We start from the raw sequence: 115,343 nt of genomic DNA on the forward strand, positions 1-115,343 counted from the left end.
GGTACGCTCTGAGGTATTTCAGAAAAATACAGCAAGTATGGTGGAGCTAAGCGGGATCGAACCGCTGACCTCCTGCGTGCAAGGCAGGCGCTCTCCCAGCTGAGCTATAGCCCCATACAGTTACTGCAGAGACCACTACTACCACTCAACCGAGTTACATTCTTCATGAGAAGGATGCAATTTCTTTTCAGGCAAGGCATGCGGAAGGGACGTTTACTCAGGTAAACGACCGCGCGCATAACGCAGCATGAGAAGAAATTTGGTAGGCCTGAGTGGACTTGAACCACCGACCTCACCCTTATCAGGGGTGCGCTCTAACCACCTGAGCTACAAGCCTGTAGAGGTTTTTTCTGCTCGTGACTTTTTATCAGACAATCTGTGTGAGCACTGCGCGGGAAGGTATCTTCAGGTAAGGAGGTGATCCAACCGCAGGTTCCCCTACGGTTACCTTGTTACGACTTCACCCCAGTCATGAATCACAAAGTGGTAAGCGCCCTCCCGAAGGTTAAGCTACCTACTTCTTTTGCAACCCACTCCCATGGTGTGACGGGCGGTGTGTACAAGGCCCGGGAACGTATTCACCGTGGCATTCTGATCCACGATTACTAGCGATTCCGACTTCACGGAGTCGAGTTGCAGACTCCGATCCGGACTACGACGCACTTTGTGAGGTCCGCTTGCTCTCGCGAGGTCGCTTCTCTTTGTATGCGCCATTGTAGCACGTGTGTAGCCCTACTCGTAAGGGCCATGATGACTTGACGTCATCCCCACCTTCCTCCGGTTTATCACCGGCAGTCTCCTTTGAGTTCCCGACCGAATCGCTGGCAACAAAGGATAAGGGTTGCGCTCGTTGCGGGACTTAACCCAACATTTCACAACACGAGCTGACGACAGCCATGCAGCACCTGTCTCAGAGTTCCCGAAGGCACCAAAGCATCTCTGCTAAGTTCTCTGGATGTCAAGAGTAGGTAAGGTTCTTCGCGTTGCATCGAATTAAACCACATGCTCCACCGCTTGTGCGGGCCCCCGTCAATTCATTTGAGTTTTAACCTTGCGGCCGTACTCCCCAGGCGGTCGACTTAACGCGTTAGCTCCGGAAGCCACTCCTCAAGGGAACAACCTCCAAGTCGACATCGTTTACGGCGTGGACTACCAGGGTATCTAATCCTGTTTGCTCCCCACGCTTTCGCACCTGAGCGTCAGTCTTCGTCCAGGGGGCCGCCTTCGCCACCGGTATTCCTCCAGATCTCTACGCATTTCACCGCTACACGGAATTCTACCCCCTCTACGAGACTCAAGCCTGCCAGTTTCAAATGCAGTTCCCAGGTTAAGCCCGGGGATTTCACATCTGACTTAACAGACCGCCTGCGTGCGCTTTACGCCCAGTAATTCCGATTAACGCTTGCACCCTCCGTATTACCGCGGCTGCTGGCACGGAGTTAGCCGGTGCTTCTTCTGCGGGTAACGTCAATCGGCGAGGTTATTAACCTCACCGCCTTCCTCCCCGCTGAAAGTACTTTACAACCCGAAGGCCTTCTTCATACACGCGGCATGGCTGCATCAGGCTTGCGCCCATTGTGCAATATTCCCCACTGCTGCCTCCCGTAGGAGTCTGGACCGTGTCTCAGTTCCAGTGTGGCTGGTCATCCTCTCAGACCAGCTAGGGATCGTCGCCTAGGTGGGCCATTACCCCGCCTACTAGCTAATCCCATCTGGGTTCATCCGATAGTGAGAGGCCCGAAGGTCCCCCTCTTTGGTCTTGCGACGTTATGCGGTATTAGCCACCGTTTCCAGTGGTTATCCCCCTCTATCGGGCAGATCCCCAGACATTACTCACCCGTCCGCCACTCGTCACCCGAGGAGCAAGCTCCTCTGTGCTACCGTCCGACTTGCATGTGTTAGGCCTGCCGCCAGCGTTCAATCTGAGCCATGATCAAACTCTTCAATTTAAAGTTTGATTTGCTGAAACGAGTTCAGCGGTGCTCATCTGTAAAACGTCATAATGAATTTCATTATGTGTTCACTCGTGAGGCTTTGATATTTTTGTGCGTCCAAAGACGCTGATATCAATCCTGCGAGTGCCCACACAGATTGTCTGATAAATTGTTAAAGAGCAGTGCGAACAGTGCGTTAGCGTCCTGTCGCGAGGTGGCGTATATTACGCTTTCCTCCTTCAGAGTCAACCTCTTTTTTCAGAAGTTTTTCTCCGGCGGCTCAGTCTCCTGAACCTTCAACCCGTTTCCCGTTGCCGGTGTGCCGTGTCGATGGAGGCGCATTATAGGGAGTTCGCGCGGGCTGACAAGCGTTTATTGCGAAAAGATTACTGTTCGAAGTAATTTTCACCAAATCGCGCTATTTCGCTACGATTTGCCTGGTAACTGTGCAAATTCATGGGCAAAACGGCTCACCTGTTGCCAGTCCGTGTATTCCACTTCTTTCGTTGCATCGGTTTCACCGCCGGTCATACGCATAATCAGCTGAATCATCACACGGTCAAACCAGCGATAGCGGGGATAATAGAGCGCCCCTGCGAATACGGCACAGCAGTCAGGCTGCCATGGAGACTGCAATAAGAACTTCCGGGTATAGGCATTCGTTTCAGGAGAACGCTTTTCAGGTTTGCGTGCCGTGAGGTTTACCGAAAAGAAACCGCTGGTACGCTGCTGCAGCGCAGGGAGATGTTGCTTAACGAAGGTCTCGACGACCGGCTGAAAATGGCCATAGCGGATCGAGGCGCCAATCAGTACGCGATCATACTGTGTCCAGTCAGGCACAGCGGCATCCTGGATGTTCAGCACATCACACGGCTGCTGCTGCCGGATGGTCTCTGCAAGAGCGGAAGCAATCTTCTGCGTTTGCCCGTCGCGGGTGGAATAGAGAATCAGCGCTTTCATGTCAGCATCCTTATTAATTATTCACGCCAGAAAGTAGGCGTAAACAGCACCAGCAAGGTGAAAACCTCGAGACGCCCGAACAACATGGTAGAGATAAGTATCCATTTCGCCACATCATTCATCGACGTGAAGTTGTCTGCCACGACGCCTAAGCCCGGCCCGAGGTTATTCAGCGTGGCGGCAACGGCAGCAAAAGCGGAGAAGTCATCGACGCCCGTGGCGATGATCGCCAGCATGCTCACCAGGAACACCAGCGCATAGGCCGAGAAGAATCCCCAGACGGCTTCCAGGATACGCTCCGGCAGCGCACGATTGCCCAGCTTAATGGTGTACACCGCATTCGGGTGAACCAGACGCTTAAGTTCGCGGTTACCCTGTTTGCACAACAGCAGAATGCGGATCACCTTCAGGCCACCCCCGGTCGAACCGGCACAGCCACCAATGAAAGCTGAGCACAACAGCAGAACCGGCAGGAACAGCGGCCAGCGAGCGATACTGTCGGTCGTGAAACCCGCCGTCGTCGCCATGGACACCACCTGGAAAAAGGCCTGGTTCAGGGTCTGCCAGCCGCTGGCATAGACATTGTGGAACCAGAGCACCACCGTACAGATCAGAACCAGCGTCAGCTGAACGCCGATAAACATGCGGAACTCCGGGTCCCGCCAGTACACGCGCAGGTTACGTCCGCTTAGCATGGAAAAGTGCAGGCCGTAGTTACAGCCGGAGATCAGCAGGAACACCGCCACGATAGTATTGATGGTGCTGCTGTTAAAGTAGCCGATGCTGGCATCATGAGTTGAGAAGCCGCCAATGGCGATGGTCGAAAAGCTGTGGCCGATAGCATCGAACGCCGGCATGCCCGCCAGCCAGAGTGCCAGCGCGCAGGCTACGGTCAGCAGAACATAGATCAGCCAGAGTGTCTTGGCCGTCTCGGCGATGCGCGGGCGCATTTTATTGTCTTTCAGGGGTCCCGGCATTTCAGCGCGATAAAGCTGCATGCCCCCGACGCCCAGAATCGGCAGGATGGCTACCGCTAACACGATGATCCCCATCCCGCCCAGCCACTGCAGCATCTGCCGGTAGAAGAGGATGGCCTTAGGCAGCGAGTCCAGCCCCACCAGCGTGGTGGCTCCGGTGGTTGTCAGGCCCGAGAAAGATTCAAAGAACGCATCCGTGACGGAAAGATGCGGCTGCTCCGCAAAGATAAAGGGCATGGCCCCTACGCTGCCCAGCACCGTCCAGAACAGGACGACGATCAGGAACCCTTCGCGGGGTTTGAGTTCGGTTTTCTTTTTACGGTTCGGCCACCACAGCAGCGAGCCGATCACCAGCGCCATCATAAATGTCTGGCTGAACGCCCGTCCCGCGCCATCGCGATAGATTAATGCGACGAGGCCGGGCAGAATCATTGTCACTGAAAAAAGAATTACCAGCAGACCGACGATGCGGGTAATGGCGCGAAAGTGCATTCAGCCGTTCCTTTAAATAAGAGAGATGAACATCATGGTGTGAGCGGGATCAGCGACAACGCGCCCCGGCTAAAGTCTGACAGATTTTTTTTGAACCCCTCGATCTGTCCGTAAGGCAATGCCAGCGTCAGCGCAATACGATCCTGATAGTGGCTGTCGGTCACCTTACCTTCAAAACGCTGCACCAGCCGTTCGATATCGCTGTGCTGTGCATAGTCGCATTGCAGCGTGAAAACCATCATCGGCACTTTGCGCTGTCGCGGTAACTGCTTCAGTCCCTGCTGGACGCCACCGCCATACGCCTTCACCAGGCCACCGGTGCCCAGCATGATGCCGCCGTAATAACGCACTACCACAGCGGTCACCTCGCCAATACCGGCACCCATCAGCTGCGCCAGCATCGGTTTCCCGGCGGTGCCCGACGGCTCACCATCATCCGAAAAACCGAGCTGCTGAGAGTCATCCGGCGCGCCCGCCACCCAGGCCCAGCAGTGATGCCGGGCAGCAGGATGCTCGCTTTTCACCTGCTGGACAAAGGCGCGCGCGGCCTCTGTCCCCTCGGTGTGCGCCAGCAGCGTAATAAAGCGACTCTTTTTGATGGTTTCCTCACTGATGCTCACGGCCAGCGCGGGAATATCAAAAGCGTCCATCAGGCCAGATGCAGATCGCGGGTCATGTTTTCAACGCGGTTTGGATGGATCACCACGTTATCTTCGATGCGAATGCCGCCATAAGGCCGAAGCGCATCAATCGCCTGCCAGTTAAAGTGCTGACTGAAACGGCCCTGACGCAGCGGCGCCAGTAACGAGTCGATAATATAGAAGCCCGGCTCGATGGTTAAGACCATGCCGGGTTGCAGCACGCGGGTGCAGCGAAGGTAAGGATACTGCGCAGGCGCGGCGAGATGGGTGCCCTGCTCATCCTGCATAAACCCGGCAACGTCATGCACCTGCAAGCCCAGCGGATGCCCCAGACCGTGTGGCATAAATGGCCCGGTCAGATCTTCAGCCACCAGCGCCTCTTCGCTGATTCCCTGCACCAGCTCAAACTTCAGCAACATCTTCGCAATACGCTGGTGCATCTGAAGATGATAATCGGTGTAGCGCACACCCGGTTTCAGCGTGGCGATTAACGCCAGCTCCTCGGCGTTCATCGCCTCCACCATTCTGGCATAGAGCGAGCTGCTCTGCGCCGCATAGCTGCGGGTCAGATCGGCGGCATAGCCCAGATATTCGGCCCCCGCATCAATCAGGAAGCTGTGACGTTTCGCCGGTGGCTGATGATCCAGGTGGGTGTAGTGCAGCACCGCCGCGTGTTCATTCAGCGCAATGATATTGCCGTACGGCACATCGGTATCACGATGGCCGGTCGCGGTCAGGTAAGCCTGATTGATGTCAAATTCGCTCAGGCCCGCAGAGAACGCCTCTTTGGCCGCGCGATGACCCGCAACCGCCAGCTTCTGCGCCTGGCGCAGACAGGCCAGTTCATAGTCGGTTTTGATGCTGCGATGGTAGTGCAGGAAGTCGATGACCGCTTTAGGGTTGATGTTGTCTGAGGAGATTCCGAGCTGCGCCGCGCGTGCATTAACCGGCCCGATATAGGCGACATTATCACGCTGTGCAGGCAGCAGGTGCGCAATCTCATCTGCGTTTTTCAGGCCGATAACCTCGACATCTCCGGTCCAGAAACTGTCCGGCAGCGGTTCAACGTTATGCCAGTAATCCACCGGAGAGTAGAACCACAGTTTCAGTTTGTTCACGCCATCGATCCAGAGCCAGCAGTTAGGCACCTGCGTGACCGGCACCCAAGCTTTGAACTGCGGATTCACCTTAAACGGATAGGTGTGGTCATCCAGAAACACCGTCAGCAACTCACCGGAATGGATCAGCATCGCATCCAGTTTATTGCGTGCCAGCACCTGCTGCGCCCGTTGCTGCAACGTGGCGATGTGCGCGTGATACAAGGTCTTCAGTGAATCCATAGCCGTCTCTCCCGTGTCGCGAAATGGCCGCAGTTTAGCATACCCCTTGCTCAGATGCCGAAGCCGGCGTGGCTGTGATCTTGTTAGCAAATAAGCAAAGAGCGGTTTGCAAAAAATTAACATCAATCCCACACTCACGATCATCTGGTATGACCAGATCACCTTTCGCGGTTTCAGGAGACGCACATGCTCTACCAAGGCGCTAACCTTACCCTTCACTGGCTGGACGATGGCATCGCCGAGCTGGTTTTTGATGCCACAGGCTCAGTCAACAAGCTGGATACGCAAACGGTCGCCAGTCTGGGCGAGGCCATTGCGGTCCTGGAACAGCAGCCAGCACTGCGCGGCCTGCTGCTGAGCTCCGCTAAACCCGCCTTTATCGTGGGTGCGGACATTACCGAGTTCCTTTCCCTGTTTGATGCTCCCACCGAAAAGCTGAGCCAGTGGCTGAGTTACGCCAACAGCATCTTCAACCGTCTGGAAGATTTGCCCGTGCCCACCCTGGCAGCCATTGATGGTTATGCGCTGGGTGGCGGATGTGAGTGCGTCCTGGCGACCGACATGCGCATCGCCACTGCGGATGCCCGCATCGGCCTGCCGGAAACCAGACTCGGCATCATGCCAGGCTTTGGCGGCAGCGTAAGGTTGCCCCGCCTGCTGGGAGCCGACAGCGCGCTGGAAATTATTGCCGCCGGTAAAGATGTGGATGGCAATGCCGCGCTGAAACTGGGCCTGGTCGATGCGGTGGTTGCCCGTGACAAACTGCGCGAAGCGGGCATCACCATGCTCAGAGCGGCCGCCGAAGAGGGCAGCTGGCAGGCGCGCCGTGCGCCTAAACTGGCCCCGCTGAAGCTCAGTCCGATCGAGGCGGCGATGAGTTTTACCATTGCGAAGGGCATGGTGATTCAGACCGCAGGAAAGCATTACCCCGCTCCGCTGATGGCGGTAAAAACCATTGAGGCCGCGGCCAGTCTCGGTCGTGATGATGCGCTGAAGCTTGAAACGGCTGCATTTGTGCCGCTGGCGCAGTCTGACGAAGCGCGCGCACTGGTCGGCATCTTCCTCAACGATCAGTACGTTAAAGGGCTGGCAAAAAAACGCGCCAGCGAAAGCGGCGCACCTGCTCAGGCGGCCGTGCTGGGCGCAGGCATCATGGGCGGTGGCATCAGCTACCAGTCTGCCTGGAAAGGCGTGCCGGTCAGAATGAAAGATATCAATCCACAGGCGCTGACGCTGGGGATGAATGAAGCCAGCAAGCTGCTCAACACCCAGCTGGCGCGCGGAAAAATTGACGGCAACAGACTGGCCAGCGTCATCGCCACCATCCAGCCCACGCTGGATTACGCCGGTTTTGAACAGGCCGACGTGGTGGTGGAAGCGGTGGTCGAGAATCCGCAGATCAAGGCTAAAGTGCTGGCTGAAACAGAGCGGCACCTGCGTGACGATGCCGTTCTGGCCTCGAATACTTCGACCATTCCTATCAGCCAGCTGGCGCAGGCGTTACAGCGCCCGGAAAACTTCTGTGGCATGCACTTCTTTAACCCGGTGCCGCGTATGCCGCTGGTCGAAGTGATCCGGGGCGAGAAAACCAGTGAAGCGACCCTCGGCAAAGTGGTGGCCTGGGCCAGCAAAATGGGCAAAACCCCTATCGTGGTCAACGACTGCCCCGGCTTCTTTGTTAACCGGGTGCTGTTCCCCTACTTCGCCGCTTTCAGCCTGCTCCTGCGCGATGGCGCAGATTTCCGCCAGATAGATAAGGTCATGGAAAAACAGTTTGGCTGGCCGATGGGGCCGTCATGGCTGCTGGATGTCGTGGGCATCGATACGGCGCACCACGCGCAAAGCGTGATGGCTGACGGGTTCCCGGACCGCATGAAGCATGACTATCGCGACGCGATCGATCTGCTGTTTGAGGCTGGTCGCTTTGGCCAGAAAAATGGCAAAGGCTTCTGGCGCTGGGAAGAAGATAAAAAGGGCAAGCCAAAAAAAGTGGCCGATGCCGATGTCGATACGCTGCTGCAGCAGGCCTGTCAGCCCGCGCGAATCTTCAGCGATGAAGAGATTCTGAACCGCATGATGCTGCCGATGCTGAACGAAGTGGTGCGCTGCCTGGAAGAGAAGATTATCGCCTCACCGGCGGAAGCCGATATGGCGCTGGTGTATGGCCTCGGCTTCCCGCCTTTCCGTGGCGGGGCTTTCCGCTATCTCGATACTCTGGGTAACAGCAACGTGGTGGATCAGGCCCGGCGTTATAGCGGCCTCGGTGGCCTGTATGCCCTGCCTGCCCTGCTGCTGCAGAAAGCCCATCAGCATGAAAGCTGGTATCTCGCCGCCAAACCGATTGATGAAGCCGCGCTGAAAAGCGCCTGAGGGCAAGAAGATGGAAAATGTGGTGATTATTGATGCCGTGCGCACGCCAATGGGCCGGTCAAAAGGCGGCGCCTTCCGTCATGTGCGCGCCGAAGATCTCTCTGCGCATCTGATGCGTGAACTGCTGAGCCGTAACCCGACGGTGAACCCGGCAGAGCTGGATGACATTCTCTGGGGCTGCGTGCAGCAGACGCTTGAGCAGGGATTTAATATCGCACGTAACGCTGCCCTGCTGGCCGAAATTCCCCATACGGTGCCAGCCAGCACCGTCAACCGGCTGTGCGGCTCTTCCATGCAGGCGCTGCACGATGCCGCCCGCGCCATTATGGTCGGTGATGCCCGGAGCTGTCTGATCGGCGGCGTGGAGCATATGGGGCATGTGCCGATGAACCATGGCGTCGACTTTCATCCCGGGCTTAGCCGGACGGTTGCCAAAGCCGCAGGGATGATGGGCCTGACGGCAGAAATGCTGGCGCGGATGCATCATATCAGCCGTGAGCAGCAGGATGCGTTTGCCCTGCGTTCGCACCAGCGGGCCTGGCAGGCCACCCGGCGCGGTGATTTTGCGACAGAGATTGTCGCCACCTATGGTCATGACAGCGACGGCATCCTCAAACGTTATGATTTTGATGAAGTGATCCGTGAAGAGACCAGCGCCGAAGGCCTGGCGGCGCTGAAACCGGCTTTCGATCCGGTGAATGGCACCGTGACGGCGGGCTCCTCGTCAGCGTTGTCAGATGGCGCAGCCGCTATGCTGGTGATGAGCGAATCACGCGCCCGCGAGCTGGGGCTGACGCCGCGCGCCCGCATCCGCAGCATGGCCGTGGTGGGCTGCGATCCTTCAATCATGGGCTATGGGCCGGTTCCGGCCAGTAAGCTGGCGTTAAAACGGGCGGGACTGAGCGTCAGCGATATCGACGTCTTTGAGCTGAACGAAGCCTTTGCTGCGCAGACACTGCCGTGCATCAAAGATTTAGGCTTGCTGGAGCAGATGGATGAAAAGGTCAATCTGAATGGCGGCGCGATTGCGTTAGGCCATCCGCTGGGCTGTTCCGGCGCGCGCATCAGTACCACGCTGCTGAACATTATGGAACGACGCGATGCCAGCCTGGGTCTTGCCACCATGTGTATCGGGCTGGGCCAGGGGATCGCAACCGTATTCGAGCGTCTGTAATACGTTGCGTTTATTTTGTCAGATTTACCCGCCGTTACCGGCGGGTTTTTTCTGTCTGCTGCCGGCGATCAGATAAAGGCAAACGCATCGCCATACATCTGTGACTCGACTGCGCCACGCTCGGCACAGAAACGGTCGCGGGCAATCTTCGCCATCTCAAAGCGTCCGGCGATGTAGATCTCATGTTCGCTCAGCGTGCTGAAATCCTGCATCACCGCGGTCAGTACCGTACCGGAACGTCCCTGCCAGCCCGCTTCAGGCTGTTCAACAACCGGGATCACTTTCAGGTTCGGGTGCTTCACCGCCAGCGCATTCAGCTCGTCCAGATCGTACAGATGCTTAAGCTCACGTCCGCCCCAGTAAATGGCGATATCGCGCTCCGGCTGTTCCGCCAGCGCGGTGAGCAGAATTGAACGGGCGTAGGAGAAGCCGGTGCCACCTGCAATCAGGATCAGCGGCTTACTGCTCTCTTCGCGCAGCCAGGCGTCACCGTGCGGCATATCGACGGTGATCTGACGATCGTTGCGGATCCGATCCATCACCGCCATCGCATAGAGGTTGAGATCGGACGCGCCGATATGCAGCTCAATAATATCTTTTTCCATCGGCGTTGAGGCCAGTGAGAACGGACGCTTATCACGCTCATCCATCACGACCATCAGATACTGCCCCGCGCGAAAACTGAATTCCGCTTCAGGGATCAGGCGAACGCGATAGACCGTGTCGGTAATCGCCTCAACCGAAGTTACTTTACAGCTTAACGTTGTCATGCGTTCCCTCTGTCGGGTCGTCTTTATGGTTGTGCTCGCCATCAACGCTGTGGCGGCTGATCAAGAATACCTAGCTCATCCCAGATAGCATCAATGCGCGCCGTGACCGCAGGATCTTTAACAATGGGCGTACCCCATTCACGCTGCGTTTCACCCGGCCACTTATTGGTTGCATCAAGCCCCATCTTCGACCCCAGTCCGGAAACCGGCGAGGCGAAATCGAGATAGTCGATAGGGGTATTTTCGACTAATACCGTATCACGGGCCGGATCCATTCGCGTGGTGATCGCCCAGATCACATCATTCCAGTCGCGCGCATTAACATCATCGTCACACACAATAACAAATTTGGTGTACATGAACTGCCGCAAAAATGACCAGACGCCAAACATGACACGTTTGGCATGCCCTGCGTACTGCTTTTTAATCGTCACAACCGCCAGCCGGTAGGAGCAACCTTCAGGCGGCAGGTAGAAGTCCACGATCTCCGGGAACTGCTTAATCAGAATCGGTACCAGAACTTCATTCAGCGCCACGCCCAGTACGGCGGGTTCATCCGGCGGACGCCCGGTATAGGTGGAGTGATAGATCGGCTGTCGACGCTGCGTGATATGCGTCACGGTAAATACCGGGAAGCTATCCACTTCATTGTAGTAGCCGGTGTGGTCGCCGTAGGGGCCTTCTGGCGCCATATCGCCCGCTTCGATATACCCTTCCAGCACGATTTCCGCACTGGCCGGCACTTCGAGATCGTTCGACAGGCACTTCACCACTTCCGTTTTGTTGCCGCGCAGCAGACCGGCAAACGCATATTCTGACAGCGTGTCAGGCACCGGCGTCACCGCGCCGAGGATGGTGGCAGGATCGGCGCCCAGCGCGACCGAAACCGGAAAACGTTCACCCGGATGCGCTTTCGTCCACTCCTGAAAATCAAGCGCGCCGCCACGGTGCGACAGCCAGCGCATGATCAGACGATTTTTACCGATCACCTGCTGACGGTAAATACCGAGATTCTGACGCTCTTTGTGGGGGCCACGCGTGACGGTCAGTCCCCAGGTAATCAGCGGTGCGGCATCGCCTGGCCAGCACTTCATGACCGGAATACGCGTCAGATCGACCTCATCACCGCTGAACACCTCTTCCTGACAGGGCGCATTACGCAGCCGTTTGGTCGGCATGTTCAGCACCTGCTTAAACTGCGGCATTTTATCGAACAGGTCGCGGAAGCCTTTTGGCGGCTCAGGCTCTTTCAGGAAGGCCAGCAGCTTACCCACTTCACGCAGGGCGCTCACCTCCTCCTGCCCCATGCCCATAGCCACGCGCTTAGGCGTGCCGAACAGGTTGCACAGCACCGGCATATCGTACCCTTTCGGGTTTTCAAACAGCAGGGCGGGGCCACCGGCACGCAGCGTGCGATCGGCAATCTCCGTCATTTCCAGTTCGGGATCGATGGACTGGGTAATGCGCTTTAGCTCACCACGCTGTTCAAGCAGCGCGAGGAAGTCTCTCAAATCGTGGTATTTCATGCGGCTTTAACATTCCGGCCAGAGTGAATCGGCCATTATAGGTCTGATTACGCGGAGTTGCTGAGGTTTATACCGCAGCCTCATACGCACTGAAAGGGAACCAGCGGTTGCAGTGCGCGGGTATCGTGCATTCCCTGAATCGGGTCACCGTGGCGAAACAGCTTAAAGTCCTCGTTTCGCACGCTGTAATAGCGCAGCTGGTTGTCATGCAGGTGCAGAAAACTGCCTTCACGCAGGGCAATCACCGACTCCGTCGGATTGACCGCGCAGAACTCCGCCAGACGCTCATCGCGGGTTTCGCCCATATGGCCGCTGACGCTGGCATCAAGATAGTGGGGATTGATCTGCACCGGAAAGAGTCCCAGCGCGGGCAGCACCACACTGCTGCGCACCGGCATATCGTTGGTGGTGCGGATGGAGGGCGTCGCCACATTGCAGCCCGCGCTCCAGCCGAGATAAGGCACCTGTCGCTCACGTACCGCACGCTGGATCGGGACGATGAGATCCTGCTCATGCAGCATCTGGTTCAGAAACCAGGTGTTGCCGCCGCTGACCAGAATCAGTTCTGCCTGTGCAATCGCCTCAGCCGGTGAGGCAAAGGATTGAACCAGCCTGACCGGGATGCCCAGAGACGCCGTGAGTTCGGCGGCGCGCTGCTGCTGATCGCCCCGGATTATCGCGTAGGGGATCAGGATCGCCGAGCGGATAGCGCGTCGGGCGATCATCGCGTGCAGCTGCGGCTGCGCATAACCCAGCAGCGGCGCATCGTCCGCCAGCCTGCCATTGCTCAACAGAAAGAGTTCCATCAGACGTTCCTTTTGCAGAGGTGAAGGTTATCGAGTCTGATACAGAGCCCTGGTGCACGTCAATTTCCCGTTACCGTTTCTGCCCGCCTCCGGCCTGCTAAGAAAAGTCTCAATTTATTTTCTCTGCGGGCCGCTTTACTCTGCCCCTGCGCTATAACTCTGGCAACAGGTTTGCTATTCTTAGCGTCCATTCAATGGGAGCCGTTATGGAAGCCTGGTACTTACTCTATTGCAAACGTGGACAGCTATTGCGCGCGAAGGAGCATCTCGAGCGGCAGGAGGTGCATTGCCTCAGCCCGATGATCGCTCTGGAAAAGATCGTGCGCGGTAAACGCACCACGGTGAGTGAGCCGCTGTTCCCTAACTACCTGTTTATCGAATTCGATCCTGAAGAGATTCACACCACCACCATCAGCAGCACCCGCGGTGTCAGTCACTTTGTCCGCTTCGGCTCCACCCCGGCAACCGTGCCGTCGGCGGTCATCGAAGCGCTGGAAACCGACGTCCCGCAAATCCTGCTCGATCCTGAAACGCCACAGAGCGGCGATGAGGTTGTCATCACCGAAGGAACGTTTGAAGGGCTGCGCGCCATTTTTGCCGAGCCGGATGGTGAAACACGCTCGATCCTGTTGCTGAATCTCCTCAACAAGCAGGTGATGCGCAGCGTCGACAACAAGCAGTTCCGCAAGCTTTAAGCCAGTCTGAACAGCGTCCGCGCGTTATGATCGATGCGGGCCGCCAGTGCCTCCGCACTCTCACCTCGCCATGTCGCCACCTGACTGACAATATGCGGTAAAAAGCAGGGTTCGTTGCGGCGCGAAGGCGGACGCGGACGCATGTCGCGCGGCAACAGGTAGGGCGCATCCGTTTCCAGCAGCAGGCGTTCGGCCGGGATCAGCGGCAGCAGCTCACGCAGTTCCAGACCCCGACGCTCATCGCAGACCCAGCCCGTAATGCCCACAGATAACCCCATTTCCAGACAGGCTTCCAGTTCGTCGCGCGTGCCGGTAAAGCAGTGGATCACCGCACCCGGCAGTTTTGGCAGCCAGGGAGCAAGCACCGCAGCGAAACGCGCATGGGCTTCACGGCAGTGCAGGAACACCGGCATATTCAGTTCTGCGGCCAGCGCCAGCTGTGCGTCAAATGCATACTCCTGCTGCTCATGAGCCGAGAGGTTGCGATTAAAATCGAGTCCGCACTCACCAATGGCGACCACTTCCGGTTTTTCCGCCAGCCGGCGCAGGGTGCTGGCGATCTCCAGCGACCATTCGCTGGCATGATGAGGGTGAACGCCCGCGGTAGACCAGCAAAAGCCGGGCTGGCCTTCAGCCAGTCGCTGAGCCTGCTGGCTCTCCAGCGCGTTGGTGCCGGTAATAAGCATGCCGGTGACGCCCGCATCACGCGCGCGTTTAACCACCTTTTGCCGGTCGGAGGCGAATTGCGTGCTGGTCAGGTTTACACCGATATCAAACATAATTTTTCCCACAGTTTGTAAAAAAAAACCGCCCGGAGGGGCGGTCTGGATGGCTCGCTTCCCGCCTGTGCGGGTCATACGGTCAGCGTCAGGCGTCGGTATGTTTATCCTCATCCTGTGACCAGCGGCCTTTACCCACATAGTAACGGGAAAAGAATACGCCGACTTCAAACAGGCAGTACATCGGAATAGCGAGCAAAGTTTGGGAAAAAACGTCCGGAGGTGTGAGCAGCATCCCGACTACGAAAGCGCCCACCAGAATATAGGGACGTTTCTTTTTCAGATCTTCCGGGCTGGTGATACCGGTCCAGCAGAGCAACACGATCGCCACCGGCACCTCAAACGCCACCCCAAAGGCCATGAAGAGAGTCATGACGAAATCGAGGTATTTGGCGATATCCGTTGCGACCGTCACGCCGATGGGCGCGGTCTTGGTGAAAAAGCCAAATGCCAGCGGGAAAACGACGAAATAAGCGAAGGCCACACCGAAGTAGAACAGGAAGGTGCTGGAAAAGAGCAGCGGCATCACCAGCCTGCGCTCATGCCGGTAGAGCGCCGGGGCGACAAATGCCCAGACCTGATAGAGGATCACCGGCACCGCGAGAAACACTGACACGATGATGGTCAGCTTTATCGGGGTAAAGAACGGCGAGGCGACATCGGTTGCAATCATGCTGGAGCCCACCGGCATCTGACTGATCAGCGGTGATGCGACCAGCTGGTAGATGTCGTTGGCGAAATAGACCAGTACCAGGAAAATGACCAGTACGGCGATGATGCAGTTCAGTAATCGCTTACGCAGCTCAATCAGATGGCTGATGAGCGGTTGGGTATCTTCAACGGCCATTATCGTTCATCACCTGCAGAAGAGGAGGTCGCGGAAGGACGCGCAGACCCTGATGACCTGGCGGCGTCGCCAGCGGGTGCCTGTGCCGGTGCGCTGGCCACAGCAGCAGGCGCAGCAGAGGATGGCGCAGCCGGAGCGGATGGCGCAGCAGAGGGTCGCTGTGCGGCCGCGGCCGGTGCGGGTTGCACCGCGGCATCGGCACCCGCTACCGCAGACGGTGCCTGTGCCGGTGCGCTGGCCTGATGCTCTGCTGAGGCTGGCGTCGCGGCGGTTTCCGTCGCAGCAGGCTCAGGGGCATACCGGTGCTGTGCTGAGTGGATGGTGTTCGCTTCGTCTTCCTCTTTTTCAATGTCGATGCTCTGACTGACCGAGCGCTTCATTGAATCTGCCGTTTTACGCAGCTCTTCCATCGACTCCTTCAGCTCAGGGGAGAGCGTGCCACGGCCCGCCTCTTCCACCTTTTTCAGGCTCTCCTGCAACTCCTGCAGTTTGAGTTCCTGCGCCAGTTCATGTTGTACATTGGCTGCCAGCGAACGAATCGCCCTGATCCAGCCGACCACGGTTTTCACCGCAACCGGTAATCGTTGCGGGCCGAGTACAATCAGCCCGATCACGAACACCAATACCAGTTCACTAAAACCAATATCGAACACGGTTTACACCTGCTTGTCGTTCTTGGCTTCTTCTTTGTTAGCCGAAGTTTGCTGTTTGTCCGCCAGCGTTTTGGCAGCGAAGTCAGCGTCCTGCTCTTTCGGTTGATCCTTTTTGTCGTCCTCATCACTCATGGCCTTTTTGAAGCCACGAATCGAAGAACCTAAATCCGAACCCAGATTACGTAATTTATTGGTACCGAACAGAAGTACAACAATCACGGCAATGATTAACAGTTGCCAGATACTGATACCGCCCATGAGATAGCCTCTAATATTCTGTGAAAACGATAAGGTAATGCAGGACAGAGTGCCCTTTTTAGCCGGGCTTTAGCCAGCGACATTACCTTTTTTTAAACAGACGTGACAATCAGTTTGTCTTACGCCAGCCGATTAGCCACGAAACGATTCCTGCCGCCATCAGAACCGCCGGAAAGAGATCCCAGTCCGGTCGGGTGAGCAGAACTGCCGTTCCGCTTAGCAGCAGTGTGGCACCGACGCCAAACAGATAACGCGCCTGATGATGACGGACGCGCTGCGCATTGAGATCGCCCACTAATTTATCGACGCTGTGCCGTAAAAGCTTGTGCTGGCGCATGCTGTCGTAAAAGAGTTCTGGCAGCTCCGGGAGCTTTTCAGCCCAGAACGGCGCTTTCTCTTTGACCGCACGGATAATGGCGGGGATACCCACCTGATCCTTGATCCACTCTTCCAGGAAGGGTTTGGCCGTTTTCCACAGGTCGAGCTGTGGGTAGAGCTGACGGCCAATGCCTTCCACATAAAGCAGCGTTTTTTGCAGCAGCACCAGCTGCGGCTGCACTTCCATATTAAAGCGACGCGCGGTGTTGAACAGGTTCAGCAGCACATGCCCGAACGAGATCTCAGCCAGCGGCTTTTCAAAAATCGGCTCACACACCGTGCGAATCGCAAACTCGAAATCTTCGACGTTGGTATCGGGCGGTACCCAGCCGGAATCAACGTGCAGCTCGGCAACCTTGCGATAGTCACGGTTGAAGAACGCGATAAAGTTTTCTGCCAGATAACGCTTATCTTCTTTGTTCAGCGACCCCACGATGCCGCAGTCGATACCGATATATTGCGGATCTTCCGGGTGTTCATAGCTGACAAAAATATTGCCCGGATGCATATCTGCGTGGAAGAAGCTGTCGCGGAAGACCTGGGTAAAGAAGACCTGGACACCCCGTTCGGCCAGCAGCTTCATGTTCACGCCATGGCGCTCCAGCGTCGCAACGTCGGAAATCGGGATACCGTAAATGCGCTCCATCACCATCATGGTTTCGCTGCAATAGTCGGAATAGACTTCCGGCACATAGAGCATACGGCTCTCTTCAAAATTGCGGCGTAACTGAATGGCGTTAGCGGCTTCGCGTAACAGGTTCAGCTCATCAAGCAGGGTTTTCTCATAATCGCGCACCACTTCGACCGGACGCAGACGACGGCCATCCGGCAGCAGACGCGGAACCCAGCGCGCCAGGCGATAGATCAGCTTCATATCCGCTTTGATCACCGGCAAAATGTCGGGGCGGATCACTTTGATCACCACTTTTTTGCCGTTAGATTTCAGCGTGGCGGTGTGAACCTGCGCAATCGACGCAGACGCCAGCGGCTTAATGTCAAAATCATCAAACCAGGTCTCAATGGGTGCGCCCATTGAGGCTTCAATCTGTGCTTTCGCTTTGACGCCATCGAAGGGCGCCACACGGTCCTGCAGGATCGCCAGCTGATCGGCGATCAGCGGCGGGAAGAGATCCCGGCGCGTTGACAGCATCTGACCAAACTTGATCCAGACCGGCCCCAGTTGCTCCATCGCCATACGCATACGCGCACCGGTCGGTTCATGCTGGTGCAGATTGGGGATCCAGAAAATTGAGCGACGCCACAGGCGGAACAGGAAAGTGAGACGTGTCTGCGGGATCAGTTCATCAAGGCCATAGGTCAGAAACACCTTCATGATCAGATATAAGCGGCGGATCTCTCCTAAACTCATTTTGCCTCCAGCTGCGCCAGACGCGCATCAAGCGCCTCAAGCGCACGTTCCATCGCGTCGACCTCCTCAGAAAACCAGGCCAGTTCCAGTGAGCCAGGCGCAACACGCCACTCTTCGGTCATGGCCTGTCCGAGATATCCCTGACGACGCGCTGCTTCACCTTTGAAAAAGCGGAAAGCCTGCTGTGCCCGCTGACTGATGCCCTGCGCGGCGATGTCGCCCACCCAGGGAGCCAGATATTCCGCCGGATCCAGCTCAGCCAGATCCATCAGCGCCGAGAACTGCTGCACCACCTGCAGATCGCCCTCTACCTGCAGTTCACCGCTGCGAATCAGCGGCGTCAGCTGCTGGCGATCGCGCAGCTTTGGCAGACTTTTCAGCGAGGTGATCACCGTGCAGTCGCTGCGGTCCTGCCAGTCAGCTAACACATCCAGCTGCTGTTCACTGAACACCAGCACCAGGGGAGACGAGAACTCATTCAGGCGCAGTGTCAGGACTTTGCCATTCAGACGTTGCCGCGCCGGCTTAAGGCCGCGATCGCGGTACAGAATACGGTTCAGCGCCGTCTCCATGCCCGCCGTAATCAAAGGAGTCAGGTTCATCACCATCTCACTCAGAACTTAAATCCACGATGCAGCGCCACGATGCCGCCAGTCATGTTGGAGTAAGTGGTATTTTCAAAGCCGACATCGTTCATCATCGCCTTTAGGGTCTCCTGATCGGGATGCATACGGATCGATTCGGCCAGATAGCGGTAGCTCTCAGCATCCTGCGCCACCAGCTGGCCGATACGCGGCAGAATGTGGAACGAGTAAGCGTCATACGCTTTGCTCAGCGGGTCCAGCACTGGCTTAGAGAACTCCAGCACCAGCAGGCGTCCGCCCGGCTTAAGCACCCGGAACATGGAGGCCAGCGCCTTCTCTTTTTCCGTGACGTTGCGCAGACCAAAGGAGATGGTGATGCAGTCGAAGTAGTTATCAGGGAAAGGCAGAGCTTCTGCGTTGGCCTGCACGTAACTGACGTTGCCCACCACACCCTGATTGCGCAGCTTTTCGCGGCCCATCTTCAGCATGGAACTGTTGATATCCGCCAGTACCACCTGACCGGTGTCACCCACCAGACGAGAGAATTTTGCCGTCAGATCGCCGGTGCCTCCCGCCAGATCCAACACACGCTGACCGCGGCGAACACCGCTGCTGTCGATGGTAAAGCGCTTCCAGATACGATGGACGCCAAAGGACATCAAATCGTTCATCAGGTCATATTTTGCCGCTACGGAGTGAAACACATCCGCGACTTTGTCAGCTTTTTCGCTTTTGGCGACCGTCTGAAAGCCAAAATGGGTGGTTTCCTGCTGTGATTCATCTGCCATCGGTTTTACCTGCTCCACAAACAATACTTTCCGAAGTGTATCAGAGTCACGGAAGTCAGGCACGCTGCGCCCATACTATTCGTGGAGGCGTCTCACACGCCTGTCACTGTCATCCGCATCCTCATCATCCCTGTCGTCATCTGCCATCCGCTTTTCCGGCATGGCCCGTTCGGCCAGCTGAGGATTGATCGGCCGTTTGATTTCAACGCCCAGCGCACGGAAGCCTTCCGTCTGCGCAATCAGGTTACCGCGCCCCTCTGCCAGCTTTTTCATCGCCTCGCGATAGCTGTTCTGCGCTTTGTCCAGACTGTGACCAATACCGCTCATGTCATCCACAAACAGCCGCATCTTGTCATAGAGGCGTGCGGCCCGATCGGCAATACGCTGTGCATTGCGGCTCTGGTGCTCATAGCGCCACAGATTATTGATGGTCCGTAACGCCACCAGCAGCGTGGTGGGGCTGACCAGCATGATATTCTGCTGCAGCGCCTCGCTAATCAGCTCAGGCTGGCGGTCGATCGCCAGTAAAAAGGCCGGTTCAACCGGAATGAACATCAACACATAATCCAGCGAGCGTAAACCGGGCAATTGTTGATAATCTTTTCGCCCCAGCAGGCGGATATGGGCCCGCATGGCGCTGACATGCTCCTGAATCGCCTGTTCACGTTCGATCTCATCATCCGCATTGAAGTAGCGCTCATAGGCCACCAGCGTCATCTTGGCGTCCACCACCACATCTTTGCCCTGTGGCAGCCGCACAATCACATCCGGCTGCATCCTGCCCTGCTGTTCAGACTGAATGCTGACCTGCGTTTCATATTCATAGCCTTCACGCAGCCCGGAGGCTTCCAGCACCCGGCTCAGGACCACTTCCCCCCAGTTACCCTGGATTTTATTGTCGCCCTTCAGGGCTTTGGTCAGGTTGAGCGCCTCCTGCGCCATCTGCGCATTCAGCTGCTGAAGCTGACGGATTTCGTGGGTCAGGGTGTGACGTTCACGCGCCTCTGCGCCAAAGCTTTCATGCACCTGACGACGAAAGCCATCCAGCTGTTCACGTAACGGGCCAATCAGGCTATCCAGGCTTTGACGGTTCTGCTCATCGACGCGACGGCCGCTGTTTTCGAAAATGCGGTTGGCGAGGTTTTCAAACTGGGCGCTGAGACGCTGCTCGCTGTTGGTCAGCAGGCGCTGCTTCTCCTCGGCGGCAAAACGGGTCTCTTCCAGACGGATGGTCACCTCACGCAGCTCCGCTTCCTGCGCGCTGTTGACCTCCAGCTGATTGCGCAGCTCGCGATTGAGCTGCTCGCTTTCATTGCGCCAGTAGTCGAGCTGCTGCAGCCGCTCCGTGGCTCCGCTCAGGGCACCGTGCAGCTGACGCAGCTCCTGTTCCCGCTCCCGGATCTGCTGCTGAAGCTGTTCAGTCTGCTGCTGCTGACGCTGCTGCGCCTCCTGCTGCAGACGGCGCTCAGTCTGGAAACTGGCGGCCTGATGCCCGGCACGAAGCTGTGCCAGCATCCAGCCGATCCCGACCCCGGCAAGCGCCAGACAGATGCTGATGATGATGTGCTGATCCATGATTTCCCCGCGACTTACGCTGCTGAGGAAAAAGGTAGAGTCGCACTGTATGAATGTCCAGATAAATTTATTCGCGCTCAGCAACTTAGAGCGCGGTCACCGTCACCCTTCCCGCCTGCCACTCCTCAATCAGAAAAAAGGGCATCGGCAACAGCCACTCACCCTGCTTAACCTGCGCCAGATAGTGCCAGGTGGTTTCGCCCGCGGTGATCGCCACGCGCTGTCTGCTGCCGTCGGCCGCACTGGCTTTCCCGGTCATACTGGCAAAGCCGGCATTGCTGCCCACGTGGAACTGCGGCGTCTGCCAGCGCACCGGCGCATGGGCAGGCCACGGCCGGGCCTGATGAAAGTGAAACAGTTCATCGTGATTCAGCACGCTTTCACGTACTGTCGGCCACAACGCCACTTTGAGGAAATATTGATCGGTGAAGCGTTCGCTCCCCCGGTAGTGCGCAATAAAATCACGCATCGCCTGCTCCACGTTGTGAAAGACGCCATGACAGCCGCCCCACATCCCCGCCAGCAGCAGTTCGGTGTGGGAAAAGTAGTCACGCATATGGTGGAACCAGTAAGGTGAAGCCAGCCAGGCGCTGACCGCCGCCGCTTCGCGCTCTGAGAGCAGCGAGTCGGCATCGCGGACGATAAAGCGCTTCACGCCAGGATCGTCCATCACCAGAAAACGCCACAGGGTGGGAAACAGGGTTTTCTCATGCGACATATCGACCCGTTGCACATGCGGCTGGTCCAGTCGCTGCCAGACATGCTGCGGCACGCTGTCGTCAAGGTAGATGCGGCAGACCCAGCCGGGATAGAGTTCAGGTACGACTTCGACGTTTTTAATCAGGGTTTCGCAGTAGCGCGGCTGGTCACCAAACAGGCTGAAGGCAATGACATTCTGGTGCGGCTGTGTGAGATCGGCAGGCTCGGGCTGGGGAGCGGGAAACGCCACACGCTGCCCCTGACTGAAACGCGCATCGGACTGCATCAGCGACGCCAGACCATAGCGCGCCACCTCATCCGGCTTATTCAGCCAGCCACAGACTTCGGTCAGGCCATCCAGCCAGGTTTCAGAGGCGGTGCTGCGCACCGCGGGCGGGGAGTGCGCAATCTTCTGATAGATTTTATAGGACTTCTGGTACTGACCCAGACGCAGCAGACAGAGTGCATAGTCGCTCAGCACCTGCATCTGCTGAGGCAGATAGCGCAGTGCCTCTTCGCAGCACTGGGCGGCCTGTGCATAGTCACCCTGCTGCATGGCGGCACGGAAGCGTTCGGCACCGCGTTCCAGCCGGGCATTAAGGGCGGCGGGATCGGCTTTGAATGCCGGTCGTCGGACAGGAAGTGTATTGCGCATAAGCCTTCTCAGGTTTCACTGAAATGACGCGCCCTATACAGCAGCAGGCCCGATAGGGGCCCGCGGCCTGACGCGGCCTACAGCAAGCGACGCGCCGCTTCGACCACAATCTTCACTGCGTCGCTTTCTGTCTGTTTCATGGTGACCGCATCAGGGATCTCTTTCTGCGTACGGTTCACAATGACGCCTGCCACCATACCGGCGCGGAGGCCCTGGCTGGCGCACATGGTTAACAGTGTAGCGGATTCCATCTCATAGTTGAGGACACCCATCTCCTGCCACTCTTTCATCGAACCCTTGAAACGGCCGACGACGCGGCCTGAGACGGTGTCGTAGCGCTCCTGGCCCGGATAGAAGGTGTCAGAGGAGGCGGTAATGCCGATATGGGTTGTGGCGCCACAGGCTTCTGCAGCCGCCACCAGCGCAGTGGTACAGCCGAAGTCAGCCACCGCCGGGAACTCCATCGGCGCGAAATGCAGGCTGGCGCCATCCAGGCGCACGGAGGCGGTCGTGACCAGCACATCGCCGACGTTGATATGTGGCTGAATGGCACCCGTGGTGCCGACGCGCAGGAAGGTGCGCACGCCAAGCTGAGCCAGCTCTTCTACCGCAATCGAGGTCGAAGGACCGCCGATGCCGGTTGAGCAGACAACCACCGGCTTGCCATCCAGCTTTGCCAGCCAGGAGGTAAATTCACGGTGTGAGGCGAGATGCGTGGCATCCTCCATCAGTCCGGCAATTTTCTTCACGCGCTCCGGGTCGCCCGGCACAATCGCCAGGGTGGCGCCCTGCAGATCGGCTTTCGTCAGGCCAAGATGGAAAACGTCAGACTGTGTCATTTGCAGACTCCTGTTAAGGGATGATAGCGCGCCACTCTACGCCAGCACGCCCGATAAATATGTGACATCATTCACTTAAGAAAATGAAAGTTACATTTACCGGAAGAAAAAATGCGACATTAATCACACATTAACATCTTCTTCGCCCGGATAACGCCCGGTGGGGCTGTGTCGGGGTCAGGGCAATGTTAAAGAGGTGGATGCGTTTGTTCGCTGCTGATTCTGTTACCCGACACCTGGCACGCACGCTTTCGGGCCAGGCTATAGTTACGTGATTGCGCCAATGCTTGCACGGAGAGAATAATGAAACCCAGTGATACTTTGCCACAAAAACCGGCGACGGGCGGCTTTGCCCCAGCCGTGCAGCCCACCGCCGACACCACCATTATTACCGATAGTCCGGCCATTCACGCAGGTGAGACTTCCGTGCCCAGTCAGGGCGAAAACATGCCGGCCTATTTTGCAAAACCGCAGTCAGCGGAAGGTCCTTTACCCGTCGTGCTGGTGGTGCAGGAGATCTTTGGTGTGCACGAACACATCCGGGATATCTGCCGCCGTCTGGCGCTGGAAGGCTATCTGGCGATTGCACCGGAGCTCTATTTCCGTGAGGGCGATCCCTCTGAGTATCACGATATCCCGACGCTGTTCAGCGAGCTGGTCAGTAAAGTGCCGGATACTCAGGTGCTGGCTGACCTGGACCATGCCGCCAACTGGGCCGCACGCAACGGCGGCGATATCCGCCGCATGGGCATTACCGGTTTCTGCTGGGGTGGCCGCATCAGCTGGCTCTACGCCGCGCACAATCCGCAGCTGCGCGCCGCCGTGGCCTGGTATGGACGGCTGACCGGCGACCGCACTCTGAAGCAGCAGAAGCACCCGATTGATATTGCCGTCGCGCTCAACGCGCCGGTTTTAGGACTCTATGGCGGACAGGACGAGAGCATCCCGCTGGAGAGCGTCGAGCAGATGCGACAGGCGCTGCATGCCGCCAATGCCACCGCCGAGATCATCGTCTATCCCGAAGCGGGTCATGCGTTTAATGCAGACTACCGCCCGAGCTACCATGCGGAATCGGCTCAGGATGGCTGGCAGCGGATGCTGACCTGGTTCAGGCAATATGGTGTGACCTCGCAGTAACTGAAAAAGGGGCGCGTCTGCGCCCCTTTTTTTTGCCACCCGGACCCGCTCCCCTACGCCGTCTCACCACGCAGTTTCTTCGCCGCCGTTACCATATTGGCCAGCGCCTGCCGTGTTTCCGTCCAGCCGCGCGTTTTCAGGCCGCAGTCCGGGTTTACCCACAGACGCGCTGCCGGAATCCGTTGTGCGGCCTTCTGCAGCAGGGCCTCTATCCACTCAACGCTGGGAACGTTAGGCGAGTGAATGTCATAGACGCCGGGGCCGATTTCATTCGGATAGTCGAAATGCTCAAACGATTCCAGCAGCTCCATATCGGAGCGCGAGGTTTCAATGGTGATGACATCCGCATCCAGCGCCGCAATGGCATCCATGATGTCGTTGAACTCGCAGTAACACATATGGGTGTGAATCTGGGTGTCATCCTGCGCCACGGCCGCGGTAAGCCGGAACGCCTCTACCGCCCAGGTCAGGTAGGCGGCCCACTCCGACTGATGCAAAGGCAGGCCCTCACGCAGAGCCGGTTCATCTATCTGAATAATCCCGATTCCCGCCTTCTCCAGATCTTTCACTTCATCACGCAGCGCCAGCGCGATCTGCTTTGCGAGGGTTTCCCGTGACACATCTTCACGCGGGAAAGACCAGCAGAGGATGGTAACCGGGCCAGTCAGCATCCCTTTTACCGGCTTGTCGGTCAGCGACTGCGCATAGCTGGCCCACTCCACGGTGATCGCCGCCGGCCGGCTGATATCCCCGATGATCACCGGCGGTTTCACACAGCGGGAACCGTAGCTCTGCACCCAGCCGTTCTGGGTGAAGACAAATCCCTCCAGATGCTCGCCAAAATACTCCACCATGTCGTTGCGTTCCGCTTCACCGTGAACCAGCACATCCAGCCCCAGCCGCTCCTGTTCGGTAATGGCCTGCCTGATATGTGCCGCGATGCCGGTGCGGTAGTGGCTGCTGTCGAGACGGCCCTGCTTAAAGTCGAGGCGCAGGCCACGGATCTCAGTGGTCTGTGGAAAAGAGCCGATGGTGGTGGTGGGCCAGGCCGGCAGTCTGAAACGCTGACGCTGCAGGGCAGCCCGCTCAGAATAGGCGCGCTGGCGCTGACTGAGCTGTGGCGTGATGGCCTGCAGACGCTGGCCCACTGCGGCATTGTGCACGCGGCGCGAGTGCGCACGGGCGCGCACCGGGGCACTCCAGGCCTCCAGCGACGCCGCATCGTTCTGGTTCAGTGCGTGAGTAAGCAGCGAAAGTTCAGCACACTTCTGCAGGGCGAAAGCGAACCAGCTTTTGACCTCATCATCCAGACGGGTTTCCACGCTGAGATCGATCGGGCTGTGCAGCAGCGAGCAGGAGGAGCCGATCCAGACCTGTTCCCGCTGTGCAATCACCGGTTGCAGACGGCTGAACCAGCGGCTGAGATCGGCGCGCCAGACGTTACGCCCGTTGATCACCCCGAGTGACAGCAGCCAGCTGGCGGGCAGTTGCTGATTCAGCTGCTGGAGGTCATCGTGGCCATGAACCAGATCGACATGCAGGCCCTGCACCGGCAGTGCGCGAATCACCTCAATGTTCTGTCCGATGCTGTCAAAGTAGGTGGTCAGCAGCAGTCTGCTGTGACCCTGCAGCGCGTCATACGCCGGTTTAAAGGCGTCGCGCCACGCCTGCGGCAGTTCCAGGGCCAGGGCCGGTTCATCAATCTGCACCCATTCGATGCCCCGTCTGGCCAGTTCTGCCAGCACCTGCTGGTAGACGGGCAGAATCGCCTCCAGCAGCGACAGGCGCTCGAACGGCTCACCTTTCACTTTCCCCAGCCACAGATAGGTTACCGGCCCCAGCAGCACCGGCTTGATGTTGTGACCCAGCGCCAGCGCCTCATCGACCTCGTCCAGCAGCTGCGTCCAGGTCAGTTTAAACCGCTGTCCCCGGGTAAATTCCGGCACCATGTAGTGATAGTTGGTGTTAAACCATTTAGTCATCTCTGCCGCGGCGGCGGGTTCCCCGCTGGGGGCTCGACCACGGCCCAGGCGGAACAGGGTGTCCAGGTCAACGCTGCCCTCCGGGTTCTGATGGCGTGCGGGCACGTTGCCCAGCATCAGGCTGGTGGTCAGCACATGATCGTACCAGGCGAAATCGCCGACCGGCAGCAGATCGACACCCGCCGCTTTCTGCTGTTGCCAGTGGCGGGCGCGCAGTTCACGGCCTACCGCCAGTAAGTCCTGCTGCGAAATATCATCCGCCCAGTACTGCTCCAGTGCTTTTTTCAGTTCCCGGCGCAGGCCAATACGGGGAAAGCCGAGGGTGTGGTTCAGGATAGTCATGTGCTGTTCTCCAGATAATCTTTCACGCTGGCTTTTACAGGCAGCCAGAGAGGTTTAGCCGTCCAGATGTTTACACTGCTATAATCTGCGGGTACTGTATGTGGCTCAAGCGCAATATGTTCATTTTCGATGTGAAGGACCCTCATGATCGAACTCAAGCACCTGCGGACGCTTCAGGCTCTGCGCAACACGGGATCGCTGGCGGCGGCGGCGGCCCAGCTTCACCAGACGCAATCGGCGCTCTCTCATCAGTTCAGCGACCTGGAGCAGCGGCTGGGATTCCGCCTGTTCGTGCGTAAAAGTCAGCCGCTGCGGTTTACGCCGCAGGGCGATATTCTGCTGCAGCTGGCAGAGCAGGTGTTGCCGCAGATCCAGCACGCCCTGCAGGCGTGCCATGAGCCGCATCAGACCACGCTGCGGGTGGCGATCGAGTGTCATAGCTGTATTCAGTGGCTGACCCCCGCGCTGGATAAATTCCGTCAGAGCTGGCCGCAGGTGGTGATGGATTTCAAATCGGGCGTGACCTTTGATCCTCAGCCCGCTCTGCAGCAGGGTGAGCTGGATGTGGTGCTGACCTCCGATATTCTGGCGCGCTCCGGCCTGTTCTACTCCCCGATGTTCGATTATGAAGTGCGGCTGGTGCTGGCAACGGATCATCCGCTGGCGCAGGTGGAGCAGATTGCCCCGGAAGATCTGGCTGATGAGGTATTGATGATCTATCCGGTGCAGCGTCAGCGTCTGGATATCTGGCGTCACTTCCTGCAGCCTGCTGGCGTCAGCCCGGCGCTGAAAAGCGTCGATAACACCCTGCTGATGATTCAGATGGTTTCCGCGCGCATGGGTATCGCGGCGCTGCCGCACTGGGTGGTGGAGAGTTTTGAGAAGCAGGGTCTGGTCGTGACCCGCACGCTGGGTGAGGGGCTCTGGAGTCGTCTTTACGCCGCCGTGCGCGAAGGTGAACAGCGGCAGCCGGTGCTGGAAGCCTTTATCCGTTTCGCCCGTCAGCACGCCTGTGAGCATCTGCCGTTTGTGCGCGATGCTGCGCTGCCCGGTGCGGTGTTGCAGCGGTAAATGGTCGGGCACAAACCTGCGCGAACGCTGGTAAAATCCCCTATAATGCGCAGCCTGTCGACTGACCATGAGAAGATCTCACCATGACTAATAACGATATTCTGCGCAGCGTGCGCTACATGCTTAATCTGAGCGATGCCGGAATGGTGAAGATTTTTGCGCTGGCGGAATGTGAGGTACCCGAGACGGATGTTCAGGCGTGGCTGAAAAAAGATGACGACGCCGCGTTCCGTCCCTGCCCTGATGTGCTGATGGGGTATTTTCTGAATGGCCTGATTTTTTACCGTCGTGGTAAAAGCGAAGAGGCGCCTGCCCCATCGATCGAGCGCAAAATGAATAACAATATCTTCATGAAGAAACTGCGTATCGCGTTCGATCTGAAAACGACCGACATTCCTGACGTGCTGAAGCGCGCAAACTTTACCGTGTCGCAGGCGGAAGTAGGGGCGATTTTCCGCAAGCCCGACCATAAAAACTACCGCGAGTGTGGCGATCAGATTCTGCGTAACTTCCTGAAAGGACTGGCGATGATCCAGCGTCCGAAGAGTGATAAGCCAGCTTAATTTCTGATCGCTTCTGACCTCTGCGTGGTCAGAGGTGGCGCATCTGATCGCAAAGAAAGCCTGCATCCATGCAGCACGGCCTCGCCATCCCTGGCTCGGACGCTTTGCTCCCCCAGCTGCGCCACCCCTTACCTCCCGCTTCATCAGGGCTTTGACAAGAACAGCACCGGGCCTGCCATTCCCTCCTTCATGCTCGCACTGAGCCACGCATTTAACAGCGATGAGGCTGTCGCGCCTCATGGGCTGGCGCGTCAGAAGAGCGAAGCGTCCGGGCCAGGGATGGCCCGGCCGATCCACAAGGAGGTGAGATTCCTTCGCGATCGGACGCGCCAGCCCGGGAGGCCTCACCTGACCCACAGCCACTGATTAGGTGCGATTCTCCTTTAAGATCGGCTACTACGCCCCACCACCCAGCGCTTATGCACCCACAGCGAGGCGAGGATCACCAGCGCACCCGCAATAAAGCTCGGCCAGTGCGGTTTCTCCTGCCAGATTGCCAGATTCACCAGCAGCCCGGCGGGAACGTGCATGTTATTCATAATGCCCAGCGTGCCGGCATCGACCTGCGTTGCACCGTAGTTCCACATAAAATAGCCCAGACCGGAAGCCGCAACGCCCAGCCAGACCAGAATGCCCCACTGCAGTGAGGTGGTCGGCAACTTCTGCGGATTACCCCAGGCGCACCACGCGATCACGGCAATCACGACCGCACCCAGATAGAACCAGGAGAAGGCGGTGTGCTGCGGCATCGGACGGGTCTCCTGCAGACGCTTATACCCAACCATTCCCGCCGCAAAACAGATGTTTGCCAGCTGCACTAACAGCAGCCCGAACCAGAAATGATCGCTGACTTTGTCATAACGGATAATCGCCGCACCGGCCACCGCCAGCAGCGCACTGAACACATAACCGATGCGCAGCGGACGACGGCTGATCAGATCGTAAATCAGCGTCACATACAGCGGCGTCATCACCGTAAACAGCAAAAATTCTGAAACGCTCAGATAGAGATAGGCTTCAAAACTCAGCAGATACATCACCCCGAGCTGCAGCATCCCTACCAGCATATAAAGCAGCAGCGTTGAAGGGCGGTAGCCGCGCCAGCGCAGGAAAGGCAGGAAGACCAGCGCAGCCAGCGCCAGACGCATCAGAACGGAAAACCAGCTGTCCACCTGCCCGGCAAGGTATTCGCCAATCAGACTGAACGAAAAGGCCCACAGAATAGTGGTAATAATTAATAAGAACACGGTCATGACCCTGAAATTAACAGGCCGCCAGTGTAAACAATGTGCTGCCATCAGGCTGTGAAATCTGGTTGACATCTGACTATAAAAGATTCGATCAGAATCTTTAAGCAGCAGACCGTTTACACAGACTGACATAACTGTCGACATAACCGCTTTTCCGCCAGACAAAATGCGCGAAATGATCCATCAGGTGAACACTTTCGCTCTCAACTGTAATAAAACTGTAACAAATGTGTCATTCATCACAGTAACGCTGCGCAACTAACACTATTCTTTGCGCGAAATGGAACATCGGATGGCCATTTTCTCCTCTTTTCCTGCTTCAACCTGCCGGGAATTCAAAAACCATAATGTGCCCTGGAGGGCCTCACTGATGCTGAGCATTTTTAAACCTGCGCCACGCCAGCCACAGGTGGCAGAGGATCGTGTCGATCCCCTCTACCGTCGTCTGCGCTGGCAAATTTTCATCGGGATCTTCTTCGGTTATGCCGCCTACTATCTGGTCAGAAAAAACTTTGCGCTCGCGATGCCCTATCTGGTCGAGCAGGGTTTTTCGCGGGGCGATTTAGGGTTTGCCCTGTCGGGCATCTCCATCGCCTACGGCTTTTCAAAATTCATCATGGGATCGGTGTCGGACCGCTCAAACCCGCGCGTCTTCCTGCCGGCTGGCCTGATTCTGGCCGCGGCGGTGATGCTGATCATGGGATTTGTGCCCTGGGCGACCTCCAGCATCATGGTGATGTTTGTACTGCTGTTTATCTGCGGCTGGTTTCAGGGGATGGGCTGGCCGCCGTGCGGACGCACCATGGTTCACTGGTGGTCACAGAAGGAGCGCGGCCGGATCGTCTCGGTCTGGAACTGCGCCCATAATGTGGGCGGCGGTATCCCCCCGCTGCTGTTTCTGCTGGGCATGGCGTGGTTTAACGACTGGAAAGCGGCGCTCTACATGCCCGCTTTTGGCGCGATTGCCATTGCGATTCTGGCCTTTGCGCTGATGCGCGATACCCCGCAATCCTGTGGCCTGCCGCCGATTGAAGCGTATAAAAACGACTATCCGCCCGATTACGATGCCAGCCATGAAGAGGAGCTGACGGCAAAGCAGATCTTCATGAAGTATGTGCTGCCGAACAAGCTGCTGTGGTACATCGCGCTGGCCAACGTGTTTGTCTATCTGCTGCGCTACGGCATCCTCGACTGGTCTCCGACCTATCTCAAAGAGGTGAAACACTTCACGCTGGATAAGTCCTCCTGGGCCTACTTCCTGTATGAATATGCGGGGATACCGGGGACGCTGCTCTGCGGCTGGATGTCGGATAAGGTGTTCCGCGGCAATCGGGGGGCGACCGGGGTGTTCTTTATGACGCTGGTCACCGTCGCGACCGTCATCTACTGGCTCAATCCGGCGGGTAACCCCGGCGTCGATATGGCCTGTATGATCGTGATTGGTTTCCTGATCTACGGCCCGGTGATGCTGATTGGTCTGCACGCGCTGGAGCTGGCCCCGAAAAAAGCGGCAGGAACGGCAGCGGGCTTTACCGGCCTGTTCGGCTACCTGGGAGGCTCGGTGGCCGCCAGCGCCATTGTCGGTTACACCGTCGACTACTTCGGCTGGGATGGCGGCTTCCTGGTGATGATCGCAGGCTGCGTGCTCGCCGTTATTCTGCTGCTCCTGACCATGGTCAGCGAACACAGACACAAACAGAAAATCGCCTGACGGCATAAAAAAAGGGCCGGATAACCGGCCCTTTTCATTCATCTGCTTATGCGAGGTAGAGTGCGCGCAGCGTCTGCGGCACCGCATCATCCGCATTTGATCCAATCACTTCCAGCGCCGGCAGCGTATCTTTCAGCCGCTGATGAGCGTTCTGCATGATACAGCCCTTACCCGCCATGCTCAGCATCTCCACATCGTTCATGCCGTCGCCAAAGGCGATACAGCTTTGCAGCGAATGACCCAGCTGCTTCGCCACGGCTTCCAGCGCATGCCCCTTCGACACGCCGCCCGCCATGACCTCCAGACAGGTGGGTAATGAGAAGCTGACGTTAACCCGGTCACCCCAGCGCGCTTCAATGGCCTGCTCCATCGGGATCAGATGTTCAGGGTTTTCGCAGGTGAAGAAGACTTTGCTGATGTTATCGGTTGGCAGCAGACCTGGCTCATAGACCTGATAATTGAACACCGACTCGCGGAAGTAATCCTGTTCCGCCGGACTTGAGCGGCTGACAAACCACTCATCATCCCGGTAGACGTGAGTCAGGATTTCGTTGTGATGATATTGCAGGCCAAACAGATCGCTGGCAATGTCGTCATCCAGATTGTGACTGAAGACCAGTTCGCCCGCCGCGTTGTGAACGCGCGCGCCGTTTGAAGTGATCATATAAGCCGGAATCGCCAGGCTGTCGCGCATCTGTCCGACATCGATATGATGACGGCCGGTCGCGAAAACGAAGTGGATATCTCTGGCGACCAGCTGCTGCAGCGTTTCGCGTGCAAACGGGGTCAGGCGATGTTCGGGAGAAAGCAGCGTGCCATCCAGGTCGGATGCAACGATGTGGTACATGAAAACCTCGGGTATCGGAGTCTGCCGGCTTTCGCCGGTCGGATAAATAACGTTAGTGATGCGCTGAAAAGAAGTCGACCACTGCATTGAGCGCTTCGGCACGCATCGCGTCTTTTTCAAACAGGATCTCATGACGCGCGCCGTTGATCACCCGCGGCGTGTTGCCCTCACACGGATGACCCGCCGCAGCCATCGCGGCACAAAACAGGTCCTGCGAACGGTTATCGACCACCCGATCCTCGCTGGCCTGTAACAGCAGCAGCGGCGTGGTGATCTTATCCACCTGGCTGATGATGTTGCGACCGGCATGGATGCCTTCGCGCACCCAGTGATAGGTCGGCCCGCCAACGCGAATCGCCGGATCATCAGCATAAAAGCGCAGGTTACGCCGGTAACGCTCAGCACTGTGCGTCAGCCGGTTGATGCCAAACGGATGCGCGCGCCAGCGTCCGGTGCCGAGCGCATAACCATCGCGCACCGCCGGTCGTTTCTCCGCCCAGTCGAGTATCCGGTGGGTCAGGAAGGCGGGCAACGGCAGCGCAATACCAAACATCGGGGCCACCAGGGCAACCGCATGAAAAGCCTGCGGCTGCCGCGCCAGAAACAGCGTTAATATTGCGCCCCCCATCGAGTGAGCCAGCGCATAACGCTGCTGATAGTGACCGCTGACGATCTCTTTCAGATAGAGGGTTTCGAGATCGTCGACATAGTGGGTAAATTCCACCACGTGGCCGCGGTGTGAGTCCTCCAGCAGACGATCGGAGCGCCCCTGGCCGCGATGATCGAGGATCACCACATCGAAGCCACAGTGAAACAGATCGTAGGCCAGCTCGGGGTATTTGATGTAACTCTCGATGCGGCCGGGCACAATCAGGATGACACGCGTATGTTTCGGTGACGTGAACCGGACGTAACGCAATGTCAGATTACCGACGCCGGTAAACTCACGCTCTTCACGGCTGTGCCAGAAGTCGAGCAGCGGACCGGTTGCAAAGGCAGCAAAGGCTTTTTCGCGTCGCAGCCAGCTGGCTTTGTGTGGATTCATTCGCCCTCCTGATGACCGGATAAAGAGTCCCTGTTGCCGTACGCAGGCCGTAGCGCCGCGCTTATTTCTGGCGTATTGTGTCACACTTCCGCCCCTAAAGAGAGCGCAACCCATGACCATCGAATGGTGGCTGACCTATCTGCTCACCACCACAATTCTCAGCCTGTCGCCCGGCTCCGGCGCGATTAACACCATGAGTACCGGCATCAGCCACGGCTATCGCGGCACGGTGGCCTCCATCTCCGGCCTGCAGGTCGGGCTGGCGCTGCATATCGTGCTGGTAGGCATCGGGCTGGGGGCGCTGTTTTCCCAGTCGCTGCTCGCCTTTGAGATTCTGAAATGGGCCGGTGCGGCCTATCTGGTCTGGCTGGGTATTCAGCAGTGGCGCTCAGCGGGCGGTATCGACCTGGACGCGGTCGCTAAAGCGATGCCGCGCCGTCGCCTGTTCAAACGTGCCGTGCTGGTGAACCTGACCAACCCCAAAAGCATCGTCTTTCTGGCGGCGCTCTTCCCGCAATTTATTCAGCCGCATCAGCCGCTCTTTATGCAGTATCTGGTGCTGGGCGTGACGACCGTAGTGGTCGATATCATCGTGATGATTGGCTACGCCACGCTGGCGACCCGCATTGCGGGCTGGATTAAAGGGCCAAAACAGATGAAGCTCATGAACCGTATTTTCGGCGGACTGTTTATGGCGGTCGGCGCCCTGCTGGCCAGCGCCAGGAAGATCGCCTGATCCTGACGCGCCGGCCCGCCAGGGCCGGCGCGATCGCTTCTCTCTCATCACACCGCCGGCACGGCACGCAGCACGATGATGCCCGGCACTGACCGCATATATTCCCTGAACGGCGCATCGACAACCCGGCGGTTTTCAGCCCGCGAGGAGGCGTTCCTGAACCACAACCGGCCATCGTGCCGGACGGCAATCCCCACATGTGAGACATCCAGCCCCGCCGCGGGCGTGTAAACCCCGACATAATCGCCATTCTGAATCTGGTCAAGCAGCCGGGGCGTAAGGGCGCGGGCCGGAATGTAAGTGATCGGACGCGGCATCACGCCCAGACCCGGCACTTTTTCTGTTCCGCTGGCCTGACGATTGAGTGGCTTCATCACCGTCACCGCCGCCGGGCTCAGTGTGCGGGTGACGTCATCGGCAATCGGCGGGCTGTCAGCAGCCCAGTCAGAAAAAAAGTGGCGCCGTTTCAGGTAGCTGACCTCGCCATCCCGATAACGGGTGCGGATAAGGCTGGCTTCAAAGCTGGGGCGATCGTGGCTTTGGCTCAGCGCCTGCACATAATCCAGCAGCGTAAAGCAGTCTACCCCATAGAGGTTGATCACCAGCGCTTCGGGCGTCGCAGGCGAGCCGATCAGCGTATGGGCCTGATAAGGTGTCCCGAGAAAAGCCGCAGAGATCCGGCTAATCCTGTCACCCTGCGGCAGACCGGGCGCAGGAAGCTGCGCCAGCATCGACGTCACCTTATCCGTCCGGATCGGCTGCGATGCCGGATAACGGGTCGCCGCCGGTGACGCGCAGGCGCTGATGCCCGCACTCATTAACAGCAGCAGCAGCGCTTTCATTCTCATCATCCTGTTCCTGCAAAAATATGCCCGGTTACCGACCTTACCAGAGGTGATGCCTCGGTGGATTAACACCGGGTGACGATTGAGTGACGGTTAAGGTAACGGGATAAACGGTGGAGCAGAGTTTGATCGCTGTCACATGAGGGAGAGACGACGGGAGGTGAGAGCCCTGCCGGACGCGCCTCGTGCACGCCGGCATCCGCGATGCTTAGCGGGAGATAATCAGATGGATGCCGAAACCGGCAAAGAGCACCCCTGCCATACCATCCACCCATTTTGCCAGGCGCTGATATTTTGCTCGCATCCACGGCAGGGCAAAGATTGCCGCCACCAGCGCAAACCAGGCAAAAGTTTCTGCGATGATCAGCAGGAACAGCCCCCAGCGCTCCGTCGCGCCGACATCATCCCCGACAAACAGCGAGAAGACGCTGCCGAAGTAGATAATCGCTTTAGGATTTGAGAGATTCGTCAGCAGCCCTTTGAGGAAGCTCATGCCGCGTTTTGGCAGCTCCACCACCGGTTCATCCTGCTGCGGCTGTTTGTGGCGCTGACGTGCCGAGCCCATCAGCTGCCAGCCCATCCACAGCAGATAGAGTCCGCCACCGACCATGATGATCTGGTGCAGCCAGGCCATTTTCTCCAGAATCAGATGCAGCCCCATCAGCGCCACCCCTGCCCAGACAACGATACCGAGCGTAATGCCCAGCACGCCCATCATCGCCTCTTTGCGTGAGCGGCTGGCAGCCGTCTGTGAGACGAAAAAGAAATCCGGGCCGGGGCTCATCAGCGCCACCAGGTGTACCAGCGCCACAGTGGCAAATAACATCAGCATAATCAGTGTCCTTTACTCTTCATCGAGATGCTCTTTGATCATCACCAGGAAAGGTTTGCCAAAGCGCTCCAGTTTGCGGTGACCCACGCCATTGACGCTGAGCATCTCTGACGCGCTGACCGGCATCTGTTCTGCCATTTCAATCAGTGTGGCGTCATTGAACACCACGTAAGGCGGAATATTCTCTTCATCGGCAATCGCTTTTCGCAGCTTACGCAGCTTGGCAAAGAGCTTGCGATCGTAGTTGCCACCGTGAAACTTCGCCGGACTGCTGCTCTTCGTCTTCGCGGTAATCAGGCGCGGCACCGCCAGCATCAGGGGGACTTCACCGCGCAGCACCGGGCGGGCGGCTTCGGTCAGCTGCAGCGCCGAATGCATGGCAATGTTCTGTGTGACCAGCCCCAGATGAATCAACTGACGTAACACGCTGACCCAGTGCTCGTGGCTCTGATCTTTGCCGAGTCCATAGACCGGCAGTTTGTCATGGCCCTGTTCCCGGATACGCTGATTGTTGGAGCCGCGCAGCACCTCCACAATATAGCCCATGCCGAAACGCTGCCCCACGCGGTAGATGCCGGAGAGCGCCTTCTGCGCCTCGACCAGACCATCATACCGTTTAGGCGGATCGAGACAGATATCGCAGTTATCGCACGGCTGCTGGCGCCCCTCACCAAAGTAGTTGAGCAGCACGAGGCGGCGGCAGGTCTGCGCTTCTGCAAACGCGCCCATGGCGTTGAGCTTATGGCGTTCAATATCCTGCAGCGGCCCCGGCACTTTCTCTTCCAGACACTTACGCAGCCAGGCCATATCTGCCGGGTCGTAAAGCATCATCGCCTCGGCGGGCAGACCATCACGGCCGGCACGGCCGGTTTCCTGGTAATAGGATTCGATATTGCGCGGGATATCAAAGTGAACCACAAACCGGACGTTGGGCTTGTTGATGCCCATCCCAAAGGCCACCGTCGCCACCACGATTTGCAGATCGTCACGCTGAAACGCTTCCTGCACTCTGGCGCGCTGTTCGCTGTCGATACCGGCATGATAGGCCCCGACGCTCAGCCCCCGGCTCTGCAGGCGCGCGGCGGTGTCTTCCACCTTCGCCCGGCTGTTGCAGTAGATAATGCCGCACTTGCCGCGCTGATCCTGCACGTAGCGCAGCAGCTGATCGGTGGGCTTAAATTTTTCCACCAGGGTGTAGCGGATATTGGGACGGTCGAAGCTGCTGATCTGGATCAGCGGGTCCTGCATGTGCAGCAGGTTAACGATGTCGTTACGGGTGGTTTCATCGGCGGTCGCGGTCAGCGCCATCACCGGCACCTCCGGGAAGCGTTCACGCAACCGGCCCAGCGCGCCATATTCCGGACGGAAATCGTGCCCCCACTGCGAGATACAGTGCGCCTCATCCACCGCCAGCATCACAGGCTGCCAGTGTGCCAGATTGTCCAGGAAGTTATCCATCATCAGGCGTTCAGGGGCGATATAGAGAAGCTTCACCCGACCGGTGCGGCAGTCAGCCATCACCGTCTGCTGCTGTTCGCGCGTCATGGTGGAGTTGAGACACGCCGCGGCCACGCCGTTTGCCAGCAGCTGATCGACCTGATCTTTCATCAGTGAGATCAGCGGCGAGACCACCAGCGTCAGGCCTTCGCGCACCAGCGCCGGGATCTGATAGCAGAGCGATTTACCGCCGCCGGTGGGCATGACCACCAGACAATCGCGCCCGCTCAGCGCCTGATTGATGATCGTCTGCTGACCGGGACGAAACTGCTGGTAGCCGAAGGTATCCTGCAATACCTGCTGCGCCAGCGCTTCCTGATTGAGAACTGCCGAGGTTGCCACGCGATTCCTGTCGTACGTTAGGGATTAGAACAAGTCGTTGAGCGTTACACCCACACCCAGACGCGTCTGGCGATGGTTGTAATCGATCAGTGATTCACCGTAGCCGCTGAACACCTGCGTATAGAAGCGGACATGCTCACTGATTGGGTAGCTCCAGGCCATCGTCGCACCGCCATAACCGCTGTTCCAGTTATAGTTGCCTTCAACGCTGAAGATACTGTCGCCCAGCTTATAGCCCAGCCGGGTGCGGTAATAACCCATATATTTGGTGATATCGGGGTTGTCGTCATTATTTGCCCCGTCCGGGATGCGATACCAGGGTTTAATCTCCGCCAGGAAGTTCCCGTTCTCCGCCATCAGCCGCGCATAAACGCGGTTCCAGCTGCGCGAAGTGGGATCGCTGCGTCCGTTAGACTCATGATTCAGACCCAGTTCGACATCCCGCAGTGTCCAGCCACCCAGCGAATAATCCGTGGCCCAGCCAAGGAAAATCTGCGGCTCATAATTGGTCTCACGGAAGGGCGAGGATTCACCGCGATTCGACAGCTGCCACCAGGAGCGCTGGGTGTAAGAGGCGGCCAGCACCGAGTTATCACCCAGAATACCGCGCCACAGCGGAAACGCCAGGCTGAGCTGGAATTTCACTTCATCTTTGCGGGCATTTTCTCCCCAGTTATAGGAGGAGATCGCCTCTTTATTCAGGTCGCTGGTGTAGGTGTAGAGCAGATAGTTGTTCTCGTAAGGATAGAGAACAAACGGATTATCATGCTTCTCCAGCAGGTTAGCAATGATGCTGCCCTGAACCTGTGGCGCGTCATGAACCTCTTTGATCTGAGCTTCATCTGCCTGCGCCAGCGCAGGAATTATCAACATTGCCGCCAGCAAGGCGCGATGCTTACGCATAAAATTCTCCGGTGAGCGCTGCGTATCAAAACAACTGAAAGGGTGTCGTAAAAAGCAGGCCATTCTACACGCAAATGGCAGTGAGCAAGAGTGCTGATTTCTTAAACTGGAAACCCCCTCGCAGGCGGCATAGAATACACAACTCATTCAGATTGCGCGCCCCTCTGGCCCGATTTTTTCAGGACACATCATCATGTCATCACCCGTGCTGACACCGCAGGACGCTCGCCAGCTGGTCGGCGAAATTTTCGTTTATCACATGCCCTTCAATCAGGCGCTGGGTCTGGAACTGATGCGCCTGGAGGCGGACTACGCCGAAATCAGCTTTGCCAACAAAACCATGCTGGTGGGCAACCAGGCACAACAGATCCTGCATGGCGGGGTGATCGCGTCGGTTCTGGATGTGGCGGCTGGCATGGTCTGCGTCAGTAACGCGCTGACCCGTCAGGAGAGCATCAGCGAAGCCGAGCTTCGCCAGCGTCTCTCCCGCATGGGCACCATCGATATGCGCGTTGACTATCTGCGTCCCGGACGCGGCGAGCGCTTTACCGCCACCAGCAGCCTGCTGCGTGCCGGTAACAAAGTCGCCGTGGCGCGCGTCGAGCTGCACAACCAACAGGGCGACTATATCGCCACGGCAACCGCCACCTATCTTATCGGCTAAGCACGCCATCTGGATCTCATATGGATACGCAACAAACCCGCCAGGGCGTGGGTTTCGCCCTGGGGGCTTACTTTATCTGGGGCATCGCGCCGGCTTATTTCAAACTGGTGAAGCAGGTTCCGGCCACGGAAATCATGACGCACCGGGTTATCTGGTCTGCGCTGTTTATGCTGCTGCTGATTACGCTGAGCCGCAGCTGGCCCGTCGTACGCAGCGTGTTGTCTCAGCCAGCAAAAGTGCTGATGCTGGCGCTGACCGCGCTGACCATTGGCGGCAACTGGCTGCTGTTTATCTGGGCGGTCAATAATCAGCATATGCTGGAAGCCAGTCTGGGTTACTTTATTAATCCGCTGATTAATGTGGTATTCGGCATGCTGTTTCTGCGCGAGCGTTTCCGTCGTCTCCAGTGGCTGGCGGTGCTGCTGGCCACCCTCGGCGTGCTGGTGCAGCTGTGGCAGTTCGGTTCGCTGCCGGTGATTGCGCTGGGGCTGGCGCTGAGCTTCGCCCTGTATGGTCTGGTGCGTAAAAAGATTCAGGTCGATGCTCAGAGCGGCATGCTGATTGAGACCCTGTGGCTGTTCCCCCTGGCGGCCATCTATCTGTTCGTCTTTGCCGACAGCCCCACCAGCCATCTCTCCGCTAACCCGCTGAGTCTCAACCTCAGGCTGGTCGCGGCAGGGATTATTACCACCATTCCGCTGATGCTGTTTGCGGCGGCCTGCAGCCGGCTGCGTCTCTCCACGGTTGGCTTCTTTCAGTATCTCGGCCCGACCCTGATGTTTATCCTGGCGGTCGTTTTCTACGGGGAAACCATCACGCCAGACAAGATGGTCACCTTTGGCTTCATCTGGCTGGCGCTGCTGGTGTTTGTCTGCGATGCGGTGGCGTTTTCATTCCGCACCCGTGCGCGCGTAGCGTGAAATAAAGCGCGCCATCGCCGGACCGGTCAGCAGGATGGTGAACAGACGCAGCGTCTGTAACGCCATCACAAAAGCCATGTTGACCTGGGTGCCCGCGGCAATAATCGCCACCGTGTCCAGCCCGCCCGGACTGGTGGCGAGATAGGCGGTCATCAGATCGATATCCAGCATCTGCGTCAGCATCCACGCCAGCCCGCCACACAACAGCATCAGCCCGAAGATGGAGGCGAGCATCTGCGGCAGCGTGCGCAGCGCCAGCAGGAAAATCGGACGGGTGAACCGGAGCCCGACACTCCAGCCGATCAACGCGTAGGCCAGAGCCAGCAGCCACTCCGGCACCTGGAGTACCGCAACACCGCTGCCGTTCAGTGCCGCCCCCGCCAGCGCGGGCAGCAACAGCGCCCCCGACGGGATGCGCAGCCGGGTGCCCAGCCACGCGCCCGCCAGCATCACCGCCAGCGTGATGACAAAGCCGCGATTCAGGGCGGGAAACCAGAGCAGCGAGACGCTGTGTGCCTCATCCCCCAGACCGATACGTGCCACCAGCGCCGCCGCCGAGGCGACAAACAGCACCCGCAGATACTGCATGAACGCCACCAGCCGCACGTCGGCCCCAAAGTCGCCCGCCATCGCCACCATGGCGGATGCGCCACCCGGTGACGATCCCCAGGCACCGGTCGGGCCAGGCAGCTGACTGAAGCGCACCAGCAGAAAGCCCGATACGCCGCTGGCCGCCAGGGTCAGCAGCAGCACCCCCAGCACCACCGGCCACTCCTGAATCAGCGGCGTCAGAATCGACAGCGACAGGCTCTGTGCAATCATGCAGCCCAGTACCGCCTGCGCCAGCAGGAACAACCGCCTGTCGATGCGCAGCGTTGCGCCTGATAACCCCATCACCACGCCGACCACCATCGGGCCCAGCAGCAGCGCCGCGGGCACCTGAAAGTGGTGCAGCAGCGTCCCCAGCAGGACCGACACCAGCAGCAGCAGCGCCCACTGCGCGCGTAAGGATAAAGCGTCCATAAAAGTTAATTATTTGTAAAAACAAGGGGGACAGAGTACGCAGAAATGGCGACAGGAGCCAGCAGAACGGGCCATCGATGATGGCCCGGAACGTTTTACAGCCAGTTTTTACGTTTGAAGTAGAGATAGGGTGCCAGACCCGCCAGGATCATCAGGCCAATCGCCGCCGGATAGCCAAAGCTCCACTTCAGTTCCGGCATAAACTCGAAGTTCATCCCGTAGCTGGAGGCCACCAGCGTCGGCGGCAGGAAGACGACGGAGACCACCGAGAAGATCTTGATGATGCGGTTCTGCTCGATGTTGATAAAGCCCATCGCGGCCTGCATCAGGAAGTTGACCTTCTGGAACAGCGATTCGTTGTGCGGCAGCAGCGACTCGATATCGCGCAGGATTTCACGCGCCTGCTCCAGCTGGTTGCCCGGCAGACGCGCTTTGCGCACCAGGAAGTTCAGGGCGCGCTGGGTATCCATCAGGCAGAGACGCACTTTCCAGCCGATATCTTCCAGCTCTGCCAGGCGTGACAGCGCCTGATCGTACTCTTCGCCCTGCTGACCTTCCATAATCACCCGGCTGAGTTTCTCCAGCGCGCTGTAGATGTTTTCGATCTCATCCGCCAGCTGTTCGATTTTGGTTTCGAACAGGTCGAGCAGCAGCTCAAACGCGTTGCCGTCGATCAGGGTCTGGTTTCGGGCGCGCATGCGGTAGAGACGGAAAGCGGGCAGTTCGCGTTCGCGCAGGGTATAGAGGCGGCCTTCACGGATGGTGAACGCCACGGTGGAGTTACCGGCGTGATCGTCCGCATCTTCATAAAAGAAGAAGGAGTGGATGTGCAGACCATCTTCATCTTCAAAGAAGCGCGCCGACGCCTCGATATCTTCCAGCTCAGGTCGGGTTGCCAGGCTCTGGCCCAGCTCACACTGCACCCGGTCACGCTCGCCCTCTTCCGGCTCGATCAGATCGACCCAGACGGAGGTGGTCAGTTTGTCGTTTTCGTCTTCCAGCTCCAGTCGCGTCAGGCGGCTGTGGTCCAGTTTAAATGCGCTCAGCATAGCAATACTCCCCATTGCAGACTAAATGGGACAAGGCAATCCGCCGTTCTTCAACACAGAACGGGCGGCCTGAACACGGAAACAGAGTTTCAAAGGTAAATCAGTGCTGACTCGTGCGACGGGATCAAAAAGGGAGGTCGCTGATAACCGCTAAGGCTACCCGCGTAAAGAGGTAGCCTTAGATGTTATGCCTGGTATCCAGGTCATTGAGCCAGCATCGACTGGGCGTGTCCAAGGCGTTGTCCTCTCATGATAATAGTGGGCGCATGTTACGCTGAGACGAAAAAGCCGTCAACCGCACGCTAAAGCGTTTCCAGCTTCGCGTAAGCCGCCACCAGCCACTTGATTCCCTGCCCCTGAAACGCCACCTGCAGGCGGCTGTGCTCGCCGCTGCCTTCCAGGTTAATGATGGTGCCTTCACCAAATTTGGCGTGATGAACACGCTGGCCCAGCGAGAATCCGCTGTCATTTTTGGTCACCGGTGCCCCCATCCGCTGATGGCTGACCGGACGACTGACACTGGCGCGCAGCCGCACTTCTTCAATGCACGTTTCGGGCAGCTCACCGATAAAACGGGAAGGGCGGTGATACACTTCCTTACCATAGAGTCGGCGGGTTTCAGCGTAGGTCAGCGTCAGCTTGAGCATCGCTCGGGTGACGCCGACATAAGCGAGACGACGCTCCTCTTCCAGCCGGCCCCCCTCATCAAGCGACATCTGGCTCGGGAACATCCCCTCTTCCATGCCGACGATGAAGACCTGGCTGAACTCCAGCCCTTTTGCCGAGTGCAGCGTCATCAGCTGAACCGCATCCTGCCATTTGTCCGCCTGACCTTCGCCCGCTTCCAGCGCCGCATGAGATAAAAACGCCTGCAGCGGCATCAGATCTTCATCTTCGTCCTGATAGCTGAACTGGCGGGTTGCCGTCACCAGCTCCTCAAGGTTTTCGATTCGCGCCTGACCCTTTTCGCCTTTCTCCTGCTCATACATCAGCCACAGACCGGAGTCTTTGATCACCCGATCGGTCTGAACATGAAGCGGTAATTCGGCGGTTTCGGTTGCCAGGGAATCGACCAGCTCACAGAAGCGTTGCAGCGCCGAGGCGGCCCGGCCAGCCAGCGCACGGGTTTGCAGCAGTTCGCGCGTCGCCTGCCACAGTGTCATCTGACGTTCGCGGGCGGTCTGACGCACCACGTCGAGCGTCCGATCGCCCACGCCGCGCGTCGGGGTATTGACCACACGCTCAAACGCCGCGTCGTCATTGCGGTTCGCGATCAGACGCAGATAGGAGAGCGCATCTTTGATCTCCTGACGTTCAAAGAAGCGCATGCCGCCATAAATCCGGTAGGGCATGCTGCTCTGCAGCAGCGCCTCTTCCAGCACGCGCGACTGGGCGTTACTGCGGTAGAGAATGGCGCAGTCATTGAGCGCCCCGCCGTTCTCCATCCAGACCTTGATGCGGTTAACCACGAAGCGCGCTTCATCCAGCTCATTGAAGGCGCAGTAGATAGAGATCGGTTCCCCATCACTGCCGTCGGTCCAGAGCTCTTTACCCAGCCGGCCATTGTTATTGGCGATCAGGGCGTTGGCGGCTTTCAGGATGTTATTGGTGGAGCGATAGTTCTGCTCCAGACGGATGGTTTCCGCGCCGGGAAAATCCTGCAGGAAGCGCTGAATATTTTCGACCTGCGCGCCACGCCAGCCGTAGATCGACTGGTCATCGTCACCCACGATGATTACCCGGCCGCTGTCACCCGCCAGCATCCGAATCCAGGCATACTGAATGTTGTTGGTATCCTGGAACTCATCCACCAGCACGTTGGTGAAGCGTTCGCGGTAGTGATTCAGAATGTGCGGCTTGTTGAGCCATAACTCATGCGCGCGCAGCAGCAGCTCGGCAAAGTCAACCAGACCGGCGCGGTCGCACGCTTCCTGATAGGCCTGATAGATGCGCAGCCAGGTCTGCTCGATCGGATTGCCGTAGCTTTCGATATGCTTTGGCCGCAGGCCTTCATCTTTTTTGCCGTTGATGTACCACATGCCCTGACGTGCAGGCCACTGCTTCTCATCCAGGTTCATCGATTTAATCAGGCGCTTAAGCAGGCGCAGCTGATCTTCGCTGTCGAGGATCTGAAAGTCCTGTGGCAGACCGGCGTCAAGGTGATGAGCACGCAGCAGGCGATGCGCCAGACCGTGGAAGGTGCCGATCCACATCCCGCCCTGGCTGGTGCCAATCAGCTGCTCAATACGGTGACGCATCTCCGCCGCCGCTTTGTTGGTAAAGGTCACCGCCATAATGGAATAGGGTGAACAGTTCTCTACCGACATCAGCCAGGCGATGCGATGCACCAGCACCCGCGTTTTGCCACTGCCCGCGCCTGCCAGCACCAGCAGGTTACTGCGCGGGGCCGCTACGGCCTCACGCTGATTGTCATTTAACCCATCGAGCAGTTCAGAAACGTCCATAAGCACCGGTTACCAAAGAGAAAACGCCGTCATCGCGCGCGGTATTGCGCCTGCCACAGGCAAGGCGGGCGGCAAAGCTGAAAGCGGCAACGACTGGATAAATTTACAGCCATTATAGCAGTGAGGTGAGTGATGCCAACCGCGAAATTTCGACATGCGGCAACAGGCGCGCGTCCGGGATATGCATCAGGTTGCCCTGCCGCAGGTTAATCCAGCACGCCTGCAGCCCGCCGCGCAGCGAACCCGCCACGTCAGTGGTGAGATCGTCGCCCACATGCAGGATATGGTGGGGGGCGATAGCAAGACGCTGCGCCGCCAGCTGATACATATCCTGCCACGGCTTGGCGCGCCCGTCGGGCCCGGCGCGCAGAGTGAACTGAAAATAGCCGGCAATACCCATTTTTTCCGGGCTGGCGTTGCCGTTGGTGATCGCCACCAGCGGCACCTTCTCCGCCAGCGCTTTCAGCGTCTGATGGGTTTCCTCCGGCATCACAACCTGACTCCGCCACTGGTGGAAGACCGCCATCACCTCTGCGGCGCCCGCCGTGGCTTCCGCCGCAGAGAGGCCGATATTCAGCATCGCCAGCTCAACCGAACGGCGGCGCCACTCCGAAACGTCGTGAAAGATGTCGGGCTCTCGCTGCAACAGCTCATCACGCAGTTGCTGATAATCCTGCGGCGTAAAGTCGCGCAGCGCCGGATGAAAAGCCTGTAACGCGGCATGAGACTCCAGCGTGGTGCGGCGGATCACCGGGTAGTTATCGTAAAGCGTGTCATCAAGGTCGAAAGTCATGGCTTTGATGGCCGACAGCGGACGATAAAACTTCATTCGTTCTTTCCTCGTTTGGCGCGGGGATGCGCGGCGTCATACACCGAAGCCAGATGCTGGAAGTCGAGATGGGTATAGATCTGGGTCGTCGACAGGTTCGCATGCCCCAGCAGCTCCTGCACGGCGCGCAGATCGCCGCTGGATTCCAGCAGATGCGTTGCAAAGGAGTGACGCAGCTTATGCGGATGGATATGACTGGCGACGCCCTGACGAATGCCCCATTCGGCGAAGCGCTTCTGCACGCTGCGCGGTGAGATGCGGTTGCCGCGCGTTGAAAGAAACAGCGCATCATCCTGACAGCCGAAGGTCTCACGCAGCGGCAGCCACTGTTCGATCCAGGTCACCGCCGTGCGGCCAATCGGCACCCGGCGCTCTTTACTGCCCTTACCCACCACCCACACCTCACCGGAATCGAGGTCAACGTGGCGGCAATCCATATTGACCAGTTCAGAGAGACGCAACCCGCCGCCATACATCACCTCCAGCATCGCCCGGTCGCGAACGGCCAGCGGATCGCTGAGATCGATCTCCAGCAGCTGATTCACTTCGTCAACGTCGATATTCTTCGGCAGATGGCGCGCTTTACGCGGCGTCATCACCCCTTTGGCGGGGTTAGCGGCGAGCATACCCTGACTGACCTGCCAGTCCAGGAAACTGCGCAGGGCGGAGAGACGCAGCGCAAGGCTGCTGGCCGAGAGTCCGGCGCGGCGGCTGCGCGCCGCCATACTGCGCACCTGGGCCGGCTCCAGCGCGGCCCAGCTGCTGAGCTTCATCTCATCCGCAATCGCGACCAGCGCAGCGAGCTGGCGCGCATAGCTGCTCTGGGTCAGCGGACTTAACTGGCGTTCCACTTTCAGGAAGCGCAGAAATCCGTCAACGGCCTCCTGCAGCGCGCTGCTCATGCGCGTTCAACCCAGCGCGACAGCAGACCTGGCATCATCTGTGACAGGTGCTGCAACAGCAGCGTTCCCATGCCTGACTGATAGTGCTGGCTGTCGCGGCTGCTGAAAATCAGCACGCCGAGGTCGCCCGCTTCGCCCATCAGCGACATCGCCACCGAGCCGATCGCTTTAGCCTGCGGCAGCAGCAGCAGCAGTTCCGGGCCGTTGATGTTGCCGAGATAGTGATGCTGATGACCGAAACGCTGAATACGCAGCGGTTCGAAGGCCTGACGCGACAGGCTCAGCTGGAAGAAATCGGAGGGGGCGCCCAGCAGCCATTTATCGCTGAACAGCCGCACGTTGGCACCCGCCAGCCCCAGCTCTCGCGCCCAGCGATGCAGCCGGTTGAGCATATCCTGCAGCGAGTCAGCCGCGGCCAGATGGCTCTCCAGCGACAGCAGACGATCAAACAGCTCATGGTTGGCGCTGGCCTGCTCCATCAGCAGCGTGATCTCCTCTTCCAGCCGCTGGATGTGGTTGCGCTGACGCGCCATATGCCACTCCACCAGCGAGACGCTGCCGCGAACCGGATGCGGCACGGCCATCTGTTCCACTTCGCGGGCGTTACGGATAAAGAAATCGGGATTCTGCCGCAGATAATCACTGACGGCCTGATCGTCCAGCAGAACCGAACTGTCAGCCTGCTCTTCGATATTTTTCATAGATGAATAAACCCATCGTAGACGTGTGTCGCAGGACCGGTCATGTAGAGCGGCTGTCCGGCCCCTTTCCAGGTGATATGCAGGGTTCCGCCGGGCAGATCGACACGCACTTTGGGTGCCAGAATGCCCTGCTGGATGCCACATGCCACGGCAGCACAGGCGCCGCTGCCGCACGCCTGCGTTTCTCCCGCGCCGCGTTCGTAGACGCGCAGGCGGATGTGTTCGGGATTGACGATCTCCATGAAGCCCACATTGACCCGCTCCGGGAAGCGCTCATGGCTTTCCAGAATCGGACCCAGCAGTTCAACCTGTGCGGTTTTCACACTTTCAACCTGAATCACGCAGTGCGGATTGCCCATCGACACCGCGCCCAGCATCACCGTCTGTTCGGCCACGCGCAGCAGATAGAGGTTTTCCGCTTTATTGGCACGGAACGGCACCTGCTGCGGCTCAAAGTTCGGTTCGCCCATGTTTACGCGCACCTGATCGTCCGGCGTCACGGTTAACACCATGCGGCCATTCTGGGTACTGACCCGGATATCGCTTTTGTTGGTCAGCCCTTTCAGCTGCACAAAGCGGGCAAAGCAGCGTGCGCCGTTACCGCACTGAGCCACTTCGCTGCCGTCGGCGTTGAAAATGCGGTAGTGGAAATCGAGATCGGGATCGTAGGGCGGTTCAACAATCAGCAGCTGATCGAAGCCGATCCCCAGATGACGATCGGCCAGCCGGCGGATCAATTCCGGCGAAAAGAAGACGTTTTGCGTCACCGCATCCACAACCATAAAATCGTTGCCGAGACCGTGCATTTTGGAGAACTGCATTTTTTGCTCCGCCGGGTAAGCCATCAGATTAGTTCGCTTTTACGCCTGAATTGCCGGTTACCAGCCCGCCCACATCGGCTTTAGAGGCGTCCGCTTTCTGGCGTTCGGTCGGCGCTTGTTGTTTCTTCGGCTGATCCTTCGGCGGGAAGTAAAGCGGCCCTTTCAGACCACAACCTGCAAGGCTGATTACTGCCAGTGTCATGGCAAACAGGCTTATCACTTTCTTCATTCTTTATGCTCTTTATGTCCTTTACCTGGATGCTTATCATCGCAGTTGAAGGTGGAAAAGCAACAGGAAATCCCCGCAAATAGCGTGAACCTGATAAGCGGTCAGGAAGCGCGCGGCCACCTGCTGAGCGCAGGCAGCCGGTCGGCATCAGTGCACCTGATAGCGAGGCTGATAGTCGCTGTTGTCGTTGTCAGGCTGGCTGGTGCAGAGCTGGGTCAGCGTCTGACTGCGGAACGGTATCACCTGAAAACGCTCGCCGGTGTTCACTATCTGGTAGAACTGCGGCAGGTTAAAGTTGATGAAGCTCGACCCGTAGGTAAAGCGATCGTGCGAGGAGGAGTAGAACCGGCTGACGTCGCGCACCAGCTCCTCTTTGCTGCCTTCGCAGTGATGGTAAACCTCAACCCGGTTGGACTCATCCAGGATATAGATGTTGAAGCCCTGGTCGTCCGTCGTGTTCTCGAAAAAGAACTGAATAATGCCTTCGCTGGCATAGCCGTTGACCACCGGCGGCAGCGGCGTCTGGTTGGTTTCGACTTTGATCGACAGCCCGTGCAGCTTGTTATTGGAGATCGCGCCATAAAACTCCACCGCGTTTTCCAGCTTCTGCACGGAGACGCTCATGCGTTCAAAGAAGAGTCCCCAGGTCTGGCCAGCCATACGCAGCGCCTTGAAGCGGCCAGGCTCCTGACGCGTGCTGGAGAGGCGCAGCTCAATGCACTCGGACACCAGTTGCTGAACGCGCGTGCGAATCAGACCGCGCAGATGCTGGCTGTAGCAGAAGACTTCTACCGTGTCTGGCGGTGCGGCATCCTGGTGCATCTTGCCCAGAATGGTTTTCAGTCCCTCGATCATCGCCTGTTCACCGCTGAAGTGCAGGGTTCGCACCTCATTCCATGAGTTACGGTAGAGCAGGTCAATGCTGCCAATCAGACACTGCTGCTGCTGACCGAAGCTGAAGACATCGAGTTTGCGGAAGTCAAAATGCACCACCTGATTGCGGAAGGCCGCCGTCGGATCGTGCTCAAGGTTCACGATAATCGCCAGGTGCCGAATTTCGCACGGGCTGTAGAGCGCTTTGGGCGTCGGCGCAGGCAGGCGCAGCGGGAAGTGGCTCGACACGTCGTTAACCAGCTCCTGCAGGCGCGCCAGATCGCAGGTGTCATTGCCTTTGATATGCAGCCGTGTTTTACGGGTCAGCAGGCCATTGAACCACGCCCACGCCACCAGCTTGTTCAGATAGCGGTTATATTCCAGCGGCTGATGGCTGATGATCGAATCCATATCCGGCGCCTGATTATAGAGATACCAGCCGGAGCGGTTGGCACGGCCAGGCGGCACATGAATAAAGGTCAGGTTCGGCTCAGAGAGATCGGGTGAAATCTGCGGGTTCACCAGCGTCACTTTGCCCGGCAGCGCCTCAAAGGCGGCATACAATTTACGGGTCAGCACGCCGATATCCTGCGGGCTGGCGCTCACGCTTAAATTGTTACGGCGGGCAAAGCGGATCAGGTTGCGATAGCTCTGCATCATCGCATCCAGCAGTTCATTGTGGGCTTCACGCACGCGCTCGATTTTCCACCCGGCGCGGTTATCCAGGATAGCGAGCTTCTCGTCGTTCCAGCCCCACTCTTTCACCAGCTGCGACAAAATTTCGCGACGCCAGCCGCTGCGCTGCGGATGGTCGTCCGTGCTGAGCTTTTCGCACACTTTGAGATAGAAACAGCGCCGCACCAGGTCGAGACGCGGCTGATCGTCGATGCTGGTCAGATAGTGCGTCACGCGCTCCAGCATCATGCAGTAAGGGTCCAGCCCGAAGCAGATGATTTCGCCATCGTGCAGACGCTGTTTAATGTCCATCGCCAGCAGCTGGGTGTTCGGGTATTCCCAGCTGTAGGCTTCCAGCAGCAGGGTCTTCAGCACCGCTTTATAGGGCGAATCGATGCTCTTATAGAGCTGCCACAGGCTGGCACCGAAATACTCTTCCGCCGACAGGGTGCCAAGGCCGCCCAGATCGAGCCACTCGTTGGGCGTCAGCACCCCTTTGGCGTAGAGCGACATCACGTAATCGTCGTAGTGATGCTCCTCTTCGCCCGGCACCATATTCCACAGGAGGCGTTTACCCGCCATACGCACCGCGGTGCGGTAAAACTCATCCAGCAGGAGAATATGTTGCGTTGAGCCGCAATCTTCACCGCCCAGACTGCCGCTTTCGTTGTGACGGAAGCGGTTCTCGTCGATCAGGAAGAAGCTCACTTCCACGCCCATCGAGACGCACCACTTCTGCAGCAGCGTGCATTTGCGCTGCAGATTCAGGCGCTCTTCATTATCCAGCCAGGATTGATGGCAGACCCAGATATCGAGATCTGAGACGCTGTTCTGCCCGACAGAGGAGGTGCTGCCCATGGAGTAGATCGCCGTGATCGGCATTTCGCCTTTCGGCGCATCGGCATGGCGCAGGTCGCTGTCACCGGTGAGATCGGCCAGCAGCTGACGCTGGTTTTCATCAGGCGTGAAAAAGCTGATGCCATGTGGAACGTTACCTTCAAGGTAACCCGGCATCTGCGGATGTTGATAATGTAATAAGGTTGGCAGCAGACTGTAGACGCGCTGAAAAGCGGGTCCCATGGCAGCCAGCGCACGATCAACGCGCAGCTGGTTGATTGCATCCAGTCTCTGTTTCAGTGTCTCAATGTAGAGGTACAAGACGTTTCGCCTGATTGTCCCAGTGTTTAAGCACCCTGTTTCCCCGCTCTGCCGCTTATAAAAGTAAAAAAGTGGGCAGATAATTGCTGGAAACGTGATCAATCTAACACCCGGCAGATTGACCGTAAAGAAAGTTGCGCTACTTAACAGTTTAGCACGTTCTTACCAGCTTCCCGCCTTTTCAGCACTGGTTCCCACGTGATGGCTTGATAAACCGGGCCTGAAACCGCTCACAGGCCGTTTTCAATCCGTTGAAACTGACAGTATTCACCCAGAGATGATAGGATATTCAGTGAACGATAAAAATGGTTAACAGCATGTTAGACAAAATTTTCAGAATTGCTACAAGACAAAGCCCGCTCGCATTATGGCAGGCACATTATGTACAGCAACGCCTGATGAGCGCCCATCCGGGACTGCGCGTTGAACTGGTGCCAATGGTCACCAAGGGTGACATTATTCTTGATACGCCGCTGGCGAAAGTCGGCGGTAAAGGGCTGTTTGTCAAAGAGCTGGAACTGGCGATGCTGGATGGCCGGGCCGATATGGCGGTGCACTCAATGAAAGATGTGCCGGTCGATTTCCCTGAAGGTCTGGGCCTCGTAACCATCTGCGAGCGCGACGATCCGCGCGATGCGTTCGTTTCTCATCATTATGACAGCCTGGACGCGCTGCCTCAGGGTGCTATTGTCGGCACCTCCAGCCTGCGTCGTCAGTGCCAGATTAGCGCTCGCCGCCCGGATCTGGTGATCCGCTCGCTGCGGGGCAATGTGGGCACCCGTCTGAGCAAACTGGATGCCGGTGAATATGACGCGATTATTCTCGCCGTTGCCGGGCTGAAACGTCTGGGGCTGGAAGATCGTATTCGTCAGGCCCTGCCTGCTGAAGTCTCCTTACCCGCCGTGGGCCAGGGCGCAGTCGGTATTGAATGCCGTCTGAATGACACCACCCTGATCGGCCTGCTGCAGGCGCTGAATCACGACGACACGGAAGTCTGTGTCAGAGCGGAACGCGCCATGAATACCCGTCTCGAAGGGGGTTGTCAGGTGCCTATCGGCAGTTTCGCCGTGCTGGAAGGCGATGAACTCTGGCTGCGCGGCATGGTCGGTGCACCGGATGGTCATGTAATGGTCAGCGGCGAGCGTCGTGGTCCGCGGGATCAGGCCCGCGAGATGGGCATTTCCCTGGCCGACGAGCTGCTGGACGGTGGCGCCCGTGAGATTCTGCAGGACGTTTACCAGGGGCAGCCACCGGCATGACCATTCTGGTGACGCGCCCGGAACCCGCCGCGGCAGAGCTGGTGTCACGCCTGCATGCCCTTGGCAGGCAGGCGTGGAGCCTGCCGCTAATCGAGTTCGCACCGGGCGCGGACCTCCCCTTTCTGCCTCAGAAGCTCGCCGCCCTCCGCCCGGGGGACATGGTTTTCATTCTTTCTCAGCAGGTTATTCACTACGCGCAGCACGCGATCAAAGCATGGCCCGGCGAGCTGGACTATTATGCAATTGGTCGCAGCACTGCGCTGGCGTTTCACACCGCCAGCGGCCGGCAGGTAACATGGCCCCATGCTCATGAAACCAGTGAAGAACTGATTCAGCTGAATACGCTGCAGCAGATTACCGGTAAACGTGCGCTAATCCTGCGCGGCGACCCCGGACGCGAATTGCTGGCAGAGACATTAACCCGGCGTGGTGCTGAGGTGACGTTTGCTGCCTGTTATCAGCGCTGTCAGAAGCATTACGACGGACCGGTCGAAGGCCGCCGCTGGCGCGATCGCGGCGTCTCGGTACTGGTGGTCACCAGCGGTGAAATGTTACAACAGCTCTTTTCGCTGTTCCCCGCAGTCGATCGCGAGGAATGGCTGCTCAACTGCCGACTGATTGTCGTCAGTGAACGTTTGGCTACCCTGGCCGCAGGATTGGGTTGGCAGGATATTCAGGTAGCCGATGGTGCCGATAACGATGCGCTGCTGCGCGCGTTACGATGAACTTAACAATGGGATGTGCCACATATGACGGAACAAAAAGACTCCTCCGCCATGGTTGAAGAAACCACCCCAGCGGTCGACCGCTCTCTCTCCAGCAACGACACGCCTCCGCGCAATGCGAATAAAGGTGGCATGGCGCTGGGGGCAGTGGCGATCGTCATTGCGCTGGCGATGGGTGCAGGTTTATACCTTTACGGGAAACATCAGGCTGATTTACAGGCACAGACCAATCAGAAGCTGAGTGACCAGCTGAGTGCGCTGCAGCAGCAGGCCAGCAGCGACAAACAGCAGCTGACTCAGCAGCTGAGCGGCGCTGAAACCGCACTGCAGACGGCACAGGCTCAGCAGAACGCGTCAGCCAAAGAGCTGGAAACCCTGCGTGAAAAAATGGCCGTGATTTCCGGCAATGACGTGCGCAGCTGGTTGCTGGCCCAGGCCGATTATCTGGTGAAGCTGGCTGGCCGCAAGCTCTGGAGCGATCAGGATGTCACGACCGCCGCTGCGCTGCTGAAAAGCGCCGATGCCAGCCTGGCCGACATGAACGATCCCAGCGTAATGAACGTGCGTCGCGCCCTGACCCAGGATATCAGCAATCTCTCCTCCGTGACGCAGGTCGATTATGACGGCGTGATCCTCAAGCTGAATCAGCTGTCGAACAACGTCGATAATCTGCGTCTGGCAGACAACGACAGTGATGATGCGCCGATGGACAGCGATGGCGGCGAACTGTCGGGTTCCGTGCGCGAATGGCGTCAGAACCTGGTGAAGAGCTGGCACAACTTTATGGATGACTTTATTACCATCCGCCGCCGCGATAACACCGCTCAGCCGCTGCTGGCCCCGAATCAGGATGTCTATCTGCGGGAGAATATCCGCTCGCGTCTGCTGATCGCAGCGCAGGCTGTGCCGCGTCATCAGGATGAGATTTACAAACAATCTATCGATACCGTCTCCGCCTGGGTTCGTGCCTGGTATGACACTAACGATGCGGCAACGAAAGCCTTCCTTGCCCAGCTGGATGAGCTGAGCCAGCAGAACATCAATATGGATCTGCCTGACACGCTGGAAAGCCAGCCGTTGCTGGAACAGCTGATGCAGACCCGTGTGCGGAACCTGTTAGCACAGCCCTCTGCCGCTGCCACTCAGCAGGGAGGCTAAGCATGCTTAAGGTATTTATCCTCTTTATCCTGCTGATTGCGGGCGTGGTACTGGGACCGATGATTGCCGGTCATCAGGGCTATGTGCTGATTCAGACTGATAACTGGAATATCGAAACCAGCGTCACCGGGCTGGTGATTATCCTTATTCTCAGCCTGCTGGTGATTCTGGCCGTGGAGTGGCTGCTGCGTCGCGTGCTGCGAACCGGCGCACGCACCCGGGGCTGGTTTACCGGACGTAAACGCCGCCGCGCCCAGCGTCATACGCAGACTGCGCTGATGAAGCTGGCGGAAGGTGACCACCGTCAGGCGGAAAAACTGCTCTCTAAAGATGCCGATCACGCGGATGTGCCGGTAGCAAACTACCTGCTGGCTGCGGAAGCCGCGCAGCAGCGCGGTGATGAAGTGCGTGCCAATCAGCATCTTGAACGCGCGGCAGAGCTGTCCGAAAACAATACTATTCCGGTAGAAATTGCCCGCGCACGTATTCAGCTGGCGCGCAATGAAGATCACGCTGCACGTCACAGCATCGATCGTTTGCTGGAAGTGGCACCGCGTCATCCTGAAGTGCTGCGTCTGGCTGAACAGGCCTATGTCCGTACCGGCGCCTGGAGTGCGCTGCTGGATATTCTGCCTGCGATGCAGAAAGCGCAGGTCGGCGACGACCTCCATCGCGACGCGTTGCAGCAGCAGGCCTGGCTGGGCCTGATGAATCAGGCGATGGCCGATCAGGGCAGTGACGGTCTGAAACGCTGGTGGAATACGCTGAGCCGTAAGACCCGTCAGGATACCACGCTGCAGGTCGCCATGGCGGATCACCTGATTGAGTGCAACGATCATGACACCGCGCAGTCGATCGTGCTGGAAGGCCTCAAGCGTCATTATGACGATCGTCTGGTGCTGCTGATGCCCCGCATTAAAAGCGGCAATCCGGAAGCACTTGAGAAGGCCTTACGTCAGCAGATCAAACAGCATGGCGCAACGCCGCTGCTGCACAGCACGCTGGGGCAGTTGCTGATGCGTCATGGAGAGTGGCAGCAGGCAGCGGATGCTCTGCAGCAGGCGCTGGCACAGCGTCCTGACGCATTCGATTATGCGTGGCTGGCGGATGTGTATGATCGTCTGCATCGTCCGGAAGAGGCCGCGAAGATGCGCCGTGAAGGCTTACTGCTGACGCTGAAAAATAATCCTGGCGCCTGACAGGCGCAAAGCTAACTAAGCCGGGCTCGCCCGGCTTTTTTGTGCCCGCAATCTGCCGCTCCTTCTCCTCAGGAAAAAAAACACCTGCCAGTGGCAGGTGTAAGATCAGGTCGGTAAGACAACCGGGAGGTACCCGACTCAACGTGGTGTCTGGTAATCCTGTAAGGCTTACGCGATGCAGGCAGGCAGACAACAGGTACCTAAAATTGGCTCTGCATCATTCCCAGGTTTATGCAGCATCAGCAGACATAAGAGGTGGAATGAGCATCTACAGCAGGAGTATTGCACAAGCCGTGCCAGTTTGAAGGTTATTTTAAAAAATATTTTAAATCATTATGTTATCGAAGAGGCTGAGTGCTTCAGCGGAGCAAATGCCGGATAAGTGTCGGTATCCGGCGACAGCTGACCTTTTCTCTGTCTCAGAATGGAGACAACAAGGTCAATCTCTCTGTTAACGTAACAATAACAATGATTTATTTGTCTGCGATTCCCGACGCTGCTCAGACTGTTGGCCATATAAAAGCAGAGTAGCTTTGGTTGCCACCGCACCGCCCGCTCTCACCACAGTGCGGGCTTCAGGGAGTATACGCCTTTCGCAAAGACGCAAAAGACGCCATCCATGGCAGGCTCAGCGCGGGCCATCCCTGGCCCGCTATGCTTTGCTACAGGCGTATGCTCCCTTCGCTTTAAGTCTGGCAGATGCATTAAGTACTGACATAAGCTTCAGAGGGTTTACAGCAATGAAGAAGCTCAACGTACAGGTAACACGGGCAGAGGAGGAAAGCGTCCCACGCAGGGACAAAAACGCCGGGAGCGTTTTTGAACAACGCAACGCGTTGGCCCGGCAACGGGCGCACCTCATGGATGAGGTGCATAATCGCGTGGGCCGAGCGGCCATGGATGGCTTAAGCGACTTTCCGATCTGACCGTGTTCCCTTCGCAGGCTCAGATTTACAGCAAACTTATCTCGCCGTACCTGCCTGAACCTTCTGCAAAGGTCCTCACCCACTTTTCTACAGACGAAAAAAAACCTGTCTTTTCAGACAGGTTTCTAAAAATGGTCGGCGAGAGAGGATTACACTGCTCTGCGAGCAGCGCCCTCCGGGCCGTTGCTGAAGCAACGTTGTCTCGCTACGCTCGGCTCAAACCTCCTTCGGAGGTTCTCATCCTCTTTTTTTCAGACGAAAAAAAACCTGTCTTTTCAGACAGGTTTCTAAAAATGGTCGGCGAGAGAGGATTCGAACCTCCGACCCACTGGTCCCAAACCAGTTGCGCTACCAAGCTGCGCTACTCGCCGATTTTTTTAACTGTTTTGCCTGGTGCGAAGAGAGGGACTTGAACCCTCACGTCCGTTAAGACACTAACACCTGAAGCTAGCGCGTCTACCAATTCCGCCACCTTCGCGTATCCCAGCAAAATCTGGGGTGGCTAATGGGACTCGAACCCACGACAACTGGAATCACAATCCAGGGCTCTACCAACTGAGCTATAGCCACCACTGTACTTAATGTTACAAGTCAAAGACCTGCAGCATGTAAATCTTTACTGCCAACCGCGGTAAATCAACCACCGAAGCTCATGCGCACAAACGATATGGCGCGCCCGACAGGATTCGAACCTGAGACCTCTGCCTCCGGAGGGCAGCGCTCTATCCAGCTGAGCTACGGGCGCGTAGCGCCGTTGCGGATGTGCATACTAGAGATAAGCGCCCATCGTGTCTAGTGCTTTTTAAATAAAAAGGCGCGTTTGATTACGCTTTGTGCATTTCGTCGACAAATAGTACATTTCCGCGCTCGCCGTGCGTAAAAATGCGGCATTTATCAGCGATATCAGAGATCGCCGCGCCAGTGATAGCGCAAATATTTAAGCAGTTTTAACTGCCTGCGCAGGCGGCTCGGCTGCCGAATCAGACGGTAGAGCCACTCCAGCCCCAGCCGCTGCCAGATTCTGGGCGCGCGCTTCACATGGCCGGTGAAGACGTCGTAGGTTCCCCCTACCCCCATATAAAGCGCATCCGGCCAGTGTGCGCGGCACGCCAGCATCAGCAGTTCCTGGCGCGGCGACCCCAGCGCCACGGTCACCAGCTTTGCGCCGCTGGCGGCAATCCGGGCAAACAGGGCATCCTGGTCCGCTGGCGCAAAATAGCCATCCTGCGCCCCGACAATATTCACATTCCACTGACGACGCAGCTTCGCGCAGGTCTCATCCAGCACCTGCTGGCGACCACCCACCAAAAACACCGGCGTCCCTTCCCGCCCGGCGCGTTCCATCAGCGCCTCCCATAAATCCGCGCCGGCAATACGCTGCACTGACGCCTGCGGATACTTTTTACGGATCGAGCGCACAATGCTGATGCCATCGGCATAGGCATACTCCGCCTGCGCCAGCAGCGTGCGTAATCCCTCATCCCGCTCGGCGGTCAGGATCTTCTCCGCATTGATCGCCACCAGAATGCCGCTGCGTACGCTCTGCGGCGGCATCAGAAAGCTCACCGCCGACGACATATTTTCGAAGCCATACAGGTCAACGCCGCGGATCCGGTACTGCGGCGTATCCGTTAACTGTGTCATATCTTCCGTTAATCCCAGAGGTTAATCAGAGCGGGCTGTGTAGCACCCGTCCACTGCGGTCGCGAATTAAACCTGCGCGATCCAGTAACCAGAAAAGTAATTTAGCCAGGCCCAGACAGGCAGCAAAAATGATGCAGAAAAACACCACGCGTGAACCGAAGGCATCCAGCCCTTCGCGTGCCAGCACGATCATGTTAAAGACCGCACCAAAACAGAAGCTTTGCAGGATAGCACCGCTGTAGCGGTTGGCCTCACGGCAGCCACGCTGGTAGATCGCATCAAAGGCTTTAATAATCATCCCCACCGCCACGGCACCGATCGGAATCGCCCAGACGCCGCCCATGACCACCAGCGAGCCGATCAGCGTCGGGGAAATGGCCAGGCCCGAATGGTTATCCAGCACTTCCCAGGTGAAGTAGTTCGCGCTGTTCAGCACGGTCAGCGGCCGATCCGGCCACAGCCAGGTGGGAATAAACACGTAGAAATCGCGCCACAGCGGTGCCAGCCCCTGAAACTCTATCCTGGCGTAGTTATCCAGCAGCAGGGCCAGATTCTCCCACGGTGAGAACGTATCCCGCGTCAGATAAAGGAAGGTGTAAAACGCTTCATCGCCCATAACGTCCAGGTTATAGCGGCGCAGCGCCAGCCAGAACATTCCCGCGATAGCCATCACCCCCGCCGTTGCCAGCATCCACAGGGTGATCCAGCCGCGCGTGATACCGATAAACAGGAACAGCGCAAACGCAATGATGATATTGGCGCGAGTCCCGCCCACCAGCGCGTAGGTCAGCAGGCCAAAGGCCACCGTCACCACCAGAAACAGCAGCCAGTTGCGACGCGTAGGACGCAGAAAATAGGGGATCAGCATCGCCGGAATAAAAAAATAGAAGAAGCGCTTCAGCGCCACGCCCGACACTTCGCTGGAGAAGATCTGGTTATAGGCCGTCAGGCGGAACAGCAGAAAACCGTTGTGAATAAAGAACACCGTAACGGTGCCCAGCGCCACCAGCGCCAGAATCACACAGGTCAGGTGGGTTTCGACCCGGTTCATCTGCAGCCAGGGTTTTGCAGGCGGTGCATTGGCCCGCTTCAGCCGCACCTTATAACTGACGTAATAGATGGCATAAAACGCCGTGGCCGAGAGCAGCGCCTCCAGCAGGTTTTCGACCGGCACCACCTCAACATGAAACCGGAACACCAGCAGGGAGGTCAGCGGAAAGCCGAAGTAGAAGGTCAGTAAAAACAGCAGCGTGAAAAAGAGGTGGAAGTTAAAACGGACACGCTTAAACTCCCGCCAGGTCAGGGTCAGAATGAAACCCAGCGACAGCAGATAGACCATCAGCAGGCCGCCAAACTGCATAAGACTCATGACTTTTCCCCTTCGCTGAGCTGTAACGCTGCCCGCCAGCCTGCCAGATAACCGGGAGTGAAAAAGGCGATCGCCGCTTTATCACAGGTCATAAGCTGGCGACGCGCCTCGGCGATAACAGCAGGCGACAGCGTATCTTCGCTGAACAGGACCGGCAACTGCTGCTCTGCCACATCGCGCCAGAATGGATTTTTGCGGGTCAGCACAAACGGCACGTTCGCCTGGATCAGCAGGCAGAGTGTGCCTACCCCCTGCTGACGTTCAAACATAAAATAGCCGACGTGGCAGCGCGCCAGCAGCGCCAGATAGGCTTCAAACGCCATATTTTCACGTATCAGGTTCACCTGCCCCTGCGGGAACAGCGTATCCGCTGCGGCCTGAATCTGGCTGATATAAGCCTCATTGCCCGGCGGATAACCCAGCGGCACCTCAATACGCACCTGCTCACCAAACTGCGCGTGAATCGCTTTTAAGCCTTCAATATGGCGGTTACTCGGATCGCCCGAGTTGCCCAGCAGCAGCGTGAACGGTTCCGTCGGATCAGCCTTCACGGCGGCGGCAGGCATTCGGGTCGGAAAATAGAGCAGTGAACCCGGCACCCGGGGATGCCGCTGCTGAAAGTGGTACAGGTCTCCACGGGTGGCAAAAACCTGTGCCACCCGCCCCTGAGCTAACCGGCGAATGTGATAGAACAGGCGGAACTTCAGGCTGCGTGAGTCTTCATAAAGATCGGCTCCCCAGACATGCCAGAACAGCTGTGAGCGGCGCAGCTTACCGCTAAGCAGTGCCAGCCAGATCCACGGGTTAAACTGGCCGTGACAGAAGAAACGCTGCTGACGATTTTTTGCCCGCTGCACTACCGCCTGCGCCAGCGCTTTCTTACTGGCAAAACAGTCGATCCGCAATGCTGTGAAGGGGGCCAGACTCTCGGGCTGCCCGGTCACCACCATAAAATGGCGTGGCGAAGCCGCAGGCTGCTCGACGCTGAGAACGTCGTTAAAAAAGCGCAGCACCGTGAGGTTGTGATGGGGAATATCCGATCCCAGAACGTGAATTAAACTCATTTTTTCCGACAGTAAACAATAAAAGCGCCACAACACAGGGCAAAGTAAGCCATGTAGGTCAGCATATAGGCCTGTGCGGCCCCCGTTGCGCCATGTAACGGGATCAGCCAGCGTGAGAACAGGGTCAGTAACAGAAACTGGCTGATCTCAGTCAGAACATAAAAGCGCAGCGAGGCTTTGGCGATAACCAGATATCCGAAAACATAGGCGCCAACTTTAAAAACATCGCCGCACAGTTGCCAGACAAAGAGATCGCGCATCCCGCGAAAGGCTTCGGAGAAAAGCAGGCTGATGGCGAAATCGCGCAGCATCCAGACAGCCAGGCTGGCGACGGCCACGGCAGGCAGCACAAAGCGCAGTGCCCGGCCAATTTCCCGCGCGATGTCGCGCTTGTTATCGAGCCGTGCCAGGGTCGGCAGCAGCCAGACGCTGAAGGTGGCGGTAATAAACTGCAGATAGGCATCGGAAATGCTGGTCACGCCCTGCCACAGGCCGACCTGCGCCCAGCCCTGCTGCTCTGCCAGCAGGTTACGCATCAGCACCCAGGCCACCGGCAGGGTTACCGCCGTGATCAGCGCCATCAGGGTATATTTCGCCAGATTGCGCGCCAGCTCAGGATGCCATTGCGGACGCAGCCAGCTCAGCGGCAGCGGCGCGCGGCGTTTCAGCATCACCAGTGCCGGCAGCAGCAGCAGGGCCGGCACCAGCGCCAGACCGGTCAGTGCGCCCTGATAGCCACCCAGCCACCAGCAGACCAGATAGCCCATGACCCCAATCAGGCTGCCAGCGATCAGCGCCAGCGCATTGCCGCGCGCGTCGCGATACCCCTTCAGCAGCGCCAGCGTAAAGTTGGCCCAGGCGATGCCGAGCTGAAGGAAAGCGACCACGCGGATAACGCCCTGATAGCGGTCATGACCAAACAGCGCCGTGCTGATCGGGGCCGCCGCCAGCAAAAACAGCAGCGCCAGCGCGCCGGAAAAGCCCAGCACCATGGCTGATGCCGTGCCCACCAGCGCCCGTAGCTGGCCGGGCTGCTGCTGATACTGCGCCACATACGTGGTGACACCGTTGAAGATGCCCGCCCCGGCCAGTACACCCAGCACGGTAATCAGCTGACGAAAGTTCCCCGCCTGCCCCACACCTTCAGGACCGAAGCTGACCGCCAGCAGTTTTACCACCAGCAGACCAGACACAATTTTTACCAGCGTGGACGACGCGGTCCACACTGAGGCTCTGGCTAATGACATCAGGAAAAGAAGCTCAGCAGTGAGCTGATAACCGTGCTCTGATTATTATCTGACAGGTTATAAAACAGCGGCAGGCGCAGCAGGCGTTCGCTTTCCGCTGTGGTAAAGCGATCCTCCCCGACAAACTGCGAGAAGCGCTCACCGGCGGGCGAACTGTGCAGCGGAATATAGTGGAAGACCGTCAGTATCTCGGCTTCCTTCATCCAGTTAATCAACGCCTGACGATCATCCTGATCGCGCAGCTTGATGTAAAACATATGGGCATTATGTTCGCAGCTGGCAGGGATCACGGGCAGGTCAATGCGTCCCTGTGCCGCCAGTGGCTGAAGCGCCTCATAATAACGCTGCCAGATACGTAAACGCTGCTGGTTAATGCGTTCAGCCGCTTCCAGCTGTGCCCAGAGGTAGGCCGCCTGCAGATCGGCCATCAGGAAGCTCGACCCCATATCGCGCCAGGTGTATTTATCGACCTGACCGCGGAAGAACTGGCTGCGGTTCGTGCCCTTTTCCCGCACGATTTCGGCGCGCTCGACCAGACTGGCGTCGTTAATCAGGGTTGCCCCTCCTTCGCCACCCGCCGTGTAGTTCTTGGTTTCATGAAAGCTGAAGCAGCCGATATGGCCGATGGTACCCAGCGCACGGCCTTTGTAGCGTGACATCACACCCTGCGCCGCATCTTCGATGACAAACAGCTTATGTTTTGCCGCCAGCGCCATGATGGTGTCCATTTCACAGGCGACGCCTGCGTAGTGCACCGGGACAATGGCACGGGTTTTTTCTGTGATGGCCGCTTCAATCAGGGTCTCATCAATATTCATGGTGTCCGGGCGGACATCGACAAAGACGATACGCGCGCCGCGCAGCACAAAGGCATTGGCGGTAGAGACAAAGGTGTAGCTCGGCATGATCACTTCATCGCCAGGCTGCAGATCGATAAGCAGCGCCGCCATCTCCAGCGAAGCGGTACAGGAGGGGGTCAGCAGCACTTTTTTACTGCCGAAACGCTGCTCCATCCACTGCTGGCAGCGGCGGGTAAAGCCGCCGTCGCCGCACAGCTTGCCGCTGCTCATCGCCGACTGCATATACTCAATTTCTGTGCCCACCACGGGCGGCGCATTAAATGGAATCATGACCTTTCCTGTAAAACCAGTAGGCGGTGCTGTCGAGCCGGGCACCGCTGCGTAAATAGAGGCGCATCGCCGTAAGATTGCTGAGCTGAGTCGCTACCCGAAGCTGCGCGAGCTGCCTGACCCGCGCCCAGTCCGCCGCCGCCAGCATCAGTCGCTGACCCAGTCCCTGTCCCTGTGCGTCGGGCAGGACGCCGAGCAGGCCGATGCGGGCATCGCCCTCCACCGCACGCAGCGAAACAAAGCCCTGCACTCCACCCGCGGCATCGCAGGCGACCAGGCACTGATCGTCAAACGCCCCGCGCACCGCATTTTCAATCCACTGCGCATAAAAGCGACCGCTGGCGTCCGGCGCATACCAGGGCGCACGAAAGCGGCTCTGACTGAAGAGCTGCGACGCGGCGTCACGCAGAGAGGGGATCTGTGCCTCACGCGCAATGCGAATACCCGCCTGCCGCTCCGTCTGGTCAATCGCCAGCGTCAGATCGGCCTCGCCCTCCACCAGCTGGAACTGATGCTGCTGCAGCGTATCGATCAGCGCCGTTTCACCCGCAGCGACTTTCATCTGCATCAGTGCACAGGGATGGCGCAGCGCCTGTTTCAGTGGGGTGTCGCCTTGCAGCTCCAGCCGCACCGTCTCAACACCGAAGAATGCGCTCTCCCAGCTGAGGGGATTAATATTGACGTGGACGGGCATGTAATAAATCCAGCAGGTATTGGCCGTAGCCGGTTTTCGTCAACGCGTCACCCGCGGCGCGCAGCTGCTCGTCACTCAGCCAGCCGTTACGCCAGGCGATCTCCTCCAGACAGGCAATTTTAAAGCCCTGCCGTTTCTCCACGGTCTGCACAAACATGCTGGCTTCTACCAGACTGTCATGGGTGCCGGTGTCCAGCCAGGCAAAGCCGCGTCCCAGCAGTTCGACTGTCAGCTCCCCCCGATCCAGGTACATCTGGTTAATCGCGGTGATTTCCAGCTCGCCCCGCGCTGAAGGCCTGACCTGTTTCGCAAACTCAATCACCTGATTGTCGTAAAAATAGAGTCCGGTTACCGCCCAGCGCGACTTCGGCTTTTCTGGCTTCTCTTCAATCGAGATCGCCTTGAAGTTGTCGTCAAACTCCACCACACCGAAACGCTCCGGGTCCATGACCTGATACCCGAACACCGTTGCGCCCTGATTCTGTTCCACGACTTTCCGTAGCTTAGGACTGAAACCCTGGCCAAAATAGAGGTTATCACCCAGAACCAGACAGCAACTGTCATCACCGATAAAGGATTCGCCGATAATAAATGCCTGCGCCAGCCCGTCAGGACTGGGCTGCACCGCATAGCTGAGGCGTATCCCGAATTCGCTGCCATCGCCCAGCAGACGTTCAAACTGCATCCGATCGTCCGGTGTCGTAATGAGCAGGATGTCGCGAATCCCCGCCAGCATCAGCACAGAGAGCGGGTAATAGATCATCGGTTTGTCGTAAACCGGCAGAAGTTGCTTCGAGACTGCACGCGTTATCGGGTGCAACCGCGTACCCGACCCGCCCGCTAAAATGATGCCTTTCATCGCTGCTCCTTACGCGGATTTATTGCGATAAGCCGAGACGTTCACCCTGATAACGGCCATCGAGAATAGCCTGCCACCAGCTGGAATTGGCCAGATACCACGCCACGGTCTTACGCATACCGCTTTCAAAGGTCTCCTGCGGCTTCCAGCCAAGTTCATGCGCAATTTTACTGGCATCAATGGCGTAGCGCAGATCGTGGCCCGGACGGTCAGTGACATAGGTAATCAGATCGCGGAAATGCGCCAGCCCTGCAGGTTTTCGTTCTGCTGCCAGCTCTTCAAGCAGACTGCAAATCGTCTCAACGACCTCAATATTACGACGCTCGTTATGGCCGCCAATATTGTAGGTTTCGCCAGGTTTGCCCTGACTCACCACCTGATAGAGTGCGCGGGCGTGATCTTCGACGTAGAGCCAGTCACGAATCTGCTGTCCGTTGCCGTAAACCGGCAATGGTTTTCCGGCCAGTGCATTGATGATGGTCAGCGGAATCAGTTTTTCCGGGAAATGGCAGGGACCGTAATTATTTGAACAGTTCGTGACCAGCGCAGGTAACCCGTAGGTTCGCAGCCAGGCCCGCACTAAATGGTCGCTGCTGGCTTTACTGGCGGCGTAAGGACTGCTGGGAGCATAAGGCGTGATTTCGGTGAAGTAAGCCTGGCTGTCATGCAGGTCGCCAAAGACTTCATCGGTCGAGATATGGTGGAACAGAAAGGCGTTTTTGCGCGCATCATCCAGCTTCTGCCAGTAGAAACGTGCCGCTTCCAGCAACTGATAGGTCCCGACAATATTGGTTTCGATAAAGGCCACCGGGCCATCTATTGAACGATCAACGTGGCTCTCAGCCGCAAGATGCATCACGCAGTCTGGCTGATAACGGGCAAAAACCTGATCGAGCGCCGGACGATCGCAGATATCCACCTGCTCAAAATGAAAGCGCGGCGAGTCGGCAACACTGGCGAGTGAGGCCAGATTTCCGGCGTAACTGAGTTTATCAACCACCACTACCTGATGATCGGTTTCTGCGATCAGAAAGCGCACCAGTGCCGAACCGATAAACCCGGCACCACCGGTGATCAGAAAACGCCTCATCGCCACACACCTTTGGTGTCGACAATCCATTGCTGCTGTACCTGAGCGGCATCGATGGCGCGGAAGGCGCGATGATCCACCAGCATCACCAGAATATCGGCCTGGGCCAGCGCCTGCTCGCCCGGGACCAGCTCAGCTTTGCCTGCCAGCGCGTCAGCGATCTGCGCAATGTGAGGCTCAACCACCCAGGTTGTGCCGCGGTGCCACTCCGCAATCTTCTGCGCCACGCCCACCGCCGGGCTTTCGCGCAGATCGTCAATATTGGGTTTAAAAGCCAGTCCGAAGCAGGCGATGGTGATATCGCTGGCGCGCTTGCCGGTCTGGGTCAGGCACTCCGCCAGCGCGGTTTTTACCTGGTCCAGCACCCACTGCGGCTTGGCATCATTGACCTCGCGCGCGGTGCGGATCAGACGGGCTAGTTCGGGATTCTGCGCCACGATGAACCAGGGATCGACGGCGATACAGTGTCCCCCGACGCCCGGCCCTGGCTGCAGAATGTTGACGCGCGGATGGCGATTCGCCAGCGCAATCAGCTCCCAGACGTTGATCCCCTGATCGGCGCAAATCAGCGACAGCTCATTGGCAAAGGCGATGTTCACATCGCGGAAGCTGTTCTCAGTCAGCTTGCACATCTCGGCGGTGCGGGCGTTGGTTTCCACACACTCGCCTTTCAGGAAAATGCGATACAGCTCGCTGGCGCGGGCGGAACAGGCGGGTGTCATGCCGCCGATGACCCTGTCATTATTGATCAGTTCGACCATCACCTGACCCGGCAGTACGCGCTCCGGGCAGTAGGCGACGAAGACATCGGGCGTCTCACCGTGCTGCGGAAAACGCAGATCGGGACGCGCCGCCGCCAGCCAGTCGGCCATCTGTTCCGTGCTGCCAACCGGCGACGTCGACTCCAGAATCACCAGATCGCCCTTCTTCAGCACGGAGGCTATCGACTCTGCGGCGGCTTTCACAAAGCGCAGGTCGGGCTGATGGTCATCTTTGAACGGGGTCGGCACGGCAATAAGAAAGGCGTCCGCAGGCTCAGGCTGGGTGGTGGCACGCAGGTCGCCACGCGTGACGGCAGCATGTACCACCTGATCTAAATCGGGCTCCACGATGTGAATCGCGCCACGGTTGATGGTTTCCACGGCGCGCGCGTTGATATCCACGCCCACCACTTTTTTTCCCTTTGAGGCAAAAACGGCTGCCGTCGGCAGCCCAATGTATCCCAGTCCAATCACGGAGATGGTTTCAAAACTCATAATTCGGCTCGGTTATCTTTTAAGGCTTGTAAAATACGACCGCAGGCTTTGCCATCGCCATAAGGATTATGGGCATGGCTCATCGCCTGCCAGGCCTCATCGTCGCTCAGCAGTTCGCTCACGCTGGCCACGATAGTGGCGACATCAGTTCCTACCAGTTTCACGGTGCCGGCATCGACCGCTTCCGGCCGCTCGGTGGTGTCGCGCATCACCAGCACCGGTTTACCCAGCGACGGCGCCTCTTCCTGGATACCGCCGGAGTCGGTGAGGATTAACCAGGCGCGGTTCATCAGCCAGACAAAAGGCAGATACTCCTGCGGTTCGATCAGAATGATATTTTCAATGCCGCTGAGTATCCGGTTAACCGGTTCGCTGACATTGGGATTGAGGTGCACCGGATAGACAATCTGCGCTTCCGGATGCTGGCGGGCAATCTGCGCCAGCGCGCTGCAGATCCGTTCAAATCCGCCGCCAAAGCTTTCACGACGATGACCGGTGACCAGTACCAGTTTCTTCTCCGGATCGAGAAACGGATAGCGCGCGGCCAGCTGCGCATTCAGATTGGTGTCATCCAGCACCCGATCACGTACCCACAGCAGCGCGTCAATAACCGTATTGCCGGTCACGATAATGCGTGAGTCGGCGAGATTTTCCTGCAGCAGATTCTGTCGCGAGCGCGAGGTCGGGGTGAAATGCAGGCGGGCGAGATGGCCGGTCAGCTTACGGTTGCCCTCTTCCGGCCACGGCGATGCGAGATCGCCGGTGCGCAGCCCGGCTTCCACATGGCCAACCGGAATCTGATGATAAAAGGCGGCCAGACTCGCCGCCAGCGTGGTGGTCGTGTCGCCGTGCACCAGCACGATGTCGGGCCGGAAGTCGAGCAGAACGGTTTTCATGCCCTCTAAGATGCGACAGGTGATCTCCGTCAGCCCCTGCTCAGGCCGCATGATGTTGAGATCGTAGTCCGGCTGCAGTCTGAACAGACGCAGCACCTGATCGAGCATTTCGCGATGCTGGGCGGTGACGCACAGCCGTGATTCAAACGCGGGATCCTGCGCCAGCGCCTGAACCAGCGGGGCCATTTTTATCGCTTCGGGGCGAGTACCAAATACGGTCAGAACTTTCACACTATTTCTCTCAATCATGCGTGTCTGACATCAGACGCGGACGACGTGCCAGCGCCACGCCCGCGCCGGTTAATGCCCCAACGGCACCCCACATAATCATCATGAACAGACGTCGCGGGCTGTCACGTGATACCGGCTCTTCCGGCGTACGCAGATAACGGTAAGTCTGGAACTGGCTGTTCAGTCTGGGTCCGGTCTGCAGCGTGGCCAGCATAGCTCTGTTTTGATCATAGCTGATATCGAAGCTGGGACCGGTGGCACGCAGGGTTTCAAGCTGTCCCTGCAGCACGGGCTGGCCCAGCAGGAAGAGATCGCTGTCCGCCAGATTTTCACCCGCTTCGCGCGTCTGTTTCTCATTGATACCCTGCTGACTGGCGATCTTCAGCGCCTGCTCCAGACGGTGCTGCTGGCGCTGGAATACGGCGTTCGCCACATCTTCCTGACGTTTTACCTGCGCCTGCAACTGATCGGTGCGCGCCTGCCAGGCCCCTTTTAACTCATCATTCAGATGACGTGCGGCACGCTCGCTGGCGTAGGCAATATACTGACGCAGCAGGTTGTTGGCGTCGCCTGCGGTTTCCGCTTTGAGTCTGACATTGTCCGGCAGGTTATGTGCCGCGTCCGCCGGGGTGAAGAGAATGTTGCCGATCATGTCGTCAAGCAGCGCGGCATCGTTGTGTGCGTTGCCGGTTTTACGACTCTTGTAGTAGTCGGTTTGCTGCCAGAACTCGCGACGCGTATCCCACGAGGCGAGCTGCATGATGAACTCCTGATAGACCTCATCCATCACCGTTGGCGAGGGTGCCGCCAGGGTTAACGCGTTGTTGCGCACATCCAGGTTGGTCAGAAACTGCTGCTGTGCATAGTAGGAGCCCAGCATATTTACCGTCGGACGATCGGTGATCGCCGTGGTGCTCCAGACCTGTTTCAGCAGCAGCGTCGCCAGCCAGGCGACCAGGGCAAACAGCAGGGCCAGCCCCACAATCCAGCGCTTGCCACGCCATAACCGGCAGCCTAAGCCGCGAAGATCCAGTTCGTTGTCCACAACGTCAGAAGGCATGGCAGAGATATCCTTTAATCAGCATCGGGTTCATTTATTTTTTGCTTCGCGATGATGGCTCAGACGGCGCTTGATGCGACGGATACGCCGCGCCACGCGCCATGCATGTTTCAGGCAGTAGCCATAAACCATGAACGCGCCCAGGAAAAGCAGCAGCATCACCCACTCAGGGATAAACGCCAGATACTCACCCAGCACCCCGATACCGGCGAGAATCGCGGCCGCCACGGTAATCAGCACAAAGGCCTGACGCGAGCTGAAGCCGGCGCGCATAATCAGATGGTGGATGTGCTGACGGTCAGCCGAGAACGGGCTCATGCCTTTGCGCAGACGGCGATACATGATCGCCACCATATCCATCAGGGGAATGGCGATGAGCCAGAGGGCGGTCACCGGCGTGATGGGGTGACTCAGACCCTGGGTGGTTTCCAGCAGAATCCAGATGATGGTGAAGCCGATCATGGTGCTGCCGGCGTCACCCATAAAGACTTTAAAGCGGCGGCCAAGAAAGCCCAGGTTGAGCAGAATATAGGGCAGCGTGGCGGCGATCATCGCAAAGCACCACATCGCCAGGCTGGTCTGTCCGTCGAAGTAGAGGATAATGCCCATAGCGGCAAAGGTCACTGAGGAGAGGCCGCCCAGCAGACCGTCGATGCCATCCACCATATTAAAGGCGTTAATCGCGGCCCAGACGGCGAACAGCGTCAGCACATAGCCAAAGGGTCCCACGATCAGCTCGAACGGACCGACGATAAAGCCCAGACTCAGCAGATAGAGTTTTGCCCCCACCATCATGACGACAGCGACCAGCGCCTGCACCACGGCGCGGATTTTAACGCTGATATCAAAGCGATCGTCGAGCGCCCCGACCAGCACCAGCACACCAGCACAGCCCAGATAGAGCAGCGCGTGTGGCAGATAGTAGTTGGTAATCGCGAACGTGAAGCAGATCCCTGCGAACACGGAAATGCCGCCCACCAACGGAATCGCGCCATGATGGCGTTTACGTGAGTTAGGCTTATCAACTAAACCAATTTTTTTAGCTGCTTTTCGAGCAAAAAAGAGGAAAGCCAGTGAAAAGAGAAAAATTAAACCAAGCTCAGTACTCATAGTGAGTAAATTCACGTTAAACGCTCTCAGCTAACATCCCGCACAACAATACGCGAAAAAGCGCGTTTATCGCTGTGTCGGATTCCGAATTCTGCATCAAGAGACAGACGAACGGTCAAAAATTCGCCATCACTACCACAGTCATTATAAATGCTCCTGCCAGTGTTCAATCCTATAGCTCACAAATGAAAAACGCCACGTCGGGACGTGGCGTAAGGGCGATTTTCTGCAAATCTGGATTAAAAAAGCCGAATCAGTGGTCCGGCCTGGCCGTATCAGATTATGAACGCTTCATCATGTCGAAGAATTCATCGTTGGTTTTCGTCATCGCCAGTTTGTTGATGAGGAACTCCATGGCGTCGATTTCGCCCATCGGGTGAATGATCTTACGCAGGATCCACATCTTCTGCAGCTCTTCCTGAGAGGTAAGCAGCTCTTCTTTACGTGTACCGGAGCGGTTGTAGTCGATCGCCGGGAAGACACGTTTTTCAGCGATTTTACGGGCGAGATGCAGTTCCATGTTACCGGTACCCTTGAACTCTTCGTAAATCACTTCGTCCATCTTCGAACCGGTATCAACCAGCGCGGTAGCGATGATGGTCAGGCTGCCGCCCTCTTCCACGTTACGTGCAGCACCAAAGAAACGCTTTGGACGATGCAGGGCGTTGGCATCCACACCACCGGTCAGGACTTTACCTGACGCCGGCACTACGGTGTTATAAGCACGCGCCAGACGGGTGATGGAGTCGAGCAGGATGATGACATCTTTCTTATGCTCAACCAGGCGCTTAGCTTTCTCGATGACCATTTCCGCAACCTGAACGTGGCGTGACGCCGGCTCATCGAAGGTTGAGGCAATGACTTCACCTTTGACCAGACGCTGCATCTCGGTCACTTCTTCCGGACGCTCATCGATCAGCAGGACCATCAGCACGCAGTCCGGGTAGTTGTACGCCAGGCTCTGCGCGATGTTCTGCAGCAGCATGGTTTTACCGGCTTTCGGCGGTGCAACGATCAGACCACGCTGACCACGACCGATCGGTGACGCCAGATCCAGAACGCGGGCCGTTAAATCTTCCGTTGAACCATTACCCCGTTCCATACGCAGACGCTTGTTGGCGTGCAGCGGCGTGAGGTTTTCGAACAGAATCTTATTACGCGCGTTTTCCGGCTTGTCGTAGTTAACTTCGTTAACTTTCAGCAGCGCAAAATAGCGTTCACCTTCTTTCGGTGGACGGATTTTGCCAGAGATGGTGTCACCAGTGCGGAGGTTGAAGCGGCGGATTTGGCTGGGGGAAACGTAGATATCATCAGGGCCGGCGAGGTAGGAGCTGTCTCCGGAACGGAGGAATCCAAATCCATCCTGAAGAATCTCCAGCACGCCATCACCGAAGATGTCTTCGCCGCTCTTCGCGTGCTGCTTCAGGATTGAAAAGATAATGTCCTGCTTGCGCATGCGAGCCTGATTTTCCAGCCCCATATTTTCGCCGAGAGTAATCAGCTCAGCAACCGGCGTATTCTTTAATTCGGTAAGATTCATAGTGATGGGTTCTTAAACTCGGGGTAATACTCGGAATGTTTGTCGTGAATGGTATGGCAACTAATCCATGCCGTTAATGGCTCTTTTCGGCTCTTCCCGACGATCATCGAATGGAATGGCGATCGGTATGCAGGGAGATGTCCGAATGTAATGCCAGAGTTGGAGCTAACCGTAAGATTGCTGAACCGTTCTATCTTTATAAGGTACAGGGCGAATGGGTTCAACAAGGGAAAACTTTAGATGCTAACTACAAGGTAAGTTCGTAATGCAGTGTGAGTAAATTAGCACGCCTGAAAGCGAACGTCCAGCAGCAGGAGATAAATTCACCACTGCCAGACATTCAGTCCTGCATTACGCCAGGTTGGCGTTCAGGAACTCTTTCAGCTGGCCTTTAGACAGCGCGCCCACTTTGGTCGCGGCGACTTCGCCATTTTTGAACAGCAGCAGCGTCGGGATACCACGAATGCCATACTTCGGTGCCGTGCCTGGGTTATCGTCAATATTCAGCTTAGCGATGGTCAGCTTGCCATCATACTCTTCTGCAACTTCATCAAGGATTGGCGCGATCATTTTGCAAGGACCACACCATTCAGCCCAGAAATCTACCAGTGTAACGCCGTCGGCTTTCAGCACGTCGGTGTCGAAACTGTCATCAGTCAGATGAACGATTTTATCGCTGCTCATGTTTTACTCCACAAGATTATGCCTGGCGAATTGGCGTAATATATACCAATGTTGGTTGACTTTATTTCATCGGATACGCTTTCGTAAAGCGATAGTAAGCTGATATTCTACCACACTATGAGCAAAACACACTTAACTGAACAGAAGTTTTCCGACTTCGCCCTGCACCCTAAAGTGGTTGAAGCCCTTGATAGTAAAGGCTTTCAATACTGCACGCCGATTCAGGCGTTAGCTCTGCCTTTTACGCTTTCAGGGCGTGATGTTGCAGGCCAGGCGCAAACCGGTACCGGCAAAACGATGGCGTTTCTGACGTCAACGTTTCATCATCTTCTCTCTTATCCTGCGGCGGAAGGTCGTCAGGTTAATCAGCCACGGGCACTTATTCTTGCGCCAACGCGTGAACTTGCTGTGCAGATTCATGCAGATGCCGAACCCCTTACCGCCTCAACCGGCCTGAAACTGGGTCTCGCCTATGGCGGAGACGGTTATGATAAACAGCTGAAAGTGCTGGAACAGGGCGTAGATATTCTGGTGGCCACCACCGGTCGCCTGATCGACTACGCGAAGCAGAATCACGTTAACCTCGGTGCCATCCAGGTCATGGTGCTGGACGAAGCCGATCGCATGTTCGATCTCGGCTTTATTAAAGATATTCGCTGGCTGTTCCGCCGTATGCCGCCTGCCACCCAGCGCCTGAGCATGCTGTTCTCAGCAACGCTCTCTTATCGCGTTCGTGAACTGGCGTTCGAGCACATGAACAGCGCGGAATATGTTGAAGTGGAACCGGAGCAGAAAACCGGCCATCGCATCCAGGAAGAGCTTTTCTATCCGTCTAACGAAGAGAAAATGCGCCTGCTGCAGACCCTGCTGGAAGAAGAGTGGCCGGATCGCGCCATTGTCTTCGCAAACACCAAGCACCGCTGTGAAGATATCTGGGGCCACCTGGCCGCTGATGGTCACCGCGTTGGCCTGCTGACCGGCGATGTGGCACAGAAGAAGCGCCTGCGCATTCTTGATGACTTCACCAAAGGGGACGTGGATATTCTGGTCGCGACTGACGTTGCTGCCCGTGGTCTGCACATCCCGGCGGTCACCCACGTCTTTAACTACGATCTGCCTGATGACTGTGAAGATTACGTTCACCGCATTGGCCGTACCGGTCGTGCAGGTGCCAGCGGACACTCTATCAGCCTGGCCTGTGAAGAGTACGCGCTGAATCTGCCGTCGATTGAAGAGTACATTGGTCACAGCATTCCGGTCAGTAAGTACAGCAGCGAAGCCCTGCTAACCGATTTACCGCCGCCTAAGCGTCTGCAGCGCAGCCGTTCCGGCAATGGCCCACGCCGTGGAGGCAATAACGCTAACCGTCGCGGTGCGCCACGCAACAACAACCGTAAACGTTCAGGTTAGGCCACCATGCTCAGCGCGTCGTCACTTTATGCAGCGATTGATTTAGGGTCTAACAGCTTTCATATGTTGGTGGTGCGCGAGGTCTCTGGCAGTATTCAGACCGTGGCAAAAATTAAGCGCAAGGTTCGCCTTGCCGCCGGTCTGGATGCCAGTAATCAGTTGTCAGCCGAAGCCATGGCGCGTGGCTGGCAATGCCTCCGGCTCTTCTCTGAGCAACTGCAGGATATTCCCCCCGATCAGATTCGCGTGGTGGCGACCGCCACGCTGCGTCTGGCCGCGAATGCGCAGACCTTCCTCGATACCGCCCAGCAGATTCTTGGCTGCACCATCAACGTCATCAGCGGTGAAGAAGAGGCGCGCCTGATTTATCAGGGCGTGGCTCACACCACGGGCGGCTCCGACCAGCGTCTGGTGGTGGATATCGGTGGCGGCAGTACCGAGCTGGCAACTGGCGATGGTTCGCACGCGTCGGTGTTGTTCAGTCTGTCGATGGGCTGTGTCACCTGGCTGGAGCGCTTCTTCAGCGATCGTCATCTGGCAAAAGAGAATTTTGACCAGGCGGAGCAGGCTGCCCGTGAGATGATCCAGCCTGTCGCCGCGCAGCTGCGTCAGCAGGGCTGGCAGGCCTGTGTCGGTGCGTCCGGCACGGTCCAGGCGCTGCAGGAGATTATGGTGGCGCAGGGCATGGATGAGCGCATCACGCTGAGCAAGCTGCAGCAGCTTAAACAGCGCGCAATCCAGTGCGGCAAACTGGAAGAGCTTGAAATCGAAGGGCTGACGCTGGAACGGGCGCTGGTGTTCCCCAGCGGCCTGTCGATCCTGATCGCCATTTTCCAGACGCTCAATATCGATAGCATGACCCTGGCGGGCGGCGCGCTGCGTGAAGGGCTGGTCTACGGCATGCTGCATTTGCCTGTCGACCGCGATATCCGCACCCGCACGCTTCACAACGTCCAGCGCCGGTTCAGCATTGATGTTGAACAGGCGGATCGTGTGCGTCAGCTGGCGGAGAGCTTCTTCCGTCAGGTTTCCACCTCGTGGAAGCTGGATCAGCGCTGTCGTGAGCTGCTGCTCAGCGCCTGTGCGATCCACGAAATCGGCCTCAGCGTCGACTTCCGGCATGCGCCACAGCATGCGGCTTACCTGGTGCGTCATCTCGATCTGCCCGGCTTTACACCGGCGCAGAAGAAGCTGCTGGCCTGCCTGCTACAAAACCAGAGCGGCAGCATCGATCTGGCGCTGCTGACCCAGCAAAACGCCCTGCCGCCGCGTCTGGCGGAACGGATGTGCCGTCTGCTGCGGCTGGCGATTATTTTCTCTACCCGCCGCCGCGATGACACCCTGCCAGCGGTACGACTCCAGGCGGACGATGATGCCCTGCATCTGACCCTGCCCGCTGGCTGGCTGGAAGCGCATCCGCTGCGCAGCGAGCTGCTGGAGCAGGAGAGCCACTATCAGTCCTATGTCCACTGGTTGTTAACCCTGTCGTAATACCTGCGTCTGAGGCGAATCACCTTCGCCTCTCCGCCCGACGCGCCTACCCTTTTCTGGCTTTATCCAGCATCGCCCGCAGACCGGCAACCCGGCTCTGCCCGGTTTTCATCCGCTCCTCGGCACTGACCACTTTGCGTTCCGTCTCCCACTGCAGATCGTCCTGCGGCAGCTCCAGCAGAAAACGGCTCGGCTCCGGTCGCACCAGCTCGCCATATTGCCGCCGTTCACGGCAGAGGGTAAAGGTCAGCTCTTTCTGTGCCCGCGTGATGCCGACGTAGGCCAGACGACGCTCCTCTTCGATATTGTTCTCATCAATGCTGCTCTGATGCGGCAACAGCCCCTCTTCCATGCCCACCAGGAACACATAGGGGAACTCCAGCCCTTTGGAGGCGTGCAGCGTCATCAGCTGCACCTGATCCAGCTCTTCATCGCTTTCACCGCGCTCCATCATGTCGCGCAGGGTAAAGCGCGTGACCACCTGGGCCAGCGTCATCGGCTCGTCGATATCGCTGCCCTCCAGCATTTCGGTCATCCACTGAAACAGCGTGTTGACGTTCTTCATCCGCATTTCTGCGGCTTTCGGACTGCCGGAGGTTTCGAACAGCCAGCTTTCGTAATCGATGCCGCGAATCAGATCGCGGACGGCGTTGACCGGCTCGCGTTCGGTCAGCTGGATGATCTCATTCAGCCAGTGAGTAAAGCGCTGCAGATGCTCCAGGCCACGTCCGCTGAGCGTCTGACCCAGCCCGACATCAAAACTGGCATGAAACAGGCTCTTGCTGCGCAGATTCGCCCATTCACCGAGCTTCTGCAGCGTCGCCGGACCAATCTCGCGACGCGGTGTGTTGACGATGCGCAGGAACGCGCTGTCATCCTCAGGGTTAGTCAGCACGCGCAGATAGGCGAGCAGATCTTTAATCTCCGGCCGTGAGAAGAACGAGGTGCCGCCAGAGATGCGATAGGGAATGCGGTTCTGCATCAGAAACTTTTCAAAGGTGCGTGACTGATGGTTACCACGGTAGAGAATCGCGTAATCTTTGTACTGCGTTTTGTTGATAAAGTGATGCGCAATCAGTTCGCCGGTGACCCGCTCCGCTTCATGCTCTTCGCTGTTGGCGGTCACCACTTTGAGTTCGCTGCCCTGCCCCAGCTCGGAGAAGAGCCGCTTTTCAAACACGTGCGGATTGTTGGCAATCAGGATGTTCGCCGCTTTCAGGATGCGCTGCGAGGAGCGGTAGTTCTGCTCCAGCTTCACCACCTCCAGCGCCGGAAAGTCCTGACTCAGCAGCACCAGATTCTGAGGCCGCGCGCCGCGCCAGGAGTAGATCGACTGGTCATCATCACCCACCACCGTGAAGCGCGCCCGCGCGCCAACCAGCAGTTTAACCAGCTCATACTGGCTGGTGTTGGTATCCTGGTACTCATCCACCAGCAGATAGCGGATACGCTGCTGCCAGCGTTCGCGCACCTCCTGATTACGCTGCAGCAGCAGCGTCGGCAGCAGGATCAAATCGTCAAAATCGAGGACGTTGCACGATTTGAGATGCTGACTGTAGAGGCCATAGCAGTGGGCAAAAATATTCTCCTGCTGTGAACGCGCCTGCGCGGCCGCGCCCTGCGGATCGATCAGGTCATTTTTCCAGTTTGAGATGGTGGAGATGAGCTGCTGCAACAGCGTCTTATCCTCCTCCAGCCACTCTCTGGTCAGCTCTTTCAGCAGGGCGAGCTGATCCTGATCGTCGAACAGCGAGAAGTTAGACTTCATGCCCAGCGCCGCCGTTTCACGCTTGATGATCTCCAGGCCCAGCGTGTGGAAGGTGGAGATCAGCAGCCCGCGCGCCTCTTTGCGACCCAGCGTCTGCGCCACACGCTCTTTCATTTCGCGCGAGGCTTTATTGGTGAAGGTCACCGCAGCGATGTGTCGCGCCTGATAGCCGCACTCACGAATCAGATGGGCGATTTTATTGGTAATTACGCGGGTTTTGCCCGATCCCGCGCCCGCCAGTACCAGACAGGGACCGGTAACAAATTCGACGGCACGTTGTTGGCTGGGGTTTAAACGCATAGAAGAAATCGCCTGATTGAATCAAAAGAAAGGGGTTTATACTGGGCGGCAATTATACACAACCGAGATACCAACATGGCGAAAACCGCGGCGGCTTTACACATCCTGGTCAAAGAGGAAGCGCTGGCAAAAGAGATTCTGGCGAAACTGGCGAAGGGCGGCAATTTCCAGCAGCTGGCGAAGAAGCATTCGACCTGTCCTTCCGGCCGTAAGGGGGGCGATCTGGGCGAGTTTCGGCAGGGACAGATGGTACCGGCCTTTGATAAAGCGGTCTTTACCTGCCCGTTGCTGACGCCTTACGGGCCGGTAAAGACCGGCTTTGGTTATCACATTATCAAAGTGCTCTACCGCAACTAGTTACTTCTTCTGCTTCATCTGCTGCAGAACGTTGCTGCACTGGTTGTCTTCGTTGTCGCTGGGGGAGATCAGTGCCAGCAGCGCCGCTGCCGGCCCCACGACCGCACCCAGCGCCACGGCAGCGGCCCCACGGGCCAGCAGTGGCCCCGCTTTCACGCCCGCATCCGGATTCTTAAAGGTGCCGCGCACGTAGAGCGGAGAGCGCAGCGTGACGATGCGGACACCTTTACTCTCCGGATTGATCGACAGGTCCAGTCGCTCACTGGCGAAGTTGGCGTTCCCTGACACATTGATAATCGCGTTCTCGGTATCAAACACAAACAGGTTCGGCGTCGCCAGACCATTCTGCAGTCTGATATCGGTGGCCGCGCAGTTGATGCGCACCTGATCGTCGCCAAAGAGTTTGCCGACCACGTAGTTACCCACGTTAAGTCCGGCGATCTCCATCAGATTGCGGCTGATCAGCCCGTCATTCATCAGCAGCTTCAGCTGACCGTTGCTGGTCGCCAGCAGGTCGGCGACCGAGTTGCCGGTGCCGGTAAAGCTGGCATCACCGTTGAGCTGACCCAGGCTGTTCTTCATCGCCTGCACATCCGGGAACAGCTGACGCAAACGCAGCTTGCGTGCATGCAGGTCAACCCGGCCACGCATCGGTGAGCGATCGCCCTCCAGCCGGATAGTGCTGTTGAGATTGCCGCCCGCGATACCAAAGCGCAGCGGGTCCAGCAGCAGATCGCCGTTTTTGAGCTGTAAGTGGGTATAGAGATCGCTCAGCGGCAGTGAGTTGCTGTGTTCGATACGTTTGCCGCTGAACTTCACGTCGGCATCCATCACATCCCAGCTTTTGGTTTCAAACCTGTCGTGCGGCAGCACACGGTCAGCAGGCTGATTCGATTTCTCACCGCGCCGGGCTTTGGCCTGGGCGGTCTTCTCACTCCCTTTGCCGGAGTTCACACCAATCAGCGGCCCCAGATCGGCCATGCGCAGTTGCTCAGAGGTGAGTTCCCCGGTGAGGGTGGGACGCGGTTTGCCCTGGGTGTAGATCAGCGAGCCATGAATGTCGCTGTCGCCGATATGACCGTTAAATTTCTCATAGCGGTAGACCGCGCCCTTTTCGCCGCTGAATTTCGCGATCAGATGGCCGTCCGTTTCATAAGGCGGGGTATCAGGCAGCAGAACGCCGGTCAGGCCATAGAGGTTCGCCAGCGTATCGCCGGAGAAACGCAGACGCACATTCAGTCCGCCCAGGTTCATCGGGTCCTGCACGCCCCCGGTTACCTGAACCCGCGTGGTGCCGTTTCGCACATCGGCCTGCACCGGGAAAGGGGTGTTCTGGCTGCGCAGCGAGAGCATGCCGCCAATCTTACCTTCACCGCTGAGCTTTTCATTGTTGTAGGTGCCACTGGCCTGCCAGCCAAAGACGAAGTCTCCCGCGCCCTTCTGCTGGTCGTCACCGCCGGCAATCTGCGCATAGGGCACCGGTTTGCCCAGCGGATTCACCTGTACCGTGACATCGGCGCGGTTAACCGCATCGCGATAGCGGATTTGCCCCTGATCAAACAGGATATTATCCAGCCGGAAGGACCAGGCCGAAGGCGAGCTGTCCTTGTCATCCTTGTCACTACCGGCGAGATCGAACGTCCAGTTATTCTTTTTATCCGCCGTCTGAATCAGGCGCGCATCGGGTCGCTGCAGCTTAATCCACGGGATGAAAAGCTCTTTGTGCAGCAGCGACAGCGGTGCCAGCGTCGCGTCGGCCCGCTGCAGATGGACCATGGTGACATCAGGAATACCGGGCGGGTTACCCAGCATGATATCTTCGGCGTGTATCTGCGGCCACGGCACCCAGCGCCGCCAGCCCGACTCGTCGCGATGGCGCACCCAGTCGATCCCCAGATCCCCGCGGATGGCAAAAGGACGATTGAGTTCGGTTGAGACTTTCTGATTGATGGTGGGCTTCAGGCGGTTCCAGTCAAATGTCGCGATCACCACAATAATCACCACAATCAACAACACCAGAATGCCTGCAACCCAACTGACGATTTTCCCGGTACGCGACATGTCGCTTTCTCCTTGCTCTTTCACGGCCTGCGTTAAAGATAGTCGAGACGGCGGGCAACGGCATCAGGGAAGCTGGAGAGTCAGATGATTCAGTTCAGAAAATGGGACAGGCCGCGAAAAGTAGTAGCCCTGAGCCGCGATGGCCGGGGAACCCCTGACCTGCTGCCACTGCTCTTCCGTTTCCACGCCCTCGACAATCACACCGTTGCAGTAGCGATTGATGAGCGCCAGCAGCATCGAAAAGAGGCTGCGCCCTTCATCAGAACTGCCCAGCAGAATAAACAGGTCGCGCGACAGCTTGATGTAGTCATATTTCAGTTCGGTCAGCGCGGAGAAATTGGCCATGCCAGAACCAAAATCATCCAGCCACAGCGGGCCCAGTTCCGGGATCTTAGCGACTCTCTCCGCCTGTGGCAGCGCATGATGCTCTGTCAGCTCAAAGCGGATCCAGGGCAGGCGAGCGATCAGGCGACGAATGGCGGGCCGGTGCTGAATAGAGAGCAGCGAGGGGCCATCGATGTTGACCGACGCGACCACACCGTTGCGCTCGAAGAAGGCGGACCACTGCGTCAGCAGTTCCAGCTGCTCATAGATCACATTGAGGCGCTGGACGATATCGAGCCCGGCAAACCAGGCCTCGGGTGACAGATTCCGTTCCGGCTGGGCAGGATGAGAAACGGCGGTCAGCAGTTCAATGGCGAGTAACCGACCGGTTACCCGATAGATAGGCTGGAACCGATAACGCCGCTGGCACTGTTGCCAGAAGAGCGGGGTTTCCGTTTGATAATCAGGGTCAATTGAAGACGGCAGCCATTGACTAATACTCTCCATCACCATGGTGTTTTCCTGGTTGATAATATGTCCCCAAAACGGGTGACGCAGCTGCGATTATCGTGAGTGTCTGTGGTAAAGAGATGAACGACCCGGCCACAAAAAGGGAAAGTCTATCAGCTGCGTCGCCCGCATAATCGGTAAAAAAAGCCGAAATTAGCGCCTCTTATCCGCCAGATTAGCCCTCTCCTGCACCTTAAGCTAAATCAAAACAGCGTTTTAAAAGCGTTGACGACTGCCATACCAGACGCGAGACTGAACACTCTTTCACTACGGGTTGCAAACCATGACGCAGAAGAAAATTGCCATTATCGGCGAATGCATGATTGAGCTGTCGGAAAAGGGTGAGAACATCAAACGGGGTTTTGGCGGCGATACGCTGAACACGGCGGTTTATCTCGCCCGCCAGGTGGATGAGCAGCAGTTACGGGTCGATTACGTCACGGCGCTGGGGACGGATTCGTTCAGCGATCAGATGATAACCGCCTGGCAGCAGGAGAAGGTCAACACCGGCCTGATTCAGCGTCTCGATAATAAAATGCCAGGCCTGTATGTGATTGAAACCGATGCGGAGGGCGAGCGCACCTTCTGGTACTGGCGCAGCGACGCCGCGGCCCGCTACTGGCTCGACAGCCCGCAGTCAGAGGCGATCGCCGACCAGCTGGCGCACTATGACTATCTTTACCTCAGCGGCATCAGTCTGGCGATTCTGCCCGCTGCCAGCCGGGAAAAACTGATGCAGCTTCTGGCCCGCTGCCGGGCAGAGGGCGGCAGGGTGATTTTCGATAATAACTATCGTCCGCGTTTATGGGCCGATCGGGCCAGTGCGCAGAGCGCGTATCGCGCCATGCTCAGCTGTACCGATATCGCCTTTCTCACCCTGGATGATGAACATCTGCTGTGGGGCGAGCAGCCGCTGGAGGAGGTTATCGCGCGAACCCGCGAAGCAGGTGCCAGTGAAATTGTGATTAAACGGGGTGCGGAGGCCTGCCTGGTCGCCACGGGTGATGCGCCGCTGATTGAGGTGCCTGCGGTCCGGCTGGCGAAGGAGAAGGTGGTGGATACGACGGCCGCGGGCGATTCGTTCAGCGCCGGATATCTGGCGCGCCGCCTGACCGGCGCATCGGCTGAAGCCGCCGCACAACGCGGGCATCTGATCGCCAGCACGGTGATTCAGCATCGTGGCGCGATTATTCCGGCAGAGGCGATGCCTGACTGAACTGCATCTGATAAAGCCGGGCATAAGCGCCGTTCTGCTGCAGCAGCAGCTGATGCGAGCCGCGCTCAACGATCCGGCCCTCTTCGATAAGCAGGATCTCATCGGCTTTCTCAATGGTTGAGAGCCGGTGCGCAATAATCAGCGTGGTGCGGTTCTGCTGCAGCGTCTCCAGCGCAGACTGAATCGCCCGTTCTGAGCCGGTATCGAGGGCCGAGGTTGCTTCGTCGAGGATCAGAACGGGACTGTCGCGCAACAGGGCGCGGGCAATGGCAATGCGCTGGCGCTGTCCACCCGACAGCAGCACCCCATTCTCCCCAATCATCGTATCCAGCCCGTTCTCCATCTTATTGATGAATTCCATGGCATGAGCCATCTGCGCCGCCTGTTCGACCGCGGCGCGGCTGAAGAGATCACGACGGGCATAGGCGATATTGTTGGCGATGGTGTCATTGAACAGATGAACATGCTGAGAGACCAGCGCCATCTGCTCGCGCAGCGAGGCCAGGGTGTAGTCACGCAGGTCGTGCCCATCCAGCAAAATTTCGCCGCTGTCGATATCGTAAAAACGCGTGAGCAGGCTGGCGAGGGTCGATTTACCTGAGCCGGAACGGCCCACCAGGGCGACCGTTTTCCCGGCCGGTATATCAATATTGATTGCGTTCAGGGCCGGCGTTTCCGAACCGGGATAGGTGAAGCTGACGTTGCGGAACGCGATATGACCGGCGGCGCGTCCGATAACGCGGGTGCCCTCATCTTTTTCCTGCTCAGTATCCAGAATCGCAAACAGTGTCTGGCAGGCGGCCATGCCGCGCTGGAACTGCGCATTGACGCTGGTCAGGGACTTTAACGGACGCATTAGCATCAGCATGGCGGAAAAGACCGCGCTGAGGGTGCCCGCCGTCAGCGTCGTCATTACCGACGGAAAACTGGCCGCATAGAGCACAAAAGCCAGTGCGAAAGAGGCGATTAACTGGATAAGCGGATCGGACAACGCGGTCGCCGACACCATTTTCATCCCCTGGCGACGCATCCTGTTGCTGACCTGCCCAAACCGCTCTGTCTCCACCCGCTGACCGCCGAACATCAGCACCTCTTTATGCCCTTTCAGCATCTGCTCAGCATGGGAGGTGACCTGCCCCATGGTGTCCTGCATGTTCCTGCTGATACGGCGAAAGCGCCGGGAGACGAGGCGGATCGCCAGCGACACCACGGGCGCCAGCACCAGCAGGATCAGGGAAAGCTGCCAGCTGTAGTAAAACATCATGACAAACAGGCCAAGGATAGAGGCACCTTCACGCACCACCGTGACCAGCGAGCCGGAAGAGGCGGAGGCGACCTGCTCGCAATCGTAGCTGATGCGGGAGAGCAGCGTGCCGGTTGATTGCTGATCAAAGAACGCCACCGGCATCCCCATCATATGGCTGAAGAGACGACGGCGCAGGCTCATCACCACTTTACCGGAGACCCAGGAGATACAGTAACCGGAGATATAGCCGCTGACGCCGCGGATCAGGATCAGCCCGATAATCACCAGCGGCATCCACAGCAGCATCCCCGTATGCCGCCTGCCCATCACATCGTCCAGCAGGCTTTTCAGCAATGTCAGCATAAACGGGTCTATGGCGGCGTTGACGATGAGGGCTATCCCGGCGACCACCAGGCCCAGCCTGAAGGGTGAAATGGTGGGCCACAGTCGCGTAAACGTCTGTCTGGCAGAGAGTGTGGGTTCAGACATGGCATGCATCTTACCGTTGTGTAGAAACGGATGATGATATGTTAAACCGTATCAACCAACCGGAAACTGCCCTGTCGCCAGGAATCATAAACAGTCTCAAATGAGACTGGTACTTCTCCCCTGCCTCCAGGCCCGGATCTGGCGGGGATAAAATCATTATCGCCTCTTAAGCGCCCGCAGTGTGATATCCGGTAAATTGCGGCTAGTAAAGCGGGCCATGCCACTCATTTCCCTTACGCTGAAAAATTGTGGTTAATCGCACAGGCGACCCGGCCACCCCCTTCAATCAGACTTATAATTTATTGAATAAAATTAGCCAGTTATAACCACCCGGGCGCCACCAGGCATAGTCCGAATCTGCCCGATTCGGCCCTTTTCGGATGGACGTTCGCCGTAAAAAAGACCATCTTTTAATCAACAACAGCAGGACGCTGTGCTCTCCGGCCGTGAACAAAACAACTAAAATATTCTCCGCATCAGGACCTATTTATGCACACAGAAATCATTAATATCTGGCCACACGGTGATGCGCCAGGTGCCAGCGATTCGCGGGCACAGCCGCAGATCGTCGATATGGCAAAAGAGTATGAGCCTTACGATCGCGCCGCCACCGGTGTACGTTGCCCGGAGATGGCGATCTGGCATCCGGTCGAATCCAACGGGATCACCCTGCTGGTCGCGCCAGGCGGAGGTTATCAGCGTGTGATGATCGACCGTGAAGGCAGCGCCCTGGCGACCTTCTTCACCTCAATGGGCTATACCCTGGCGGTCATGACCTACCGCCTGCCCTATGATGGTCATCATGAAGGCCCCGATGCGCCGCTGGCCGATGCACAGCGCGCCGTGCGTGTGCTGCGTGAACGGGCGCAGCGCGGCCTGAATGGAAAGTACATTGTGATGATGGGCTTTTCGGCGGGTGGCCACGTCGCGGCCAGCCTGGGCACACGCTTCGCGGAAAAACTCTATCCGGTGCAGGATGGCGCAGAAAACTTCTCACCTCGCCCGGATGCGATGATCCTGGTCTATCCGCTGATCAGCATGCGTGATGGCATTGCCCATGAAGGCGCCCGAACCCGCCTGCTGGGTGCCTGGCCCGATCAGAAAACGATTGAGGCCTACTCCCTGGAAACCCGGGTTCACCCACTGGTGCCGCCAACGCTGTTGATCCACGCCGCCGACGACGAAGCCGTTTCGGTGAATCACAGCATGGCGTTTTTCAGTGCGTTGCGGGAGCATAAGGTCCCGGCAGAGGTGCATTTCTATCAAAAAGGCGGGCACGGATTCGGTATCCGCGGTGTGGCAGATTTGCCCCTCGCCAGCTGGCCGATGTTAGTGACCGAGTGGCTCAGGGCAAAGACCTGATCTTAAGCCGCAGGCGGCACGTCTTTGACGTTGCTGTCCGGCGGCGTGGCTTCATTGCTGGCCGCCGGTGCCGCTGACGGTGCCATCACTTTGTCCCAGCTGTTTTGCAGGCTTTTCACGTTGGTTTCCGCTTCGCCTTCCGGCTGGATCAGAACCATCATCAGTTCCTGGGTCAGCTGCTGGCGCAGCTCCTGGTTTAACTGCTCGCGGGTCAGACCCGCCAGGAAGGCCTGCCGCAGCTTCTGATACTGCTCAGGCGCAATATCGACCACGGCGTTCTGCTGGGAGCGCAGCCGCTGGCTCATCAGCACATCGGTGTCGGTGCGGGCATAGGTGGTGAACAGCTTATTCAGCTCCAGCAGCTTCTGCGCCATCAGCGCATCAAACTCCTCCTGCGGTAAGCCTTTATCGCGCACGTTAGCCAGCTCGCGAGCCACCAGATTCATATTCTGCGCCAGACTGTCGTTGCGTCCATCCAGATTGATCGAGCACTGCGCACGCTGATAGAGCACGCGGCAGTCAAATCCCACCTGTATGCCCTGCGCTTTGCTGTCACTGAGCGCGCGCTGAACGTGCCAGAACAGCGCTTCACGGGCCAGATCGCCCTGCCAGTAACGCTGCAGATTCTGCGAGTCACGAATCGGCTGCCACGGCGTATCCCACACCAGTGAGAGGCGATCCTGCGTCATGTTGCTGCTGACCAGATTCACCGGCTCGTGCGGCAGCGGGGAGAGGGTGGGCAGTGGCGCAGGTGTTTCGCGTTTGCCGGTCAGTGCCGAGAAGGTTTTGTTGATCTGCTCAGAGAGGTTGCGGCTGTCGACATTGCCGACCACGTAGAGCGTCATCGCATCCGGGGTGTACCACTGATGATAAAAGTCGTTGAGCTGGGTTAAATCAACCGGGGCGCGTGGCTGCGCCGCAGGATCGTGCGCCAGCAGCGCCGAGCCTTTCAGGCGGTAGCGCCACCAGACATCCTGCGTATCTTTCGGCCAGGTGGCGACCGGATCGGAGGCCGTCAGCGCGGTGCTCACCACCTGTTCGGTAATCGCCATATTGCCCGCCGTGGCCGCCAGCCAGTTCAGCGCTTCTTTCAGCAGCTCAGGGCGGTTGTTCGGCAGGCTCAGATTATATTGGGTGGAATCATAAGAGGCGATGACGGGCGGCAGGGGGCGCTGAGGATCCATCGCCTGCTGCCATAGCGCGCGCTGCTGCTGGGTGTCGAGCGCGGTGTTGTGCACCATGGCCAGACGCGACAGCAGATGGCTGAAGCCGGTCTGTTGCGCACTCTCCACCAGTGAGCCGGTGTTGACCACCAGCCGCAGTTCGATGCGGTCACTGGGGCGTTGCGGTGTGGCCAGTAACTGCCAGTTAAATCCGTTATCCAGCTTGCCTTCCTGCCAGGCCGGATCCGGTTGCAGCGTTTCTGCCTGGAGACCATAGCTGCTTGCTGCCAGCACTAATCCACCAACCAAAAGCCGAATTCTGGTGCCCTGCATGTGAACCCCTACTCAAATAATTCAAATATCGTTATCACTGGCGCGACGTGCCGCTGTTATTAACGAATCGGCTGGCGCCGAATCGCGCTGTTATCCAACAACAACGTGTTTGACCACAGGAAGTTCAGGATGTCGCGCAACGAAGTGAAAAACGTCAAAAAAAACAAGTGGGGTTTATTATGCAAATGCCCGCTGTCAGGGCAAGCGACAGCGGGCATTTGAGGGGATTTAAGTGAAATTCAATGATTAAACTGAAGATTCGGACGCTTTGTTCTCTTTATTCCGGCCGGCGAGCGTGTCATTGAGCTGTTTGTGATCCAGCTGGTCTACCCATTTCGCCACCACCACGGTCGCCACACCGTTTCCGATCAGGTTAGTCAGCGCACGCGCTTCGGACATAAAGCGGTCGATACCCAGAATCAGCGCCAGACCCGCCACCGGCAGATGGCCGACCGCCGAGAGCGTCGCCGCCAGCACGATAAATCCACTGCCGGTCACCCCTGCCGCGCCCTTCGAGGAGAGCAGCAGTACCACCAGCAGCGTGATCTGATGGAAAATATCCATGTGGGCATTGGTCGCCTGGGCAATAAACACCGCCGCCATGGTCAGATAAATCGAGGTGCCGTCGAGGTTAAAGGAGTAACCGGTGGGGATCACCAGCCCGACCACAGACTTCTTACAGCCCAGCTTCTCCATCTTATCCAGCATGCGCGGCAGCGCTGACTCGGACGAGGAGGTGCCCAGCACAATCAGCAGCTCCTCTTTGATATAGGCGATGAACTTAAAGATGCTGAATCCGGCAAACAGACGCGCAATCAGCCCCAGCACAATCACCACAAACAGCACACAGGTGATATAGAAGCAGACGATCAGCTGGCCGAGCTGCACCAGTGACCCCACGCCATATTTACCGATCGTGAACGCCATCGCGCCGAAGGCGCCTATCGGTGCCAGACGCATGATCATGTTGATGATGCCGAAAATGACTTTCGAGAAGCTCTCAATCACGTTGAAGATCAGCGTGCCGGTGTTACCCAGACGATGCAGGGCAAAACCAAACAGAATGGCAAACAGCAGCACCTGCAGGATGTTGCCGCTGGCAAAGGCGCCAATCACGCTGTTAGGGATGACATCCAGCAGGAAGGCGACGATGCCCTGCTGTTCCGCCTGCTGCGCATAGACCGCCACCGCTTTGGCATCCAGGGTGGCGGGATCAACGTTCATTCCCGCACCTGGCTGCACCACGTTAACCACGATCAGACCAATGATCAGCGCGATGGTACTGACAATTTCAAAATAGAGCAGCGCGACAGCGCCGGTGCGCCCGACGGCTTTCATGCTTTCCATACCGGCGATGCCGGTCACCACGGTACAGAAGATGACCGGGGCGATAATCATCTTGATTAACTTAACAAAGCCATCGCCCAGCGGCTTCATCTGGGTCCCCAGTTCCGGGTAAAAATGGCCTAACAAAACGCCGATGCCAATCGCCATCAGCACCTGGAAATAAAGGCTTTTAAAAAGTGAGGTTTTCATAAACAGGTGTCCACTAACGCCGTGAGGTGATGTTGTCGGATTCGTTATTGTGACTGGCGGGCAACAGAGGTGGCGCCTGACAGTAACCCGAAAATAACACTGTGTTTACGTGATTAATACAGGGCGACAAACCCCCAGGAAATGTCAGGATCGTAATTCTGAACTGAAACGCTTCAGCAAGGGGTTTTGTAACTAAAATTCTCGCAAAATCAATGAATCAGGCAATTATTGCGGCAGTGAGGAGTTTTCTATCCAGGCCTGATTGAATCGGGTCAGAGGCAGCGCTTCCGCGTAGAGGTAGCCCTGCCCGATGTGAATGCCGCGCGCCAGCAGCCAGTCACGCTGCTCCGCGGTTTCCACGCCCTCGGCAATCACCTCAAGGTGGATAATCTCGGCGATAGCCGCCACGATGCAGACCATGGTGTCGTCATCCGGCAGTGCCGCCACAAAGCTGCGGTCCATCTTCAGCTTGTTGACCGGCAACGCTTTCAGCTGATGCAGATAGTTGAGATTGGAGTAGCCCATGCCGAAATCATCCAGCGCCACCGCCACCCCGGCCTGCTGCAACAGTCGCAGCATCGCTATCGCCTGTTCTGCATCATCCAGATGCGCCGTTTCGGTCACTTCCAGCACAAAAGTGCCAGGGGCGATGCGGTGACGGGTCAGCAGAGACTGCAGATGGGAGACCACGCCCGTATCGCGCAACTGTACCGCAGAGATATTCACGCTCAGCGGCAGCATCATGCCCTGCCGCTGCCAGCCAGCCAGAATGCGGCACGCCTCTTCAAACACCCAGCGTCCCACTGCGCTAATCACGCCTATCTCTTCGGCGCTGGCGATAAACTCTTCCGTCAGGCCGTAACTGCCATCCGGCTGGCGCATACGCAGCAGCGCTTCCGCGCCCGCCAGTGCCCCGGTGCGCATATCGACCTGCGGTTGCAGGTAGAGAGCAAACTGCTCATCGTACAGACCCTGCAGAATGTCATGCTCCTGGGTCAGGCGTTTCTGTGCGCGCTCGGTCAGCGCGGCGTCAAAGAAGAGGATCTGATTTTTGCCCTGATGACGGGCCGACATCATCGCCGAGATCGCCCTGTCCAGCAGTTCACTGGCGCTCAGCGGCTGATCGTCGCGCAGCGCCAGACCGATGCTGACGTTAGGGCGCAGCTGAAGCTGGTGCAGGCTGACCGGCTGATTAAGGCGAATCATCAGATTGCGCGCCAGACGCAGGGCGCGGAACGGATTACTGGCGCGCTTCATCAGCAGGACAAAATCGCTGACGCCGGTCTGCGCCAGCAGGGTGTGGTCATCCAGCGTATGGCGGATCTTCTCCACCAGCGTCAGCATCAGCGTGTCGCGCTGCTCATCGCTGAGTATGCCGTTGGCTTCCTGCAAGGTTTCAATGCGGATCACCATCAGACCCAGCGACCGTTCAGGATTGCACATGAACTGTTCGACCAGCGCCAGGAACAGGGTGCGGTTGGGCAGGTCGGTGACCGGGAAGTGGGTGGTCAGCCGGCTCATCTCATCATGAATCGACTCCAGCACCTGCTGATTGCGGTTGTAGCTGCGCACCAGCATGCCGATCTCGTCATCGTGATGACTTTGCGGCAGGGAGAGTTTATGGGTCAGAATCGCCTGCGGCGGCAGCTCCTGCAGCTCGCGCGAGAGATGACGCAGGGGATGGACGACCAGCCGGTTGATGCACCAGCTGATCGCCACGGAGAGGATCAGCGCCAGCAGCAGATAGGTGATGATCATGGTCGAGAGCGTGCTGAGAATAAACTGGTAGACGCGCGTTGAGTTCGCCTGCAGCACCAGATAGGCCAGCGGTTTTGGCATTCTGGTATTTTCTATCGAGTAGAGCGGCAGCGTAATCTGCACCGGCAGCTCAAACAGGCGGGCCACCAGACGCGGCACCGGTTTTTCCGTCTCAAAGTCAGCATGCAGCGCCTGAAACGCATTGGGCAGCACCACATCGGCGCGCGACAGGATACCGGCCGGTTTCAGAGAGTGAAGAATGTGTTCGGCCCGGGGGATGTCGGCCCGCAGCACCGCTTCCGACAGCGGCTGACGAACGGTGTGGGCGATATTCTCCATCTGCTGGGCGTAGTCAATCCTGCGCTGCTGCACAAAATGAAACAGTTGGATGACGATAAAAATACTGATGGTGATAACCGCAACCAGCGAAACCGTCGCCATCTGCTTTATCGTAAGTGACCGGCTTACGCGCAAAAAATTCTCTCCTGACGATGAAAAAAGCCCAGATAGCAGACAGTACAATGCCAGCCAGTATATCCCATAAACTGACTTTTTTACCGTCTGAAAAGTCCGGCTTTTTCCCGGTCAGGATTATTTAAAATCCGCGTAAGGGGTCAGCGGCTGTGGCGGCATATCCAGGTCCCCTTCCCAGCCACCGGCAGCATAGCGCACATAAAGCAGACCATGACTCGGGGTGTAATCCTTCGCCTGCTGGATATCCACACCGGCACCGATAAACCAGTTCGACGTCAGCCGTCGCTCAATCACTGCCTGCAGCGTATAGCCGGTACCGCCGCCGGAACTGCTGGCAGAAGAGGGGTTACTGGCAAGGGTATAGCCCGGATTAACCGGATAGCGCTGCTGGGCATGGGTTTGCGAATGGGACCAGGAGACAGAGCCGCCCAGATCAAACGACCAGTTCTCTGTCCGCTGCCGCCAGGTGACCGGCACGGAAAAAGAGAGATACTGCTGCGGGCTGTAGTAGCCGCCCTGGCCGAAGGTGTAATCGCTGAGATCCTTCTGATAGTGCCAGAGCATGCTGTTCAGCCCGACGGTCGCCCGGCGGTTGTCGCTGTTGATGAGCTTATAGTAATAGCCGCCCATCAGGCGCTCGCGGCTGTTATCGGCAACATTTTTTCCGGTGATCTGATGCGCACTGATGTCGCCCCAGACGCCATGCGCGCCGCCCTGATCGTAACTCAGCCCGATGCTGCCGCCGGTGGCCACTACGCCGCCCCAGCTTTTGCCGCCGCTGGCTGCGGGATCGCGCGTCCCGGCATAGGAGAGCAGCGAACTGGCGATCGGCCTGCGTGAGGCCGTCAGTGTGACGCCGAGCTGTTTCACATCGGTTTTCCAGCTCAGGCCGCCGGTCCAGTTCGTGACTTCAAAACCCAGCGGCGTGGTACCGAGGTCAGCGGACCAGGTCGCGTTATGCCAGCCCGCGGCCAGCGCCGTCCCGCTATCGCGCTGGCGGTTGTCACGATTACAGCCGCCAGAATTGGCATCGTCGCAGCTGCCAAACAGGGCGTCGATGCTGCCGTTCCGGGTGGTAAAGGTGCCTGCGGAGACATCGACCCGATCAAGACGGAAAAAGCCCCGGCCATCGGCAAACGGATGTTCCGCCTGCAGCATGGTGGTGTGCGCCGTAAAATCGGAGATGCCGCCGGTGCCGCTGTTGCGTGAATAGTCCTGCTGCACCGTGAGCGTGGTCTGCTGCTGACGGTAGAGATCGGCCGTGTCGCTGCGCAGGCTGCGCTTCAGCCAGTCATCCTGGGGATCGTTGCGGGTTGCGCGGCTGATATTGCCACTGCTCGCGATGCCGCTGGCCGTCATCGCCTGACGATAGTCTGCCAGTGCCTGTTCAGGCTGCTGCTGCGCCCCTTCCAGCCGTGCCGCGTCACGATAGACCAGCGCTTTATCCTGCGAAGGGGGCAGCGAGGCGGCACGCTGTTTCAGATTGGTCAACAGCGCCGCGGCCCGCGTGGTTTCACCGACCGCCTGCCACGCCAGCGCCGCGCGGCGATCCGCATTCAGCGTGCTCTGCTGCGGCGGCAGCGTCTCCAGCGACTGACGGGCTTCGCCGTTGCGCTGCAGCGCCACCAGCGCCTCAATCCGTCCCAGCGCCGCATCGCGGTTGTCCGCCTGGCGCGACAGTACCTGCTGATACCCCTGCAGCGCCTGCTGCGCGTCCCCCCGCGCCAGTGCCCAGTCGGCCAGGGTCAGATCGCGGCGGCTGGAATCCGGCTGCTGCCGAAGCAGCGCGATTGCGGCAGGCTCATCGCCCGCCTCGCGCAGGGCATCGGCCTCGGCAAAGCGCTGATCCTGCGTCAGGCGGTCAGCCAGCTGGCGCATATCGCTGCTCCATTGTGCTTCCGGCAGACGATGCAGCGTGGCGCTGGCCTCAGCGGCGTTATCGTTGCCCGAGAACCAGAGGGCGGCGGCGTAGAGCGCGGTGCTATCCTGCGGGTGCTGCTGCGCCACGCCGCGCATCACCGCCTCCGCCTGCTGCGCACGACCGCTGTTACGCAGCGCACCCGCCAGCCGGTAGCTGAGCCAGACGTCATCCGGCGTCAGCGCCAGTGCCTGGCGATAGCGATCGGTGGCCTGGGGCCAGCGCCCCTGCTGCGCCAGCGCATCGGCCTCCGCGCGCAGGCTGTCGCTGCGCAGCGTGCGAATCGTGTCGGCCAGAGCGCGCTGCTGGTCGGCGGGCAGCGTATCGATAAATGCCATCTCGCGGGCGGGCGATACCGTCCGGTAAAATCCTGCCAGCCGCCGCACCGCGGTGATATTGGTGCCATCCAGCCGGCGCGCTTTTTGCCAGAACCGTTCAGCGCCCGGGGCATCGTTGCGCGCCATCGCCACATCACCCAGACCAATCAGGGCGTAGCTGTCGCTGCTGTCATAGATTTGCGCCGCGCGGTAGGCCTTTTCAGCCCCGTCGATATCGTGCTGCGCCAGCGCTTTATCGCCCTGCTCAATCGCCAGCCAGTAACGACTGGTCTGCAGCAGCGACTGCCATTTGCCAATCAGCGTGCTCTGCTGACCCGCCTGAATCGCGCGCTCCAGCCAGCGAATGGCCACCTCACGATGGCCCGCGCGGGCCTGAATCTGCCCCATTGCGCCCATCAGTTCGGCATCACCGGGATTGCTCTTCAGCGCCCGTTCAAGGGCGCGCATGGCGCTGTCATCGTTACCGGCATCGACCCGCGCCAGCGCCTGCATCCGGTCACGATAGGCGGGATCGGCCAGCTGGCTCTGCTGCTTCGATAACGCGTCCACACCCTGCTGATGAGGCTCGCCGTCGGTAAATACCGCCAGATAGGCCTTCAGCTGCGCCACGCTGCTGTCGCTGACCGGCTGGTCAGTGATCTGCTGCAGCCAGAGGTCAGCGGCGGCCTCACGCCCGCCGCCGCGCTCCGCCAGCCGCTTCAGCTGTGTAATTGCCTGCTCCGGCTGCTGACGCGCAAAGGCCATGCGGGCGATCTGTAATCCGACCCCGACGTTGCCAGGATAGCGCTGCTCCAGCACCTGAAGCTGCTGCCAGGCCAGATCCTCCTGGCCGGGAAGGCGCGCCACCAGCCGCCAGTACTCCAGGGCAATATTGGGATCGGGGAAGACGCCGTTAAACAGGGCATCGTAGGCGCTTTTCGCCTCCGCCAGTCGTCCTGAAGTGGCAAGCAGCCGCGCCTGCTGCAGTTGCTGCCGTCCGTCAGACGACATCATGCGCAGGCCGGCGGCAGATTCCCGCGCCGCTGCGGAGTCGGGCGCCAGCCGGTTGAGCTGATCCAGCAGGGTCTGTGCGGTGGTGAGATCGCCCTGATGCAGCGCCAGTCGCAGACGCGCCGCCAGCACCTGGGGATTCTCCGGGTCAATCTTCTCCAGCCGGTAGAGCGACTGCTGCACCAGCTCATACTTGTTGGTCGATTCGCCGATGCGCACCTGGGTCAGCAGCCAGTCAACCGGTGAAACCTGCGGACCGGCGACAGGCGCAGCCTGCCCCGGCAGCGCACCCAGCAGGCCGATCAGCACACCTGCCCGCAGCAGAAGCGACTTATTCATCTTCATCATCAAGCAGACGGCGGCGCGAGATAAGACGCATCAGACGCCAGACCAGCATGGCAAACAGCACCACGACACCCACCGAGCAGAGCGCCAGCCAGAAAGGATGGGTAGCCAGCGCAGCCCAGAGCCGCTCCCACCAAGGGAGGTGGCCCACATAGTAGGTCTCGCCGACACGCAGACTGTTCACACCCGACTCACGGACAATTGCCGTAGAGCCTGAGATGGCCGCACGTTTGCCGCTGTCAGCCAGCGCCTCATCGAGCAGCTGCCAGCTGCGCGGACTGCCATCGGCGAGCAGCGCAACCACACTGCGCTGATCGTAGAACGGCGACTGGAAACCAATCACGGTGGCCAGCGGACCCCGGGAGCCGATGGCGGTGGTGCTTTCTGCGCTGCGTTCCGCCTCGCTGAGGGTCTGAGCCGGCAGAGATGCCCGTCGCGCCGGGGTTTTCAGCCAGCTGGCGGTGGCGTCAACCAGCGCGCTGATCCGGCGGTCGTCCTGAAGATCTTTGGGGATGTCGCCGATCAGCAGTAGATCCGCGTCCTGCTTCTGCGCCGTGCGCCAGTCGTCGGTAAGCTGCACGCGCAGCGCCGGATACCCGGTCTGCGCGCCGATATTGCCCACCGCATTCAGCAGGGTAGCGACCTGCTGCGCATCCGGATCCGGCTGAACCAGCACCAGCGTCTGGGAGAGATCGGCGTAGCGGCTGAACGGGAAGCCGGCATTCGCCCAGGTCTGCAGCGACGGCATTTCGATGTAGTGGCGATATCCGGAGAAGTCGATGCTGGAGTTGTCGTCCACCACCACATGATTGCTCACCGGGGTGACGGTTTCGCAGCGTCCGTCCGCCGTGCCCCCCATAAAGGTGGTGGCATAGTCGAAATCGAAACGCAGCTGATTCATCACGCCCAGACGGAGCGCCGGGATTTTCAGCTCATGACTCTTATCTGTCGTTCCCTGCAGCAGGGGAAGGTGCAGCAGCTGCTGTCCGGCCGTGTTTTTCGGCTGCAGCGGGTAGTCCTGAATGAACTGATTGTTCAGGTTGACCGCCAGCCTGGAGCCGTCCGGCTGGGTGGGCGAGGTGTAACGATAGTTCAGATCCATATCGATACCGCGCGCCCGCACCAGGAAGAGATCGGGTGGCAGATTCAGCGTCAGGCTGATCGGATTAGGCTGCAGACCGTCAGACTGCAACTGATTTTCATATTGCGTCAGCTCGGCAAAGGTCGTGCGGCGATCGGTGCGTACCCAGTTTGGCGCATCATAAGGCTGGCGCGGGGCCAGCAGCGTGACGCGGTCAATGGTGGAGGTATCGCCCCGCAGCAGTAACTCGCCCTGCGCAATGCCCTGCACGGCCGTCAGCAGGTCGTCGTCGTTGCGGCCCAGAATCAGCAGCATTTTCTCATAGGGATTGTCAGGCTGACTGACGATCTCTACGGTCGGTTTGCTCACCGGCGGCAGATCTTTCAGGAATGCCGGGCGCGCATCGTTGGTGGCAAACACCACCGCGTGCTGTTGCTGCGGCAGCTGGTTGTAGAGGACCGGGAAGCGCTGGCCGCGCCAGGCGGCTTTGCTGCCAAACCAGGAGGCGAGGATGGCGGCAGCCCGCTGCTGCGCGACATCGGGCTGGGCGGCAAACACCATCGGCAGGGTCAGCGGCCGCGTGTCGCGCGCATCAAAGAAAGGCTCCGGGAAGTGTGACAGGTCGTTTTTCAGCGGCAGCTTTTGCAGCGTCAGATCCAGGCTGCTGGCTTTACCGATATCGAGCCAGATGGTGCTGTTGGCCGGGTTTTCACAGATGTTGGCGTAGTGACCGACCAGCTCAAAGCGGACGCGGTTAAAATCGGCGATAAACCGGGGGTCCAGCGCAAGCTGCGTCTGATTCTCTTTGCCGATCTGCTCCGGCGTCAGGGTAATCAGGCTCACCAGCTCATCGTTGAGATAGATCTTCAGCTGAGACAGGGTCGGCAGCAGCGCAGGCGATGGCCGATAGCTGAGGTTCAGCATAGCACTCGTGACGACTTCGTCGCTGCGCACCCCAAACTCAATCTGCCCGGTGGTGCGCGTTCCGCGCAGCGTCATGCTGCCTGGCGGCGGTGCCAGCTTAGCAAAGCTCAGCTGGCTGTTTCGCAGCGGCGCAGCCGACGGCTGCGGCACGGCCTGCTGCGCCGTCTCTCCGGCCGCGCTGACCGGTGCATTTTCCTCTGCTGCAGCGCAGCTTAATGTTGCGGAACCCAGCAACAGCGCAGCGACCCACCTGTTTATTCTCGTTGTCGTCATATCATCAACTCAATGCAGATTTTTTGAGGCGGGCACGCGTCCGATGCCTTGCGGCAACAGCGAAGCCAGCCAGCTTACCCCAGCGGTAAGCAGGTTAAACAACCGACGTAACTGCGGCGGACCATATTCCGCCAGGCGCAGATAACCTTTGAAGCCGAGGATCATGATATCGGTGAGGCTCTGCACCGGTTTATCTTCCGGGAAACCGTCCTGCCACAACGCCCAGGTATCGGCACGGGCGAAGGTACACTGGATAAAATCGATGTGCTGCCGGGTGGTCAGGGACTCAAGGCGAACGCCCGCCCGACGGCCAAAGACGCGCTGCACCGTACAGGGGAAGCTGAACTCCTGCTGACCGCGACGCAGCAGCAGCCAGACCTTTTCATCCTCCCGCAACGCATCCGGCTCGCGCAGCTCCAGACCCACCCCGCCATCGGAGTAGTCCCGCAGCGTACAGGGCAGCATGTGGCCGTTTTCGCGCGCAATGGCGGCAGGCATCGCAATCTCCACGCGATGGGCCTCGCGGATCTGCCGGGCTTCAACCGAGACCGCCACCGCGCCCCCCAGAATCACCATGTTGTAGATGACCCACACCAGGCTGACCCACACCGTTAACACCTCGTTGGCCGGGCCGTGCTGCATGCGCCAGAACGCCATCCCTACCCCCGCCAGGTTAAGCAACACCAGCAGCATATAAGGCCGGGTGATGACCCAGTCCAGATGCCGCTTCTCCACCAGCCCGCCTTTGGCGGTGACGTTAAACTTGCCTTTGTGGGGATTGATCAGCGCAACGGTGGTGGGCAGTGCGATATACCACGCCAGCACCGTTTCGTAGACTTCACTCCAGAACGAGTGCCGCCAGCGCCCCTGAATACGCGAGTTGGTCAGGCTAGTGTGCAGCATGTGGGGCAGCACATAGACCGCGATCGCCAGCGCGGGCGCGTAGATGATGTAGGCGTGGCAGAGCAGAAACGCCAGCGGAGCCAGCAGGAAGATCAGCCGCGGAATGCCGGAGAGAAAGTGCAGCATGGCGTTGGCATAACAGAGTCGCTGCACCCACTTAAGCCCTTTACCGAACAGGGGGTTATCCAGACGGAAGATCTGCACCATGCCGCGTGCCCAGCGGATTCGCTGTCCGATATGCGCCGACAGGCTCTCGGTCGCCAGTCCGGCGGCCTGAGGAATACGAATATAGGCCGAGGTGTAACCCAGCCGGTGCAGGCGCAGCGAGGTATGCGCATCTTCCGTTACGGTTTCGACCGCGATGCCGCCAATCTCCTCCAGCGCGGTGCGGCGCAGAATGGCGCAGGAGCCGCAGAAGAAGGTCGCATCCCAGGTATCGTTGCCATCCTGAACCAGGCCGTAAAAGAGTGATCCCTCATTCGGCGTGCGGCGAAAACGGCCCAGATTGCGCTCAAACGGATCGGGCGAAAAGAAGTGGTGCGGCGTCTGCAGCATGGCCAGCCGGGGATCTTTGATAAACCAGCCCATGGTCATCTGCAAAAAGGCGCGCGTCGGCACATGGTCGCAGTCAAAGATCGACACGAAGTCGCTGCGGCAGTGCTTTTTCAGCGCATGGTTGATGTTGCCCGCTTTGGCGTGTTCATTCGAGGGACGCACCACATAGTTAACGCCAATGCTGGCGGCGAACGCGCGAAATTCGGGCCGGTTGCCATCATCCAGCAGATAGATGTTAAGCCGATCTTTCGGCCAGTCGATACCCAGCGCGGCGTAAAGCGTCGGCCTGACCACGCTGAGCGGTTCGTTATAGGTCGGAACCAGCAGATCCACCGACGGCCACAGCGCACGATCGGCAGGCATCGAAACCGGCTGACGGTTGAGCGGCCATAGCGTCTGGAAATAGCCCAGCACCAGCACCACCCAGGCATAGGTTTCGGCGGCGATCAGCAGCAGACCCAGCACCAGGCTGAGCGGGTCATCCCAGTTGAGTGTCGAGGTGTAACGCCACCAGAGATAGCGGCAGGATACGGTCAGCGACAGGACGATCAGCATCATGGTCGGTAAGCGACCCGGCACGCGCCGCACCACCATCGCCAGACTCCAGAGCAGCAGCACAAAGATAAACTGCGTCAGCAGGTCAAAGGGCTGGCTGATACAGAGCAGCGCCAGTACCGACGCGATCACGCCCATTCCGGCCAGGAGAGCGTAACGCAGCAGGGGCGGCAGTCTCTTCAGCCGTTTTTCCGCCCGCGCGCCCAGCCCCTGCGCCTCTGCCTGCCTGCCACGCCTGTCGAGCCAGCGATAGACCCGCTGCCGCCAGCCAGCCAGCGTGGCGAAGCCGTTCACGCGGCGGCGGCCATCACCCGGCAGGATAAACACCAGCCAGAGCGTCTGGATCAGATAGCGCACAGGATCAAGCGGCTGCGGGCGTTCGGGCGAAATATGCGGATAGAGGCGGCGGCGCTGCTGAATAATCTGCTGCCAGCCCGGTGCCTCCAGCCGCAACAGCGTCACCGCCAGCCCGCACCAGAAGAGATGCAGCGCGCTGGCGAAGCGGGATGCTCCGTTGTTCCGGGCGGTGCTGTAGCGACGCTGCAACGCCAGCCAGGCGGGTCGGGTCAGCAGCCAGCGCAGCGGGTTCATACGCGATCGCCTTTCAGATGAAGCAGCAGCCAGTTCGCCAGGGTGGTGAGCTCTTCGCTGACCAGCGCGTGGGGCCGGTATTCTCCGACCGGCTGCTTCATCATCAGCGCTTCTGACAGCGCTTCATCACGGTGGATCAGCAGCGGGATCAGCGGATTCAGCGACGCCATCCAGAGCTGATGCAGATCCTGCTGCAGGCGGCTGTTGGCGTTGAACTGGTTGATCAGAAAACGGGTCGCCGCAGGAAAGCGTTGCTGACTCAGGCGCAAATGGCAGTTCGCATCGGGCGTAATGACGCCGAGCAGGCCATCCAGCTGCGCATAGAGCGCTGTATGCCACGGCGCGCTTTCGGCGGGCAGATCAAAAATTATCCAGCCGTAGCGCCCCCGCAGCGCCGGTAACGCCGCCAGCAGCGGGGCAGCAATCGTGCTGTCCTGAACCGCAGCGGAGGCGGAAGCGGAGAGCTGACCATAGGGGAGCAGATCCGGCCCCTGCGGATAGCGTTGGGCGCTCTGCAGCCAGTCGCCGCCGTGACACAGCGCCTGCATCCAGCCCTGCTCCGCCTGCACCGGCAGATTAAAATGCATGCCGAGCTGGCTGACCGGCGAGCCGTCAATCAGCAGAACCTGTTCACCCAGTGCCGACAGCGCCCAGCCGAGGCCCGCGCAGAGAGAGGAGGTGCCGACACCGCCCCGGATGCCCTGAAGTGCCATCAGCGCCATCAGCGATGCGGCTCCGGCTGTGCGGCAACGGTTTCGGTTAATAATGGCCAGCGCGATACGATCTCTGCCAGCCGTTCTTCGCGGGCAATATCGATATAACGGAACGCGTGCAGAGAAAAGGCGTCACGCAGTGCGCTGATATCATCCTGAGGTCCACCCTCAACGGCGACCGGCGTATAAACATTCGGGTTTGTCATTATTTTTCGCCACGAATAAACAGTGTCGGATTGAGGACAGTGGCCTCTTCGCCTTTTTTCTGAAAAGGGGTTTCCAGAATAAGGACGCTATCAGAAAAGCGTAATTGGCCTGTCGCAGTAATTTTTAATTCGTCAGGTTACAACCTGTGCTGACTATAATAAACTAGCCTGGGCTGGAACAATATCGAATTCATTATGAAAAATTCTTTTTCACTGGGGCTGCGACAGGTTCAGCCTGAAGTCATAACGTTGCAAAATCCCGGTTTTTATTGGGTCACCTGCGCACGTCAGCAGGATATGCGTGCCTTTATTCGACAGGTTATTTCCCAGCAGCATGCCGCCACGCTCATCAGCGCCGGGCTGCCGCCCCGCGAGCTGCTGACGCCCGACCTGACGGGCGGCCCCGACCGTATCCCGCTCTTTTCTCTGCCGGCAAATAAAAAAAGTCTGCTGCAGCTGGAAAGGGATTTATCCCGCACGCTCAGTCATAAAAGTGGGCTGGTGATCTTCAGCAGCAGTACGGCGCAATGGGATAAATTAAACGAAGCGGAGTTGCGTGACTGGATAACACGCATGCGCAGAATGTTGCGCAAACGAAATATTACACTTCTCATCGTCACCACCGGTATTACTCTTTTTAATCAGACCAGCTCGCTTCAGCGTTATTATCGTCAGATAGACGGACTGGTTTATTTAACCGTTGAGCAGGATAGCTGGCTGTATCAAATAAGCTGGTGGTATACCGGCGAAAGACTGTTTGCCGATCGCACGCTTCGTCTGGGCTATGAAGATGCGCATTTCTTTGCGTTAAAAGAAACGCAGGAACCGCTGAGCCTGAATGACGAGCAACACTATCTGGCCGATAAAAGCGTGCTTGAAGGCGCGCCGCCGCTTTCCCGCCAGTGGCAGCTGTTTGACGATAATCAGCAGGTCTGGTTGCAGGCGCAGCAGGCCCATGCGGCCACCGTGATCTTCAGCCTGAATCACAGTGAACAGATCGGTGAACTGGCAAAAATGGTGCACAGCCTGCGCCGCGCGCGCGGCAACGGGCTGAAAATTGTGGTGCGTGAGATGGGCGTCAGCCTGCGTTACAGCGATGAGCGCCTGCTGCAGGCCTGCGGCGTGAACACCATTGTGCCCACCACGGCGGCGATGTCGCGCTTTCTCACCATGCTTGAAGGGATTCAGGGGCAGCGGTTCAGTCGTCGCGTGCCCGCCAGCCTGGATGCGCTGATCGCCTCCCTGCAGCCGCTGCATGAAAAAGGTTATCTGCGCCTGGATGCGTTCTGTGAGGCGGTCAGCCAGTTAATCAGCAACACCCTGCTGCCGGAAAATGACAAAGGTCTGCTGGTCGCCCTGCGCCCGGTGCCGCAGCTCACCCCTCAGCAGGTTCTGACACTCTGTAAACCGCGCCGCTTTGGCGATCTGGTCACGGTGCTGGAGGATCGGGTGATTCTGTTCCTCTCCTCCTGCCGCTACAACGACCTGGATAAAGCGCTGAAATTTATCTTTTCACTGCCGCACGATGAGCTGTTTGCCAACCGGATTATCTGGTTTGAGGACAACCAGATCCTCGCCGAGATCGGCAACATTAAAAAAATGACGCCGATGGCGCTGCAGGTGCTGACGCCGGTTTCCGATTCGGTGCGCACCGCGGAGATCCCGCCAGTGGCCGCGCCGGAGCGCCCGGTTCCGCAGCCCATTACATTACTGCCGGAGAGAGAGTCCTGATGAACCTGATGGATTGGGTGCAGATTGCGCTGCTGCTGCTGTTCATTCTGCTGATCGCCAGACCCGTGTGGCAGCAGTGGCTGCCGCGCCGCTGGAACGGTCTGCTGAATCGCCTGTTACCTGCACGTGCGCTGAAGTCTGAGGGGCACTGGCAGCGTCAATCTTCAAAAACGGATGCCAACATTAATGAAAAATGATCAACCCGCTGCAGCCCACGCTTCCCGTTTGTGGTCCTGCTGGCGCGGCCTGGGCGGCTGGAATTTCTATTTCTTAGTGAAGTTTGCCCTGCTGTGGTACGGCTATCTTAATTTTCACGCCCTGAGCAATCTGGTGTTTCTCGCCTGGCTCCTCTTCCCGCTGCCGTCGCTGCGCCTGCATCGCCTCCGTCACTGGATCTCCCTCCCCATCGGGATCGGGCTGTTCTGGCATGACACCTGGCTGCCCGGGCTCAGCAGCCTGCTCAGCCAGGGCGACCAGCTGGCGGGCTTCTCCGCCGCTTACCTGCTCGATCTGGCTGACCGTTTTATTAACTGGCAGATGTTAGGTGCGCTGTTTGTGCTGCTGGTGATCTACCTGTTTATTTCGCCCTGGATCCGCATCACCGTGCTGGTGTCGCTGATGATGATCTGGCTCAACGTGCTGACTATCGCCGGCCCGGCGATGTCGCTGCTGCCCACGCGCGCCGCCACGCCGCAGGTGGTTCTGAATCAGACGCCCGCCGCCGCCAGCCAGCCCGCAGCGGCACCGGAGGGGCTCGACCAGTCGGCTGCCCCCACCAGCGCCAGCCTGACCGCCTGGCTCAGCCGCTTTTATGAGAGTGAACGCAAGCGCGTCACCCACTTCCCTGACAGCCTGCCAGCCGATTCGCAGCCGTTCGACATTCTGGTGATCAATATCTGTTCGCTCGCCTGGTCTGATATGGATGCGTCCCAGCTGCGTAATCACCCGCTGTGGCAGCACTTCGACATCATGCTGACCAACTTCAACTCGGCCACCAGCTACAGCGGCCCGGCGGGGATTCGCCTGCTGCGTGCCAGCTGCGGTCAGACCTCGCACAGTGACCTTTATAAGCCCACCGATTCACGCTGCTATCTGTTCGATAATCTGGCGAAACTGGGCTTTAAAGAGCAGCTGATGATGGATCATATCGGTGTGTTCGGTAACTATCTCAAGGAGTTACGCGAGTCAGGCGATATTCAGGCTCCGTTGATGTCCCAGGCGGGCATTGCGCCGGAACTGACCTCGTTCGACGGCTCGCCGGTGCTTAACGATGCCCAGGTGATGCAGCGCTGGCTGGATGATCGCAGCAAGAGCAGCGATGCCCGCAGCGCCACCTTCTACAATCTGATCCCGCTGCACGACGGCACGCGCGACCTGGGCAGCACGAAAACGGCCCCGTGGAAGCCACGCGCTCAGCTGCTGTTTGACCAGATCGACGCCTTCCTGACGCAGCTGGAGAAATCGGGCCGCCGGGTGATGGTTCTGGTGGTGCCGGAGCATGGTGCCGCGCTGCAGGGCGATAAAATGCAGATGTCCGGCCTGCGCGATATCCCCAGCCCCGATATCACGCACGTGCCGGTGGGAATTAAGTTTGTCGGCATGAAGGCACCGCATCAGGGACAGCCCCTGAATATCGATGCACCAACCAGCCTGCTGGCTGTCTCAGAGCTTGTCTCGCGCGTGGTCGATGGTCAGGTGTTTAATGCGCCGAATGTGAACATGTCGGTGCTGACGGACAAGCTGCCTCAGACGCCTGTCGTATCGGAGAATGATGGTGCGGTGGTGATGATGTATCAGGGCAAACCCTGGATCCGGCTTAACGGCGGCGACTGGGTCGCCTACCCGCAGTAGCGCAGCGATGGAGGGGTTCAGGCGCGGCGACGCGCCTGAACCGGAATGAACCCGCTGCTATCCGCAACAGGGCGCTGAGCAATCAGCGCTTCTCCTGAAAAGCCTGCCAGGTCAGTAACTGCAGGCTGGACGAAAAGTAGTTCTGATCCGCCGCCAGCGTATCGCTCAGATAGCCCGTCTCATTCAGCGTCAGGTCACGAACTGCCAGCAGACCGCCCTCAAGATGGTAAGGGGCCGGGGTATTCGCCAGCACGTCAAACCAGGCTGGCGTCAGCATCCGGCTGTAACCCTGCCAGACGCGCTGAAACGGCACCAGCGCCAGACTGTGCGGGTCATACCACCAGATGTTCAGCGGCACGCGAATGGCGTCGTAGCTGAAGCGGCTGGAATAGCCGACGGCCGGGGCAACCGTACCGTCAGCATTCAGCGCCACCCAGTCCAGCGGCAGGCCGGTTTTCCCAAAGCTCAGCTTACCCAGCAGATCGAAACCGTCATTGATCAGCTTATCCCAGACCTGGAGATGGCTGCGCTCGCCAAACTCATGCCAGGCCTGAAACAGGAAGTAGGAGGGGTTCAGCACTACAAAGCTGCCTTTGTTAAAGCCCTGCGCCCCCGGCAACAGCACGGTGTGCCCGCCAAAATTCGCCACATCCAGCCGGATGATGGCACGCTGGATACGGTCAGAGGCCTGCTGATAGCTCTCAGCCTGCCACTTCTGCGCGGCACGCTGCAGCGCCCAGGCGAGCAACACATCACCATCCGAGGCGTTGTTTTTGTCGGCAACCGGATTGTCACTGCCCGGCACATAGCGCCAGTAGAACAGCTCGGTCTGCGGATTACGCAGCTGGGTGCGCGTCCACTGCCACAGCCGATCAAAGGTGGCGCGGTCATCGTTAGCGACCGCCAGCAGCATGCCATACCCCTGACCTTCGGTGTGACTGACATTGTTATTGGCGGTGTCGATGATCCGCCCTTCAGGGGTAACAAAACGGCTTTTAAAAGTGTCCCAGCCGCTGGCACTGGCCTGCGCGCTGCAGGCCAGCAGTAACACTGAGCAGATCCAGCCCAGCCAGAATGGCTTACGTTTCATAATTGATCCTATTGATATCGATAGTACAGCGTACTGCCTTCACTGCGTTCAGCCGTCACCGGCACCCGGTTGCTGCCGCCCTGCCCCTGCAGCCAGCCCGAAAAAAGACCGGCCAGCACCGCACCAAACGCCGACTGCCACTCAGCCGGTGAAAGGATGTTGTCGCCTGCCGGTATAGCGTGACAGGTAATCCGCAGCGCCGCCTCTTCCGGCTGAAGCTGCACAAACCCCCAGTTAAAGCGCGCCAGCTGCAGATTACACTCGCGCTCCAGATCCTGCACGGTGCGTGCCGCTGGCAACGGATAGCGGGTCGCCAGCGACTCCCCCATGCGGTAGAGGAAGGCTTCCGCCTCCTGCTGACCGGCGTTGGCGATCATCCCCTCAATCAGCACGCTGACCAGGTCAAACCAGCCCGGCTGCCAGGGATGCGAACCGCCCGAATGCTCACTCATTACTTCTCTCCGAACAGATAGCGGACATAGAGCTGCGCGCTGCTTTCGTTGTAGTCACCAAAGGTGTCATAGCCCAGCTGGCCGCCAATCGTCACATCTTTATTGAGTTTATAGTCAGCCCCCGCGTGCAGGTTGTAGCCGACGCCATTTTTACTGCCACCCGAGTAGTACGCCTCTTTCACGCTGCCACCGGCGGCAAGCGCCTCCAGCTGCGACTGCAGCCGGGCATCGGCCGGGAAGTACGCACTCTTGTCCTGGCTGTAGCTCTGATAACCGGCGGAACCGCCGATGTTCACTTTCAGATCGTTAAACCGGCGAGAGAACTCCACCGGGAAAGAGACCGCCGCATAGTTCTGCGGGCTGAAGTAGCCGCCCTGCCCGTAGCTGAAATAGCTGAGGTTTTTCGAAAAGTCCATCCACGACAGGCTCATCCCCACTTTCAGCTCGCGGTCGTCGCTGTGGAACGGACGAACGTAAGCGCCTGCCGTCGCCTGCAGACTGTTGTTGCTGGCAACATTTTCACCCAGATAGCTGTAAGCGCCTGCCCCGGCATAGAAGCCCGCATCGCCATTGTCATAGCTTAGCAGGGCGTTAGCCCCGTTCTTCGTGACGCGGCCCCAGCGTTTGCCGCTGGCCTTATCCTCTGCGCCCACGTATGAGAGCAGGCTGTCGGTAATGGCGCGGCGCTCGCCGGTCAGGATCAGCGTCAGGAAGTCGGTCAGCTTTGGTGACCACTGGACGCCGCCCACCAGGGTACTGAGATCCTGCCCCAGCGGCGTACTGCCGAGATCGACCTTGTAACGGTCGCCCTTCAGCGCCAGATTCAGCTCCACGCCCGACGCCATTTGCGAATCGGTGGTGGCGTTCGGCAGATCATTGACCGTGGCACCGCCTGCGGCGACCACATTGCCCTGGCTCAGCGCATTGGTGCCGAAACGACGCCACGCATCGGCCGCGCCGCTGCCCGCCGTGAGCGAGACCGGCGTGGCGGTAAAGTCAAAGCGCGCCTTTTCAAACGGCACGGTAGAGAACGTCAGCGGCGCTTTGGCTTCGGTGAGTTTGCTCAGGCCTGACTCGCCATCACGCCCGCGCACCTGCACCATACCCTGACTCCAGGTGCCGGTTTTCTCCTGCAGCGAATCCATCATGGTGTCGATCTCGTGCAGCGTCTGCGCCTGTCGGGACGCGGTTTCGCTGCCCGCAGCCGGTTCGCCCTGTGCCGTCACCCCGGCAGGCGCTGCCTGCCACGGCAGCACGGTGCCGTAGCTGGACGCGGTGCGTCCTACCGGCGAAGTGTGGCGATTGATAAAGGGGTTATCCGCCAGGGCCAGCCCGCCTATCGTCGGCACGCTGCCGGGCTGCGCGCCCTGCAGGCCGATCAGCTGACCACGCGCGGAACGCAGATAGCCCATCGCCTGCGTATGGTCGCCGTTGGCTTCCGCGACGCGCGCCAGCAGCAGCAGGCGATCGGCCGACGGCGCGGTGCGGTTAAGGCCGCGACTCAGCGCACTGGCGCGCTGCACATCGTTCTGCGCCAGCGCCACGTTGATGGCCCCGACGCGGGCATCCTGAGTCGGGGTATCCTGGGTCATCAGGTAGTCATACACCACACCGGCATCCCGGTTCATCTTACCGTCCTGGTAAAGACGGGCCATCGCGAACATCAGATCGCGGTTCTGTGGATCCTGCTGCAGGGCACCAATCAGCTTGTCATAGGCCACCGCATACTGCCGCTGCTGCCGCAGGCGATCCACTTCATTAATCAGATAGCCGTTGCGAATGCCGGCCAGCTGGGTCGGGGTACTGCGCGCCTGCAGCTCAGGGTTGCTGAGGAAGCGCTGTGCCTCACTGCCGAGGCCCGCCTGATTCAGCACCGCCATCTGCGCCGCATAGTCGCCCGCATTCCCCTGCACGCCGCGCTGCAGGTTAGCCCGCACCAGCGAGACGGCGCTGGTGAGATCGCCCGCCTGCGCCAGCTTCTGCGCCAGGTTACCGGCATCAACCGGATTCGCGGGTGGATTGACCGTGAGCGCTTTCAGGGTATTGGCAGCGGCGGCCGTGGCTCCCTGCGCCAGATAGCGATCGGCGGTGCTCATCTGCAGGTTGAAATTGACCCGCTGCGCCAGTTCACGCATCGCTGCGGTCTGTGCGCTGGCGGGAATGCGTGACAGTAAGGTGCTGGCCTGCTGCCAGCCGCCGCTTTCGCTGGCGTTGAGTGCGCCAGCATACAGCTCGCTGCTGCTGGCACCGCTGCGCATGACCGGCTGCATCACGTTAGCGGCCAGCAGCGTATCCCCCTGCTGGCGGTAGAGCCGGGCCAGATCGAGCCGCAGCCACCCCTCCGTGGGATAGCGCTGAATAGCCTGTTGCAGCGTCGCCATCGCCGCGGCGCTGTTACCGGCGGCCAGCTGACGCTTCGCCTGCTGGCGCAGCGCATCGGCTTCATTCGCCCGCGGTGCGACGCTCTGGCGTACGCTCTCCGGCAGGGAGCTTAGCAGGCTGCCAGCTTCAGCCGTACGATTCTGCTGGCGCAGCACGTAAAACAGCCCCTCTTTGGCGCTGCGGTTATCCGCATCGCTTTGCAGGATTTCGCGGTAGATCTGCTCTGCCTGGACGGGCTGATTCGTGCGGCGCAGCACGTCGGCGCGGAACAGCCTGGCGGCCAGCCCTTTTTCGCCCTGCGCCTGCATCAGTGGTTCGCTTAATGTCAGCGCCTGTGCGCTGTCGCCGTTTTTCAGCGCCTGCTGCGCGCTGGCCAGCTGCGCATAGAAGCGGGCATCGTCGGCCTGCTGCTGACGCGACGCACTCTGATCGCCGCCAAGCTGCGCCGCCCGCTGCAGATAATCGGCCGCTTCCTGATAACGTCCGTCACGCTGGGCCACGTAGCCCATGCCCGCCAGCGCATCCGCATCCTGAGGATTCGCACCCAGCACTTTTTCAAAGCTGGCCTGCGCCCCGCCGACATCCCCGCTGTTCAGCGCGCTGAAGCCCGCCCCTTTTTCTGCGCCACCCACGTTCTTACGGTAGTAGTCCATGACCGCAGTGTCCTGCGGATGACGCTGCTGCCAGGTCTGATAACGCGCCGCATCGGCGGGCTGCGGGCCGAGCCACAGCAGCGCCTGACGCAGTGAACGGTCAGCATCCTGATTGCCGCTCGCCAGCGCGCTCAGCACTTCAATGCCTTCACGGCGGGTCGACTCCTGATAAGTCAGCGCTTTCCCCAGCGCCAGCTGCGCACCCGTGTCCTGCGGATGCTGCGCCGCAAACTGCCGCAGCGCCTCAACCGCCTGCGGCAGCAGCGTACGGTCGCCGGCCATAGTGAGATAATATTCCGCCGCCACGCTGGCGGGCGGCTCATTGCCGCTGAAGGTGTTGCGCCAGGTCTGTAACGCCGCCGGTATATTGCCGCTGCGCGCCTGCTGACGCGCCAGCGAAAGCTGCGCCTGCGGAATGGTCTGCATCTGGCGCGCATTATCCAGCTCGCTCAGATGGGGATCGCCAGGGGCAACCTGACTCAGGCGGGCGCGATACTGCGCCGCCGCCGCCGTGTCGCCGCCCTGCTGGGAATAGAGCGCCAGCAGGTAGAGCGCCTGGGTGTTGCCGGGTTCCACCATCAGCACCTTCTGCAGCGAAGCCTTCGCCAGATCGTCATGCGCCTTCTGGTGCCAGTAAGAAGCCTGGTCGAACAGCGCCTGCAACGCCGGGTTACTGCTTTCCGCCGCCAGCAGCGGCGAAGAGAAGATCAGCGTGCTGCCCAGCAGCAGCGCATGGCGGATTCCGGCACTTATCAGAGTCGTTTTCATTCTTTTTATCCTTACTTCCTGCCGGAATCACGGTCCTGCTTTGGATGCAGACGCCGCCAGGCATGGCGCTTCAGCATCGCCCAGGCCGCACTGCCCACCAGCGCAGAGACCAGCAGCGCCGCCAGTGCCAGCAGCACCGAGTGCTGGTTGGCGTACCACACCACCATCATGTACCAGGGCATCTCGCCGCTGGGGAACTGTGCGCCGACGCGGAAACTGCGAATGCCGTTTTCATCGGTAATGATCGCGGTATCGCCGCGCACGGCGGCGTTGATCTGCGCCGAACTTAAATCGTTGTGCAGTCGCAGCAGCTGGTCGTCGCTGGTTGCGACCGTCATCACCACCAGTCGATCGGGGTTCCACGGCGAGCGATAACTGAGGAAGCCGCGCCACGCCTCGTTGGAGGAGAAGTAGCGATCGGCATCCAGCTGCTGCCGACTCCAGTCGCCGGTCAGCCAGCCGCGTAATTGTTCCAGCGTATCCGGCTCTTTCACGCCAAAGGTGTTGCCGCTGGCGTCGTACGGTGACGCCGCCAGCATCGCCTGATTAAAGGCGCTGTTGCCGGTGGTGCTGACCGCCAGCAGATCGCTCTGCTGTAAACGTGCCAGATGGGTGCCACCTGCGGGCAGACCAAACATCACCTGATTCTGCGTCAGCGCCACGCCGGTAGCATTCCCGGCGCGCGCCGCCAGATCCAGCAGCGTCGACAGCTCGGCGTTGCTGGGGGTTTCCGGCAGCAGCAGCGTGGTCTGACCGAAGTCGGCCAGACGCGAGAACGGGAAGGATGCCCCGACAAAGTAAGAGAGGTTCGGCAGCATACTGAAGTGGCGGGTATGGCTCAGATCGATCCACGAGTCCTCTTCAATCCGGCTCTTGATGTTGTTATTCAGCAGCACGCCGCAGGGCGCGTCCGCACGCGGTTTAATATTGAAGTAGAGCGCCAGCTGGTTATCGCCGTAGATCAGATAGGGTTCGAGATTAAGCCGATACTGCTCCTGCCGCGCATCCCCACCTAAACGGTGCCAGGCATTCTCCAGCAGACCAACTTTGTTCACCGTCAGGTTGCGCAGGAAGGTGCCGTTAAGCATGACGTTAAGGAACGAATTCTCCTCATCAATCCAGGTTTCCGACGGGAAGCGATAGTGCAGATTGACCGGCACCGTGTCGCCATCCCACAGGAAAAGGTCAGGCGCGGCGCGGAAGTTCACGCGCAGGGCGTCGTGCCAGATGCCGCTGCTGGTCAGGCTCTGATCTTTGCGCAGCAGTTCGCTCAGGCGCACCGGGCGGTCCGTGTTAATCCAGCGCGGGGCATCGTAAGGCTTACGGCTGTCAGGGAGCGGCGAAGAGACCGGCAGCTGGCTCTCATCGGTCGCCAGGGGCTGCGTCAGCCGGTTTGCCGCCTGACGCAGCTGATCCGCGTTGTTGCCACTGACCAGCAGCAGTTTGTAGACCGGATTGATGGGGTTATCCACCAGCTGCAGCATCGGTCCGTTGCTGGCCGGGAAGGTCAGCGTGCCGATGCGCTCACCGGGATGACCAAACAGGATGCCGTTGTTCTCCGGCAGCTCACCGCGCACCACCGGGAAACGAATCCCGCGATAATCACTCTGGATGCCGAGCCAGGATGCCACCAGCGCCGCCGCACTCACCGCATCGGGAGAGAGGTTGCTGGCGAAGCCGATGGTCACGGTGGCGGCGGTCATCCGCTGAGGATCGAGGAACGGTCGCGGGAAATTGCGCAGGCGGGTGCCGATATTCAGCTGCTGCCCCTCAAGGTGCAGGGAGGTCTGCGGCAGGATGGTGACCTGATACTGCTGTGCGCTCTCTTTCTCACACAGCAACTTGTCCGCATCGTTGATTTTAAAACTCAGGTTGTTTTCAGAGACCACCATCGCCGCCGGGATCTCCAGCTCATAGTCGCTGACATCGCTGTCGGTCGCGCCCAGCGGCAGTGTGCCGAGCGGCTGACCGTTCAGCATCAGCTGCAGCGACGTATTCCGCGCTGCCAGTGCGGCTGAGACACGCAGCGACAGATTGAGCCGCGCATTGGTAATCACCTCATCGCTGGGCAGGGTAAAGGTAATGCCTGACTGCAACTGGCCGCCGGTCAGCGTGATGCCGCGTGTCTGGCCCATCTGCGCCACGGAGAGGGTGCTGCTGATCGGCTGATTGATCGCCGCCATGACCGGTAACGGCGCGTCTGCCGCCGGTGCTGTCGCCTGGCCTGGCGCATAGGGCAGCGCGCTGGCGGCCGCTTCCAGCGCCGGGTCCGCACTGCTCAGCCCCTGCGGCAACGGCACTGCTGACAGCGCACTGCTGTCCTGCGTGACGGCTCCGCTGTGCGTCGTCGGGGCCGCAGCGTCGCCCGTCGCGACAGGATTCTGCTGAGCGGCTGTCGCCTCAGCGGCAGGAACCGCTGCGGCTGGCGCTGATCCTGACGTGTCACCGGGTGAGGCGGATGGTGGTGTCGCGGAGGGAACCGCTCCGCTGGCCGGGGCCGCACTGTTCACCGGTGCGGCAGAGGGCGCATCGCTGGCGGATGGCTGGGCCGCGCCGGTCGCTGGTGCCACAGAGGGCGCGGCTGATGGCGTTTCGCTGGCCGGAGCCTGCGCGGAATCAGTTCCCGGCGTGGCAGACGCTGCGCTGTTCCCGGCTGCCGCAGCTGGCGCGGCTGACGGCGTCTCGCTGGCCGGTGCCTGTGCGGAATCGGTTCCCGGCGTGGCAGAGGCTGCGCTGTCCCCGGCTGCCGCAGCTGGCGGCGTTTCGCTGGCCGGAACCTGCGCGGAATCGGTTCCCGGCGCGGCTGATGGCGTGATCGGAGCCGCCCCGGGCGGCGTCGGGGCTGAACTATTTACCGGCGCCACGCCGCTGTTGTCCACCGCCGCTGGCGTTTCCGCGCCGGCAGGCGTCAGCCACAAGGCCGCCGTCAGTGAACTGGCCAGCAATGTCTGCGTCAGGATCTTCATGCCGCGCCATCCTCTTTCGCCGCCGCGGCAACCGGGTCGACATTTTTACGTTTATCGTGGCGGCCCTTCCAGGTCAGCCAGAACAGCTCAAACACGGTACGGATAATGGTGCCTAGCGAGATCAATGGGTTGTCCTGTTTATACTCCGGCTGAATCCACGCATCGGCACGCGCCAGCACCACGCGCACCAGTTCGCGACGGCGCGCCAGTGGCATCGCTTCAAAGCGCAGACGAATGCTCTCCGCATCGCCGGAAATCTTCGTGACCGGAAGCGTAATCGCCCCTGACTTCAGCAGCAGATCGATCTCTTCGATTTCATCAGACTCGTGACGCCCGTCGGGCGCGTCGAGTTGCGCGCCCCCCATGGAGAGGTTACTGGTCAGTGTGCGCGATGAAATGCCGCTGGCGTAGTGAATAATCGTCGGGATCTGTACCTCAATACGGATGGTTTTACGCACCTGTTTGGTTTCGCGCGCCACGGCAATTGCGGCCATCAGAATGATCAGGCTGAAAATCGCCCAGCCGACGTTCAGGGCAATCACGTAGGGATCGACGCCAAAGTAGTCATGCATCACCGCCCGCACCACGCCAGCCACAATGCCGATGCTCAGCAGCAGCGCCACGATCACGTGCGGACGCACAATATGGAAGTCGAAGAAGCCCTGATCCAGCACGCCGCCTTTATCGGTCACGTTAAATTTGCCATGTTTAGGCGACAGCAGGGTCAGGATGGTCGGGATCACCAGGTGGAAGCACATCACCGTCTCATAAATCTCGCCCCAGAAGGTGTAGCGGAAACGGCCATTCATGCGGGAGTTGACGTAGAGTGACATCACCAGATGCGGCAGCACGTAGGCGAAAATCAGTGACGCCGAGGAGTGAATAATGTTGAGGTTAAACAGCAGGTAAGCCAGCGGCGCGGTCAGGAAGGCGACGCGCGGCAGACCAAACTGAAAATGCAGCATGGCGTTGAGATAGCAGAGACGCTGCTGCCACTTCAGACCCCGGCCAAACAGCGGGTTATCGACGCGGAAAATCTGCGTCATGCCGCGCGCCCAGCGGGTACGCTGAATGATGTGCAGCCCCAGACGTTCTGTGGCCAGACCGGCCGCCAGCGGAATCGACAGAAAGGCCGAACCCCAGCCCAGCCGCTGCATTTTCAGGGCGGTATGCGCATCTTCCGTCACGGTTTCAACGGCAAAGCCGCCAATCTCTTCCAGCGCGGAACGGCGGATCACCGCACAGGAGCCGCAGAAGAAGGTGGCGTTCCAGTTGTCGTTGCCCTGCTGCACCGGGCCATAAAACAGTGACCCTTCGTTTGGCATGCTGCGCGCGGCGCGCAGGTTACGCTCGAAGGGATCGGGTGAGTAGAAGTAGTGCGGTGTCTGAAGCAGCGCCAGTTTTGGGTCGTTCAGAAAGGGGCCAACCGTCGCCTGCAGGAAGGTGCGGGTCGCGACGTGATCGCAGTCGAAAATGCAGATCAGCTCACCTTTGGTGATTTTCATGGCATGGTTAAGGTTACCGGCCTTGGCGTGTCTGTTGTCGTCGCGGGTGATATAGCCCACCCCCACATCGGCCGCGAAGCGGGCAAATTCGCTGCGCTTGCCATCATCCAGCAGGTAGACCCTGAGTTTGTCGCGCGGGTAGTCAATACACTGCGCCGCCAGCACGGTGTCGCGCACCACTTCCAGGCTTTCATTGTAGGAGGGGATATAAATATCCACCGTCGGCCACAACCGGGTATCGTCCGGCATCGGAACGATGGTGCGTTTTAAAGGCCAGGTGGTTTGCAGGAAGCCGAGAATTAAAATCAGCCAGACGTAAAGCTCCGCCAGATATAAGCCAATCCCTAAGATAGCCTCGACTTCGGAATTAAAATGCAGCGTCTCTGTCGTCCGCCACCAGATATAACGGCTGGACATTAATGCCGAGAGGATCACCATCACCACGGTAATTTTGCGGCTCTTGCTGAAACCCAATAAAAACATCATGCCGATGCTGATCAGACCAAAAATATACTGTTTCTGGCTGTCCATCGGCGTAGTGATGATCACCGCCGCAACAGGTGCAAGCACCAGCAGCAGCAGGTAAAACCCGATTTTACTCATGATTCACCCTGAGAAGCGCTGTGTAAATCAGCTGTCTGGCGAAACCAGCCGGTTAAAAATGGTGAGTACGGATAGGTGCCTGAACTTCGCCATTGCCCACGGTGATATTGAGAATGCTGCTGACGCGTTTCGCGATCAGTTCAATATCAAATGCCGCGGCGGAAGCGGGGCTGAAATCGTAAACAGACTGCTGAGACGCGTTGGCTTCGCCAACACTTTCATCACGGTGAACCACGCCCAGTAAATTATCCCCCAGCCGCTGCTGCATAAAGGCCGTCACATCGCGATTAATATTGCGGCGGTTATCGCACTGGTTCAGGATAAAATAGTGCCCCTGCTTATTATTAAGCGGTTTACCGATCATCCGGTTCTCTTCTATCTGCGGTAATAACGAGACCGATGCGGTATCTGCTAACATCACCACTAAATGCATATCGGCCAGCGCCGTCATGGCTTTAAGGGCCGGACCGGGGCCGGGCGGAAAATCAGCCACAATCACCAGGCCGGGATAATTGAGCACCGTGTCGAGACCGCGCTGAATAAAGTGGGGATCTTTCATCAGGTTATCTTCGAACCGTTCGCGCTGCGGCTCTGTGACGTCGCCATAAGGCAGAACAAAGATATTGCCGCCGGTGGTGAGAATCGACTGACTCCAGTCCGCCTGCTCTTCTGAACGCGCCACAAATCCGCGGCCGTCGTGGAGCGGCACGCCAAAATGCAGACGTAATGCGTTCTGCACATCAAAATCGATGGCCAGAACTTTGCTACCGGATCGCGCCAGGCTCCAGGCCAGATTCGCCGCCAGCGTGGTTTTCCCCACGCCCCCCTTCGGCGAGCACACACAAACTAACGGCATAGCGCAATCTTCTCCAGTAACGGTTTCAGTAAGGTTTCTTTCGGCAGGCTGACTTCACGTGAGCGGAACAGCGCGCCAAACCGTCCCGGCTCAGCATGAGGCGCGGACGGTGCCACCGCGGGCTGAAGTTCGGCCACGCTGGCGGGCCGGACCGGCGCGGCGACAGGTTCCGCGACGATGGCTTTTTGTGGCGGCGGGGGTGGTGGAAATAAGGCCGACGGGCCCCGCTCAGCCGCTGGCGTGGCCGCAGGGACGCTGCTGCCTGCCAGGCTGTCGAGAATCGAACTGCGGGCCGCCGCCGGTTGCGCACTGAGCGCGGCGTAACGGGGCTGTGCCTCTGCCGGCGACGCAGAGAGCGTTGCGGGGCGCGGTGGCTCTGGCGGAGGTGCCGTAAACTCATCACCGCGCAGCGGCTGCGGTTGTGGCAGGTCTATTCGCTGACCGCCACCGAACGGCGTGTGATGCTCCTCCTTCGCCAGCTGACGAAGCAGTGCCCATTTACTCTGTTCCGCCGGTTCCTGCGTCTGGCCAGACATATCTTTAAAGGCGATGTCGAGCGTTTTTGTTTTTTCTTGAAAACGCTGCAAATCATCATAATTCTTCATTTGAGGTGGCCTGCCACAAGGGGGGAATTTTCCTGGAATATACCACATCCTGTTATTCGCAGTCAGGAAAACCTGATTATAAAAAAAGCATATTTAATTAACGATTTTAATCATACAGATTCACTAATCTCCCGATGATGCCTTCCATAGCCAACCGGCACTCAACATTAATAAATTAAACTTAAGTTAAACTGGCTATTCCTTTCTGAATAATGTTTCAGCAGAGAGGGCTCAGACATTGCCTGGTACAGCCAGCTGCACTCATATCAGGATGGCACCGCTAAAGGAAGATGCAGCGCTGCTGGCGAATAACAGCGACGGGCTGTGATAAGAGAGGGGGAAAATAAAGCGGGGGGACTGATCGTCAGGCCATGACTCTGCCGGTTCAGGCTGAAGAGGGCTGAGCCCGTGCGATATCAGGAAACGCAGGCCCCCGACGGGGCCTGCCGATCCTTAACTGACCTTTTCTGCCACACCGACCGGCTGATTCTCATCCTGATCCACTGCAAAACAGGCAATCTCCTGTCCGCCGTAGTTTTTCAGCTTCGGTTGCAGCTGCACACAGGTGCCAAAACGACGGTGACAGCGCGCATTAAAGGCGCAGCCCGGCGGCGGATTGAGCGGGCTGGGCAGCTCGCCGGTCAGCTTAATCCGCTCACGCCGATCGTCAGGATTCAGTCGCGGTGTCGCGGAGAGCAGCGCCTGGGTGTAAGGGTGACGCGGATTACTGAAAATCGCCTCTTTGCTGCCCTTCTCAACGCAACGGCCGAGGTACATCACCATCACCTCATCGGCGATGTGCTCCACCACCGACAGATCGTGCGAGATAAAGACGTAGGAGAGTCCCATGTCCTGCTGCAGATCCATCATCAGGTTAAGCACCTGGGCGCGCACCGAGACGTCGAGGGCCGACACCGGCTCATCGGCGATCAGGACGTCCGGATCGAGCATCAGCCCGCGCGCAATCGCAATACGCTGACGCTGTCCGCCAGAGAACATATGCGGATAGCGATCGTAGTGCTCGGTTTT

Annotated in this window: 91 protein-coding genes, 6 tRNA genes, 1 rRNA gene and 1 other RNA gene (1 of these 99 cut by a window edge); 22 read left to right on the forward strand and 77 right to left on the reverse strand. The window is 58.6% G+C overall.

All coding sequences use genetic code 11. The features are described 5' to 3' along the window. Positions 1–38 precede the first annotated feature (38 nt). The 7 genes from OJ965_RS19875 to pepQ form a co-directional block, all read right to left on the reverse strand. A tRNA-Ala gene (locus OJ965_RS19875) sits at positions 39–114 on the reverse strand. A 146-nt stretch (positions 115–260) separates the two neighbouring features. Further along, a tRNA-Ile gene (locus OJ965_RS19880) sits at positions 261–337 on the reverse strand. Between the two features lie 73 nt (positions 338–410). After that, positions 411–1,949: ribosomal RNA gene (locus OJ965_RS19885) — 16S ribosomal RNA — on the reverse strand. Positions 1,950–2,360: 411 nt separating this feature from the next. Next, positions 2,361–2,894, reverse strand: coding sequence for a menaquinone-dependent protoporphyrinogen IX dehydrogenase (hemG, locus tag OJ965_RS19890; protein ID WP_009088532.1), 534 nt, complete (start codon positions 2,892–2,894; stop codon positions 2,361–2,363). A gap of 17 nt (positions 2,895–2,911) precedes the next feature. Next, on the reverse strand, positions 2,912–4,363 hold the full coding sequence (gene trkH, locus OJ965_RS19895) for a Trk system potassium transporter TrkH (RefSeq protein WP_009088529.1): 1,452 nt from the start codon (positions 4,361–4,363) through the stop codon (positions 2,912–2,914). 32 nt (positions 4,364–4,395) lie between these two features. Next, entirely contained in the window at positions 4,396–5,013 is a 618-nt protein-coding gene (locus OJ965_RS19900) for an IMPACT family protein (protein ID WP_046100972.1), read from the reverse strand. Beyond that, positions 5,013–6,344 (reverse strand): Xaa-Pro dipeptidase, encoded by a 1,332-nt coding sequence (pepQ, locus tag OJ965_RS19905; protein ID WP_265137576.1) that lies wholly within the window; start codon positions 6,342–6,344, stop codon positions 5,013–5,015. The genes OJ965_RS19900 and pepQ overlap by 1 nt, the downstream gene beginning before the upstream one ends. Positions 6,345–6,530: 186 nt before the next feature. Between pepQ and fadB the strand changes: the two genes are divergently transcribed. Then, complete coding sequence (gene fadB / locus OJ965_RS19910; RefSeq protein ID WP_265137577.1) at positions 6,531–8,714, forward strand: fatty acid oxidation complex subunit alpha FadB; 2,184 nt, start codon at positions 6,531–6,533, stop codon at positions 8,712–8,714. Positions 8,715–8,724: 10 nt separating this feature from the next. Then, positions 8,725–9,888 carry an acetyl-CoA C-acyltransferase FadA gene (fadA, locus tag OJ965_RS19915; RefSeq protein ID WP_140923895.1) on the forward strand — a complete coding sequence of 388 codons (1,164 nt, stop codon included), beginning with the start codon at positions 8,725–8,727 and terminating at the stop codon, positions 9,886–9,888. Between the two features lie 68 nt (positions 9,889–9,956). Here fadA and fre read toward each other — a convergent pair whose 3' ends face one another. From fre to pepE, 3 genes are all read right to left on the reverse strand, one after another. Next, entirely contained in the window at positions 9,957–10,658 is a 702-nt protein-coding gene (gene fre, locus OJ965_RS19920) for an NAD(P)H-flavin reductase (RefSeq protein ID WP_009088519.1), read from the reverse strand. A 41-nt stretch (positions 10,659–10,699) separates the two neighbouring features. Then, a complete protein-coding gene (ubiD, locus tag OJ965_RS19925; protein ID WP_009088516.1) occupies positions 10,700–12,184 on the reverse strand; it encodes a 4-hydroxy-3-polyprenylbenzoate decarboxylase in 1,485 nt (494 codons plus the stop codon). An 80-nt stretch (positions 12,185–12,264) separates the two neighbouring features. Further along, positions 12,265–12,990, reverse strand: a complete 726-nt coding sequence (pepE, locus tag OJ965_RS19930; protein WP_265137583.1) for a dipeptidase PepE — start codon at positions 12,988–12,990, stop codon at positions 12,265–12,267. Positions 12,991–13,196: 206 nt separating this feature from the next. Between pepE and rfaH the strand changes: the two genes are divergently transcribed. Further along, a complete protein-coding gene (gene rfaH, locus OJ965_RS19935; RefSeq protein WP_009088512.1) occupies positions 13,197–13,685 on the forward strand; it encodes a transcription/translation regulatory transformer protein RfaH in 489 nt (162 codons plus the stop codon). Here the strand turns inward: rfaH and tatD are convergent. From tatD to udp, 10 genes are all read right to left on the reverse strand, one after another. Continuing rightward, complete coding sequence (tatD, locus tag OJ965_RS19940; RefSeq protein ID WP_009088510.1) at positions 13,682–14,464, reverse strand: 3'-5' ssDNA/RNA exonuclease TatD; 783 nt, start codon at positions 14,462–14,464, stop codon at positions 13,682–13,684. The genes rfaH and tatD overlap by 4 nt on opposite strands. An 88-nt stretch (positions 14,465–14,552) precedes the next feature. After that, on the reverse strand, positions 14,553–15,311 hold the full coding sequence (gene tatC / locus OJ965_RS19945) for a Sec-independent protein translocase subunit TatC (RefSeq protein WP_009088508.1): 759 nt from the start codon (positions 15,309–15,311) through the stop codon (positions 14,553–14,555). Next, positions 15,311–15,964 (reverse strand): Sec-independent protein translocase protein TatB, encoded by a 654-nt coding sequence (gene tatB, locus OJ965_RS19950; RefSeq protein ID WP_009088507.1) that lies wholly within the window; start codon positions 15,962–15,964, stop codon positions 15,311–15,313. Before tatB ends, tatC begins: the two co-directional genes overlap by 1 nt. A gap of 3 nt (positions 15,965–15,967) precedes the next feature. Beyond that, on the reverse strand, positions 15,968–16,222 hold the full coding sequence (gene tatA, locus OJ965_RS19955) for a Sec-independent protein translocase subunit TatA (protein WP_009088506.1): 255 nt from the start codon (positions 16,220–16,222) through the stop codon (positions 15,968–15,970). A 109-nt stretch (positions 16,223–16,331) separates the two neighbouring features. Then, complete coding sequence (gene ubiB / locus OJ965_RS19960; protein WP_009088503.1) at positions 16,332–17,969, reverse strand: ubiquinone biosynthesis regulatory protein kinase UbiB; 1,638 nt, start codon at positions 17,967–17,969, stop codon at positions 16,332–16,334. Further along, a complete protein-coding gene (ubiJ, locus tag OJ965_RS19965; RefSeq protein ID WP_265137590.1) occupies positions 17,966–18,571 on the reverse strand; it encodes a ubiquinone biosynthesis protein UbiJ in 606 nt (201 codons plus the stop codon). The genes ubiB and ubiJ overlap by 4 nt, the downstream gene beginning before the upstream one ends. Before the next feature lie 11 nt (positions 18,572–18,582). Continuing rightward, positions 18,583–19,341 (reverse strand): bifunctional demethylmenaquinone methyltransferase/2-methoxy-6-polyprenyl-1,4-benzoquinol methylase UbiE, encoded by a 759-nt coding sequence (ubiE, locus tag OJ965_RS19970; RefSeq protein ID WP_009088499.1) that lies wholly within the window; start codon positions 19,339–19,341, stop codon positions 18,583–18,585. A gap of 75 nt (positions 19,342–19,416) precedes the next feature. Further along, positions 19,417–20,916 carry a DNA recombination protein RmuC gene (gene rmuC / locus OJ965_RS19975; protein ID WP_140029660.1) on the reverse strand — a complete coding sequence of 500 codons (1,500 nt, stop codon included), beginning with the start codon at positions 20,914–20,916 and terminating at the stop codon, positions 19,417–19,419. An 85-nt stretch (positions 20,917–21,001) separates the two neighbouring features. Continuing rightward, on the reverse strand, positions 21,002–22,270 hold the full coding sequence (locus OJ965_RS19980) for a tetratricopeptide repeat protein (RefSeq protein ID WP_058958181.1): 1,269 nt from the start codon (positions 22,268–22,270) through the stop codon (positions 21,002–21,004). 77 nt (positions 22,271–22,347) lie between these two features. Then, on the reverse strand, positions 22,348–23,109 hold the full coding sequence (udp, locus tag OJ965_RS19985) for a uridine phosphorylase (RefSeq protein WP_265137593.1): 762 nt from the start codon (positions 23,107–23,109) through the stop codon (positions 22,348–22,350). A 303-nt stretch (positions 23,110–23,412) separates the two neighbouring features. On the opposite strand from udp, the gene OJ965_RS19990 reads away from it, so the two are divergent. Next, positions 23,413–24,246, forward strand: a complete 834-nt coding sequence (locus tag OJ965_RS19990; protein ID WP_009088490.1) for a dienelactone hydrolase family protein — start codon at positions 23,413–23,415, stop codon at positions 24,244–24,246. 53 nt (positions 24,247–24,299) lie between these two features. On the opposite strand, the gene metE is transcribed toward OJ965_RS19990, so the two are convergent. Next, the gene (gene metE / locus OJ965_RS19995) at positions 24,300–26,570 is read right to left on the reverse strand and encodes a 5-methyltetrahydropteroyltriglutamate--homocysteine S-methyltransferase (RefSeq protein WP_265137595.1); all 2,271 of its coding nucleotides are present in this window, start codon (positions 26,568–26,570) and stop codon (positions 24,300–24,302) included. 144 nt (positions 26,571–26,714) lie between these two features. Here metE and metR point away from each other — a divergent pair, with 144 nt between their 5' ends. Continuing rightward, a complete protein-coding gene (gene metR / locus OJ965_RS20000; RefSeq protein ID WP_009088486.1) occupies positions 26,715–27,641 on the forward strand; it encodes an HTH-type transcriptional regulator MetR in 927 nt (308 codons plus the stop codon). A gap of 83 nt (positions 27,642–27,724) precedes the next feature. Next, positions 27,725–28,204 carry a YehS family protein gene (locus tag OJ965_RS20005; protein ID WP_009088484.1) on the forward strand — a complete coding sequence of 160 codons (480 nt, stop codon included), beginning with the start codon at positions 27,725–27,727 and terminating at the stop codon, positions 28,202–28,204. A 383-nt stretch (positions 28,205–28,587) separates the two neighbouring features. Here the strand turns inward: OJ965_RS20005 and OJ965_RS20010 are convergent, their stop codons facing one another. Then, positions 28,588–29,451: a carboxylate/amino acid/amine transporter gene (locus tag OJ965_RS20010; RefSeq protein ID WP_033736487.1), complete on the reverse strand. Its 864-nt coding sequence runs from the start codon at positions 29,449–29,451 to the stop codon at positions 28,588–28,590. A gap of 373 nt (positions 29,452–29,824) precedes the next feature. Between OJ965_RS20010 and glpT the strand changes: the two genes are divergently transcribed. Continuing rightward, entirely contained in the window at positions 29,825–31,165 is a 1,341-nt protein-coding gene (gene glpT / locus OJ965_RS20015) for a glycerol-3-phosphate transporter (RefSeq protein ID WP_009088478.1), read from the forward strand. A 46-nt stretch (positions 31,166–31,211) separates the two neighbouring features. On the opposite strand, the gene yigL is transcribed toward glpT, so the two are convergent. Together yigL and pldB are read right to left on the reverse strand one after the other, a co-directional pair. Continuing rightward, entirely contained in the window at positions 31,212–32,012 is an 801-nt protein-coding gene (gene yigL / locus OJ965_RS20020; protein WP_265137597.1) for a sugar/pyridoxal phosphate phosphatase YigL, read from the reverse strand. A gap of 52 nt (positions 32,013–32,064) precedes the next feature. Next, the gene (gene pldB, locus OJ965_RS20025) at positions 32,065–33,057 is read right to left on the reverse strand and encodes a lysophospholipase L2 (protein ID WP_009088474.1); all 993 of its coding nucleotides are present in this window, start codon (positions 33,055–33,057) and stop codon (positions 32,065–32,067) included. Between the two features lie 112 nt (positions 33,058–33,169). On the opposite strand from pldB, the gene rhtB reads away from it, so the two are divergent. Next, positions 33,170–33,793 (forward strand): homoserine/homoserine lactone efflux protein, encoded by a 624-nt coding sequence (rhtB, locus tag OJ965_RS20030; protein ID WP_003854387.1) that lies wholly within the window; start codon positions 33,170–33,172, stop codon positions 33,791–33,793. Positions 33,794–33,840: 47 nt separating this feature from the next. Here the strand turns inward: rhtB and OJ965_RS20035 are convergent, their stop codons facing one another. The 4 genes from OJ965_RS20035 to pldA all read right to left on the reverse strand — a co-directional run bounded on the left by OJ965_RS20035 (position 33,841) and on the right by pldA (position 38,212). Further along, positions 33,841–34,641 (reverse strand): DUF1460 domain-containing protein, encoded by an 801-nt coding sequence (locus OJ965_RS20035; RefSeq protein ID WP_033736133.1) that lies wholly within the window; start codon positions 34,639–34,641, stop codon positions 33,841–33,843. A 205-nt stretch (positions 34,642–34,846) separates the two neighbouring features. After that, positions 34,847–35,470, reverse strand: a complete 624-nt coding sequence (gene rhtC, locus OJ965_RS20040) for a threonine export protein RhtC (RefSeq protein ID WP_009088470.1) — start codon at positions 35,468–35,470, stop codon at positions 34,847–34,849. A 12-nt stretch (positions 35,471–35,482) separates the two neighbouring features. Then, complete coding sequence (recQ, locus tag OJ965_RS20045; protein WP_009088468.1) at positions 35,483–37,309, reverse strand: ATP-dependent DNA helicase RecQ; 1,827 nt, start codon at positions 37,307–37,309, stop codon at positions 35,483–35,485. A 24-nt stretch (positions 37,310–37,333) separates the two neighbouring features. Then, positions 37,334–38,212: a phospholipase A gene (gene pldA / locus OJ965_RS20050; protein ID WP_009088467.1), complete on the reverse strand. Its 879-nt coding sequence runs from the start codon at positions 38,210–38,212 to the stop codon at positions 37,334–37,336. Positions 38,213–38,405: 193 nt separating this feature from the next. Here pldA and OJ965_RS20055 point away from each other — a divergent pair, with 193 nt between their 5' ends. Together OJ965_RS20055 and rarD are read left to right on the forward strand one after the other, a co-directional pair. After that, positions 38,406–38,876, forward strand: coding sequence for a thioesterase family protein (locus OJ965_RS20055; RefSeq protein WP_009088464.1), 471 nt, complete (start codon positions 38,406–38,408; stop codon positions 38,874–38,876). 20 nt (positions 38,877–38,896) lie between these two features. After that, positions 38,897–39,796 (forward strand): EamA family transporter RarD, encoded by a 900-nt coding sequence (gene rarD, locus OJ965_RS20060; RefSeq protein WP_265137609.1) that lies wholly within the window; start codon positions 38,897–38,899, stop codon positions 39,794–39,796. Here rarD and OJ965_RS20065 read toward each other — a convergent pair. The 10 genes from OJ965_RS20065 to OJ965_RS20105 all read right to left on the reverse strand — a co-directional run bounded on the left by OJ965_RS20065 (position 39,767) and on the right by OJ965_RS20105 (position 50,521). Further along, on the reverse strand, positions 39,767–40,819 hold the full coding sequence (locus OJ965_RS20065) for an AbrB family transcriptional regulator (protein ID WP_265137611.1): 1,053 nt from the start codon (positions 40,817–40,819) through the stop codon (positions 39,767–39,769). The two genes, rarD and OJ965_RS20065, sit on opposite strands and share 30 nt — an antisense overlap. 95 nt (positions 40,820–40,914) lie before the next feature. Continuing rightward, on the reverse strand, positions 40,915–41,868 hold the full coding sequence (gene corA, locus OJ965_RS20070; protein ID WP_009088458.1) for a magnesium/cobalt transporter CorA: 954 nt from the start codon (positions 41,866–41,868) through the stop codon (positions 40,915–40,917). A 178-nt stretch (positions 41,869–42,046) separates the two neighbouring features. Next, positions 42,047–42,103, reverse strand: a complete 57-nt coding sequence (ysgD, locus tag OJ965_RS21355; RefSeq protein ID WP_350769477.1) for a YsgD/CorL family protein — start codon at positions 42,101–42,103, stop codon at positions 42,047–42,049. Positions 42,104–42,170: 67 nt separating this feature from the next. After that, positions 42,171–44,333 carry a DNA helicase II gene (gene uvrD / locus OJ965_RS20075; RefSeq protein WP_009088456.1) on the reverse strand — a complete coding sequence of 721 codons (2,163 nt, stop codon included), beginning with the start codon at positions 44,331–44,333 and terminating at the stop codon, positions 42,171–42,173. Positions 44,334–44,445: 112 nt separating this feature from the next. Next, positions 44,446–45,162 carry a 5-amino-6-(5-phospho-D-ribitylamino)uracil phosphatase YigB gene (yigB, locus tag OJ965_RS20080; RefSeq protein WP_009088454.1) on the reverse strand — a complete coding sequence of 239 codons (717 nt, stop codon included), beginning with the start codon at positions 45,160–45,162 and terminating at the stop codon, positions 44,446–44,448. Next, the gene (xerC, locus tag OJ965_RS20085) at positions 45,159–46,064 is read right to left on the reverse strand and encodes a tyrosine recombinase XerC (RefSeq protein ID WP_058958097.1); all 906 of its coding nucleotides are present in this window, start codon (positions 46,062–46,064) and stop codon (positions 45,159–45,161) included. The genes yigB and xerC overlap by 4 nt, the downstream gene beginning before the upstream one ends. Further along, the gene (locus OJ965_RS20090; protein WP_009088449.1) at positions 46,061–46,765 is read right to left on the reverse strand and encodes a DUF484 domain-containing protein; all 705 of its coding nucleotides are present in this window, start codon (positions 46,763–46,765) and stop codon (positions 46,061–46,063) included. Before OJ965_RS20090 ends, xerC begins: the two co-directional genes overlap by 4 nt. Beyond that, the gene (gene dapF, locus OJ965_RS20095) at positions 46,762–47,586 is read right to left on the reverse strand and encodes a diaminopimelate epimerase (RefSeq protein ID WP_009088448.1); all 825 of its coding nucleotides are present in this window, start codon (positions 47,584–47,586) and stop codon (positions 46,762–46,764) included. The genes OJ965_RS20090 and dapF overlap by 4 nt, the downstream gene beginning before the upstream one ends. Positions 47,587–47,614: 28 nt before the next feature. After that, complete coding sequence (lptM, locus tag OJ965_RS20100) at positions 47,615–47,815, reverse strand: LPS translocon maturation chaperone LptM (RefSeq protein WP_009088446.1); 201 nt, start codon at positions 47,813–47,815, stop codon at positions 47,615–47,617. A 147-nt stretch (positions 47,816–47,962) separates the two neighbouring features. Next, on the reverse strand, positions 47,963–50,521 hold the full coding sequence (locus OJ965_RS20105; protein ID WP_009088443.1) for a class I adenylate cyclase: 2,559 nt from the start codon (positions 50,519–50,521) through the stop codon (positions 47,963–47,965). Between the two features lie 317 nt (positions 50,522–50,838). On the opposite strand from OJ965_RS20105, the gene hemC reads away from it, so the two are divergent. The 4 genes from hemC to hemY are packed head-to-tail and all read left to right on the forward strand — an operon-like array spanning position 50,839 to position 54,862. Further along, a complete protein-coding gene (gene hemC / locus OJ965_RS20110; protein WP_265137617.1) occupies positions 50,839–51,780 on the forward strand; it encodes a hydroxymethylbilane synthase in 942 nt (313 codons plus the stop codon). Next, positions 51,777–52,505: a uroporphyrinogen-III synthase gene (hemD, locus tag OJ965_RS20115; protein WP_009088439.1), complete on the forward strand. Its 729-nt coding sequence runs from the start codon at positions 51,777–51,779 to the stop codon at positions 52,503–52,505. The genes hemC and hemD overlap by 4 nt, the downstream gene beginning before the upstream one ends. A gap of 24 nt (positions 52,506–52,529) precedes the next feature. Beyond that, positions 52,530–53,663: a uroporphyrinogen-III C-methyltransferase gene (gene hemX, locus OJ965_RS20120; protein ID WP_009088438.1), complete on the forward strand. Its 1,134-nt coding sequence runs from the start codon at positions 52,530–52,532 to the stop codon at positions 53,661–53,663. Positions 53,664–53,665: 2 nt separating this feature from the next. Continuing rightward, positions 53,666–54,862, forward strand: a complete 1,197-nt coding sequence (hemY, locus tag OJ965_RS20125) for a protoheme IX biogenesis protein HemY (RefSeq protein WP_009088436.1) — start codon at positions 53,666–53,668, stop codon at positions 54,860–54,862. Between the two features lie 1,058 nt (positions 54,863–55,920). Here the strand turns inward: hemY and OJ965_RS20130 are convergent. The 19 genes from OJ965_RS20130 to trxA all read right to left on the reverse strand — a co-directional run bounded on the left by OJ965_RS20130 (position 55,921) and on the right by trxA (position 71,662). Further along, positions 55,921–56,050, reverse strand: a non-coding RNA gene (locus OJ965_RS20130) — RtT sRNA. A gap of 32 nt (positions 56,051–56,082) precedes the next feature. Beyond that, a tRNA-Pro gene (locus OJ965_RS20135) sits at positions 56,083–56,159 on the reverse strand. A gap of 20 nt (positions 56,160–56,179) precedes the next feature. After that, positions 56,180–56,266 (reverse strand) — tRNA-Leu (locus OJ965_RS20140). A 16-nt stretch (positions 56,267–56,282) separates the two neighbouring features. Beyond that, positions 56,283–56,358: transfer RNA gene (locus OJ965_RS20145), tRNA-His, on the reverse strand. A gap of 98 nt (positions 56,359–56,456) precedes the next feature. Then, positions 56,457–56,533, reverse strand: a tRNA-Arg gene (locus OJ965_RS20150). A 158-nt stretch (positions 56,534–56,691) separates the two neighbouring features. Beyond that, the gene (gene wecG / locus OJ965_RS20155; protein WP_111208480.1) at positions 56,692–57,432 is read right to left on the reverse strand and encodes a lipopolysaccharide N-acetylmannosaminouronosyltransferase; all 741 of its coding nucleotides are present in this window, start codon (positions 57,430–57,432) and stop codon (positions 56,692–56,694) included. Positions 57,433–57,457: 25 nt separating this feature from the next. Next, entirely contained in the window at positions 57,458–58,801 is a 1,344-nt protein-coding gene (wzyE, locus tag OJ965_RS20160) for an ECA oligosaccharide polymerase (RefSeq protein ID WP_265137621.1), read from the reverse strand. Continuing rightward, the gene (wecF, locus tag OJ965_RS20165; protein ID WP_265137623.1) at positions 58,798–59,865 is read right to left on the reverse strand and encodes a TDP-N-acetylfucosamine:lipid II N-acetylfucosaminyltransferase; all 1,068 of its coding nucleotides are present in this window, start codon (positions 59,863–59,865) and stop codon (positions 58,798–58,800) included. Before wecF ends, wzyE begins: the two co-directional genes overlap by 4 nt. Next, positions 59,862–61,112 (reverse strand): lipid III flippase WzxE, encoded by a 1,251-nt coding sequence (gene wzxE, locus OJ965_RS20170; RefSeq protein ID WP_265137625.1) that lies wholly within the window; start codon positions 61,110–61,112, stop codon positions 59,862–59,864. The genes wecF and wzxE overlap by 4 nt, the downstream gene beginning before the upstream one ends. After that, positions 61,112–62,242, reverse strand: coding sequence for a dTDP-4-amino-4,6-dideoxygalactose transaminase (rffA, locus tag OJ965_RS20175; RefSeq protein WP_009088429.1), 1,131 nt, complete (start codon positions 62,240–62,242; stop codon positions 61,112–61,114). Before rffA ends, wzxE begins: the two co-directional genes overlap by 1 nt. Further along, positions 62,229–62,936: a dTDP-4-amino-4,6-dideoxy-D-galactose acyltransferase gene (gene rffC / locus OJ965_RS20180; RefSeq protein ID WP_265137626.1), complete on the reverse strand. Its 708-nt coding sequence runs from the start codon at positions 62,934–62,936 to the stop codon at positions 62,229–62,231. The genes rffA and rffC overlap by 14 nt, the downstream gene beginning before the upstream one ends. Continuing rightward, the gene (gene rfbA, locus OJ965_RS20185) at positions 62,914–63,795 is read right to left on the reverse strand and encodes a glucose-1-phosphate thymidylyltransferase RfbA (protein ID WP_140029652.1); all 882 of its coding nucleotides are present in this window, start codon (positions 63,793–63,795) and stop codon (positions 62,914–62,916) included. The genes rffC and rfbA overlap by 23 nt, the downstream gene beginning before the upstream one ends. A gap of 19 nt (positions 63,796–63,814) precedes the next feature. After that, a complete protein-coding gene (rfbB, locus tag OJ965_RS20190) occupies positions 63,815–64,885 on the reverse strand; it encodes a dTDP-glucose 4,6-dehydratase (protein WP_265137628.1) in 1,071 nt (356 codons plus the stop codon). After that, positions 64,882–66,141, reverse strand: coding sequence for a UDP-N-acetyl-D-mannosamine dehydrogenase (wecC, locus tag OJ965_RS20195; RefSeq protein WP_265137630.1), 1,260 nt, complete (start codon positions 66,139–66,141; stop codon positions 64,882–64,884). The genes rfbB and wecC overlap by 4 nt, the downstream gene beginning before the upstream one ends. Then, the gene (gene wecB, locus OJ965_RS20200) at positions 66,138–67,268 is read right to left on the reverse strand and encodes a non-hydrolyzing UDP-N-acetylglucosamine 2-epimerase (RefSeq protein WP_009088424.1); all 1,131 of its coding nucleotides are present in this window, start codon (positions 67,266–67,268) and stop codon (positions 66,138–66,140) included. Before wecB ends, wecC begins: the two co-directional genes overlap by 4 nt. Positions 67,269–67,278: 10 nt before the next feature. Beyond that, positions 67,279–68,328, reverse strand: a complete 1,050-nt coding sequence (gene wzzE / locus OJ965_RS20205) for an ECA polysaccharide chain length modulation protein (protein ID WP_009088421.1) — start codon at positions 68,326–68,328, stop codon at positions 67,279–67,281. A gap of 30 nt (positions 68,329–68,358) precedes the next feature. Next, positions 68,359–69,438 (reverse strand): UDP-N-acetylglucosamine--undecaprenyl-phosphate N-acetylglucosaminephosphotransferase, encoded by a 1,080-nt coding sequence (wecA, locus tag OJ965_RS20210; protein WP_033736131.1) that lies wholly within the window; start codon positions 69,436–69,438, stop codon positions 68,359–68,361. 280 nt (positions 69,439–69,718) lie between these two features. Further along, on the reverse strand, positions 69,719–70,978 hold the full coding sequence (gene rho, locus OJ965_RS20215) for a transcription termination factor Rho (protein WP_003851960.1): 1,260 nt from the start codon (positions 70,976–70,978) through the stop codon (positions 69,719–69,721). Between the two features lie 351 nt (positions 70,979–71,329). Then, positions 71,330–71,662, reverse strand: a complete 333-nt coding sequence (trxA, locus tag OJ965_RS20220; protein WP_003851963.1) for a thioredoxin TrxA — start codon at positions 71,660–71,662, stop codon at positions 71,330–71,332. Positions 71,663–71,779: 117 nt separating this feature from the next. On the opposite strand from trxA, the gene rhlB reads away from it, so the two are divergent. Together rhlB and gppA are read left to right on the forward strand one after the other, a co-directional pair. After that, on the forward strand, positions 71,780–73,072 hold the full coding sequence (gene rhlB / locus OJ965_RS20225; protein ID WP_009088417.1) for an ATP-dependent RNA helicase RhlB: 1,293 nt from the start codon (positions 71,780–71,782) through the stop codon (positions 73,070–73,072). 6 nt (positions 73,073–73,078) lie between these two features. Next, entirely contained in the window at positions 73,079–74,563 is a 1,485-nt protein-coding gene (gene gppA, locus OJ965_RS20230; RefSeq protein WP_046100947.1) for a guanosine-5'-triphosphate,3'-diphosphate diphosphatase, read from the forward strand. A gap of 46 nt (positions 74,564–74,609) precedes the next feature. On the opposite strand, the gene rep is transcribed toward gppA, so the two are convergent. Continuing rightward, positions 74,610–76,631: a DNA helicase Rep gene (gene rep / locus OJ965_RS20235; protein ID WP_046100946.1), complete on the reverse strand. Its 2,022-nt coding sequence runs from the start codon at positions 76,629–76,631 to the stop codon at positions 74,610–74,612. 75 nt (positions 76,632–76,706) lie between these two features. Here rep and ppiC point away from each other — a divergent pair, with 75 nt between their 5' ends. Further along, on the forward strand, positions 76,707–76,988 hold the full coding sequence (gene ppiC / locus OJ965_RS20240; RefSeq protein WP_009088412.1) for a peptidylprolyl isomerase PpiC: 282 nt from the start codon (positions 76,707–76,709) through the stop codon (positions 76,986–76,988). On the opposite strand, the gene OJ965_RS20245 is transcribed toward ppiC, so the two are convergent. Further along, entirely contained in the window at positions 76,989–79,049 is a 2,061-nt protein-coding gene (locus tag OJ965_RS20245; RefSeq protein ID WP_265137643.1) for an AsmA family protein, read from the reverse strand. It lies immediately after the preceding gene. 63 nt (positions 79,050–79,112) lie between these two features. Continuing rightward, a complete protein-coding gene (pdeH, locus tag OJ965_RS20250) occupies positions 79,113–79,886 on the reverse strand; it encodes a cyclic-guanylate-specific phosphodiesterase (protein ID WP_265137645.1) in 774 nt (257 codons plus the stop codon). A 280-nt stretch (positions 79,887–80,166) separates the two neighbouring features. Between pdeH and kdgK the strand changes: the two genes are divergently transcribed. After that, positions 80,167–81,099, forward strand: coding sequence for a 2-dehydro-3-deoxygluconokinase (gene kdgK, locus OJ965_RS20255; protein WP_009088407.1), 933 nt, complete (start codon positions 80,167–80,169; stop codon positions 81,097–81,099). Here the strand turns inward: kdgK and msbA are convergent. Continuing rightward, positions 81,071–82,834, reverse strand: a complete 1,764-nt coding sequence (msbA, locus tag OJ965_RS20260; RefSeq protein WP_419721784.1) for a lipid A ABC transporter ATP-binding protein/permease MsbA — start codon at positions 82,832–82,834, stop codon at positions 81,071–81,073. The genes kdgK and msbA overlap by 29 nt on opposite strands. A gap of 489 nt (positions 82,835–83,323) precedes the next feature. On the opposite strand from msbA, the gene OJ965_RS20265 reads away from it, so the two are divergent. Further along, positions 83,324–84,196, forward strand: coding sequence for an alpha/beta hydrolase (locus OJ965_RS20265; RefSeq protein ID WP_009088404.1), 873 nt, complete (start codon positions 83,324–83,326; stop codon positions 84,194–84,196). Positions 84,197–84,198: 2 nt separating this feature from the next. Here OJ965_RS20265 and OJ965_RS20270 read toward each other — a convergent pair whose 3' ends face one another. From OJ965_RS20270 to bcsR, 8 genes are all read right to left on the reverse strand, one after another. Beyond that, positions 84,199–85,692: a M16 family metallopeptidase gene (locus OJ965_RS20270; RefSeq protein WP_009088402.1), complete on the reverse strand. Its 1,494-nt coding sequence runs from the start codon at positions 85,690–85,692 to the stop codon at positions 84,199–84,201. A 246-nt stretch (positions 85,693–85,938) separates the two neighbouring features. Further along, on the reverse strand, positions 85,939–87,228 hold the full coding sequence (locus OJ965_RS20275) for a dicarboxylate/amino acid:cation symporter (protein ID WP_009088401.1): 1,290 nt from the start codon (positions 87,226–87,228) through the stop codon (positions 85,939–85,941). A gap of 225 nt (positions 87,229–87,453) precedes the next feature. Then, a complete protein-coding gene (gene hmsP / locus OJ965_RS20280; protein ID WP_265137650.1) occupies positions 87,454–89,460 on the reverse strand; it encodes a biofilm formation regulator HmsP in 2,007 nt (668 codons plus the stop codon). A 117-nt stretch (positions 89,461–89,577) separates the two neighbouring features. Further along, a complete protein-coding gene (gene bcsC / locus OJ965_RS20285; protein ID WP_265137651.1) occupies positions 89,578–93,045 on the reverse strand; it encodes a cellulose synthase complex outer membrane protein BcsC in 3,468 nt (1,155 codons plus the stop codon). Then, positions 93,038–95,329: a cellulose biosynthesis cyclic di-GMP-binding regulatory protein BcsB gene (gene bcsB / locus OJ965_RS20290; protein ID WP_033736125.1), complete on the reverse strand. Its 2,292-nt coding sequence runs from the start codon at positions 95,327–95,329 to the stop codon at positions 93,038–93,040. Before bcsB (OJ965_RS20290) ends, bcsC begins: the two co-directional genes overlap by 8 nt. A 9-nt stretch (positions 95,330–95,338) precedes the next feature. Next, a complete protein-coding gene (gene bcsA, locus OJ965_RS20295) occupies positions 95,339–97,933 on the reverse strand; it encodes a UDP-forming cellulose synthase catalytic subunit (protein WP_009088393.1) in 2,595 nt (864 codons plus the stop codon). Next, the gene (gene bcsQ, locus OJ965_RS20300) at positions 97,930–98,655 is read right to left on the reverse strand and encodes a cellulose biosynthesis protein BcsQ (RefSeq protein WP_265137652.1); all 726 of its coding nucleotides are present in this window, start codon (positions 98,653–98,655) and stop codon (positions 97,930–97,932) included. The genes bcsA (OJ965_RS20295) and bcsQ (OJ965_RS20300) overlap by 4 nt, the downstream gene beginning before the upstream one ends. Next, positions 98,655–98,852, reverse strand: coding sequence for a cellulose biosynthesis protein BcsR (bcsR, locus tag OJ965_RS20305; RefSeq protein ID WP_009088390.1), 198 nt, complete (start codon positions 98,850–98,852; stop codon positions 98,655–98,657). Before bcsR ends, bcsQ (OJ965_RS20300) begins: the two co-directional genes overlap by 1 nt. 195 nt (positions 98,853–99,047) lie before the next feature. Here bcsR and bcsE point away from each other — a divergent pair, with 195 nt between their 5' ends. Genes bcsE through bcsG form a run of 3 tightly spaced genes read left to right on the forward strand, consistent with a single transcriptional unit; the run spans position 99,048 to position 102,434 of the window. Next, positions 99,048–100,583: a cellulose biosynthesis protein BcsE gene (bcsE, locus tag OJ965_RS20310; protein ID WP_265137654.1), complete on the forward strand. Its 1,536-nt coding sequence runs from the start codon at positions 99,048–99,050 to the stop codon at positions 100,581–100,583. After that, positions 100,583–100,780, forward strand: a complete 198-nt coding sequence (locus OJ965_RS20315; RefSeq protein ID WP_009088386.1) for a cellulose biosynthesis protein BcsF — start codon at positions 100,583–100,585, stop codon at positions 100,778–100,780. Before bcsE ends, OJ965_RS20315 begins: the two co-directional genes overlap by 1 nt. After that, a complete protein-coding gene (gene bcsG / locus OJ965_RS20320; protein WP_265137655.1) occupies positions 100,770–102,434 on the forward strand; it encodes a cellulose biosynthesis protein BcsG in 1,665 nt (554 codons plus the stop codon). The genes OJ965_RS20315 and bcsG overlap by 11 nt, the downstream gene beginning before the upstream one ends. An 82-nt stretch (positions 102,435–102,516) precedes the next feature. On the opposite strand, the gene OJ965_RS20325 is transcribed toward bcsG, so the two are convergent. The 8 genes from OJ965_RS20325 to dppF all read right to left on the reverse strand — a co-directional run. After that, the gene (locus tag OJ965_RS20325; RefSeq protein WP_265137656.1) at positions 102,517–103,524 is read right to left on the reverse strand and encodes a family 8 glycosyl hydrolase; all 1,008 of its coding nucleotides are present in this window, start codon (positions 103,522–103,524) and stop codon (positions 102,517–102,519) included. Between the two features lie 8 nt (positions 103,525–103,532). Next, positions 103,533–103,976, reverse strand: a complete 444-nt coding sequence (gene bcsD, locus OJ965_RS20330; RefSeq protein WP_009088381.1) for a cellulose biosynthesis protein BcsD — start codon at positions 103,974–103,976, stop codon at positions 103,533–103,535. Next, a complete protein-coding gene (locus OJ965_RS20335; RefSeq protein ID WP_265137658.1) occupies positions 103,976–107,779 on the reverse strand; it encodes a cellulose biosynthesis protein BcsC in 3,804 nt (1,267 codons plus the stop codon). The genes bcsD and OJ965_RS20335 overlap by 1 nt, the downstream gene beginning before the upstream one ends. A gap of 11 nt (positions 107,780–107,790) precedes the next feature. Then, positions 107,791–110,745, reverse strand: a complete 2,955-nt coding sequence (gene bcsB, locus OJ965_RS20340) for a cellulose biosynthesis cyclic di-GMP-binding regulatory protein BcsB (RefSeq protein ID WP_265137659.1) — start codon at positions 110,743–110,745, stop codon at positions 107,791–107,793. Next, positions 110,742–112,853, reverse strand: coding sequence for a UDP-forming cellulose synthase catalytic subunit (gene bcsA, locus OJ965_RS20345; RefSeq protein WP_009088376.1), 2,112 nt, complete (start codon positions 112,851–112,853; stop codon positions 110,742–110,744). The genes bcsB (OJ965_RS20340) and bcsA (OJ965_RS20345) overlap by 4 nt, the downstream gene beginning before the upstream one ends. Positions 112,854–112,905: 52 nt before the next feature. After that, positions 112,906–113,709 carry a cellulose biosynthesis protein BcsQ gene (gene bcsQ, locus OJ965_RS20350; protein ID WP_265137661.1) on the reverse strand — a complete coding sequence of 268 codons (804 nt, stop codon included), beginning with the start codon at positions 113,707–113,709 and terminating at the stop codon, positions 112,906–112,908. Then, entirely contained in the window at positions 113,700–114,314 is a 615-nt protein-coding gene (gene bcsO / locus OJ965_RS20355; protein WP_265137662.1) for a cellulose biosynthesis protein BcsO, read from the reverse strand. The genes bcsQ (OJ965_RS20350) and bcsO overlap by 10 nt, the downstream gene beginning before the upstream one ends. A gap of 453 nt (positions 114,315–114,767) precedes the next feature. Next, on the reverse strand, positions 114,768–115,343 hold the 3' portion of the coding sequence (dppF, locus tag OJ965_RS20360) for a dipeptide ABC transporter ATP-binding subunit DppF (RefSeq protein ID WP_009088370.1). It continues 447 nt past the right edge of the window; the window shows 576 of its 1,023 coding nt (coding positions 448–1,023); the start codon falls outside the window, past its right edge — the gene reads right to left on this strand; the stop codon is at positions 114,768–114,770.

This window comes from Pantoea anthophila (genome assembly GCF_026104315.1).
In the GTDB taxonomy this organism is placed as follows: domain Bacteria; phylum Pseudomonadota; class Gammaproteobacteria; order Enterobacterales; family Enterobacteriaceae; genus Pantoea; species Pantoea anthophila.

What these genes read in the sequence shown, in the direction of transcription:
- fre (WP_009088519.1), bottom strand. Translation starts at nt 10,658, where the DNA reads ATGACAACGTTAAGCTGTAAAGTAACTTCGGTTGAGGCGATTACCGAC.
- bcsE (WP_265137654.1), top strand. Translation starts at nt 99,048, where the DNA reads ATGAAAAATTCTTTTTCACTGGGGCTGCGACAGGTTCAGCCTGAAGTC.
- lptM (WP_009088446.1), bottom strand. Translation starts at nt 47,815, where the DNA reads ATGAAGAAAGTGATAAGCCTGTTTGCCATGACACTGGCAGTAATCAGC.
- bcsG (WP_265137655.1), top strand. Translation starts at nt 100,770, where the DNA reads ATGAAAAATGATCAACCCGCTGCAGCCCACGCTTCCCGTTTGTGGTCC.
- rarD (WP_265137609.1), top strand. Translation starts at nt 38,897, where the DNA reads ATGGATACGCAACAAACCCGCCAGGGCGTGGGTTTCGCCCTGGGGGCT.
- wzxE (WP_265137625.1), bottom strand. Translation starts at nt 61,112, where the DNA reads ATGTCATTAGCCAGAGCCTCAGTGTGGACCGCGTCGTCCACGCTGGTA.
- ubiD (WP_009088516.1), bottom strand. Translation starts at nt 12,184, where the DNA reads ATGAAATACCACGATTTGAGAGACTTCCTCGCGCTGCTTGAACAGCGT.
- bcsD (WP_009088381.1), bottom strand. Translation starts at nt 103,976, where the DNA reads ATGAGTGAGCATTCGGGCGGTTCGCATCCCTGGCAGCCGGGCTGGTTT.
- bcsR (WP_009088390.1), bottom strand. Translation starts at nt 98,852, where the DNA reads ATGACAAACCCGAATGTTTATACGCCGGTCGCCGTTGAGGGTGGACCT.
- wecC (WP_265137630.1), bottom strand. Translation starts at nt 66,141, where the DNA reads ATGAGTTTTGAAACCATCTCCGTGATTGGACTGGGATACATTGGGCTG.
- wzyE (WP_265137621.1), bottom strand. Translation starts at nt 58,801, where the DNA reads ATGAGTCTTATGCAGTTTGGCGGCCTGCTGATGGTCTATCTGCTGTCG.
- bcsB (WP_033736125.1), bottom strand. Translation starts at nt 95,329, where the DNA reads ATGACGACAACGAGAATAAACAGGTGGGTCGCTGCGCTGTTGCTGGGT.
- gppA (WP_046100947.1), top strand. Translation starts at nt 73,079, where the DNA reads ATGCTCAGCGCGTCGTCACTTTATGCAGCGATTGATTTAGGGTCTAAC.
- uvrD (WP_009088456.1), bottom strand. Translation starts at nt 44,333, where the DNA reads ATGGACGTTTCTGAACTGCTCGATGGGTTAAATGACAATCAGCGTGAG.
- dapF (WP_009088448.1), bottom strand. Translation starts at nt 47,586, where the DNA reads ATGCAGTTCTCCAAAATGCACGGTCTCGGCAACGATTTTATGGTTGTG.
- OJ965_RS20055 (WP_009088464.1), top strand. Translation starts at nt 38,406, where the DNA reads ATGTCATCACCCGTGCTGACACCGCAGGACGCTCGCCAGCTGGTCGGC.
- OJ965_RS20035 (WP_033736133.1), bottom strand. Translation starts at nt 34,641, where the DNA reads ATGAGAATGAAAGCGCTGCTGCTGCTGTTAATGAGTGCGGGCATCAGC.
- OJ965_RS20265 (WP_009088404.1), top strand. Translation starts at nt 83,324, where the DNA reads ATGCACACAGAAATCATTAATATCTGGCCACACGGTGATGCGCCAGGT.
- OJ965_RS20090 (WP_009088449.1), bottom strand. Translation starts at nt 46,765, where the DNA reads ATGAAAAATATCGAAGAGCAGGCTGACAGTTCGGTTCTGCTGGACGAT.
- rfbB (WP_265137628.1), bottom strand. Translation starts at nt 64,885, where the DNA reads ATGAGGCGTTTTCTGATCACCGGTGGTGCCGGGTTTATCGGTTCGGCA.
- bcsQ (WP_265137652.1), bottom strand. Translation starts at nt 98,655, where the DNA reads ATGGCGCTGATGGCACTTCAGGGCATCCGGGGCGGTGTCGGCACCTCC.
- OJ965_RS20245 (WP_265137643.1), bottom strand. Translation starts at nt 79,049, where the DNA reads ATGTCGCGTACCGGGAAAATCGTCAGTTGGGTTGCAGGCATTCTGGTG.
- hemY (WP_009088436.1), top strand. Translation starts at nt 53,666, where the DNA reads ATGCTTAAGGTATTTATCCTCTTTATCCTGCTGATTGCGGGCGTGGTA.
- tatD (WP_009088510.1), bottom strand. Translation starts at nt 14,464, where the DNA reads ATGTTTGATATCGGTGTAAACCTGACCAGCACGCAATTCGCCTCCGAC.
- hemC (WP_265137617.1), top strand. Translation starts at nt 50,839, where the DNA reads ATGTTAGACAAAATTTTCAGAATTGCTACAAGACAAAGCCCGCTCGCA.
- wecA (WP_033736131.1), bottom strand. Translation starts at nt 69,438, where the DNA reads ATGAGTACTGAGCTTGGTTTAATTTTTCTCTTTTCACTGGCTTTCCTC.
- rffC (WP_265137626.1), bottom strand. Translation starts at nt 62,936, where the DNA reads ATGCCCGTCCACGTCAATATTAATCCCCTCAGCTGGGAGAGCGCATTC.
- rhtC (WP_009088470.1), bottom strand. Translation starts at nt 35,470, where the DNA reads ATGCTGATGTTATTTGCCACTGTGGCGCTGGTACACCTGGTGGCGCTG.
- ubiJ (WP_265137590.1), bottom strand. Translation starts at nt 18,571, where the DNA reads ATGAACCTGACTCCTTTGATTACGGCGGGCATGGAGACGGCGCTGAAC.
- trkH (WP_009088529.1), bottom strand. Translation starts at nt 4,363, where the DNA reads ATGCACTTTCGCGCCATTACCCGCATCGTCGGTCTGCTGGTAATTCTT.
- pldA (WP_009088467.1), bottom strand. Translation starts at nt 38,212, where the DNA reads ATGCGTAAGCATCGCGCCTTGCTGGCGGCAATGTTGATAATTCCTGCG.
- msbA (WP_419721784.1), bottom strand. Translation starts at nt 82,834, where the DNA reads ATGTCTGAACCCACACTCTCTGCCAGACAGACGTTTACGCGACTGTGG.
- fadA (WP_140923895.1), top strand. Translation starts at nt 8,725, where the DNA reads ATGGAAAATGTGGTGATTATTGATGCCGTGCGCACGCCAATGGGCCGG.
- bcsB (WP_265137659.1), bottom strand. Translation starts at nt 110,745, where the DNA reads ATGAAGATCCTGACGCAGACATTGCTGGCCAGTTCACTGACGGCGGCC.
- corA (WP_009088458.1), bottom strand. Translation starts at nt 41,868, where the DNA reads ATGCTGAGCGCATTTAAACTGGACCACAGCCGCCTGACGCGACTGGAG.
- OJ965_RS20335 (WP_265137658.1), bottom strand. Translation starts at nt 107,779, where the DNA reads ATGAAAACGACTCTGATAAGTGCCGGAATCCGCCATGCGCTGCTGCTG.
- bcsA (WP_009088393.1), bottom strand. Translation starts at nt 97,933, where the DNA reads ATGAACCCGCTGCGCTGGCTGCTGACCCGACCCGCCTGGCTGGCGTTG.
- OJ965_RS20325 (WP_265137656.1), bottom strand. Translation starts at nt 103,524, where the DNA reads ATGAAACGTAAGCCATTCTGGCTGGGCTGGATCTGCTCAGTGTTACTG.
- pdeH (WP_265137645.1), bottom strand. Translation starts at nt 79,886, where the DNA reads ATGGTGATGGAGAGTATTAGTCAATGGCTGCCGTCTTCAATTGACCCT.
- rfaH (WP_009088512.1), top strand. Translation starts at nt 13,197, where the DNA reads ATGGAAGCCTGGTACTTACTCTATTGCAAACGTGGACAGCTATTGCGC.
- rep (WP_046100946.1), bottom strand. Translation starts at nt 76,631, where the DNA reads ATGCGTTTAAACCCCAGCCAACAACGTGCCGTCGAATTTGTTACCGGT.
- wecG (WP_111208480.1), bottom strand. Translation starts at nt 57,432, where the DNA reads ATGACACAGTTAACGGATACGCCGCAGTACCGGATCCGCGGCGTTGAC.
- OJ965_RS20005 (WP_009088484.1), top strand. Translation starts at nt 27,725, where the DNA reads ATGACTAATAACGATATTCTGCGCAGCGTGCGCTACATGCTTAATCTG.
- rfbA (WP_140029652.1), bottom strand. Translation starts at nt 63,795, where the DNA reads ATGAAAGGCATCATTTTAGCGGGCGGGTCGGGTACGCGGTTGCACCCG.
- yigL (WP_265137597.1), bottom strand. Translation starts at nt 32,012, where the DNA reads ATGTACCACATCGTTGCATCCGACCTGGATGGCACGCTGCTTTCTCCC.
- trxA (WP_003851963.1), bottom strand. Translation starts at nt 71,662, where the DNA reads ATGAGCAGCGATAAAATCGTTCATCTGACTGATGACAGTTTCGACACC.
- bcsA (WP_009088376.1), bottom strand. Translation starts at nt 112,853, where the DNA reads ATGAGTAAAATCGGGTTTTACCTGCTGCTGCTGGTGCTTGCACCTGTT.
- tatC (WP_009088508.1), bottom strand. Translation starts at nt 15,311, where the DNA reads ATGGCCGTTGAAGATACCCAACCGCTCATCAGCCATCTGATTGAGCTG.
- bcsQ (WP_265137661.1), bottom strand. Translation starts at nt 113,709, where the DNA reads ATGCCGTTAGTTTGTGTGTGCTCGCCGAAGGGGGGCGTGGGGAAAACC.
- metE (WP_265137595.1), bottom strand. Translation starts at nt 26,570, where the DNA reads ATGACTATCCTGAACCACACCCTCGGCTTTCCCCGTATTGGCCTGCGC.
- pepE (WP_265137583.1), bottom strand. Translation starts at nt 12,990, where the DNA reads ATGGAACTCTTTCTGTTGAGCAATGGCAGGCTGGCGGACGATGCGCCG.
- OJ965_RS20065 (WP_265137611.1), bottom strand. Translation starts at nt 40,819, where the DNA reads ATGGACGCTTTATCCTTACGCGCGCAGTGGGCGCTGCTGCTGCTGGTG.
- hemX (WP_009088438.1), top strand. Translation starts at nt 52,530, where the DNA reads ATGACGGAACAAAAAGACTCCTCCGCCATGGTTGAAGAAACCACCCCA.
- fadB (WP_265137577.1), top strand. Translation starts at nt 6,531, where the DNA reads ATGCTCTACCAAGGCGCTAACCTTACCCTTCACTGGCTGGACGATGGC.
- udp (WP_265137593.1), bottom strand. Translation starts at nt 23,109, where the DNA reads ATGACACAGTCTGACGTTTTCCATCTTGGCCTGACGAAAGCCGATCTG.
- kdgK (WP_009088407.1), top strand. Translation starts at nt 80,167, where the DNA reads ATGACGCAGAAGAAAATTGCCATTATCGGCGAATGCATGATTGAGCTG.
- ppiC (WP_009088412.1), top strand. Translation starts at nt 76,707, where the DNA reads ATGGCGAAAACCGCGGCGGCTTTACACATCCTGGTCAAAGAGGAAGCG.
- hemD (WP_009088439.1), top strand. Translation starts at nt 51,777, where the DNA reads ATGACCATTCTGGTGACGCGCCCGGAACCCGCCGCGGCAGAGCTGGTG.
- hemG (WP_009088532.1), bottom strand. Translation starts at nt 2,894, where the DNA reads ATGAAAGCGCTGATTCTCTATTCCACCCGCGACGGGCAAACGCAGAAG.
- rhlB (WP_009088417.1), top strand. Translation starts at nt 71,780, where the DNA reads ATGAGCAAAACACACTTAACTGAACAGAAGTTTTCCGACTTCGCCCTG.
- OJ965_RS20315 (WP_009088386.1), top strand. Translation starts at nt 100,583, where the DNA reads ATGAACCTGATGGATTGGGTGCAGATTGCGCTGCTGCTGCTGTTCATT.
- yigB (WP_009088454.1), bottom strand. Translation starts at nt 45,162, where the DNA reads ATGAAGTTTTATCGTCCGCTGTCGGCCATCAAAGCCATGACTTTCGAC.
- rffA (WP_009088429.1), bottom strand. Translation starts at nt 62,242, where the DNA reads ATGATTCCATTTAATGCGCCGCCCGTGGTGGGCACAGAAATTGAGTAT.
- pldB (WP_009088474.1), bottom strand. Translation starts at nt 33,057, where the DNA reads ATGAATCCACACAAAGCCAGCTGGCTGCGACGCGAAAAAGCCTTTGCT.
- OJ965_RS19980 (WP_058958181.1), bottom strand. Translation starts at nt 22,270, where the DNA reads ATGCGCAATACACTTCCTGTCCGACGACCGGCATTCAAAGCCGATCCC.
- xerC (WP_058958097.1), bottom strand. Translation starts at nt 46,064, where the DNA reads ATGAGCAGCGCGCTGCAGGAGGCCGTTGACGGATTTCTGCGCTTCCTG.
- glpT (WP_009088478.1), top strand. Translation starts at nt 29,825, where the DNA reads ATGCTGAGCATTTTTAAACCTGCGCCACGCCAGCCACAGGTGGCAGAG.
- bcsO (WP_265137662.1), bottom strand. Translation starts at nt 114,314, where the DNA reads ATGAAGAATTATGATGATTTGCAGCGTTTTCAAGAAAAAACAAAAACG.
- OJ965_RS19900 (WP_046100972.1), bottom strand. Translation starts at nt 5,013, where the DNA reads ATGGACGCTTTTGATATTCCCGCGCTGGCCGTGAGCATCAGTGAGGAA.
- bcsC (WP_265137651.1), bottom strand. Translation starts at nt 93,045, where the DNA reads ATGAATAAGTCGCTTCTGCTGCGGGCAGGTGTGCTGATCGGCCTGCTG.
- tatA (WP_009088506.1), bottom strand. Translation starts at nt 16,222, where the DNA reads ATGGGCGGTATCAGTATCTGGCAACTGTTAATCATTGCCGTGATTGTT.
- rho (WP_003851960.1), bottom strand. Translation starts at nt 70,978, where the DNA reads ATGAATCTTACCGAATTAAAGAATACGCCGGTTGCTGAGCTGATTACT.
- OJ965_RS19990 (WP_009088490.1), top strand. Translation starts at nt 23,413, where the DNA reads ATGAAACCCAGTGATACTTTGCCACAAAAACCGGCGACGGGCGGCTTT.
- rmuC (WP_140029660.1), bottom strand. Translation starts at nt 20,916, where the DNA reads ATGGATCAGCACATCATCATCAGCATCTGTCTGGCGCTTGCCGGGGTC.
- wecF (WP_265137623.1), bottom strand. Translation starts at nt 59,865, where the DNA reads ATGAGTTTAATTCACGTTCTGGGATCGGATATTCCCCATCACAACCTC.
- OJ965_RS20275 (WP_009088401.1), bottom strand. Translation starts at nt 87,228, where the DNA reads ATGAAAACCTCACTTTTTAAAAGCCTTTATTTCCAGGTGCTGATGGCG.
- ubiB (WP_009088503.1), bottom strand. Translation starts at nt 17,969, where the DNA reads ATGAGTTTAGGAGAGATCCGCCGCTTATATCTGATCATGAAGGTGTTT.
- pepQ (WP_265137576.1), bottom strand. Translation starts at nt 6,344, where the DNA reads ATGGATTCACTGAAGACCTTGTATCACGCGCACATCGCCACGTTGCAG.
- OJ965_RS20270 (WP_009088402.1), bottom strand. Translation starts at nt 85,692, where the DNA reads ATGCAGGGCACCAGAATTCGGCTTTTGGTTGGTGGATTAGTGCTGGCA.
- metR (WP_009088486.1), top strand. Translation starts at nt 26,715, where the DNA reads ATGATCGAACTCAAGCACCTGCGGACGCTTCAGGCTCTGCGCAACACG.
- ubiE (WP_009088499.1), bottom strand. Translation starts at nt 19,341, where the DNA reads ATGGCAGATGAATCACAGCAGGAAACCACCCATTTTGGCTTTCAGACG.
- wzzE (WP_009088421.1), bottom strand. Translation starts at nt 68,328, where the DNA reads ATGCCTTCTGACGTTGTGGACAACGAACTGGATCTTCGCGGCTTAGGC.
- rhtB (WP_003854387.1), top strand. Translation starts at nt 33,170, where the DNA reads ATGACCATCGAATGGTGGCTGACCTATCTGCTCACCACCACAATTCTC.